We start from the raw sequence: 115,343 nt of genomic DNA, 5'->3' as shown, positions 1-115,343 counted from the left end.
GATGAAATTCAGCAGCTTGTGATTTTCCATGAACTGCAGCAGCGAACGGATCGGATAATCCATCATCATCTGCGCGGAACAGGACCAGATGGCAGCCCCCATCGGCAGCAGATGATCCTCGATAAAGGCCTTGCCATAGCCCTCACGATGCAGAAACCCGGCCAGTGTTTCATCCGCCGGGCCGGAAAAAGCGCGTGCATATCCGGTGCGGTAGAACTTTGTCAGGTCAGCCAGCATCGACCAGTAGCGGGGGCGCACCAGATTTGATGGTTGTGACATCAGGCCGGCAAGCGAGCCTTCATATTCACAACCGCCATCGCGGAGCGACACGGCAAAGCTCATGTCACTGTCAATCCACGGCACTGACAGCTGTTCAAACAGCGCAATCAGATTTGGATAGTTCAGTGGGTTGAAGACGATGAACCCGGTGTCGACCGGAACGCGCCTGTCTCCGAAAACCGCTTCCACGGTATGACTGTGCCCGCCAAGTCGATGGTCACATTCAAACAGATGGATATCGGCATTGTGGTTGAGTAAATAAGCGCTTCCAAGGCCGGATATACCCGACCCGATAACTGCAATTCGCATAGCCCTTCCCAGCAACTTGGCTGCTACCCACGGGCACCTGCGGGGTACAGTCAATTCAAAGTCTTGCCTCAGCTATATAGCGACTGCGGTCTGGTTTCAACACTATTGACCCGCATCGGCACCTGAAAACAGATTTCTGCGCAGATGTCGCCCGATGCACCTGATGGGGCATCCCCCCCGATTGCGTTGACGCCGAATGACGGTTATCACCACATCAGACATTATGCGTGTGCCTGCCATCAGGCATCGACACAGCCAAATAGAAAGAGAAACGTGACGTGATTTACAACAGGCTTGGACGAACCGATCTGAATGTCAGCGCACTGTGCCTTGGTTCAATGACATGGGGAACCCAGAACACCACCGCCGAGGGCCATGCCCAGATCGATATGGCGTTGGACCATGGGATCAATTTCATCGACACAGCCGAAATGTATCCGACCACGCCACTGTCCAAGGAAACCCAAGGTGATACCGAGCGAGTCATCGGCGAGTGGGTTGCCTCATCCGGGCGCCGGTCCGATGTGATCATCGCCACCAAGGTTGCTGGAGTGGGGTATATGAATGTCCGCGATGGCGCCCCCATCTCGCCAGCCACGATAACGGCGGCACTGGAATCCTCGCTGCGGTCGCTGAAGACCGATTATGTCGACCTGTACCAGCTTCACTGGCCAAACCGCGGGTCCTACATGTTCCGCCAGAATTGGCAATATGACCCGACAAAACAGGATCGGACCGTCATTCTTGACGAGATGAACGACATCCTGACCTGTCTTGAAGACTTCCGTCAGCAGGGCAAGATTCGTCATGTCGGCCTGTCAAATGAAAGCGCCTGGGGAACCGCGCAGTGGCTTCGCATCGCACAGGAAAATGACCTGCCGCGCATGGCCTCGATCCAGAACGAATACAGTCTTCTGTGCCGGTTGTTCGATACCGATATGGCAGAACTGGCCCATAATGAGGATGTCGGTCTTCTGTCCTTCTCGCCGCTTGCCTGTGGTCTGCTGACCGGCAAGTACAGTGCCGACGGCACGCCACCCAAAGGGTCGCGCAAGGATATCAACGACACGCTTGGCGGACGGATCACACCACGACTGTGGCCGGCCATCGACGCCTATCGGGGCATTGCCGATGATCATGGCCTCGATCTGGGACAGATGGCGCTTGCCTGGTGCCTGCGACGCCCCTTCATGGCATCGGTCATTTTTGGCGCGACAAGCCTTCCGCAGCTCGAAAATTCACTAAAAGCCATCACCCTGGACCTCTCAGACGAAATCATGGCACGCATTGATGAAGCGCATAAGGCGCATCCAATGCCATTCTAGGCCAGCCTCATACCCTTTTCTGAAAGGCATATCATGACAAAGAACAGATATAGCATCGCGGTCATTCCTGGTGACGGGATCGGCAAGGAAGTCGTGCCGGAGGGGTTGCGGGTTCTTGAAACCGTGGCCTCGAAATTCAACATCAACCTGCATTTCGATCATTTCGATTTTTCGAGCTACGACTATTACGCCAAACATGGCGATATGCTGCCCGCGGACTGGAAAACCCAGATCGGCGGTCATGATGCCATTTTCTTTGGCGCGGTCGGCCTGCCCGACAAGATTCCGGACCATATCTCGTTATGGGGGTCACTGCTGAAATTCCGACGTGAGTTCGATCAATATGTAAATCTGCGGCCGGTGCGCCTGCTGCCCGGCGTTCCATCTCCACTTGCCAACCGGGTTCCGGGTGACATCGATTTCTATATCGTTCGCGAAAACACCGAGGGCGAGTATTCCTCGATTGGCGGGCGCATGTTCCCCGATACCGAGCGCGAGGTTGTAATACAGGAAACCGTGATGAGCCGGGTCGGCGTTGACCGTGTTCTGAAATTCGCCTTTGAGCTGGCGCAGAGTCGGCCCAAAAAACATCTGACCTCCGCCACAAAATCGAATGGCATCTCGATCACCATGCCCTATTGGGATGAACGGGTTGAAGCGATGGCCACCAATTATCCGCAGGTAAAGGTCGACAAGTTCCATATCGACATTCTGACCGCACATTTTGTGCAGCATCCGGATTGGTTTGACGTCGTCGTGGCATCCAACCTGTTTGGCGATATCCTGTCCGACCTTGGCCCGGCCTGTACCGGAACCATCGGGGTTGCACCATCGGCCAACATCAACCCGACAGGAGACTTTCCATCCCTGTTCGAGCCTGTCCACGGATCGGCACCCGATATCGCCGGCCAAGGCATCGCCAACCCGGTTGGTCAGATCTGGACAGCGGCAATGATGCTTGAACATCTGGGCTTCACGGACGCGGCAACGGCGATCACCGATGCCATCGACACGGCGCTTTCGGACCCGGCGCTGAGAACACGCGATCTTGGAGGCACCGCCACGACGCAAAGCTGTGGCAAGGCGATTGCCGAGATCATCGACGGATGAACATGGGATTCACGCTGGACCAGAGACTTGCCGACAGCTCTGACCTTGTCTCGCGCGTCGGCGATATTCAGGTCAGGCTCGCCGATGATTCGCACTATCCATGGTTGATACTGGTGCCCGAACTGGACAATGTCGTCGAACTTCACGACCTCAGCGATGATCAGCGCAACCGGCTGTTCGACCTCGCTTCGCACCTTGGAAACTGGATGAAGACCACCTTTTCGGCCGACAAGATCAATGTCGCCACACTTGGCAATCTGGTGCCGCAGCTTCATCTCCATGTTGTGGCACGACAAAATGGCGATCCGGCATGGCCCGGTCCGATCTGGGGTCATGCCAGCCCGACCCCCAGAACAGAGCCGAACAGACAGGAACTGATCGCCGCCGTGGCGGGGTATCTTGAGACATGTGAGATCTGATGACGCTTGTATATAAAATCTGCGATTCCACCCTATGGAATGACGCGGTGGCAAAGGGCGTCTTTGTCGGCGCTGGAATAGACCTTGAAGACGGCTTCATTCACTTTTCGACAGCCGCACAGGTCGCCGAAACGGCAAGGCGGCACTTTCTTCACCGCACCGGCCTTGTTCTCGTGGCGATTGACACAGCGGGGCTGGATATCGTGTGGGAGCCATCGCGTGGCGGCGATCTTTTTCCGCATCTCTATACAGACATGCCTGTTGGCCATGCGGTATCTGTGATGCCGCTGACCTGTGATGACGATGGCGTGCCACAACCCGAAGGTGGGTTCTCCAGCCTCTGAGCAGCCTGTTGCGGCGCGGTCGCCCGGCAGCCTCAGCCGCTGTGTCCCAGAACATCCCGAAGCGCTGTCACAAGGCTGTCGAGACCCTTGGCACCAGTATCGGTATGCGCGCCAAAACAATAGAAATCAGGTCGCAGAACCACCGCTTCTACACCAAGCGAGTTCAGCATCGCGTCAACATCCGCATGGTCGTCGGCATCGACAGCAAGCGCCAGATGCGAACCCGGCAGATCGGCCGCCTGCAATGCCGCGCCGCGGCCAATAATGGCGAACCTGCCCTGCATGGCATCGCTCAGTCGTCGACCATCCTGCAGCGACGGTTGCGGCATCCGCATGCCGGCAAAGCTGTCACCGGCCGGGCCAATCGCGCGTTCAAGCCCCCGATTGATGGATTGCATCTGCGCCGACCCGTCGGGGCGGATGGCGTGGGTAAGCGCCTCTGCCGTCTCGGCGCTGTTCATCATCTCACCAACGCTGACCGCCGTTTCGATATAGATCCTGGCATGGTCCCGCCGTTCCATCTCGTAGCTGTCCAGAATGCCATCTGCAGCCCCCCATTTCAGGATCGCAACCAGCTTCCACGCAAGATTGGCGGCATCACGGATCCCCGTACACATGCCCTGACCAAGAAATGGCGGCATCAGATGCGCCGCGTCACCGGCAATCAGTCGGCGGCCTTCACGCCACTTGGTTGCCAGCTTTGACTCGAAACTATAGACCGCCTTGCGCTGGATGGTGCCCTCATCCGGGGTGATTGCCGGGCGAAGCTTTGGCCAGATGAACGAGTCTTCGGTCACCATTTCCACGGTTTCATCGGGTTTCAGGCTGATTTCCCAACGCCGCCAGTCACGCGGACAGCGCACATAGGTGGTCGGACGTGACCTGTCACAGGTCTGGATGGTGAAATCTCCAAGGTCGGGACGCGGTTTCGCAAGCTGGACGTCGATGACAAGCCAGCGTTCCTGAAAACCAAGATCCTCCCACCCGCTGTCCATTGACGCGCGAACGACCGAGCGCGCGCCATCCGTACCGACGACAAACCGCCCCGTCACCGTCTTGCCAACACCATCATTGTCATAGGCGACGGTCACGCGGTTCCCGTGATCGGTGACACTGGTGACGTTGGCCGATCTCTGGACCGCGACCGTATCGCGGGCAGCCAGCCCTTTATTCAGCTCGGCCTCGAGATCGGGCTGATGGAAGCGATAGCTTGGATACCATCCAAGCGGCCCGATTTCCTGTGGACGTGACCAGTCAAGCATCAGGTCCATGTTGGCATCGACAAATTTGGTGCCAACATTCACCCGCGCGTCACGCCCGATGGCCTCGGCAAGACCGACCGACTGGAAGACCCGCATGGCTTCGTCATCGAAATGTACAGCGCGCGGCAACGGATAGACCGATTCCTCTCGCTCAAGAACCAGAACATCAAGGCCATACTCGCCAAGAATATTGGCAAGCGTTGCCCCGGTAGGCCCAAGACCGACAACAATCACGTCATGATCTGCCTGCGCAGACACGGTTTCATTCATCATTGCGGGGTTCAATCACTCAGTTGATCATAAAGCCAGGGACAATCGACAAGTCTCGGCGTCCGCTTTCCTTCTGCCGCCGCCTTGAGCCGCATATCACGCATGACACCGCGTCGATCCTCGGGAAGATGCACCCTGTCATGCCCCCAGAAGCTGGGCCCGAGATGCGTTTCGTGGGGTTGCCATTCATCAAGGTCGATGACACGACCGCCCCACCCGCTTTCAATGAAGAAATTCGACGGCGTATGGGCATAGAAGGATGTCATATAGTCATTGGTATGCCGACCCAGGGTGTAGGCGACACGATCATCTTCCATCAGCGCGATGTCATACCCCTGACCAACATCGTCAAGATTGCGATATTCCACCATGAAATGATGCAGCCCGCGGCGGCCTGTGCCGATCATCGCAAAGCTGTGATGACGTCCATTCACATGAAAGAAATACATCGGGTAGGGCGAGAGGCCGTAATCACTCACCCGAAATTCCAGGATATCGCGGTAGAACGGCAAGAGCGGTGCCACATCCTCGACATGAAGCACAACATGCCCCATGCCATAGGGACCGGTCAAAAATCCATCAATGGGCCGCCCTGGTGCAAAAGGGTCTGTGGCAAGTTTAGGCGCTGCAAACAATTCAACACGATTGCCATCCGGGTCATCGCAGACAATCATTCGGCTTACAAAACGCTGATCGCACAAGGACCTGTCCGCCTCGCGCACACGGATGCCCGATGCCTCGATCCGGGCCGCCAGGCCATCCAGCTCCTCGGCCTTTTCAACCTGCCACCCCATGAAGGCGAATTCATCGCCCGGCTCATCAAGCAGGACCAACCGCTGCTGCCAGTCATCCATCCGGAACGACAATGTGCCACCGCCCCTGTCAACCTGCTGCATGCCAAGCTGGAGACGCGCGTAATCCGACCAGTCGCCAAGCGCCGACGATCGAATGCCCATATATCCAAGTGCGATGATCGCCATACCCGTCCTGCCTCCCTGCCGATCATGCTAAAGGTCCTGTCCAGACCGGGCAAGCCGTCAATGCCATTTCCGGGTTGGAACAGCGGCTGTATCGACGACCCGTGCCGCCGGAAACAGCGACAGATGGTCCCGTATGGCTTTTGCGATTGACCGGATGCGTCCTGCTGTGGCTTTTTCTGTAGCGAGGCATGTCCCAAAGGCACCAGGATCCGAACCTTGACCCGTCATCGTGAAACCATGACCATCTGGCCATATCGGTCGCTGTCGCCACGAGGCTTTGCCGTGGTCATGATGGCGCTTGGTCTGCTGGCCTTCACCATCGGCCTTGGTTTTTTCCTGATGGGTGCATGGCCGGTCATCGGCTTTCTGGGACTTGAATTGCTGGTTGTCTGGCTTGCCTTCAAGATGAATTACCGTGCCGCGAGGCGTCGCCAGCATCTGACAGCGACAAGCCGGCACCTGACAATCGAGAATGTGTCACCCGCCGGCGATACCCAGACCACCGAACTGCCGACAGCGTGGGCACAGGTCGAACTGACACCTCGCGACGAGCCGGAAATGCGTTCCCGCCAGCGCCAGAAAGTGATTGTCCGGTCGCATGGCCACGCGACCGAAATTGGCGGTTTTCTGCATCCGGTCGAAACACCAAAGCTGGCGCGGGAAGTCCGACGGATGATCAGCAAGGCCCGCGAGGCCGCGCTGACGGAAGACAACCCGGCGGCTGACGGTCAGCTCAATGCGCCGCGTTGACCCGGACCATCATGGCCTGTTCGGACCCACACCAGAAAACCGATAGGGTGCCTTGTCGCACCGGTGCATCACCAGAATGGACAATGTGAACCCCTTCCAGATCGCCCTCATGATGCTTGCCTCCGGCGATCAGGAGCTGATGGGGATTATCGGTCTGTCTCTGACGGTGAGCCTTACGGCTGTCCTGGCATCGCTTGTCATCGGCCTTCCCATTGGCGCGCTGCTTGCTGCCTACCGGTTTCCCGGGCGGATCGCCCTGATCGTTGTCAGCAATACCTTTCTAGGCATGCCACCGGTTGTCATCGGATTGTTGATCTATCTGCTGATTTCCCGTTCCGGGCCACTTGGCTTCATGGGAATCCTCTACACACCGGCGGCAATGATGCTGGCACAGACCGTCCTCGTGCTGCCGATATCCATCGCCCTGTCGCGGCAGGCCTTTGAATCGCTGAACGGTGAATATGCCCCTTTGTTCCAGTCGCTCGGTCTTGGCAGGTTTGACCGTGTGCGCGCCCTTGTCTTTGAGGCGCGCGTCGCGCTGCTGACAATCGGGCTTGCCTGTTTCGGGCGTGCGATCTCCGAGGTCGGTGCGGTAATGATTGTTGGCGGCAATATCCGGCATTCGACCCGTGTAATGACCACCTCGATTGCGCTGGCGACATCCATGGGTGAGCTTGCCTTTGCGATGGCGCTTGGCATCGTTCTGCTGCTGGTAGCGCTCACGATCAACATCGTCAGCCAGCTGTTGCGCCACAGCTTCCGGAATCTGGGCCATGACGTCTGAACACCGCGCTTCCGACAGCATCATGACAGTGCGCGACCTGACGCTGCGGCGCGACGGCATACCGCTGTTGAACGCTGTGTCGGCGGATATTCGGCGCGGCAGCATCACGCTGCTTCTGGGTCATAATGGCGCTGGAAAGACATTGTTGTTGAACTGTCTCCACGGGCTGATTGCCTGTGACAGGGGCACGATCAGCGGCCCGCCTCTCGCCAGCCAGAAGATGGTCTTCCAGAAACCGATCATCACCCGCCGCACGACCGCCGGGCATCTGCGCTTCCTCTGTCCGGACCTCGACCACGCAACGCTTCATGACTGGCTGCGACGTGCCGAGATGGACAAACGGGTCAATGCGCCGGCCCGAATGCTGTCAGGCGGAGAACAACAGAAACTGGCCTTGATCGGGGCACTGGCGGCGCGTCCGGATATCCTGTTCCTTGACGAGCCGACGGCGCATCTCGACTTTGCGGCGACGAAATTCGTCGAAACGATGGTCCAGCAGGCCAACCTGGAAGGTATGACAATTGTCATGACAAGCCATAACCGGGCGCAGGCGGAACGTCTTGGCGAGGATGTGCTGCTGCTGGACAATGGAACAATTGTCGAGACAGCGCCTGCCGAGCGGTTTTTCAACGCCCCCTCACACCCGCTGGCAAAGCAATATCTGGCGCATCTCTAGGCAGCGCTAACGCTTGGCAGCCAGCGGCAAATGGACTAGTTTCAGACTATGGGCGATGCGCAGAAAACAATCATGCTTACCGGCGCGAGCCGTGGCATCGGTCACGCCACGGTCAAGCGGTTCTCGGATGCTGGGTGGCGGGTCATCACCTGCTCGCGCGGTGCCGTACCGGGTCAATGCCCGTGGCACGCCGGTGACGGCGATCAGGACCATATCGAGGTCAATCTGGAATCACCCGAAGAAATCGAGCGCGGCGCGCTGGAATTGATGCGACGCCTTGATGGAAAACCGCTTCATGCCCTGGTCAACAATGCCGGCATTTCCCCAAAGGGAGAGCATGGCGAACGTCTGGATTCCGTCCTGACGCCACTGGATATCTGGCAGCTTGTTTTTCAGGTCAATGTCTTCGCCCCGGTGATGCTGGCGCGCGCCCTGATCGAACCTCTTGAGCGTGGCAACGGAACAGTGGTCAATGTGACCTCGATCGCCGGCAGTCGGGTCCATGAATTCGCCGGCACCGCCTATGCCGCTTCAAAAGCCGCGCTCAGCGCGTTGACCCGTGAAATGGCCTCCGATTTTGGCAAACGCGGCGTTCGGGTCAACGCCATCGCCCCCGGCGAGATCATGACCGAGATATTGTCCCCGGGAAGCGAAGAAGCCATGCTGCCAGCCATACCGCTCGGGCGCTTTGGCACGTCGGAGGAAGTTGCCGAAACGATCTTTTTTCTGTGCAATGACAGCGCCACCTATATCAATGGTGCCGAACTGCATGTGAATGGTGGACAGCATGTCTGAGGGCGGACACCACCGCCCCTGTTGCTAGGGTGGAGGACAGTTGAATGAGCCCAGATGAAACTTCAAAACAGGATAAATTTCCCGGCAATTCCCCGGAAAGTCGCGATATAGCCTTTCACCTTCACCCCTACACCAAGCCGGCGATGCTTGCCGATACCGGCCCGCACATCATGGCGAAGGGAAGCGGTGTTTTCGTGCATGACGAAAGCGGCACGCGTTTCTATGAGGGGATGAGCGGCCTATGGTGCACATCGCTCGGCTTTTCCGAACCGGAACTCGTGAAGGCTGCAATCGACCAGTTTGAAAAGCTTCCCTTCTATCACAGCTTTGCCGGCAAAACGGTGGGACCGGCCATTGATCTTGCCGAACATCTGATCAGCATTGCACCACCAGCCGCCGACGGGTCGAGTTTTTCCAAGGCATTTTTCTGTTCATCCGGGTCCGAGGCCAACGACACCGCAATCAAGATGGTCTGGTATTATCAGGCGGCGCGTGGCAAGCCGGAAAAACGCAAGATCATCAGCCGGCGCCGCGGATATCACGGGGTCACGATGGCGGCAGCCAGCATGACCGCACTTGCCTATGCACAGGACGGGTTCGGCCTGCCACTGGATTTCGTGAAGCACACGACATCGCCCTGCTTCTACAATGAAGGGCTGGAGGGTGAAACCGAGGCAGAATTCGCAAAGCGCTGTGCAGATGAACTTGATGAGCTGATCTGCGCCGAAGGACCGGAAACCGTGGCGGCTCTGTTTGCCGAGCCGGTCATGGGGGCCGGCGGTGTGATCATTCCGCCTGAAGGCTATTTTGCGGAAATCAGGCGGGTTCTTGAAAAGCATGATGTCCTGCTTGTCGCCGACGAGGTGATCTGCGGTTTTGGACGTACAGGCCATATGTGGGGCTCTCAGGCTATGGATGTGCGACCCGACATGCTGACCTGTGCCAAGGCGCTGTCATCGGCCTATCTGCCGATCTCGGCGGTGCTGATGTCGGATCGCGTCTACGAAACGCTTGCCAGCCAGGCGGACAGTCTTGGTATTTTTGGCCACGGCTACACCTATTCGGCGCATCCCGTATGTGCCGCGGTCGCGCTGCGCGCCCAGCAATTGATGCAGGAACGCGACATTCTGGGGCATGTGAAGGATCTGGCACCACGCTTTGCCGAGCGGGTAAAGCGCATGGACAGGTTCGATTTCATCGGTAACACCCGCGCCATCGGACTGATTGGCGCGATGGAGTTCAGTTCCGATGCGGCAACGCGCGGCAAATTCGATCCTGCAGTCAAGATTGCCGCACAGGCAGCCGCCGCGATTCAGGAAAACGGGGTGATTCTTCGTGCATTGCCCGGTGATATCGTTGGTTTCTGTCCACCGCTCGTGATCACCCGGGCCGAACTTGATGACATGTTCGATCGCATTGACGACGGCATGGACAGGTTTGCCACAACAGTCGATGCGCTTCGATAACGCCTGTTGATCTCAAGATGACCATCTCTGTCTGCATCATTGGCAGCGGATACAGCGCCGCCGCTCTGGCCCTGCATCTTGTCACAAACGGCATGCCAGCTGACCAGATTGCCATTGTCGGTCCATCCCCGCTTGGACAGGGACAGGCCTATGGCTGTATTTCGGATGATTTCCGGCTGAATGTCCGGGCCGATCTGATGCGACTCTGGCCGGATGATCCTGACCATTTTGCCACCTGGGCGGCCGAGAACATCACCGATGATCCGGATTCGCAGACGGCGGTCGGGCATTTCTACCGACGCCGGGATTTCGCCATCTATATGGCAGACCAGCTGGCATCATGCGCTGGCATTTCAGACATCCAGCGCCATGACACCCTGGCCGAAAGCATCACGCACGACCCGGACAAGGATTGTGACGACTGGTGGATCAGCCTGGCCGATGGAACCCGCTTTGCTGCCCGCAAGATCGTAATCGCCAGCGGCAACCCCGCCCCCGAATGGCCGATGATCCCACCGCCGGACGACGCGCCGGACCTTGTCCGCATACCGTGGCGTGGTGACTGGCCGGACCGGATTGCCACAGACGCGCGAGTTGTCATTATTGGCGGCGGGCTGACGGCACTTGATGCGCTTCACGGCCTGTATCGACGCCAGCATGACGCCGCCATTACCCTGATATGCCCGGAAGGCATGCTGCCGCCGGTACAGACAGGCTGGGACGAAGCAACACCGCTGATCTGGCCAACACCGCTGCGCGCGTCGGGTTTTCTTCGCTTCATGCGACAGACTGTCGGCGACGCGGACTGGACACAGACAGAATGGCAACGCCGTTTCGAGAGCCTTCGCGTGAATATCTCCGCGGCGTGGCAATCCTTGCCGGCCACCGATCAGGCGCGCCTGATGCGCCGGGTTGGCTGGCTGTGGTCATTGGCGCGTTTTCGCGCCGGACCGCAGGCATCCGGCTCGGCACAGACATTGATCGACAGCGGCCAGCTGAAGATCAGGCGTGACATCGTGACGGGGCTGGAGCCTGCCCCGGATGGTCACTATCTCGTCAGCCTTGGCGGCGGCGAACAGATCACCGCCGATGCCATTGTCAATTGTAGCGGTGCCGGCCGCGACACGCTGATGTCCCGGCTAATTGATGACGGGCTGATCGCCGGTCACAACACCGCCCCTCACCGCCCCCGGATAACGGCGGACCTGACCCTTGTCGGGCCGGATGGGACGCCGCATGACGGTCTCTACGCCGTTGGTCCGGTGACAGCGCATTTTGTTGGTGACATTCTGGGTGCGGCCAGCATTTCACGTCAGGCCAAAACACTTGCCGACCGCATCATGGCCGACAGACGGTGACATCAGGATCAAACACAGGGGACACAACAGCATGACCGCAGCACAGTCACTGATCATCGACACCGATCCCGGACAGGATGACGCTGTTGCCATTCTGCTGGCGCTGGCGAGCCCGGAGATCAACCTTCTTGGCATTACCACCGTGGCAGGCAATGTGCCGCTGGCATTGACCGAAATCAATGCCCGCAAGATATGCGATCTTGCCGGTCGTCAGGACATTCCCGTCTTCGCAGGGCTGTCGCGCCCCTTGGTCCGCGACCTGGTCACCGCCGAGCATGTGCATGGCCGCACCGGGCTTGACGGCCCCGATCTGCCACCCCCCGTCACGCCGCTGCAGGATCAGCATGCGGTGGATTTCATCATCGACACCATTCGCCACGAACCGCCGGGAAGCGTCACCATCGCGCCAATCGGTCCGCTGTCGAACATCGGCATGGCGTTGCAACGCGCGCCCGATATTGCCAGCCGGATCAAGCAGATCGTGCTGATGGGCGGCGGGTGTTTCGAAGGTGGCAACATCACGCCGGCAGCAGAGTTCAACATCTATGTTGACCCACACGCCGCAGCCATCGTCTTTGGCGCCGGCATCCCAATCACCATGATGCCGCTGGATGTAACCCATAAGGCATTGACAACGGCGCGTCGAAACGATGCCATTCGGGCACTTGGCAACAGAACCGGCATCGCCGTGGCTGAAATGCTGGGGTTCTTTGAACGGTTCGACGAGGCCAAATATGGCAGCGACGGCGGACCACTTCACGATCCCTGCACGATCGCCTGGATGCTGCAGCCGCAGATCTTCAGTGGCAGGCATTGCAATGTCGAGATCGAAATCACCAGCGAGCTGACGATGGGCATGACAGTGATCGACTGGTGGCAGGTAACGGGGCGTCCACAGAACGCATTCGTGGTTGGCGATATCGACGCTGACGCGTTCTTCGAATTGATCACAACCCGCCTGTCACGATTGCCATGACAGACCCGGTCCCGACAGATCCTATTTTCCAGGTGGATTGCTGACAGGGGTTGCGGTAATAGCTGATTGCCGAAGCGACGTTCCGGCGGCAGTGCCCTGAATGAGTGTCTGATATGAAATCGACCTGTGTGAATTTCACCGAATTGCGCTTCACCAATGAAGCCGCCTTGAACCGGTATCTCGATTCACTCGACACCATCTGGCATGAAGATGTCATGAAAAAGCTGTCGGAGCTTGGCCTTGAAAGAAAATCCATCCTCCGGATATGGAACCACAAGGACCAGCACAAGCTGGGAATCCTGTGGGAGTACAGCACTCCACAGGCATTCAAGCGATGTCAGAAGGTGATATCGGCGCATATCCTTCCCCACGCCCATAAATTCGAGATGGTGGCGCGATCGCTTCGGGGGGTGCCGGTTGTCGACTGGCGTCGTGATGATGTCGGCTTCACCCGCAACGACAGGGCCGCCAAACAGGCCGCGGCAACCATTGAACGTGACGAAGATGACAATGACGTTGATGAGGCGGGTGGCGTGAAGGGCTCGACCAGCTGACCTGCCGCGTCACGACGGCCTGTGGACAGGCTGTTTCCCCCTCACAAGATCAGATACGGGCGAACGTTCCTGTCAGGAAAACATCGCCGGAGCGCCACCGGTTACAGATCAAGCTCGAGGACGCCATCCTCCTTTGCCGCGCGCGACTGGCACAGAATGATGCTGTCGGCGCGCTGGCGGTCCGACAGCACGAAATCACGATGCTCCACCTCACCTGAGATCACGCCACACTTGCAGACCCCACACAGGCCATCCGCGCATTTCACGTCAATCGCATAGCCGTTTGCCACCAGCGCATCCGAAGCTGTTTCGTCGGCTGCGACCCTGATCCGGCGGCCTGACCGCCGCATCACGAGTTCAAAGGCGTAATTTTCATAATCCGGCTGTTCCGGCACCGAGAAATATTCACGATGCAGATTGTCGTCGGGGATCCCGGCCACCGCGGCCGCTGCCAGAACCGCGTCCATATAGCCATCCGGCCCGCAGACATAGACATGGTCGGCTGCCGTTGCGCCGGCAAAAATCGCTGCCAGGTCGGCGCGCCCGCCTTGGGATGAGACATGCTCAAAGACATGATCAGCCCAGTCAAAGGACCGAAGATCGCCAGCGAATGCAAGATCGTCAGGGTTTGATACAGAATAATGAAGCGCGAAGTCACGGCCCTGTGCATGCAATGTGTGCCCGAACGCCACCATCGGGGTCACGCCGATACCGCCGCCCATCAGAAAACTGCGCCCGGCATTGTCCTGCAATTCGAAATGGTTGATCGGACGGGAAATGAAGACCCGTCGGCCTTCGGCAAAAATCCGGTGCATCAGCAGCGATCCGCCGCGCCCCTGTTCCTCGCGCAGCACCGCCACCTCATAGACATCACGGTTCGCCGGGTCGCCGGACATTGAATATTGCCGCATCATGCCCGGTGCCACCAGCACATCGATATGCGCCCCAGCCGCCCAGACCGGTAGCGGCGCGCCATCAAGAGCGGCAAAAACATATTTCGAAATGCCGCTCGACATGACCTCTACCTTTTGGACCACAGCCTGGATCACCGGTGAGTCATCGCCGTGACTATCTCCATTCACATAGCGGTGGATGTGATCCGTATCACCAGCCGCGATCCGCCGCCTGTATTCACCGGCACTGACCAGCGCCTCGAACGCCCTGATCCCAGCCTCGCGGTCCATCGGGAACGGATAGGGATAGGGGTGCGGTGCCAGTGGAGCGGGATAGACGGCCATCGTCTGATCCTCTGCCCGCAATTTCAAATCACGACTGAGACCACGCCTGTTGACCGGGTGACTTGTCGGACGGTAAGCGCCATCCTCGCAAAGTTCGAGATCCCACCACCATTTCTTGACATCATTCAGCCCGCCCCGGCCCGCCATATCATCCAGAGTCGCCAGTGCCTTTGCGGCCATTGGCAGGTTCGAGGCGGCCCATCGGAAGGGCGACTCGGCAAACAGCCCCTCAAGATTCCACGGGCATGTCTTCATGCAGCGGCCACACATGGCACCACCCTTTGTCGTAATCCGATAGGTGGTGCATTTCTGGCTGTCTGACTTCCAGGTTTCATAGCCGTTGAACATTACTTTCGGACCAGCGGTGATCGCGCCAGACGGACATTCCCGGGCACATTTCTGGCAGGATTCGCAGAAATTCTGCAGGCCAAAATCAATTGGCCGGTCGTGATCCAGCGGCAATGTCGTCGTGACCACACCCGATTTCAGACGCGGCCCCAGAAAGGGATGAAGGATCACCTCGCCAATGCGGCTGACCTCGCCAAGACCACCCAGCAGAAGCAATGGCGGTTGCAGAACATCACCATCAAGAACGGTATGCGCCTTGGCCGTGAATCCCAGATTGCGGATCTGTTTGGCAATGACCCCACCCAACATCGAAAACCGCAGATAGGCGCGCATGGATTGGGCGACGGAAATCCAGTCATCACCGGAGGCCCCTTCCATAGTCTCGAACCCCTGATCAATGACCATGCTGATGGCCTGGTCATGAGGCGGGGTGATGGCATCGCCGCGCGCGTCATGTGAATACCAGCTCCAGTCGGGACACCGCGACAGGCCAACCGCATCGACCCCCAGAAAATAGCTTGTTGCCTTGATCTGATCGCTATACCAGGCGGCATCCCTGACCGGCGGTGCGGCGTCGTTTTCTGGTCCGTCCTGAAGCAATACGAACGCGCCGAGCGCCCGCCGCTGTGCATATGAGGGTGCTGCCTTGCGCGCGTAATAACCGCCAGTGGCAGCGTCCTGATTGGCTTTGCCCATATCACCAAACTGCGAGCGCGCGAACATATCGGTTCGCTTTGGAACACGCGGAATATTGGACTCGTCAATATAGGTTGTCGGTGTCTCGACGCGTTTCAGCCGTTCCAGCTTCATGGCGCTGGCACGATAGTCACGCGTCGCAAAAGGGTCGCGGTTAAAGGCCGATTTGTTGCTGTGCCGACCAAGCTTCCAGTTCAGTCCGGTCAGGTCGCTGCGCGGTTGGGCGCTGCGCGGTGCCAATGGCAGGTCATGCGCCAGATCCATGTCGGTTGTCACCACAGCCACACCATAGCGCGTGCCAAGATAGGGAACGACAACCTGCCCCTGTTCATTCCAGCCAAGCCCGGCGGCAACCACGGCAGACTGGAGACAGATGTCGGATGAGGTCAGCGTATGCGCCTTGGCGTCAAAACCAAGAAGCCGCATATAGTTGGCAATGACAATCGCCGTCTCCGATGTCAGCAGACAGCCGCGATGATCCTGCGCATCCTGAATCCAGGCGGCACCGGTCTCGTCCGGGCGGGGATCACGCCGATATTCGCACAGAAACACGATGGCCGAATGATGATGGCCGATCTGGCGAGGTGGCGCGCTGACCGAATCCTTGAGGTCGGCCATGATCTGGTCGATGCCGGCGGCAAGGGTCTTGGTCTGCCGGGTCTGGATCATCGCTGCCAGGTCATCGATGGCAGGGTTGTGAACAGGTTCATCCAGCCACATGCTGTCAGTGACAGGACCAATGCCAACCATCGAGGAATCATTAAAATAGCCAAATGATTTAAGATGATTGCTTCGCTCCTTGGGGTCGGCCGGAATGTCTGCCCTCGCCCCATTCAGCAGACCATCCCGTATCGTGTCGAGCATCGCCTGATGTTCAGCCATCGCATTGACGATATTTTCCGGATCATCAGGACGACTGAATGACAGAAAGTCGGTGTGACAGCCTGTCAGATCCGCCTGCCCCGCCTGGCGCCGCAGCCGATGAAGCGGATATTCGCCATAATGAATGGGTCTATCCTTGCTTGAGAAAAGCCTGTGCGCGCGCATATGGGCAAGATCCTGATTGAAGACTGCAACCGCCTCGGTGCAATGGTGCAAATTTTTCTGAACAAAGACAACCGCAAAGCCAATACGGTGCCTGTTCCATACTGCTTCCATTCGGCAAAACAGATTCCATCCGGATGACGCCGACACACCCGGTCTGATAGACTCGCATCAGGGAGACCAAAGATGGCAGATCATGGAACGATGGCGGCATATGCTGCCAATATCGACAAATACAGGCAGATGGTCGGCGATATGGGAGGCAACGCCATGTTGCCCGGATTTCTTGCCCGCCTGCCAGACAATGCCAGCGTGCTTGATTTCGGCTGTGGAATCGGCGACAGCGCCGCACGCATCAAGGCGGCAGGCCATGATGTCACCTGTATTGACGCCTCACCGGAAATGGCGCTTGCGGCGAGGGAACTCTTCGGGCTGGAGGTCAGACAGCAAAGCTTTGATCAGCTTGATGAAAATGCCGCCTTTGACGCCATCTGGGCCAGTTTCAGCCTGCTGCATGCGCCAAAGGCGACCATGCCCGATATCCTGGCGCGTATCGAGCGGGCCATGCGGCCCGGCGGCCTTGTCTATATCGGCCTGAAACAGGGCGTCGGTGAACATCGTGACGATTTCGGTCGTTTCTATGCCTATTACGAAGCTGATGAATTGACGGATCTTGTCACGGCGGCGGGTCTGGCACCTGTCGCCCTCGACCGGGACAGAACAGCCGGCATGTCAGGCAAAATGGAAATCTGCCTGCATATCACGTCGCGCAAGGAAGCTGCCTGACCCCTTACGCCTCAACCCGGAAATGCAGCTCGGTCGGCGCACAGTCACGCCCATTGACGGGCGTCACATCCTGCGGACAGGCCGACATCACCGCAATAATGTCCATTTCGGCGCGCATCACCACGCTGTTTCCAGCCATCGACACTGGTGGCAGCCAGGAAATGGTGCCGTCGCCAGAAATCGGGATATTCATCCACAGGTTGAACGGGTCGGGTATGTGTGGCGGCGTCTGCCCAATGGCGGCCAGCGCCATTCGCAGATTATCAGCGCAATTGTCGTGATATTCAACACAGCCAAGGCGCTGGTAGCGTGGCCAGTCACAACAGGCAATGACCGTGTCGTGCAGGCCGGGCGAGTCATCATGGACCAGGGTCACCACGGGCCTTCGCCGATTGCTGACAAGCGTGTCACCAACCGCTGGCATCACGCTTTCAAGCTCCGTATGACAATGCGCCATCGACAGACATTCATGAAGATTTGCAGAACTGAAGGCCCAGAAATCGCATACCTGCGTGCCATGCGTGTTGATGACATGCAATGACTGACCCGCCGCCACACGCACCGCCATGCCGCATCGTGGCGGCACCCTGTATACTGTGCCGGGCACCGGCACACCATCCGGTGACAGGGCACTGTCCAGCGTCGCATTGCTGCCATCAGCCTGATCCGGGGTGTAATGCATGGTCTGCGGCTCCCATCTGGCCGTTAGATGATGGATTTCAGCGACCGCGCGAGTTCAGCCAGCCTTCGGCACCTGTCTTGACAAAGGTTCCGGCATTCAGTTCGCGGAACGCTTCCTGCAGTTCGGCGCGGCTGTTCATTACGATCGGCCCGTGCCAGGCGACAGGTTCGCGAAGCGGCGCGCCGGACACCAGCAGAAAACGCACGCCATGCTCGCCGGACGTCACCTCGACCTCGTCACCGGAACCAAATACAACCAATGTGCGATTGCCGGACCGGTCACGGATTTTCAGCTCCTCGCCGGCAAATTCCTTTTCCACATTGACACCGAAGGGCGCCGACGCGTTGCCAAAGCTGGCGTCTCCTTCAAAGATATAGGCAAATCCCTGACGTCTTGTATCAAAGGGAAAGCGCTTTGTGGTGTTTGCCGGCATGGCGATGTCCAGATAGGACGGATCCGTGTCGATGCCGTCAACAGGACCGCGATAGCCGCGATAATCGCCGGCAATAATCCGGATATGTGTTCCGTCATCGTCAGTCAGGGAATTGACGTCGAGCGATTTGATGTCCTGATAGCGCGGCGTACACATTTTCTGGTCACGAGGCAGGTTGGCCCACAGCTGGAAGCCGTGCATCTGGCCCTGTGCATTTCCCGTCGGCATTTCCTGGTGAATGATGCCCGACCCAGCGGTCATCCACTGCACGTCACCGTCGCTCAACACCCCGCGATTGCCAAGCGAGTCCCCGTGTTCGACATTGCCCTTCAGTACATAGGTGATGGTTTCGATTCCCCGATGCGGGTGCCAGGGAAACCCCTTGAGATATTCCGCGGGATCGTCATTGCGAAAATCATCCATCATCAGGAACGGATCAAACGGATCGGTGTCCCCAAAGCCGAAAACACGGTGAAGGTGAACCCCGGCGCCTTCCATTGTCGGTGTGGCCTGGCTCTGCATCTTGATGGGACGGATCGACATGATGGGGTTCCTGTTATTTGTTACGAGTAAGGAATGTAAGGCGGAAAAATGGCAAATCAACCGTCCGGCTGCACCGAATGGTCGTATTGCGTTGAGATCAGACGCGACGGGCCGGCCGGGATATCGCACCCACAATCGCCGGACCAAACTGGAAACTGGCGACAGAACCGTCATGGCGCTAGGCTTGCAGACCGATCCCATGACAGATGACTAGCCTGATATCATGACCAGACTGCCACCAATACGAATTCTGTCGCCAACCGCCATTCTTGGATATGGATTTCCCGAGGCATCATTCGCGGCCGGGCTGGCGAAGAACCCGAATGTCATTGCCGTTGATGCCGGATCGACCGATCCGGGCCCCTATTATCTGGGTGCCGGCATATCCTTTACCACACGACCTGCGGTCAAACGCGACCTGGCGCTGATACTGACCGCCGGGCGTGAGAAGGGCATTCCCGTCCTGATCGGCAGTGCCGGCGGCGCTGGCGCGCGACCACATCTGGACTGGTGCGTTGACATCATCAACGAGATCGCTACCGAGGATGGATTGACAGGCACCCTGGCCGTTATTCCCACCGATATGGACAGCAGCAATCTTCACTCCGCACTTGCCAACGGGCTGATAGAGCCCATGCCATCAGGCACCGAGCTGACAGACGAGGCCATTGCCGCATCCACGCAGATTGTCGCGCAGATTGGCGAGGCGCCGCTGATCCGGGCACTTGCCGACGGGGCCGATGTGGTGGTTGCGGGGCGATGCTATGATCCGGCCGTATTCGCGGCGGTGCCGATCATGCGCGGATATCCGGTCGGGCTCAGCCTGCATATGGGCAAGATCCTCGAATGCGCCGCCATTGCGGCGGTTCCGGGCAGCGGGTCCGACTGCATGTTCGCCACACTTGATGAAACCGGTTTCACGGTGGAAACCCTGTCAGATGAACGTATCTGCACCGTGACCTCGGTGGCGGCCCATACACTTTACGAAAAATCCGACCCCTACCGGCTGGCTGGCCCAGGGGGCATAATTGATCTCACGCAGACCTCCTTTGACCAGCTTGACGATCGGCGCGTCAGGGTCAGCGGAACGGTTTTCGAACCCTCGGCGGCACATATGGTCAAGCTTGAAGGGGCCCGCCTCACCGGCTATCGGACCGTGTCCATTGCCGGCGTGCGCGCGCCCGACTTCATAGAAGGGATCGATGAAATTCTGGACGGCGTGCAAACCAGTGTTGCAACACAATTCCCACAGATTGCCGGCGATGAAGCCACCTTGCTGTTCCGCACCTATGGCCGGGACGGGGTGATGGGGTCGCTGGAGCCAGAACGCGATCGACAGCCGCATGAGATCGGGCTGGTAATCGAGGCCGTGGCGTCAACACAGACACAGGCCGATGCCATCTGCGCCTTTGCCCGATCCACATTGCTGCATTTTGGATATGCCGGTCGCAAATCCACTGCCGGCAATCTGGCATTTCCCTATTCACCATCCGATTTCAAGGCCGGCGAGGTCTATGAATTCAGCATCTACCACCTGATGCAGATCGCCGATCCTCAGGCCGCCTTTCCAGCAGAGATGATGCCGCTTGGAGGGTGCAGATGACCCGTCTTGCCGATGTGACCAGTGTGATCAGATCGAAGAATGCCGGACCTTATGAGCTGACGCTGGACGTCATCTTCACCGAGACATTCTGGTTCGATGAAGCTGTGAGATGCGATCTCATCAATGCACCCACACTTGCCCGCCTTTACGGTGTGGATGAAGGCGATGTTCTGTCCATCATCGCCTTTGCACCCGCCAATGCAATCAAGGCCACCCTTCGGCGTCCTTTGGCATCGGGCGCTGTCGGCGAAACCGATGTCTATGGCGCGCAGCAGCACGCGCCGCTTCTGACGCTGACATTCGGCAATGAATGACGCTGTGATGATTGTCAGAATTTCTCGCGGCGGCGCAGTTTCAAGACACCGGGGAGACGTTTGACGACCGTTCCGCTGATGATGATGAGCGCCATCCCAAGCCAGGCAAGCATGTCGGGAAGCGTCCCGAAAATCAGCAACCCAAAAACAACCGCCGCAATGATTTCGAAATAGGTGAAGGGCGCGACCTTTTCGGCTGACGCCATCGACATGACGGTGATCATCAATGTCTGGCTGAGGGCCGTCAGGACAGCCAGAGAGCCAATCAGTACCATCTGGTCGGCGTTGGGCACCTGCCAGACAAGGGGCACCGAGATGGTCAATGCCGTTGCCGCAGCAAGTGCGCCCCATAGCGACACCACCACCGGATCAGACAGCACACCAAGCTTGCGATTGAACAGCATCTGCAGCGCCACCATCAAACCTGTAAACAGAATGAACATCGCAGCGGGATCAATGCCAGCCAGATCGGGGCGTACCACCAGCAAGACACCCAGAAATCCACCGGCAACACCAAACCAGGCAGATTTCGACACATGTTCATCAAGAACCCATACCGACAACGCCACCATGATGAAGGGATAGATGTAGAGAATGGAGATGGCGTTTGCGTAATCAACATGACGCACACCATACATGAAGGCCACATTGCCAGCCGCCAGCATCAGCCCGCGCGCCACCTGAACAAGGGGTCTGGCAGGCCTAAAACAGGCTGGTCCAACCCGCCAGAGCGCGATCGGCATCAGCAACAGCGCATATCCGACAAAACGAAACCAGCTGACGAGAGGCGGCGACATCGTTTCGGTCAGGATCTTCATCAGTGCGCCGCTCAATGCCGCAAGACCGAGCGCAACCACCATGATGATGATGGCCACCATGTCGGTCGGGATCCGACCAAGAATATTTCTGATGCGTGGCACGGGGGTGTTGCCAATCGGAACAGGTTTCAACATCGCGATGATGACACATGACTCAGTCTGGCAAAACTGGAAAAGGTGTCTTGTTCTTTGCCGCGCGCTGACCGAAGCTGGAACAGGACCAGCACATGATGAGAGGGAACCGTCACAATGCGTTTTGGTATTCTGGGTGATGCGAAGATTGCCCGCGAAAAGCTGTTGCCGGCCATTCGCGCCGCCGGCCATGAGGTTACACATATAGGCCGTCGCGATGCCAGTGGTGGTGCCGATCCTGTGTGGGGTGACGTTACGGTGTGCAGCTATGACGACCTGCTGGCAAACCCAGATGTCGACGCCATTTACAACCCCTTGCCGAACCATCTTCATGTGCCGATGGCGGTGCGCGCCCTTGAGGCTGGAAAGCCTGTGCTGAGTGAAAAACCACTGGCCCTGTCACTGGCCGAACTCGACACAGTCGAGGCAGCGTCGGAGCGGAGTGGTCTCTATCTCTATGACGGCTATATGGTGCGCTATCATCCACAATGGGACTGGATCCGCGGCATTGATGTCGGCCAGCGCAAACAGATCAGCGCGCATTTTTCCTACCCACCGCAACCAACCGGCAATATTCGCAATTTTGCCGAATGGGGCGGCGGACCGATCTGGGATATCGGATGCTATTGCCTGATGGCCGGAATGATGCTGTTCGATGGCACACCGGAACTTGTGGCTGTCACCAAAGAAGCCGAAGAGGCCCTTGATGTCGAAATGACAGCCACCGCCATCGTCGATTTCGGCAAGGGACAGGTACTCCACTTTACCTGTTCCAGCGGCCTGAGCCTGTGCCAGAGCGTGCAACTTGTGGGCACGGACGGCTGGGCGCGCCTGGATGTGCCCTTCAATCCACCGCCTGTCACCACGGGACGCTGGGCGCATCGCGACAAGACGCCCGGCGGCATGCTGGGACTGGGTGTCGAGATTGCCTTTGCCGAATGCGACCAGTATCAGCTGATGGTCGAGGATTTCGTCACAGCCGTGACCGAGGGCCGACAGAGTGATCTTGCCCAGTCACGCCATCTGACCCGCATCCTGGGCGCGATGGTCGCCGCCTGACAGGCCCTGCGCCACGGTCACCCGGTGGCAAACAGCTCTTTCCACCGGTGACAGGCCACCTCATGCGCGCCGTCGGCCGCTTCCAGCGTTGGCTCTTCGGTGCGACAGCGGTCGATGACATGCGGACAACGGGTGTGGAATTTGCACCCTGACGGCTGATTGGTCGGCGAAGGGATCTCGCCCTCAAGACGCTGCGCCTGTCCCCGCTCATCGGGGTTCAGCGACGGGATCGCCGAAAACAGCGCCTTGGTGTAGGGATGTTTCGGTGCCGCAAACAGCTGACGTGTCGGTGCCGTTTCGACAAGACGGCCAAGATACATCACCGCCACGTAATCACAGGTATGGGCCACAACGCTCAGATCATGGCTGATGAACATGAAGGTCAAATCCATTTCCGACTGGATCTGCTTCAAGAGGTTCAGAACATCCGCCTGGATCGATACATCAAGCGCCGCGACAGCTTCGTCCGCCACGATGAACTGAGGACGCGACACAAGCGCCCTGGCGATGGAAATACGCTGGCGCTGACCCCCGGAAAAGGCATGCGGGAAGCGGCGAAGATGTTCGAGATTCAGGCGACAGCGGGCGGCTATTTCGCGGACACGCTCATCCGTTTCCTCACGCGAGGAGGTGATTTTCATCACTTCCAGAGGTTCGGCGATAATGTCGCGAACCGTCATTCGCGGCGACAAAGCGGCATAGGGATCCTGGAAAATCAGCTGCGCCCGGCGGCGATAGTCGGCAAGGTCCTCTTTTGACATCTCTGTCAGATCATATGTGACATCGCCATCATCATAGGTTGCGCTGCCACCGGTGATCGGCACGGCATTCAGCAAAGCCCGCCCAAGCGTGGTCTTGCCCGACCCGGATTCCCCGACAAGCCCGAAGAACGATCCCCGGTTGATATGGATCGACACATTGTCCACGGCCTTCAGGATCGAATACTGGAACATCCCCTTGCCAATCTTGTAACCAACCGACAGGCCAGAGGTGGAAATCAAGACATCGTCGCTCATGATGATGCCTCCTTACCATCATGGATATGGCCGTCATGGATATGGCCGTCATGGATATGGCCGTCATAGATATGGCAGGCAACACGATGTGCCGGATCAACCCACTCTTCGAGTGGAACCGTTGCCGAACAGGCCGGCCCTACAACCTCGCTGCAACGTGTGTTGAACACGCATCCGCTAGGCCGTTCCAGTGGCGAGGGAATGTCACCCGGCACCGGGGTAAGTGGGGAGTCCAGATCGTCCAGACGTGGCAGTGCCGCCAGCAACCCCTTCGTGTAGGGGTGGCGCGGGTCCTGGATCACCTCGCGAACAGGCCCCTCTTCAATCAGCCTACCAAGATACATCACACTGACCTTGTCGGCAGTCTGGGCAACCACACCAAGATCGTGGGTGATGAAGACGATGCCCATGTTGAATTCATCGACAAGTTCCTTCATCAGATCGATCACCTGAGCCTGGATCGTCACATCGAGCGCCGTGGTCGGTTCATCGGCGATCAACAATCGCGGCTTGGTCGACAAGGCCATTGCAATCATCGCCCGCTGGCGCATGCCACCGGACAATTCAAACGCATATTGATCGACGCGGCTCGACGGGTCGGAAATGCCGACACGGTCCAGCATCTCGATGGAAATTTCGCGTGCCTGCGCCTTGCTCATCTCGGCATGAAGCTGCAATTGTTCGATCATCTGCTTGCCGATGGTGATCGACGGGGCAAAGCTGGCCATCGGTTCCTGGAAAATCATCGATATGGCACCGCCACGCACCACTTTCAGGTCGGTGGTCCGACGCAGCGACAGAACATCAATGCTGTCAGTGTCGGTATGAAGCGTGATCTTGCTTTCCGGCGAATAGATGGCATTCGACGCATTGAGATGCATCAGCGCCTTGGCGGTCACGGACTTGCCCGACCCGCTTTCGCCGACAAGGCCCATGACCTCGCCCCGCTTCAGCGAGAAGCTGACATTATCCACCGCGGTGATCAGCCCCTCGTCGGTTCGGAACTGAAGGGTCAGATTTTCAACGTCAATCAACCTGTCCATTGCCATCCCCTATTTACCGGCATCCGAATAGGGATCGGCGGCGTCACGCAACCCATCGCCGACAAAGACAAACGCCATGACGAGGGTGATGAAGAAAATCACCGGGATGAAATACCATTGGTAATTCAAAAGAACATCGGCACTTGTGACGTTCTGCAGCATAACACCGAGCGAATTCACCGGATCCTTCAGGCCCAGTCCGATAAAGCTGAGAGCTGTTTCGGACAGCACCATGTAGGGAAATGAAATCACCAGATCGACGATGATGTAGCTGGTGAAGCTTGGCAGAAGATGGCGCCTGATAATATGTCCCGACGACGCGCCGCAAAGCTGTGCCGCCAGAACATATTCCTGGTTCCGTTCCGTCAGCAGATGCGTTCGCACCCGCCGTGCCAGCGTCGGCCAGCCAATCAGGCCAAGGATCAGCGAGATGAAGAAGAATCGCATCTCGGCGGTCCATTCCTGCGGGATGAAGGCCGCGATCGCCATGAACAGCGGGATCGCCGGCACCGTTCGTACGGCATCGGTAACCATCTGCAGGACTGAATCAATCCACCCCCCGTAATATCCCGATATCCCGCCAATGATCAGTGCCAGCACAAAGGCGATGAACACGCCGATACTGCCAACCTGAAGCGAGGTCCAGATGGCGTGCAATGTCCGCGAGAAGATGTCCTTGCCACTGGCATCCGTGCCAAACAGGTGGATCCGTCCCTCGGAAATACCGAACAGATGTGTCTTGGCCGGAATGAAGCCGAGAAGCTTGTATTCCGATCCCGCAACCAGGAACTGGACATAGCGGCGCTTGTCCTCGTTGATCGTCTCGACCCAGCGGAAATTTGTCTTGATCGACCGTTCACGTTCAATCGTGTGAAGGAAGGGTCGGATTGAACAGCCATTCTTGTCACAGAACATCGGCACATTCGGCGCACCATTCAGATAGTCCTTGTTCCGCCCCGCCATCGTCGGGTCATAGGGCGACAGGAACGGCGCGAAAATACCCGACACGATCAGCACCATAAGCACCATCGCCGCTGTCATCGCGGCACGCTGCTTCTTGAAGCGGGCCCAGACCAGCTGGCGTTGCGAGGCGGTGAAATAGGCCTCGCGCGCCTTTTGATCGCGAACAGTCTGCTGATGAACGGTATCAGTTGCCATGGTCTACCTGATGATGCTCTTGCGGATACGCGGGTCGAGAATGGCCAGCAGGACGTCAGTAAAGAAATTCAACGCCACAATCGAAGCCGTCAGAAGGAAAATGATGGCACCGGCAAGCTGTTGGTCGTTCGAGCGTGCCAGTGATTCGATCAACAGCGCTCCGGCATCGGTCAGGGTCAGGATCAGCGCCACAATAGGCAGTTCGTTAAACACCCGGTTGAGATCGAAACCAAGGCTGTTGACGATCGGGCCGAGCGCGTGACGGGCCGGATAACGCCACAGAAGCTTGCGTCCGGAAACCCCGCGGGCAGCTGCCGCCGTGACATACAGCTTGCCAATTTCATCCGACATCAAGGCGCGCACCGTTTGCAGGGCAAACGCGGTTGCCGACCAGCCAAGAATGAAAATGGGAAGCCAGGCATGTTTCAGCAGATCGACGAATTTGTCGAAACTCCAGTCAGCGTCCCGATATTCCTTGGAAAACAGGCCGGTGAGCGTTTCTCCAAAATAGATCGTCGAGAACAGCATGATCATCAGCGCCAACAGGAAGTTCGGCATGGCCAGACCAAGATAGCTGACAAATTTCAGCGTGTTGTTCATCGTTGCGCTGCGGCTGGCGGCAGAAATGATGCCAACCGGAATCGCTATGGCATAGGCCAGTGTCAGCGATGCAAGACAGACGCCGAGCGACAGCCAGTATTTGGAGCCAAGAAGCTGGGCAATATCGACGCGAAGGATACAGCTGTCACCGAATTCGCCACGAAAGGCATTGCCGATCCACACCGCCCAGCGCTGAAAGAATGGTTTGTCGAGACCAAGGCGGCGGCGTTCATTCTCGATATCGTCAACCGAGATGCCGGACCCTTGGGTGTTCTTGAAGGCCAGATAACGCTCGGCACAGTCGCCGGGGACCAGCTCCATGAGCGTGAACACGACAAGCGAGACGATAACAAGCGTCATCACCGCCATGAAGGCCCGCGTCAGAACAAAATTACCAAATTGAAGCATGCAGATGCCTCATACAGAAGAAAGGTGCCGCGCGCCGGCACTGGTCGGAAGGCCATGGGCGGCAGGAACGCCGCCCATGGTAAACATTATGCAAGACATCTCAGTCTATTCGCTCAGCCACCACTGTGTCGCACGATACGGATAGGTCCGATAATACTCGTACGAGTGTGTCTGGAAGCTGGTGAAGTTCTTCAGGTTGTTGTGATGGATCATCGGTGCCGGTGCATTGACCGTGCCGATGAACAGCAGATTTTCAACCATGGCCTTCACCATGCGCTCACCAAGCTCGCGGAACTTGGCGCTGGACTGGTCAGCCGACTGGAAGGCGTTGACGTCAGCGATCAGATCCTTGACATAGGCTGGCGGCTCGACGCCCTTGGCGCCGTTGCTGTCAACCCACTCTGCCCACAGCATGCCGTTGCGAACACCGAAGTAGTTCTCAAACGGCGGGACCCACAGCTCGTTGTTGCCAAGCACAATGGCCAGTGGCTGGCTCTTCCGCCACATCACGACATCCAGCTTGTTAGACGACTGTGCCGAGCGGTATTCGTCAGGGGTCACTTCCTTGACCACCGACTGTACGCCCACATCGGCCCAGTATTGCGACACCAGTTCAACGGTCTGGCCAGCAATACCCTGAGTCGAGAAGTTCAGGTTCAGCACCAGCTTGTCGCCATTCGGCAGCTCGCGGAAGCCGTCACCATCGGTGTCCTTCAGCCCGACCTGATCAAGCAGAGCATTCGCTGCCGACTTGTCGAATTCGGTCTTGTAGGTCTGCCACTTGTCGGAGACAAACTCCGGCTTTGGCGAGAAACCGATATACTGCTGAGGTTTGCCCTGGCCGAAGAAGCCAACTTCATTCAGCTCGTCGCGGTTGATGGCAACAGACATTGCCTCACGGAAACGAACGTCACCGAAGACGGCGCGCTTGGCCTCATCCTCGTGGGTCACGTTGAAGCCAAAGACGCCAAGCGTGATTTCCGGACGAAGATCGACGGTGTAGTTGCCACCCTGCTGGCCGTCCAGCAGCGCTGGTGCCGAAGCAAGCTGAAGCGACTGGGCCTTGTAGTCCACCTCGCCATTGATGATCGACAGCAGGCGAACCTCGTTGTCGTTCTTGTACACCTCGTCCTGCTCGCTGATGTATGGCAGCTGCTGGCCGGTCGGGTCGACCTGGTGGAAGTAAGGGTTGGCCACAAGATGACGACCCTCGGTGGTGTCGACCGTGTAGATGTGGCTTTCCAGTGTCGGCAGAACCGGCTGTGGCAGGTTACCCGCGATTTCCGGACGGCTCAGGAGTGGCGACGGTGTGTCGGTCCAGTCCGAGTTGCCGTAATAGGCGCGGATGGCATCATAGCCATTCTCAAAACCGAGCGACTGCGCATATTTGTCAGCGTCGGCATTGATGTCGGGATGGAACTTGCCGAGGAAATGCTTTGGCTGGAAGCCCTGCGCATAGGATGTCGCGAAGTGTGCCAGCAGGCCAGGCTTCGGCGACGGCAGGTTGAAGACAACCGTTGTCTCGTCAGGCGTATCGACGGTCATCGTCTCACCACCGACGGTGATGTAGTCCTTCGGCTTTTCGAAGATGTTCGTGTCGAGCATCAGATTGTCATGATAAAACTTCACGTCGGCACTGGTGAATGGCGCGCCATCCGACCATTTGTGGCCCTTGCGAAGATGGAAGGTCAGCTTGGTGAAATCGTCGTTCCACTCCCAACCCTTGGCAATGTTCGGCACGATGGTCTGAAGATCATCCGAAAAACGTACAAAGTTCACATGGCGAACGGACAGGAAGTCCGATGTGCCAGCTTCGGTCGCGTTCGACAGCACGTCGAGGGTGCCGCCATACTTGCCAACGCTGTCATACGGTACGACAACAAGCGGCTCGGCCGGAATACGATCGGCAAGCGCCGGCAGGGCCGGGTTACCCTTGATCTTGGCATTCAATGCTGCACTGTCCGGGTTTCCCGAGAACGACATGGAACAACCCGCAGCGGCTTCAAATTCAGCCTTTTCGAATTGCTGGGGATAGGCACCACTGGCCACACCCTTCATGTCTGCAACGGTCACAGCCGGGCAGTTGGCATATGCGCTGACCGGCAGGGCCAACAACGCCAAAGTTGAAAGGAAATATTTTTTCATCGCCTTCTCCTGATTACTCTGAGCCTCGAAAGTGGGCTCTTCACAACAGCACCCGCAGGACCACGGTCATTTTTATGATTTGAGATTGCATAGGAACATCTAAGCCAGACTGGCAGCCCTATTCCGTATATATCGCAACCTCCCCTCCAGATGCGGCATTACAGTGCAAGCTGACCACGCTTGATGGGTGACACCTGTTCGAAGAAACCGGTGCGTCCCCGTCGCCCGAAGCCGCCAACATAAAAAATAGACTGCATTGGTTACAGAGATGTGACAAGGGGGCTATGCGTCAAATGTGTTACATTTTTGATTTAATGATCACCTCTGACAGCACCTTCAGGGGTGATCATCGTGCGGGAAAACCGGCCTTCGGCATGGCGCATGCGATGCGTCAGCAACCGTTCCAGCAGACGCAACCTGATGGCGTCAGCCCCGCTGTCCCCGGCGATATTGCGTGCCTCGCCGTCGCCTTCATGATCAAACAGAATTGGCGGAAGCCCCCCATTGAAATGGATCAGGCTATGCGATTCCGTGCGCAGGATCGCAACCCCGCACTCCTGCGATGACAGGCCAAGCTCCGTCTGGGCTGCGGTTGGCGTCACCGGATCGCCGAAATCAAGTTCGGAGACGCTGCAATCACGCCACCCCTGCGGCAGCTCACCTCTTGCCAGCGGCAACAACGAATGCCCATCCACACTGTCCGGGCTATCCTGTCCAAGCCAGTCAAGGATCGTTGGCATGACGTCAACCGATTCGGTCGGGTGGGTCACGCGGGCTGGGTCTGCACCAGGCACGCGAATCATCAAGGGAACGCGAAATGCGGCATCAAGATAGTTCATTTTCCCCCAGCATCCATGATCGCCCAGCATCTCGCCATGGTCGGACGTGACCACAATCAGCGTGTTCTCGTACTGACCCCGTGATTTCAGATGAGTAATGATCCGCCCGAAATGATGATCAAGCTCGGCCACCAACCCCATATAGACAGCCCGCAACATGGCTGTTGTCTGCGGCGATGGCGCCAGATCGGGAAAGCCGCACACCATGTCGCGCGCCTGGCGATAGGCCATCGCCTGCGCGTTGAAGGGATGTGCCGCTGCAAATGCCGCGCCGTCGCCGCCGGCAGGTGCAGGCATTGCCGCTGGATCTGCAAGGCTGTTGAAAGGTGCCGGTGCCACAAAGGGCGGATGCGGTCTGATGAAAGTGACATGCGCACACCATCCATCACCGCGTGTCGGCAGGTCTTCCAGCATCCGATCGGTCAGGAAGGCCGTATCACTGTGTTCGGCTTGATAAAGCGCAGGTGCATTGGGACTGTCACCAACCGGGATGTAGAGATCATTGCCGGCCGGAACATCATATCCGTGCGTCTCGAGATGCCCGCGCCAGGTTCGGCTGTCGTCAAACCGCAACTCAAGCGCCTCGAGAAAGCCATTCATTACCTGTTCATAGGACGTCAAAACCGGATCATCGGCGGCATAATGCCGGGGATCGGCAGCCGTATCGGTATAGCCATAGAGAACCGGCGTGATACCACCACGTCGCAACTCGGTAGCCAGGTTAGGCTTGTCCATAGCCAATGGCGTGCCATTGCGCACCGATCTGTGGTTCATTGCATATTGTCCGGTCAGCAGCGAGGCACGCGCCGGACCACACGGGCTGGTCACCGATACATGGTTGGTAAAGGCAACACTGTCATCCATGAAAGCCCGCAGATTGGGCAGCGCAACAGTGTCTCCAAGCGCGCCGGACAGACAGTCCGCCCGCATCTGGTCAAACACCACAAACAGAACATTGGGACGCGCCATAATTCAGGTCTCACGGTCATATAAAACGGCACAGATCACGTCATCGAGCATGATCAACTGCGCGACTGTATGTCCTTGGCGTCAGGTTTGGCAAGCGTGCGCATGAAGCTGCGAATAACCGGCACTTCGGCCCGCGCCGACAGATGGGCAAGCGTTTCCGGCATTGACGGGCTGACGCCCTGCAGCCTGATCCGCCGAAGTCTGATGTCATTGCCAATCTCGGCTTCGGAGACAAAGCCGATGCCAAATCCCTCGGCGACCAGGTCGCGAACGGCCTCGCGCCCCTCGGCGATGATCACGGCATCAAGCTTCACACCTGCCTGTTTTGCAGCCCGCATGACACGCGCCTGCGTTTCCGACCCCTGCTCGCGAAAAATCAACGGGAATTCGGCCAGCCTCGAAATTGGAATGCTGTCCGGGGGCGTGCTGTCTGGTGCCGCGCTGAAGGCATCCGGCCCGGCAATCGCGATAATGGGTGACAGCCCCAGCTCAACCATCGTCAGATCGCTGGCATCGGGTTGGCTGCCAAAGATGCCGACCTCGACATCATAGGCGCGCAGCGCGGCCAGAACCTCACGCGAATTGCCGTGGCTGATATCAAGCCGCACATCCGGATGCCGCTCGCGAAAGCGCCGCAACGGTCCGGTGGCATGGGCGGTGGAGTCCACCATGATCCGCAACGGCCCGCGCACGTCTCCACGGGCACCGTCCAGAAAGCTGGAAATTGCCACTTCACCTTCAAAGAAGGCACTTGTCAATTTGAACAATTCCTGTCCCCGCTCGGTCAGTTCCACGCGTCTGTTCTGGCGACGGAACAGCAGCAGGTCATAGGTCGCTTCAAGCTGGCGAACCTGCTCTGACAGCGCCGGCTGGGACAGGCCGAGCGCATCGGCAGCGCGGGAAAACCCACCGCAAAGCGCGACATGATGAAAGGCTCTGATCTGGGCGTATCGCATTGAAGAATTCCATAGGCTGAAATTATATATATATTCACAATAAAGATTATACATATATCTGGTTTCCGGCCAGTATCATCATGCTTGTTCACGGAGACACCGAAATGAAAGACGGCAATCCACGCTTTCCGGCACCCGAGCTGGGTGAACCCTATCTTCTGACACCGGGACCGCTGACGACATCCATCGAGGTGAAGCGCGCGATGCTGCGTGACTGGGGCAGCTGGGATGATGATTTTCGAGCGTTGACAGCCGATCTGCGACGCCGGTTGCTGGCCCTTCTCGGCAACGGGGCGGATGCCTATGAATGCATTCCGATGCAGGGGTCCGGAACCTTTGGCGTCGAAGCGATGCTTGGCACCTTCCTGCCGCGCGACGGCAAGGTGCTGGTGTTGTCAAACGGCGCCTATGGTGCCCGGGCCGCTGAAACGGTGCGCTATCTCGGGCGACAGGTAACCGTGATCGACAAGGGCGATTACCTGCCGCCGCGCGGTGACGAAGTGGCCGCCGCGATCGCGGCGGATCCGGCAATCACGCATGTCATGGCGATACATTGCGAGACAAGTTCGGGTATTCTGAACCCGCTTGCCGAAATTGCCGACGCAACCGCAGCCGCAGGCCGAAGGCTGTTGATCGACAGCATGTCGGCCTTTGGTGCAATTGACCTTCAGCCTGACAGGATTGCCTTTGAGGCGGTGGTGTCATCGGCGAACAAATGTATCGAAGGCGTACCGGGATTCAGCTTTGTTCTGGCGCGGCGTGACGCTCTCGAAGCCAGCAAAGGCAACGCCCATTCACTGAGCCTTGATCTCTATGCCCAGTGGGCCGCCATGGAAAAGACCGGACAGTGGCGCTATACCCCGCCAACGCATGTCGTCGCGGCCTTTATCGAGGCATTGAAGGCGCACGAGGCTGAAGGCGGCGTGGCGGCACGGGGGGAACGTTATGCGCAGAACCGCGATGTGCTTGTCGCCGGCATGCGGAAAATCGGGTTTGAAACCCTGTTAGATGCGCGCTGGCTATCACCGATCATTGTGACCTTCTTCAGCCCGGCGGACCCGGCTTTCGACTTCGCGCAATTCTATGAATTGATGAAGCGTCAAGGCTATATTATCTATCCAGGCAAACTGACACTCGTCGACAGTTTCCGCATTGGATGTATTGGCCGCATGGACGCGGCGGTGATGGAGAATGTCGCCACCGCCGCTGCCAATGCGCTGACCGAAATGGGTGTTGCCAACGCGGCACCGCCAGAAGACGCCCTGGCAGAACGCCAGAAACTGTCCGCGTGACGAGCGCGGTCGAATGAATTGTAACAAGATCAGGGGCAACCAGATCAGGGGCAACCAGATCAATTACTGTAATCACCTAATGAGCCGGTTATCGGACAGAAACACGGGAAACTAAACATGGCATTTACCACTTCAGTTGAAACCAATGGCCGACGCTACGAAGCCCCAAAGACCTGCGCTATCGTGATCTGCCTTGACGGCTGCGAGCCAGCCTATCTTGATGTTGCCACTGAACGTGGACTGATGCCGAATCTGGAACGCATCCGCTATAAGGGAACAAGCCGGATTGCCCATTCGGTCATTCCGTCCTTCACCAATCCCAACAATATGTCGATCGCCACCGGCCGACCACCAGCCGTTCATGGCATTTGCGGGAACTATCTCTTTGAGCCGGAAACCGGTGAAGAAGTGATGATGAATGACGTGCGCTTCCTGCGCGCGCCAACGATTTTTTCAGGCTATTACGCCGCTGGCGCCAGAGTGGCGCTGGTCACGGCCAAAGACAAGCTTCGCGCGCTTCTCGGAGCCGGACTGTCCTTCGATGATGATCGTGCGATCTGCTTTTCCTCCGAGCGGGCCGACCAGGCAACAAAGGCGGCCAACGGCATCGATGATGCCAGTGCCTGGCTTGGTCGGCCTGTGCCGGAGGTCTATTCCGGCGAATTGTCGGAATTTGTCTTTGCCGCCGGCGTCAAGCTGCTGACCGAATGGCAGCCTGATGTGATGTATCTGTCGACCACCGATTACATCCAGCACAAATTCGCGCCCGACGAACAGGGAGCACTGGATTTCCACGCCATGGTCGACGGCTATCTGGGGCAACTTGATGACCTTGGCGCAACCATTATCCTGACGGCAGACCACGGCATGAAGCCAAAGCATGACAAGGCCGGCGATCCTGCCGTTGTCTATGTTCAGGATTGTCTGGATGAATGGCTCGGCACAGCTGCCGCGCGGGTGATTCTGCCGATCACCGATCCGTATGTGGTTCATCACGGCGCGCTGGGATCCTTTGCCACCGCCTATCTTCCGGATGACGCGGATGCGAGAGAGATCAGCAACAGGCTTGCCGCCCTCGATGGCATCATGCTTGTGATCGACCGTGACGAGGCGGTGCGGCGCTTTGAGCTGCCTGCCGACCGGATTGGCGACATCGTGATCGTGTCGGAAGAAAACATGACCATCGGCACCTCCGAGGACCGGCACGATCTTGCCGCGCTGAAGGAACCGTTGCGCAGTCATGGCGGACTGACCGAGCAGGAAGTGCCGTTCATCGTCAATCGGAAGATCGAACTTCCATCGGCCCCGACATTGCGCAATTTCGACGCGTTCCATTATGCGGCTATTGCCGCGTCCCAATAGGGAACCCACATCAGAACAGATCTTCATCGGCACAAAACCGGCCCACAGCCAGCCAGAATCATATCGGCCGGCGATCAACAGAACGGAAACTTCACTATGTCAGAACATTCCATCCGCCGCGAAGGCATGCGCATTGGCGGCGAGACCGTCCACACCGACAAGGTTGTCGAGGTTCGCTATCCCTACACGGACGAGGTGATCGGCACGGTGCCGGCCGGCACCGCCGAACATGCCCGCAAGGCATTTTCCATCGCTGCCAACTACAAGCCGACCCTGACCCGCTATGAACGTCAGCAGATCCTGTTCCGCGCGGCGGAACTGATCCGCGAGCGGCGCGAGGAAATCGCCCATTGGCTGACGCTTGAGCTTGGCATCTGTAAACAGCATTCACTGTATGAAACGGGCCGGTCCTATGATGTGTTCACGCTGGCGGGTCAGCTGGCGATCCAGGATGATGGACAGATTTTTTCCTGTGACCTGACCCCGCATGGCAAGAGTCGGAAGATTTTCACCAAGCGTGAACCGGTACGCACCATTTCGGCAATCACCCCTTTCAACCACCCGCTGAACATGGTCGCACACAAGATCGCGCCGTCAATCGCCACCAACAACTGCATGGTCTGCAAGCCGACCGAACAGACACCGCTGACCGCGATCACCCTTGCCGACATCCTGTATGAGGCCGGGCTGCCACCAGAGATGTTCCAGATCGTGACCGGCATGCCGGCGGATATTGGCGATGAGATGATCACCAACCCGAACATCGACATCATCACCTTCACCGGCGGCGTTCCGGTCGGCAAGATGATTGCCGAAAAGGCCGGCTATCGCCGCACCGCGCTGGAACTTGGCGGCAACGACCCGCTGATCATCCTGAATGACCTGACGGGGGCTGATATCGAGAAGGCGGCCACCATTGCCGTCGCCGGGGCCACCGGCAATTCCGGCCAGCGCTGTACTGCGGTCAAACGTATTCTGGTACAGGAAAGCATTGCAGACGAACTGGTCCCGCTGATTCTTGAAAAGGCCAAGGCCATCCGTTTTGGCGACCCGATGGACCCCGATACACAGCTTGGCTGTGTGATCAACGCCGATGCGGCCGCCCTGTTCGAAGAGCGGGTCTTCGCGGCTGAAAAGCAGGGAGCGAAAATTCTCTATCACCCGGGGCGTGACGGCGCGTTGCTTCCACCGATCGTGATTGATCATGTGCCGCATGACAGTGACCTGGTGATGGAAGAGACCTTTGGACCGATTGTTCCGATCGTTCGGGTTCCGGATGACGACGCGGCGGTCATGGCCATTTCCAACAGCACTGCCTTTGGCCTGTCATCCGGTGTCTGTACGAATGACCTGATTCGGGCGACAAACTATATTGAGGGCCTGGATGTCGGCACGGTGAATATCTGGGAACAGCCTGGCTACCGGATCGAGATGTCCCCGTTCGGCGGTATCAAGGATTCCGGCAACGGGGTAAAGGAAGGCGTGCTGGAGGCGATGAAGTTCTTCACCAATGTGAAGACCTATTCCCTGCCCTGGCCAAACTAGGACAGCCGGACCGGCAGGGCCGACCTGAAACGGGTGGATGGTAGGTTTTTCCGCCACCACCGCCCGGCATGATGGCGCAGCAAGCAACCGTCGCCGCCCTTCATGGGGTGGTGGCCTATTCTATAAACACGCCCTCGACCAGCGTTGCGGTAGCTGGAATGATGGTCGCATCGCCGGGATTGATCATCGACATGGTGCGCTGATCATCGACAACCCTGACGCCAATCAGGATCCTGCCATTCGCGTGCGCTATCTGCCGAAGAGAACCAAAACTGGTACCCAACGCCAGGTCACCTGCAAGCTGGCGAATGATGATCCGATGCCTTCCGGAACAGACCAGAGAATCGATCACCTGAATCAGATGTGGGTTTTCGACATATTGCGCAAAAATCTTGCTCCCGATCTTGTCACTGACGACGAAATCCAGATCAAACAGTTCTGCCATCATGTCGCGGGAATCAGAGGCGTTCAGTTCAGCAATGATATGGGGGCCGTCAGATGACGCCAATTGCTGGCTCATCATCAGGATCGAGCGCATGATTTCAAGATCGGAATTACCGGGCTGATCCGCATTGAAATTGGATATGATCACTGTGTCAGCTTTGGCCACGCTTGCCGATTTCAACATCGGGTCTTCGGTCATGCCAGATTCCAGCACCGTTGCATTGCCGGCCTCGAGCTGTGACCGTGTCGCGGCATCAATTCTTTCAGCATCATCAATGACGAGGGTCAGGTTGCACCGACCGGTCTGCACAAGCTTGTCGACAATTTCCGGCGTCGAATGCGAATAACCGATTAATGAGACATTCAGCGCCTGCGTGTCGCTTTCCGCATTGAAAATGGACAGTTGAACATCCTTGCCTGCCGAAACCAGGGGATCGCTGTTCGGGACGACTTTGATCAAGGAATCATCCTCGGCGATGATGATCAGCGCATCGGCAGCATCCAGAACCCTGCTTTCATCAGGGTTTATCAGGACCTGCTCATCCCCGGTAACGACACCGACCGGAATGCAGCTTGAAAACTGGGCTGACGCTGTCCGGAAATTCATTTCCGCCAATCCAAGACTGCCCACGGTTTCAGATACATAGATTTCATTGCCCTCAAAGCTGAGCAACTCTTCATAGACACTCGGAAGATTGGGCTGAAATGTGGTTTCGACGATCAGCCGCGCTGGCAGGTCGGACACAATGACGGGGATCGCCCTGCCCTTTGACCCGGCCATCAGGCTGGAGGCTTCGCTTTCGTCGCTTGCCTCAACCAGTATTCCCGGGGCCGGCAGTCCCGCCTGATCGAAGTAATTATACAATGAAATAGTGGCTTTCAGCCGTGCCAGATGCAGCGTCTCGTCCGATTCATCCGCCAGCACGACAATCCGTTTTGCACCTTTGATGTTGAGGTTGTCGAACGTCTTGAAGGAATCAAGCTTGCGGCTCCGCCAGAACAATCGGGTATTTTTGGTCGCGCCTATGTAGCGCTTTACTGATGTTTCGAGTTCCTCATGTTCAAGATTGGAAACGATGACCAATCGGGAGTTTTCCTCACTTTCATTGGCCAGAACCAGCTCTTCAACAATCGCCGGAACGCGCGACGACCAGCCAAGAATGACCGTATGACCACCAAATGGAAACGGCTGCAGGCCTTGGGCGACTTCGCGCACTCTGGCATCGATGATCGTCGACAGAAAGCTGATCAGGATCGACAATACAAAGATGCCAAAAAGGGTCAGCAGCAGAAGTGTCAGCAGATATCCGACCGAACCGGCACCGGCATCGATGGATTCCGGCATCAGGGCGCGCATGGTGAAGTCCCATAGCAGGTCGCCAAAATTCTCGTAGTCACCCATGCCAACAAGCCAGGTCAAGACGCTGATGACAAAAACAAAGGCAAATGACACAACGGCAAGCCAGGTCAGGAGCCCATTGGAACCAGACCCCAGCATGGTGTCGATATAGAACTTGATACGCTTCATCCCTGTCATCCTTCTCACCAGTCACATCACTCTGCAAGCCCGACCACCAAACACCCATCACGGTCAGGCACGGCCAACGCAAGCTTGAAACAAGTATTATTGGAAAGAAAGGGTATACTAAAGTAGATTTGCACTGATCGTTCTTCTTATCGCTGAACTCCCAGTAGGCAACCGCGCTGAAGCCTTTGTAAAGACGACACAAAGGCTGACTGAGCGCAGGAAATGCCAGGCCACGCTGCGGTCACAGATGACGGAGTGACGATAGAAAGCCACCCGAAGGCCAGCCCTGTTCAACAGACTATAAGAGAAAATGGCGGAGGGACGGGGATTCGAACCCCGGAAAGGGGTTTCCCCCTTTAACGATTTAGCAAACCGCCGCCTTCAGCCACTCGGCCACCCCTCCGCCGGGGCCGGACCCGACACGCATCAGATGCGTGCAACGGACCGGAGAAGATACACGGCGTATGCAGGGTGTTTCCTAGCTTTGAAAAAGCCTGCTGTCAAATCGGAAATCGTCAGCCTGAACGGGGTCGCCTGACCGGGGTCAGCCATCCAGCTTTGCGCGCAGCAGCTGGTTGACCATGCCGGGGTTGGCCTGACCCTGTGAAGCCTTCATCACCTGGCCGACAAAAAAGCCGAACAGCTTGTCCTTGCCACCCCGGTATTCATCAACCTTGTCCGGATTGGCGGCCAGCACAGCATCGATCATCGATTCAATGGCACCGCTGTCCGATACCTGTTTCAGCCCCTGTTCCTCGACAATTGCTGCGGCATCCTTGCCGGTCTCGAACATTGTCGCAAAGACATCCTTGGCAATCTTGCCGGAAATGGTGCCATCCTCGATCAGCGCGACAAGCCCGCCAAGTGCCTGCGGCGTCACCTTGCAGTCGGCAAGCGACTGCCCGGACTTGTTCAGGGCGCCGAACAACTCTACCGTCATCCAGTTGGCAACAAGCTTGCGGTCGCGGCCGGCACTGGCGGCCTCGTAATAGGCGGCTGTCTCGCGTTCCTCGATGATCACCGAGGCGTCATAGGCCGACAGCCCGTAATCGCCGATCAGCCGTTCACGTATCTGGTCGGGAAGCTCGGGCAGAGCCGCATTCAGCTCCTCGACCTCCTCCTGCGGAATCACCAGCGGCAGCAGGTCGGGATCCGGGAAATACCGGTAATCATGCGCATCCTCTTTCGAACGCATCGCCCGGGTCGTGCCGGTCGAGGTGTCGAACAGACGGGTTTCCTGGTCGATCTCACCACCATCCTCGATAATCTCGATCTGGCGGGCCACCTCATAATCAATGGCCTGCTGGATAAACCGCAGTGAATTCAGGTTCTTGGTCTCTGTGCGGGTGCCAAACGGCTCACCCGGGCGGCGCACCGACACATTCACATCGGCGCGAAGCGACCCTTCCTCCATATTGCCGTCACAGGTTCCGAGATAGCGCAGGATAGACCGAAGCTTCCTGACATAGGCGGCCGCCTCGGCGGCGGAACGCATATCGGGACCCGAGACGATCTCCATCAACGCCACACCGGTCCGGTTCAGGTCGATATAGCTCTTTGACGGATGCTGGTCATGCATCGACTTGCCGGCATCCTGTTCAAGATGCAGACGTTCAATCCCGATCTCGCGGGTGGTGCCGTCCGGCATGTCCAGACGCAGCATGCCTTCGCCGACAATCGGCTGTTTGTACTGGCTGATCTGATAGCCCTGCGGCAGATCGGCATAGAAATAATTCTTCCGGTCAAACACGCTGACCAGATTGATCTCGGCCTTCAGGCCAAGCCCGGTGCGGATCGCCTGGCGGACACATTCCTGGTTGATCACAGGCAGCATGCCGGGCATCGCTGCATCGACAAGCGACACATTTGCATTCGGCTCGGCACCAAATGCCGTCGGCGCGCCGGAGAAAAGTTTGGCATTCGAGGCAACCTGGGCGTGAACCTCAAGCCCGATGACAACTTCCCATTCGCCAGTGCGGCCTTCGACAAGATTGCTCATGACGCTCCTCCTGCCCGGCGTTGCGGCACCGCGCTGAACGCGGCAGCATCCTCGATCACGCGGCCGATGCTGTACAGGCGTGCTTCATCAAACGGGCGACCGAGGATCTGCAGCCCCAGAGGCAGACCATCCCCATTCAGCCCGGCCGGCAGCGCCATACCCGGCAGACCGGCAAGATTCGCAGGCACCGTGAACACATCATTCAGAAAGTTTGTGACCGGGTCATCGACCTTGCGCCCGACCGGAAAGGCGGCAGTCGGTGTCGCCGGCGTCAGGATGGCATCGACGGTTTCAAACGCATCGTCGAAATCCTGCTTGATCAGACGACGGACCTTCTGCGCCTTCAGGTAGTAGGCATCATAATAGCCGGCCGACAGCACATAGGTGCCGATCAGGATACGGCGCTGCACTTCCTCGCCAAATCCGGCGGCGCGCGTTTCGGCATACATCTCGTCCAGCGATCCCGCTTCGACGCGCAACCCGTACCTGACACCGTCATACCGGGCAAGATTCGACGACGCCTCGGCAGGTGCGATGATGTAATAGGCAGGAAGCGCATATTTTGTGTGCGGCAGTGAAATCTCGACTAGCTCGGCCCCGGCATCGCGAAGCCAGGCCTGCCCCTGCTCCCAAAGTGCCACAACCTCGCTGTCCATGCCGTCCATCACATATTCGGACGGCACCCCGATCTTCATTCCCTTCACGCCCTTGTCGAGCGCCGCCATCAGGTCGGGAAGCGGCGCGGCAGCGGAGGTGGAATCCTTCGGATCATGGCCGGCCATGGCCTGCAGCATCAAGGCATTGTCAGCAACGGTGCGGCTGAACGGGCCTGCCTGGTCAAGCGAACTCGCAAACGCCACAATGCCCCACCGCGAACAACGGCCATATGTCGGCTTCATACCAACGATACCGCAGAATGCGGCAGGCTGGCGGATCGACCCGCCGGTATCGGTTCCCGTGGCCAGCAATGCCGACCGCGCGGCCACTGCCGACGCCGAACCGCCGGATGATCCACCCGGCACCAGATCGACACCGTCTGAGGCCTGCCAGGGATTGATCGCCGGACCAAAGGCACTGGTCTCGTTGCCGGACCCCATCGCGAATTCATCACAATTCAGCTTGCCAAGCATTACCCCGCCCTCGCGCCACAGATTGGCGGTGACAGTGCTTTCATAGGTTGGTGTAAAGCCCTCGAGAATGCGTGAACAGGCGGTGCTGGTAACACCGGCGGTGCAGAACATGTCCTTCACCCCGACCGGGATCCCCTCGATCAGCCCTGCTTCGCCGGACGCAATCCTGGCCTGTGATGCTGAAGCCATCTCCAGCGCGTGATCGGCGGCAACGGCGACGTAATTGTTCAGCGGCGCCGTCGTCTCGATGGCTTCCAGATAGGCGGTGGTCAGCTCTGGCGCGGAAATCTCGCCCGAATCAAGCGCGGCGCGCGCCGCAACGGCGCTCAATGACAACAGATCGGACATTATTCAACCACCTTTGGAACAACAAAAAAGCCACTGGCGGTTTCAGGCACATTGGCCAGCACCTCGTCCACCCGGTTGCCATCACTGACAACATCTTCGCGGCGCGGCAGTGAATGACCGGTTACACTGGCGATCGGCTCCACCCGGTCGGTGTCGACCTCGTTCAATTCCTCGATCCAGTCGAGAATGCCATTCAGTTCCGCGGCCAGCGTTTCCTGCCGGTCCTCGGGGACATGAATGCGTGCCAGCCTTGCGATACGTGCAACAGTGCTATTGTCAACCGACATGGTGCTGTGCTTTGTCCTGTTGTAATAGAAAACAGGATGCATCTATCACCGCACATGGCGATCTGCAAGCTCAACGATATGCCCGCGACGCTTTCGCCGGGCCAACGGCTCCTTGGACTCGATGTCGGCAAGAAGACAATCGGGCTGGCCATTTCGGATTCCTCGCTCAGCGTCGCAAGCCCGCTGAAAATCCTGTGGCGGAAGAAATTCACCCCGGATGCCGAGACCATGTTCACCCTTGCGGATGATGAGGGTGTTGGCGGGCTGATCATCGGCTGGCCGGTGAACATGGATGGCAGCGAAGGACCACGTTGCGATGCCACGCGCGATTTTGCCCATGCCCTTCTTCGCATCCGTGATCTGCCCATCAGCTTTCAGGATGAGAGGCTGTCGACCCAGGCGGTCGAATCCGCGATGCTGGAGGCCGACATGACGCGGGCGCGCCGCGCGGTCCGACGTGATGCGCTGGCGGCGGGCTGGATTCTTCAGGCCGCGCTCGACCGGATTCAGGGCACGGTCACCCATTCAGCCTGATTTCCGCTGGACGTCTACGGCCAATCGTGACTATAAGCTGGCTTTCATGACACCTACGCGCGCACCCGGACCCGCCGCCCCCGGCGACATGGCATCCACCACGGCTCCGCCAGCCGGGTTGTCATCCCGTCATTTGCTGGGGATCGAAGGTCTGAACCCCCTCGAAATCAACAGTCTGATCGATCGCGGCAATGTCTTTGCCGATATCATCCAGAGTGACAACAGGTTTGCACCACCGCTCTCTGAAGTGCTGCGCGGGCGTACCGTGCTGAATCTTTTCTTTGAAAATTCGACAAGAACGCGCGTGTCATTTGAACTGGCGGCCAAGAATCTGGGCGGATCGGTGCTGAACATCAATGTCGCCGGATCATCGGTCAAAAAAGGGGAAACGCTGCTCGACACCGCAACGACACTGAATGCGATGCACCCTCATATTCTGGTCGTCCGGCATAATTGCTCCGGCGCGGCCCAATTGCTGAGCCAGCATGTTGACGCGGCTGTGATCAATGCCGGCGACGGGCGGCATGAGCATCCCACACAAGCACTCCTCGACGCGCTGACCATCAAGCGCCGGATTGGCCGAATCGAAGGGCTGAAGATCGCCATTTGCGGGGACATCGCCAACAGCCGCGTTGCCAGATCAAACATCCATCTGCTGTCGACACTCGGCGCTGAAATCAGGCTGGTCTGCCCGACAACACTTCTGCCTGCGGCCATAGATGCGATGGGAGTGGATGTCTTTACCGATCTCGAAGCCGGGATCGAGGGGGTTGATATCGTGATGATGCTGCGCCTTCAGACCGAACGCATGGAAGGCACCGAAACACCGTCACAGCGTGAATATTTCAATCTGTTTGGGCTAGACCGCAACAAGCTGATGCGGGCCGCCCCACAGGCGCTGATCATGCATCCCGGACCGATGAATCGCGGCGTCGAGATTGATTCCGCCACGGCTGACGATGTTGAAAGAAGCCTGATCCGCACCCAGGTGGAAATCGGCGTCGCGGCACGGATGGCGTGCCTTGAGGCGCTTGTCGGCACTGGTGGCGCGTCATGACCGATCTGCTGCTCCACAACGCGCGGGTGCTTGACCCTGCGGCGGCACGAGACGAACCCGGCTATGTCGCGGTGACCGATGGCACCATTTCTGCGGTCGGCGCCGGCGCCGCTCCGGAGGCGCTGGTGAACGGCGCGACGCAGGCGCATGACTGCGCCGGTGCCTGTCTGGCACCAGGCCTGATCGACATGCGGGTACAATCGGCCGACCCGGGTGCAGAACATCTGGAGGATCTGTCGACATTGCTGCGGGCGGCTGCATCCGGGGGAATTACAAGTATTGTCGCCCTGCCCGATGTCAGCCCGGTGGTCGATGATGCCAGCATGATCGACTCCCTCAGCCTTCGCGCCAACCGGATCGAGGGCGCACGCCTGTTTCTGTATGGCGCTGCCACCCGCCAGTTGCAGGGTCATGCCATGGCCGAGCTTGGATTGATGGCGGATGCCGGCGCGGTTGGCTTTGCGAACGGCAGCCGGACCATCATGGACAGTCTTGTGATGCGGCGTGTGCTGTCCTATTGCAGCATGCTTGACCGCCCTTTCATCCAGCATTGTGAGGACCACAACCTGACCGCTGGCAGCGAGATGAACGAAGGCGAGACATCGACACGACTTGGCCTGATTGGCGCGCCAGCGGAAGCCGAGGCGATGATCATCGACCGCGACATGCATCTGGTCAGGCTGAGCGGCGCCCGCTATCACGCTGCGCATGTATCGACCCGCGCCGCGGTCGACGCACTCCGCCGCGCCAAGAATGACGGATTGCCGGTCACGGCCGATACCGCCCCGCCCTATTTCATGCTGAACGAGCTGTCGGTCAGCACCTATGACACGGCCTTCAAGCTGGCCCCGCCATTGCGGTCCGAGGATGATCGCCAGGCTGTCATAGACGCCCTTGCCGACGGCACGATCGATGCCATCGCATCAGACCATATCCCTGTCGATGGTGATGCCAAGGCGCAGCCATTCGGCCCGGCCCAGCCCGGAGCTTCGGGTCTCGACACGCTTCTTGCGATGACGCTTTCACTTGTCCATCGCGAGCATCTGCCTCTGTTACGCGCAATGGAACTTCTCAGCCTCGCTCCAGCGACAATCCTTGACCTTGAGGGCGGGATGCTGCGCGAAGGCGCGACCGCCGACATCGTGCTGTTCGATCCGCAGGCAAGCTGGGTGGTTCGCGCCGCCGACTTTGCGTCCACCTCGCGCGTGACCCCGTTTGAAGGCCTGCCCGTTCAGGGCCGTGTGACAGCAAGCTGGGTTGGTGGCACCCAGGTATTTCTCCGGACATGATCGATGATGTTCGGCTTTGAACTCGCTGTTATAGCGTCAATTGCCTATCTGGCCGGGTCGGTGCCGTTTGGCCTGATTTTCACGCGACTTGCCGGCAAAGGTGACATTCGTGCTGTCGGCAGCGGCAATATCGGCGCCACAAATGTGCTTCGCACCGGCAGCAAGGGGCTGGCGTTGCTGACGCTGATCTTTGACGGTGGCAAGGGCGCGGTGGTCGTGCTGGGAACCGCCTATGCGACATCGGACCCGCTGCTGACCGGTCTTGGCGGCATGATGGCGGTGGTCGGGCACTGTTTTCCGGTCTGGTTGAAATTCCGCGGCGGCAAGGGGGTGGCCACCTGCGTCGCCACCTTTGCAGCCTTCGACCTGCAGCTTGGCCTTGTCTTTATAGGTTTCTGGATCGGCACCGCCGCGCTGACCCGATATTCATCACTGGCAGCGCTTGTCGCAACCCTTGCCTGCAGCGTTGCCGCGGTGGCGCTGAAGCTGCCACCACCGATCTTTGGTGCCGTCATTGCCATGAGCGCCCTCAGCTGGATCCGTCACCATGCCAATATAGGCCGCCTTCTGGCCGGAACGGAAAGTCGCATCGGCGCCAAATAGACATTTCCGATAATCCGAAAGCGTTAATCATTCCTTCAGGTTTATGCCTTATACCGGCAGGATGGACCATGAGGAACAAATCGCCCATCTGCGGTTGATCCGCACGCCGAATATCGGCCCGATGACATTCAGCCTGCTGCTGCAACGCTATGGCAGTGCGGTCGAGGCGCTGCGTGCCGTGCCTGAGCTGGCAAAACGGGGTGGGCGCACATTGAAACCGGCCCCCAGATCGGTTGCCGAGGCCGAGCTTGACGCCAATGCGGCCATCGGCGCGACATTGCTGTTCAAGGGTGCCGACAATTATCCTGATCGTCTGGCGCAGTTCGACGATGCGCCGGCGGTTCTGTCGACGCAGGGTGCGGTCCATCTTCTGACCCGGCCTTGCGTCGGCATCGTCGGTGCCCGCAATGCCTCGATCAACGCACAGCGGCTTGCCCAGAGCCTGGCCGATGAACTGGCAGCCGAGGGATATGTGGTGATTTCGGGTCTTGCGCGGGGCATTGATGCTGCCGCGCATAATGGAGCGCTGGCGAAAGGAACAATTGCTGTCATCGCTGGTGGCATCGACATCCTCTATCCGCCGGAGAATGCCGATCTGCAACAGGCCATTGGCGAAACCGGCCTGATTGTCGCCGAAATGCCGCCCGGTACCCAGCCAACACCTCGCCACTTTCCGGTCCGCAATCGGATCATCGGCAGTCTGGCGCTTGGCACCATTGTCGTCGAGGCGGCAGAACGGTCCGGTTCATTGATTACGGCACGCGAAACAGGCGAACGTGGTGGCGAGGTCATGGCTGTGCCGGGATCGCCCCTGGATCCCCGCTCGGCAGGCTGTAACCATCTGATCCGCGAGGGGGCGACACTGGTGCGTGGCGTTGCCGATATTCTGGAATGTCTGTCACGCCCCGGCCGTGCCAGCGCCCCGGACCCCCAGGACTGGCGTGATGCCCGCCTGTCCCCCGGCACACCGGAAAGCATTGACCGGTGCCGAGAGACCATTCTGGATGCCCTTGGACCGGAAAGTACCGATATCGACGAGGTCATCAGATGGTGCGATGCCCCTACCGCAACGGTGCTGGCGGCCATTCTGGAACTGGAGCTTGCCGGCCGCATCAGCCGCCATCACGGCAGCCGTGTCTGTCTGGTGCTTGGCACCTGAAACACGATCCATATCTACGGAGGGGCTTTGACAAAATGTGTGTTAGGTACTATTTGCGGGTTTCAGACAACAGGGCCGCTCATGAAACTCGTTATCGTCGAATCACCTGCCAAAGCCAAAACCATCAACCGTTATCTTGGGGATGACTACAAGGTTCTGGCGTCCTATGGGCATGTCTGCGACCTGCCAAGCAAGGACGGCTCGGTGCTGCCTGATGAGGATTTTGCCATGAAATGGCAGGTCTCCAGCGGCTCGGAACGCCATATCAGCGACATTACCAAAGCGCTGCGCGATGCCGACAGGCTGATCCTGGCGACCGACCCCGACCGCGAAGGCGAGGCCATCAGCTGGCACGTTCTGGAATTGCTGCAGGATCGCAAGCTGATCAAGGACAAGCCGGTTGAACGCGTGGTCTTCAACGAGGTCACGAAAAGCGCGATCCTCGCCGCCATGGCACAGCCGCGCGCCCTCGACACAGAACTGATCGACGCCTATCGCGCCAGACGCGCCCTCGATTATCTTGTCGGATTCTCGATTTCACCGGTGTTGTGGCGCAAACTGCCGGGCGCGCGCTCGGCCGGCCGCGTGCAGTCGGTGGCGCTGCGCCTGATCTGCGAACGCGAAGCCGCCATCGAAGCCTTTATCGCGCAGGAATACTGGACAGTCGAAGCCGAACTCGGAAAGGCTGATGGCCGCAATTTCAAGGCCCGCCTGACACATCTGAACGGCAAGAAACTCGGCAAGCTTGATATCGGCACCGAGACTGAGGCAATCGCCGCGGCAGCTGCCATCGACGCCGAGGCGCTTCAGGTCGCCGATATCCAGACCCGCCGCATCCGCGAAAACCCGAAGCCGCCTTTCACAACATCCACATTGCAGCAGGAAGCCTCGCGCAAACTCGGCTTTTCGGCCAGCCGGACCATGCAGATCGCGCAGCGTCTGTATGAAGGGATAAATATCGGCAGCGAAACCACCGGCCTGATCACCTATATGCGGACAGATGGCGTTCAGCTTGGCAGCGAGGCCATCGGTGCCGTCCGCGCTGAAATCGGCCAGCGGTTCGGCAACCGGTATCTTCCCGACACGCCCCGCGTCTATCGCACCGCCGCCGCGAATGCCCAGGAAGCCCACGAAGCCATCCGGCCGACAGACGCGGCACGGACACCTGATTCCATTCGCGACTACCTCGATTACGATCAGGCGCGGCTGTATGACCTGATCTGGAAGCGCACCATTGCCAGCCAGATGCAATCCGCCGAACTCGACCAGACGGCGATCGACATAACCAATCGTTCCCAAAGCGTAACCTTGCGGGCCAGTGGCCGAGTCGTTGTCTTTGACGGATACAGGTCCGTCTATCAGGAAGGACAGGATTCAGCCTCCGATCAGGTCGAAACCGACAAGACCGATGACAACGCCATCCTGCCGGGCGTCGACAAGGGGGAATCCCTGGCCACCCGAAAGGTGGTTCCAGAACAGCATTTCACACAGCCGCCACCACGCTTCACCGATGCAAGCCTTGTCAAGGCGATGGAAGAACTCGGCATTGGCCGGCCTTCAACCTATGCTTCTATCATTCAGGTGCTTCAGGATCGCGATTACGTGATCAAGGATCGCGGCAAATTCATTCCCGAGGATCGTGGTCGCCTTGTTGTGACCTTCCTGAACAGTTTCTTCAGCCGCTATGTCGAATATGATTTCACAGCCAAGCTTGAAGGTCAGCTGGACGCCGTATCCGACGGCAAGCTCGACTGGAAACAGCTGCTGGCGCAGTTCTGGCGCGACTTCAAGGCAGCCATCGACAGTACCAGCGAGCTGACGATCACCAATGTGATCGATGTTCTGGACGAGGATCTGGGTCCGCATTTCTTCAAGAAGGATGACTCGGGAGAGCTGATGCGAAGCTGCCCGAATTGCGCGGGTGGCAGACTTGGATTGCGGCTTGGCAAATTTGGTGCCTTCATCGGCTGCTCGAACTATCCGGAATGTAAATTCACGCGCCAGCTTGTTACCAACGGCACGGACGAGGATGCCGATGCCGGTGTCGTCGGTGACCGCCATCTTGGCGATGATCCGGACAGCGGCCTGCCCGTCTATGTCCGCAATGGCCCCTATGGCCCCTATGTGCAGTTGGGCGAACCTGACACCAAGAAACCGAAACGGTCGTCCTTCCCAAAAGGCATGTCTGCAGGCAGCGTTGACCTTGAAAACGCACTGAAGCTGCTGTCACTGCCACGAGATGTCGGACCCCATCCCGAAAGCGGTGACATGATCCAGGCGGGGCTTGGCCGGTATGGGCCCTATCTGAAATATCAGGGAAGTTTCACCAGCCTGAGGGATGGTGACGATCTTTTGGAAATCGGACTGAACCGGGCTGTCGACCTGCTGGCGGAATCAGCCAAGAAACGTGGCCGCCTGCTTGGCGAACACCCGACTGGCGGCGAGGTACATCTGAAAGCCGGGCGTTTCGGACCCTATGTCGAGCATAACAAGCTGCGGGCCACGCTGCCGCGCGGTACCGAGATGAGCGAGGTCGATCTGGCGCAGGCGATCACCCTGCTGGCGGAAAAGGCCGCCAGACCGACGACCAAGAAGAAGGCTGCACGCGGCGGCGGTGCCCGCAAGAAGAGCCCGGCCAAGAAGGCATCCGCCAAGAAAGCCTCCACCAAGAAAGCGGCTTCGTGACCGACAGACCGCCGGTCGAGGGGCTGCCGTCTGACAGCGCCATTCTCGATTTCATTGACAGCTGCGATGCACCACCTTCGGTAAAGGAGGTGGCGCGTGCCTTCAACCTGCCACAGGAAGCCCGCGCACCACTGCGCCGACGCTTGCGCGAACTGGCTGAACAGGGACGTATCGCCAGACAGCCGGGCCGCCGTATCGCCGCACCCGACCAGCTTCCCGAAACCACGGTGCTGATTGTCCGCAAGATCGACCGTGATGGCACCATGCTGGCTGTTCCCGCGATCGAGACATCGGGCCCTGCCCCGTCTGTCAGGCTGGTGGCTGAAAAGCGCGGCGGCCGCACCGCACGGGTCGGACAACAGGTGCTGGCGCGCCTGAAGCGAATCAGCGGTGCGCGCTATGAAGGGCGGATCATCAGGGTTCTGGATTCAGCACCACGCCGGTTGTTCGGCACCGTTGCCACCGGGCGGGGTGGCCTGATCCTGCAACAGGCGGACCGTGGTGGACGCGATACCATCATGCTTGAGCGCAATGGTGATGTGCCGGCCAGGGAAGGCGAGCTTGTCGAGGCGGAACTGCTGCCACGGCGCGGCTATATCGGCAAGACTGCCAGGGTCATCGACAATCTTGGTCCGGCAGACGCACCCGGCGCCTTCAGCGCGCTCGCCCTTGCCGAGTTCGACATTCCGCACGTCTTCCCGGATGCCGCGACAGCCGAAACGGATGGCATGACGGTTCCCAATCTTCGCGGACGGACCGATCTTCGCGACCGTCCCTTTGTTACCATTGACGGTGCTGATGCCCGTGACTTTGATGACGCGGTCCATGCCGAACCGGATACCGATGGCGGATGGCTTGTCAGCGTGGCGATTGCCGATGTTGCGCATTATGTACGCCCGAAATCGGCTCTGGACACCGAAGCGCGGCGACGGGGCAACTCGGTCTATCTTCCTGATCGCGTCGTGCCGATGCTGCCGGAGGCGCTGTCGAACGATCTATGCTCGCTTCGCCCGCATGAACCCCGCGCCGCGATGGTTGTGGAAATGCGCTTTACCGCCGCCGGGGTGATGAAAACCTATCGTTTCACGCGGGCCTTGATCCGGTCTGCGGCGCGTTTGACCTATGATCAGGTACAGGCCTGGCATGAAGGCGACATGACCGCCGAGGACGCCGGCGCCGACGATACATGGCTGACCAATCTTTTCGGCGCCTGGAAGGCGCTCGACACGGCACGCCAGGACCGCCAGCCTCTGGCCCTGAACCTGAAAGAGCGGCGTGTGCGTCTTGATGATGACGGCTTGCCGGTGGAGATTGTGCAGCGGGCACAAAGCGATTCGCAACGGCTGATCGAAGATTACATGATCGCGGCCAATGTCGCGGCGGCACAGGCATTGATCAGCGCCAAACGTCCTTGTGTGTTTCGGGTTCATGACAGGCCCGATCCCGACCGGGCGGACGGGCTGCATGATCTGGCCGCGGCTGTAGGGGCGCGGCTGGCACGAGGACAGGTTCTCCGGCCACATCATTTCAATGCGGTTCTGGCACATGTCGCCGGCACACCTGATGAAAAAATGATCAACGAGGCCGTGCTGAGGAGCCAGGCAAAGGCTGTCTACAGCACTGACAATATTGGTCATTTTGGGCTGGCCCTTCGTGACTACGCGCACTTCACCTCGCCCATCAGACGTTATTCTGACCTGCTGGTGCATCGGGCACTCGTCGACATGCTGGCCTCCGATGGCATGCCGCGGGACGGGCTTGGCGGGGTTGCCGCACATGATCTGGTGGATGTCTGTGAACATATCTCGGAAACAGAATCACGCGCCGCCGCCGCCGAGCGCCGAACCATCGATCGCTTTGCCGCGGCGTTGTTTGCCAGCCAGACCGGAAATGTTGTCGAAGGGATCGTTGCCGGTGTTACCGGGTCCGGCGCCTTTATCACTCTGAATGATGGCGCGGCGGACGGATTTCTGCCCATGCGCTCATTGCCGGATGACTATTATGTCATCGATGATGGCGGCATGCGGATGCGGGGGCGGCATCATGGGCTGGGCGTTGCGGTAGGCGACAGGATGGATGTTCTTGTTGTCGAGGTGACGCCTGTCAGTGGCGGCATTCTGCTGGCCTATGTCGGTGGAGGATCGGATGGCAGCACCGGCAGAAAAGGCCGAAAATCCCCCCGAAACAAAGGACAGACGCGCGGCCACACGCACAAGTCTGGAAAAAACCGCAACCCAAAGGGCAAACGTAAAACTCGCACAGGTTGATCAGGCTTGACAAAATGCGGCGTCTCCCCCACTTTGCGCGCAGTTTTTAGACATCTCGACAGCTTTCTGTCGCCAGATAAGGAGCCAGAGCTATGGCCAAGCCAGCAACCCTGCAGATCAAACTGGTCAGCACCGCCGACACCGGCTATTTCTACGTCACCAAGAAAAACCCGCGCACCAAGCCGGAAAAGCTCGAAGTGCGGAAATATGATCCGAAGGCACGCAAGCACGTGCTGTTCCGCGAAGCCAAGATCAAATAGCCTTTGTTGTCACATCGGCCATGATCGGCCTTGCGATAGACAACCAGACTTTCAGCGCCGCCATCCTTGCCGATGGCGGCGATTTCATTTCGCGCGCCGAATGTCCGGCCCCGCAGACCGACTACCGTGAATGGCTGGTCGCCATAGGTGACCTTGTCGCAACACTTGACGGCGCGCTGCCCCGGATGCCGGTCGCCGTCGCGGTGCCAGCCATCATCCAGGACAACAATGTGCGTATCACGCCGCTGGCACATCTTGCCGGAACAGACCTTCGTCGTGATCTGCAGTCGGTGCTGTCGCGCGAGGTATCACTGGCCGGCTTTGGCGACGCTCTGGCGGCCTTTCACGCCAATGCCGCACAGGACACCTCCGACCCGATAATCACACTCTGGATCGACAGCAGCTGTCATGGCGGGCTGGCGGCCAATGGCGGGGTGATCTCGGGTGCGCATGGTGCGGCTGCCAACTGGGCGCATATGCAGCTTCCCGCCCCGGTTCCGCACGAGCTTGATGGCAGGCCCTGCTGGTGCGGTCGCAATGGCTGTCTCGAGACGTTCCTGTCGACATCCGGACTTGAGAAAGATTACGAACGGGTCACCGGCACAAGGCGCACCGCCACCCAGATTGCCGAGGCCGCATCAGCCACTGACATTGTTGCGGAAAGCGCCATTCAGGTGTTTGAGGACAGGCTTGGCCGTGCCACAGCCGCGATGATCAACCTGATCGACCCCGGCATGATCATTCTTGCCGGGCGGACGCCGCTGGCAGCCCGGATGTGCGAACGCGTGCCGCGAAAATGGCCCGGATATGTTCAGGTTGATCGGTCACGAACCCGTCTGACCTGGTGTGAGCGTGGACATGGTGCGTTGCTTGCGGGTGCCGGCTTGCTGGCACAGGCGCACAGCCGTCCCTAGCCGCAGATCTGCGTTTCCACAGGCTCGGCAGATGTCAGGCTGGCCTCGATGCTGAAATCGCCATAGTCGATCTCGTAGCCGCGCACCAGACCATTACGCTGCATCTCGAATTTGATCACATATTCCGGCTCGGACGTTGTGGCCGATGGCTTGAAATACGCGACATTGATCTGCCAGTAGCCGTCTTCGCCAAGCTGGCCAAGCCCGTCACCGGGTGCGTCGCGCCAGCCGCCAACAACCGTCGAGGTCCGCATCAGCGCACTGTCCGGTTCGGCACCGGTGAATACAGTTGCGGCAATCATCTTCTCGCCAGCCTCGGCCTGAGCCAGAATCCGCTGGACGTGCCGAACCGGGAATACGGTGTTTGTCGGCAGGTCGATCACGGTATCGGGAGTGGTTGTGAACACCGCCTCACCCGCGCTGTCCGTATCAAGCTGGACGAACCCTCCGAAATCCTTGCGGCCTTCAAAGGAGGATTCTTCCATGATGTCGAAACTGTATTTGTCGCCGCTGTCGGCCTCCCAGCTTTCGAAATGCGACAAAACGCGGTCCGCACCGCCATTCTCGATAACGAACTGGATCATGTAATCCTCGACAGATCGCCACCCGGTGCAATCGCGTTCCATAGCGAAAACGGATCGTCCCATAACGCTGACGATGTTCGAATTCTGCACCCTCTCGCCCATCTCCATTTCATAGAACGCCTTGTGGGCAACAAGGGGGCCGGGGGCACCCGCCGCCAGTGACGATGCGTTGGCAAGCAAGCCACCGACAAGCGCGGAAAGGACCAGAGCGGAGGAAGCGACAGGTTTCATGATCTTTTTCATACTGCAGACATGGGACGGTTTTTTCGGCAATTCAATAGCTTTGGGTTTGCGGTGCGACGAAAATGCACTATATCACCAATACTTCAAACAGACCTGTGTTGATTTCATGGCCAAAAGCCGACGCCGCGATGCGCCGACAGACAGCGAGCAAAGCACTGACGTTATCACGACCACCGCCGACCTCGAGACATTTGTAAAACGCCTGTCAGGCGCCGAATTTCTGGCTGTCGATACAGAATTCATGCGCGAACAGACCTATTATTCGCAGCTTTGTCTTGTCCAGATCAGTGACGGCACGCACGCCGCGGCCATTGACCCGCTGGCACCGGACATCGACCTTGGCGCCCTGTGGACCCTGCTCGCCGATCCGCAGACCACAAAAGTGTTCCATGCTGCGCATCAGGATCTGGAAATTTTCCTGAAGGAAATGGGTACGCTGCCGCTGCCACTGTTCGATTCGCAGATTGCCGCCATGGTGCTTGGCCACGGGGATCAGGTTGGATATGACCGCCTGGTTCGCGCCGTTCTGAACCACGATATCGACAAAAGTTCCCGTTTCACCGACTGGTCACGCCGGCCGCTCAGCCCGCGACAGGTGAAATACGCTCTCGACGATGTCATCTATCTGGCGCAGATGTATCCGATCCTGTGTGCCGAGCTTGACTCCAAGGGGCGCGCGGGATGGCTGGCCGATGAGAACGCCAAGCTGGTCGATCCGGCGACCTATCATACCGTGCCCGAGGATGCCTGGCGGCGGATCAAGGTCAGGAACATGAAGGCACCGGCGCTGCGCCGGATGATGCATCTTGCCAGCTGGCGTGAAAGCGAGGCACAGAAACGAAACCTGCCCCGCAACCGGATCCTGCGCGACGAAACAATCCTCGACCTGGCCGGAAGCAACCCGCTGAACACGGCTGAATTCGGCAAGATCCGCAACTTTCCGGGCGGTGCCAATGGCAAGCTTGTGACACCTGTTCTGGCGGTGCTTCGCGAGGTCGAGGCGATGCCTGACAGCACGCTTCCGACTCCGAAGGCGGAAGGCCGGACACCAAAGCCGCCGGCAGCCGTCATGGAGCTGTTGCGGGTGCTGTTGAAACATATCACCGACAAGGAAGGCATCGCGCCGCGCCTTGTTGCCTCGGCGGATGAGCTGGAGGCGCTTGCCATTGATGATGAAGCGCCCGTTCGCGCCCAGACAGGGTGGCGGCACGATGTGTTTGGCGCCGCCGCGCTGCGTCTGAAACATGGCAAGATCGCCCTGGCCGCCGACGGGCGACGGATCAGGGTGATCGAACTCTAGACGCTACAGGGTGCTGTTGAAGCTGCCGCCATCGATCAGGATATTCTGGCCGGTCAGATAGCCGGAATGGGCGCTGCACATCCACGCGCAGGCAAATCCGAATTCCTCGATCTCTCCCAGCCTTTTCGTCGGATTGCGGCCTTCGAAAGTGGCGCGCACATCGGCTGGCGACCGACCTTCGGCCTTGGCCGTATTGTTGATCAGCGATTCGATCCTGTCGGTGTTGAACTGGCCTGGCAACAGGCCATTGATGGTCACATTATGCTGTGCCACCTGACGCGACAGCCCGGCACAAAAGCCGGTCAACGCCGCCCGCGCTCCATTCGACAGGCCAAGCATGGGTATCGGCGATTTGACCGAACCCGAGGTGATGTTGACGATCCTGCCGAACCGCCGTTCGATCATCGGATCCACCACAGCCTTGATCAGATCAAAAGCAGCCAGCATGTTGGCATCAAACGCTTCGATCCAGGTCTCGCGAGTCCAGTCACGGAAGTCACCAGGGGGCGGTCCACCTGCATTATTGACCAGGATATCGACCTGCCCGGCAGCATCAAGAACCGCCGCCCGGCCATCGGGTGTGGTGATGTCGCTGGCCACCTCGGTTACTGAAACACCGTGCTTGGTGCGGATCCTGTCCGCCGCCGCGGCAAGGGTCTCGGCGGTGCGTGCATTCATCACCAGATTGACGCCAACCGCCGCCAGCGCGTCCGCACACCCAAAGCCAAGCCCCTTGCTCGACGCGCACACAATGGCGGTCTTTCCCGAAATTCCAAAATCCAACATCTAGTTCTCCTGTTCATCCATTCTGGTGGGAAGCGCCGATTGCCGTGAATGAACACCATCGGCAAATTCGGCCATGATCTCGCGGGCCAGCGGCAAGGTCAGATTGCGACGCTCGGCCAGCGAACGCTTGTCCATTGCCGCAGCAATTGTCTGTACTGCCAGAAAACTTCGTTCCATCCGGCCAACCATGTAATCGACGACCTCGCGGCTGACGGCAAGCTGCCTGTCGGCAAAATACTTTTCCAGAAGCCGGCACAGCAGCGCGTCATCCGGCCGCTCGAGACGCACCATGTTGAGCGCCCGCAACCGCGACAGCAGATCGGGAAGATGCCAGGCAAGGCCGGCCACCGGTTCAGGGCTGAGAATCAGCAGCGACGAGCCGTCATCGACCGTCCTGTTGAGCAAATGAAACAGGGCTTCGTCCGGCCAGCCATCACCCGGCTGCGGCGAAACCAGAACATAATGTCCGGCTGCATTTTCAGGAGACCAGTCGGCAAGTCCCGTCAGCGTCCCAGCCCCGGACTGATGCCGCCATATCGTGGCAAGATGGCTCTTGCCACTGGCAGCAGGGCCGACAAGATTTACCGCCCGGAACTGGCCCGGCCAGTCCGGCCATCGATCAATCATCGCCGCCGCCAGGCGGTTGCTGTCACCGATGATGAAATCCTCGCGTCCCTGCATGGAAAGGAACTGGAGGTCTAGGGGGAGCTGTCGCATCACTATCCGGGTCTAGAAGGGTTCAATGACGCTGTTTCCGTTATCGCGTCTTGTCAGCCGCAGGTTCCGGGTCGCCAGCGCGTTTGCTATGGCTGCATCACTGCCTACAATCTTCAGCGTTACAAGACCACTGCGCATATCTATCTTCCTGACAACATAGCTGTCGATCACCGCAAGTGACTCAAAGGCATCAATCCGGGCCGCCCAGTCGCGCAGACTGGCCACCGGTACCTCGACCGTGATTTCGCGGGATGTGCCGCCCTCGATGATATTGGCACGGTGCCAGCCTGCCTCCAGCTCGCCGAGGATATACATGCGCGCATAATCAAGCTGCAGGTCGAGATTGTCATAAACGGGGCGGTCAACCATGTTGGCCAGCACCGTGAGTTCCTCGGCCGCGGCCGTAAACAGCGTCCCATCCACCGTAAGCACCTGTTTTGACCCAACATAGTCAAGCTGGGCAATCACCAGCATGATCTGTTCAGCACCGGCCACTGTCGCGGCGCGGCGCAGCGTTGCGCCGTCGGCAGCCACAATATCCTCGGCACGCAGGCTCCGCTCATTCACAATGGTTGGCGCCAGCAGGGTGAAATCGACAAGGCCATCGGCCTTGGCGACAGCTTCGCGCCAGCCGGCAAGCCAGGCATTGTCAGCCTGCCAGGCACGCGCACCATCCGGTGCCAGCCAGACAGGCAGCACAAGTATCTTCGGGCTGACCAGCTCGGCCCATTGCAGGCCAGCCTCGCGCATGGCCGCCCGCAACCGTTGAGCCTGAAAACAATAATCCAGCTCGGCGATATAGCGACCATCAAGGCTGTTTTCATCAGCAATACGATAGAAATCGACAAACTGGTCGGGTTCATGATCCTCGATGAATGCCGCCGCCGCCACGTTGTCGCGAAGCAAACGCATGAGTACGCGCTGGAACCCAACCCGTGCCGCCTGTTGAATGCCGAGGGTCTGCGCCTCTTCGGCTGTCTGTTCGGACCGGTCGATGGCAATGCCGGTGACCCCGAATTGCGGTGCCGGACATTGTTCAAACGCATGCGCCGCGGGAATCATCGCCGCAGAAAACGCGGCAATCACCAGCCCGACTCCCAGATAGCGGGACAGGAATGACAATGAACAGAAGAATGTGACTATACGCATGATGTCGAAACGGTATGATGGCGGCTCCTGCCATTACTACACCATTAAACCTTAGGCTTGCCAGCATGTCGGACAAATCGTCGGTACAGAATTCTCTCAGCTATCGGGATGCCGGGGTCGATATTGACGCCGGTGACGCGCTTGTCCGGGATATCGCGCCAGACGCGAAACGAACCCGCAGACCGGGTGCGGATGTTGCGCTTGGCGGCTTTGGCGGCCTGTTTGATCTGCGCGCCGCCGGCTTTGAGGACCCGATCCTTGTTGCCGCCACCGATGGTGTGGGCACGAAACTGGAGCTTGCCCGGGCGATTGGACAATATCGCGGCCTTGGCATCGATCTGGTGGCGATGTGTGTCAATGACCTCATCGCGCAGGGCGCGGTGCCACTGTTCTTTCTGGATTACTTCGCCACCGGCAAGCTTGATCGGGCCATTGCCGCGGAAGTGATCGCCGGCATTGCCGACGGGTGCGTTGCCTGCGAGGCGGCCTTGATTGGCGGTGAAACGGCAGAAATGCCGGGAGTCTATCCAAGCGGCGGCTTCGACCTTGCCGGTTTTGCGGTGGGCGCGGCGGAACGCGGCACCCTGCTGTCGCGCGAAATGCCTGCAAAAGGCGATATTGCCATCGCCCTGCCCTCGTCCGGCGTCCATTCCAACGGATTTTCGCTGGTCCGCAAAGTCATCGATCTTGCCGGAGCCGACCTGGACAGCCAGATCGAAGGCATTGACGGCAGCCTGGGTGAAGCCCTGCTGACCCCGACACGAATCTATCACCATGCAGCCCGCACCGCACATTCTCAATGCCAGGTGAACGGCATCTGCCATGTCACCGGTGGTGGCCTTGTCGAGAACCCGCCAAGAATCTATGGCGATGATCTGGCGCTGAGGCTTGACTGCGCCAGATGGAGCCTGCCCCCTATCTTTGACTGGCTTGGGCGTGCCGGCGGTGTGCGGTCGGGTGAACTTGCGCGCACCTTCAATTGTGGAATCGGCATGTTGATCTTTGTATCCGCAGCGGATGCGGATGGATGCCTTGCGGCGCTGCAGGACAATGGCGAGCCGAATGCATGGATTGCCGGCGAGCTGGTGGCACGTCGCGACGACCAGCCGGTCGAATTCGTCTCGATGGATAGCTGGCCGACGATGTCATGATCCGGATCGCCATTCTGATTTCAGGCAGGGGAAGCAATATGCTTCGCCTTGCCGAGGTCGCGGCAGCAATGCAGAACGACATACAGATCGTTCTGGTGGCGGCAAACACCCCCTGCGCGGGACTGGACAGCGCCGCATCACAAAATCTGCCAATACGGCTTGTCGACCGCCGGGACTATGCCGACAAATCCGCGCATGAAGCGGCATTGGCAGACTGCATAGAGGCAGCGAACGCCGACTGGGTTGTGCTTGCCGGCTATATGGCGATTCTATCGGCCGGGTTTGTCAGCAGGTTCCCCAACAGGATTATCAATATCCATCCCTCGCTGCTTCCCGAACTGAAGGGGCTGGACACACATGCCCGCGCCCTTGCCAGCGGACAGTCCCGCCACGGGGCCAGCGTACATATCGTCACACCGCTACTGGATGACGGCCCCTTACTTCTGCAGGCCGCGCTGGCGGTTGACTATGAAGAGAGCGAGTCGCAGCTGGCGGCACGTGTGCTGACATTGGAACACGCCCTTTATCCGTTCGTGATGATGTCACTTGCCAGTGGCGTGCTGCAGATTGCCGATGGCATGCCGCAGTGGCACCAAGGCACACAGGCGCTGGCACAGACCGATGCCGGCATCGCCAGCATATTGATGCCAGCCGTCATCTGGCCCTGAGGCCGGCGGCCCCGCCCCCGGTACGAATCCACATGCCAAATCCGCATTCCAAAATCGATCTAAATATTGATTTCATCACGACGCTACGCCATAACACGTAACAGATCCGAGACATGGCGGGGGAGTGCTATCACATGAACACCGAAAATTTCGACAAGCAGGCACAGTCACATCTGAGCTTTTACAACAGCTTCATGAACGGCTCAAAAATCGTCATCGTTCTGGTTATTCTGACGCTTGTCATCATGGCCGCCACCCTTCTCTAGACTGGCGCCAATTCCATATGCAAACGGCGGCACCAAGGTGCCGCCGTTGTCGTTTCAGGCTGATCGCAAATGTCAGCCGGTGATTTCGCTGCCCGAAAAGAAAAAGGCAATCTCGGCGGCCGCGGTTTCAGGCGCGTCCGAGCCATGCACGGAGTTGGCCTCGATGGATTCCGCGAAATCCTTGCGGATCGTACCCTCGGCAGCGTCGGCAGGGTTGGTGGCGCCCATGACTTCGCGGTTCTTGGCGATGGCATTCTCGCCTTCCAGAACCTGCAGCACGACCGGACCCGATGTCATGAAGGCAACAAGGTCGTTATAGAAGGGGCGTTCCTTGTGGACGGCATAGAATGCCTGCGCTTCACCCTCGCTCAGCAGCTTGCGCTTCTGTGCGACGATGCGAAGGCCGGCGGCCTCAAAACGGGCGTTGATCTGGCCGGTAACGTTGCGACGTGTGGCATCCGGCTTGATGATTGAGAAAGTTCTTTCGAGGGCCATGGTTTTCCCTTTGACTGAATTGGTCGAAATTAAACTGGTTGAGGCAGGGATATCATGTCCCTGCACGGACGCCGCCTTAATAGGGCGAGACGGGCGCGGTTACAAGGACAAAAGCCCATTCCGAGCATTGAACAGACACTGACCCCGCGATCAGGCGCGCTGCTGCCATTTCCCGTCATCATCCTGGGCGAAATACCGCATTTCCAGCCCGGCCATGTCGCGCCATGTCTGCCATTGCGTGCGGGCCTGTTCAACCTGCGCCTCGGACCTGCCGTCGAATAGATTGAACACCCGCTCGAAGCCGTCCATGTCCTCGCGCTCGGCACCGTGCAGAAGAAACAGGAATTCGGCCCCGATCGGATTTGTCGTTCCCTCGGAGACAATCCATGCCACGGCATGCGAGGCGCCCTCGCCCGCATCAAGGCCATGCGGCAGCCAGGAATCAGGGTCTCTGGCCCACAGATCATCGTCAATCGCCTCGGCAGCGGGACGCGGGCACTGGACAAGTGCCTTGCGTCCGGCCAGACGCGATTTTTCGATCAGCATGATCAGCGCATCCGGCAAATCAGATCGGGTCAGGTGATAGAAATCAACCTGCGGCATATCGGTCGCCCCACCCCGTCACATCACGAGTCATCCGACGATATTTCGACAGACTGCCAGTCATCAACCAGCCGGCTGAGCAACCTGACACCATAGCCCGTGCCCCCCTTTGGCACGGTCTTTGTCGCTTTGTCAGACCACGCCTTGCCGGCAATATCGAGATGCGCCCAGGGGGTGTCGGTCACGAACCGTTCCAGGAAACAGGCAGCGGTGATCGACCCACCTGCAGGCCCACCGATATTTTTCATGTCGGCAATGTGGGATTTCAGCTGCTGGTGATAGGCCTTGCCAAGTGGCATCCGCCAGACAGGCTCAAGCGTTGCCTCGCCAGCGCGAGAAAGCTGGTTGGAAAGATCATCACTATTGCTGAACACACCGGCATATTCCTTGCCAAGCGCGACAATCATCGCCCCGGTCAAGGTCGCCAGATCCACCATCGCCTGTGGTTTGAACTGGGTCTGCGTGTAATGCAGTGCATCGGCCAGCACCAGCCTACCTTCGGCGTCGGTATTGATAACCTCGATTGTCTTGCCGGCCATCGAGGTTACGACATCACCCGGTCGCTGCGCATTGCCATCCGGCATGTTTTCAACAAGGCCGATCACACCTACGACATTTCGCGCGACCTTGCGCGACGCAACCGCCATCATGGTGCCGGTGACAGCGGCCGCGCCGCCCATGTCGAACTTCATATCCTCCATGCCCTTGGCTGGCTTCAGCGAGATACCGCCAGTGTCAAAAGTGACACCCTTGCCGACAAGCGCGATCGGCGCCTCGTCAGCGCCGCCACGCCAGTTCATTACAACCAGCCGGGATTCGCGCCGACTGCCCTGACCGACGCCAAGCAGGGCGCCCATGCCAAGATCTTCCATGGCCGCTTCATCAAGAACCGTCACATCAACACCGAGCTTTTCAAGCTCAAGGCATCGTGTGGCGAACTCCACCGGGAACAGCCTGTTGGGTGGCTCGAACACAAGGTTCCGGGCCATTTCAACGCCCTTCATAAGTCCCATTCTGTCACTGACAGCGGGATGCGCCTCGGCAAGCGTGTCAGACACAACGGTGATCTGGACCGACTTTTCACGCCGCGGTGATTCCGTGAAATAATCCTCAAAGTTATAGGCAGCTGACATCATGCCCATAAGCAGGTCTGCCATGACATCATCACCAAGCCCCTGATCCGGGAGATGGGCCCGCTTTGTCTCCAGCCCTTCAACGGCGGCAAAGGTCCGTCCACCGACCTCTTCTGCGGCGCTTCCCGACGCCACATCGGAACCGGTTCCAATCAACACGAATATGCCAGCCTCAAGAAACAGCGTCAGCGACTTGTTGGCCTCGCCGGTGAACTGGGCTGCGGACATGCCGGCAATCACCGCAGCCGCCACGGATTTTTCTAGTGCAGGCAACAAGGTGCCACCCTCGGCCACGAGACATATGGTCGCCTGACTGCCCTCAGGGACATTCGAAGAAAAGGAAAGATCGAGTTTGGATGCCATGATGCCTATCCTGTCTGAAATGAACCTGCGCACCGGAACCACGACCCGGCGCAGGGCGTTTGATAAAACAGCTTTGCCACACGCCTGTCAAACTGTCGTCATGACGGGCCAATGATGTCCATCCTGACAGCTGTCACAGGCGTCATAGCTTTTGCCTTTTCCTGTTTCCATATGGTAATCATGCCCGCAGACTCTCAAGGGGCCGACATGCAATTCGACCGCTACCTTTTTGCACAGATGATCCGGACAACCATTGCCGTGTCGACAACGCTTGTCGGCATCATGTGGCTGTTCCAGACAATCCGCATCCTCGAGATGGTGATCAATCGTGGTGCGCCGGTTTCAGAATTTCTGTTGATGTCGGTCACGGTCATACCGCTCTGGCTGACAATCGCGGTACCAATCGGCGGTTTCGTTGCCGTAACCTGGGTATTCCATCGCGCTGTTGCAGACCGGGAATTACTGGTGATGCAGGCCAGTGGCAGAAGCGCGCTGCAACTTGCCAGGGCCCCGATCATGCTTGGCCTTCTTCTGACATTCGTTCTGGCGATGAATTCGACAATTCTGCTGCCGACAAGTTTCGGTATCTACAAGCAGGTTCAGTTCAAGGTCCGCAGCAGCATTCCAACGGTCATGCTGCAGGACGATGTGTTCATCGATGTTGTCGATGGCATGACAATGCTGATTGGCGAAAGGTTCGATGACGGGTTGGCCCGCGACATCTTTATTCATGATGAACGCACCGAAGGAAAAGTCATCACCATGACGTCGAGCGTCGGTCGTTTCATCGAGCGTGACGGGCTTCCCGCTGTGCTGCTTCAGGATGGCGAGCGGATGGAACTTGGCAGCAATGAACAGGCCGGGGCGAAACTTCTTTTCGACACCCACACAGTGACGATTGCACCGCAAGACCGAAAGGAGGCGACCCGGATGCCAATCGACATGAACGAGGATACGATCGCCAACCTTCTGGACCCCGCCAAATCACCAAGCCCCGACTATGTCAGTCAACGCCGCGCTGAAGGGCATTACAGGATTGTATCACCGGCGTTGGCGCTGGTTCTGGTCTTGACCGCCAGTTGCGGGGTGCTTTTCGGGCAGGTCCGACGCAGCACCTGGTCGCGTCGAACTCTGATGACGTTCTGCACAGGAATGCTGTGCATCGCCGCGATTATATCTTCACGATCTCTTGTCACCGCGATCCCGGCCACCGTCCCTGTTCTCTACGCCAGCGTGATCATCCCCGGATTTGTGATGCTGACACTGCTGGGTTTGCCCTCCTTTAGCGGACCGTCACCCCAACGCAGACCAGCCACCGGGGTGATGTCATGATCAGACCAGTGGTTTCAGGCACATTATTTCGATATTTTGGCGGCAGATATCTAGCCTGGGTGGCTGCCAGCGGCATAGGCCTGACAATCATTGTATCACTGATCCAGGCAGTGGAACTCGCACGCAGAAGCAGTACCCGCCAGACAGCAGACGATATCAGCATTCTGAATCTGGTGCTGCTGAACATTCCCACCGTGATAGAAATGACGCTGCCAATCATGCTGATTATCGGTTCGATGGCCTGTTTTGAATCATGGAATCGTACCAATGAATTCGTCGTCAGCCGTGGCTTTGGAAGATCGATCTGGTCGGTACTCAGCCCGGTGGTGGTCGTCGCGTTCCTGATTGGCGTGGCGTATGTCGCAATCATCAACCCGATCGGTTCGGTGACGTCACGCCAATATGAAAGCTTGATGAATTCGATTTTCGGTAACAACGAACAGCGACTATCCGTTTCGGCCGACGGGATATGGCTTCGTGACGAGTATCCCAATGGTCGTTTTATCATTCATGGCGACATGCTGGAGGTCGATATGTCCAGCATCGTGAAACCCATGATCTATCAGTTTGACAGGGACAACAACCTGACCCTGCGGATCAGGGCAGAGACCATGCAGCTGACCGACAGCGGTTGGGTTATCGAGGAAGCACGGGCCTGGGACCGTGACGGCATTCTGTCGGATCAGGGCAGCATGTTGCTGCCAAGCAGCCTTGGCATCCTCGATCTTGGCCTGTCGAGCGAGCCACCAAACACGATCGCCGTCTACTCGCTACCCGCTTTCATCGGGTTGCTGGAACGGGCCGGACTGCCAGCTGTCGAACACCGCATTCACCTGCATAGATTGCTGGCGATGCCGCTGCTATTGCTTGGATTGGCGATGATCAGTGCCCGCGCCACCCTGACCAATCTGGTCAGAGGGCGACGTGTCAGACTGTTCACACGCGGTATGATCATTGCCGTTTCGGTGACGCTGTTCAGCCATTTCATGCAGGTGCTGGGTGAGTCGCTGCGACTTCCCGTCATTCTGGCCGCCTGGGCACCAGCGCTTGTGGTGGCTGTCATTGGCACCATCATGCTTGCCAGGATGGATGAGGCCTAACAAGGATCATGAGACAAATGCAAAGCCCTATGAGATACCTCTTTGTAAAAATCGTCGCCGCCATCCTGTTGTGGTCGGGCGTTGCCGCTGCGCAAATAGGCATTGTGGCAACAGTGAATGAACATCCCATCACCAACTATGATGTCGAGCAGCGTGCCCGGTTTCTGGAATTCGCCACCAACATCAAGATCACTGATGACAATCGTGACAGGCTGTATGAAGACGCCCTGCAACTGATCATCGATGACAAGCTGCGTATGGCCGAAGCGAAATCCATGATCCCGGATGTGGAATCCGCCGTCCTGCCGGAAGCGCGCAAATTCATGAATCAGAATTTCGGGGATACCAGCAGATCAGGTGCAATCGTCCTGCGTGAAGCAGGGATCGACCCGATGACAGTGCAGCAGAAATATACCGCCGATCTGGCGTGGTCGAACTACATCACCGGGCGGTTTCAGGGGAAATTCTCAAACATCGAAACGATGATTGATGACGAGCTTGAACGCTTGAAACTCAACGCGGCAAAACCACAAATCCAGCTTGGCGAAATCGTGCTGGCCCCGGGACCAGCGCGGAACCTGGCACAAACCGAAGCACTGGCACTGGAAATTGTAGCTGCGGTGCGAAAGGGGGCCAGTTTCGCCGAGATTGCACGCCAATATTCGGCCTCGGGAAGTGCATCGCGCGGCGGCAATATTGGCTGGGTGATTGTAGAAAAACTGCCGAAAACATTCCGTGAAAACTTGCGCGATGTCCAGACCGGCACTGTTACCGACCCGCTTCTGCTTGATGGGGCGGTCTATATCTTCAGACATATGGGCGAGCGCAAGAATGGACTGATTGACAGCTCGCAATCGCTTGTGTGGCTGGCCCGTGCGATTCTGCCGGTGGCGAGCAATGCAGCCGAGGCTGATCGTCTGGAAGCCGCGGCCAAGGTTTCACGCGATACCGCAACCATCACCGACTGCGATGCCATGGAGGCTCTCAACACCGAATATGGAAGTGGTGCCTTTGCCCGCCTCGATGAAATGCTGGTCGCCGACATGGCACCACAAATGCAACAGCTGATCGGCTCGCTTGAACAGGGCAAACCGTCAGAGCCGCTCGCCTTTGCCGAGGGTGTTGCCTCGCTGATGATCTGTCAGTTGAAAACCCCGAAACTGCAACTGCCGGGACGGGATGAAATCAGACAGACCTTTGTTGACCGGATCTTTGGCAGCCTCAGTGAACGCCAGGCGTTGAAATTGCGTCGCACGGCGGTGATAGAGCGTCGCGGCGAGTGATGGCAAACGCCACCACATCAGCATTGACAACGTCCGGCCCGCACGCGCCGGTTATCGTGACCCCTGGCGATCCTGCCGGGATTGGTGCCGAAATCGCATTGAAGGCACATGCAGCCGGCGAGCGTGGCTTTGCCATCATGGAAGACCCGCAGCGCCTCGACGATCTTGCCGCCGGATTGGGACTGTCCGTCCGAACCCGTGTCATCGACGATATGACCAATGTTGCGCCAGATGATGATCATCTTCCTGTTCTGCCGCTGACATGGATACACCCACCGCGCCCCGGTGTGGCAGATCCGCGAAACGCGCCGGTGATCATTGACAGCATTCGCAAAGCAGCCGCCCTGGCCCGCAATGGCAACGCTGCAGCGATGGTCACCAACCCGATCAACAAGGCCGTTCTTCAACAGGCCGGATTCGCACATCCGGGTCATACCGAATTTCTGGCGACATTGTCGGCACCGCGCGACGGCGCGCCTGTGATGATGCTGGCCTGCGCAGAACTGCGCGTCGTGCCGGTAACAATCCACATCGCGGTGCGCGAGGTTCCCGACACCCTGACAACCGACGATATCTTTGCCAAAGGGATGTTGCTTGCCGAATCCCTGCGGCTGGATTTTGCCTGTCCGGACCCCCGTATCGCCGTGTGCGGGCTCAACCCCCACGCTGGCGAGCAGGGGCAGTTCGGCCATGAGGATGAGGAGGTGATCGCACCAGCTGTCACGCGGCTTCAGGCAGCCGGGATCAGGGCATTCGGGCCTGTGTCGGCTGATACATTGTTCCACCCGCGGGCCCGTGCGAGCTATGACGGTGTTCTTGGCATGTATCATGACCAGGTTCTGATCCCGATCAAGACGATTGATTTTGACGGCGGTGTGAATGTTACGCTTGGACTTGATTTCATCCGCACCTCGCCGGATCACGGCACCGCCTTTGACATTGCCGGCACCGGCACCGCGCATGCTGACAGCCTGATCGCCGCCATTCGCATGGCAAGATCGATGGCCGGAAATCGTCATGTCGCCAGCTGAAACAGGTTTCGACAACACCCCTATCGAGGCCTTGCCATCGCTGAAACAGCTTGTTGGCGAGCTGGATATGCGGGCGCGAAAATCGCTTGGTCAGAATTTCCTGTTCGACCTGAACCTGACCCGGCGCATTGCACGCAGTGCCGGTGGACTGAACGGCACCACCATCGAGGTTGGACCGGGACCGGGCGGACTGACACGCGCATTGCTACTTGAAGGCGCGCAGAAGGTCGTCGCCATTGAGAAGGATTTTCGCGCCAGCACCGTGCTTGCCTCGCTTCTGTCTGCGGCCGGCGATCGTCTTGATCTCGTCGAAGCTGACGCGCTGAAGACGCCGCTGTGGGAAATCGGGGATGCACCGCGCCGGATCGTTGCCAACCTGCCCTACAACATTGCAACAACATTGCTGATTCAGTGGCTTGGCCACGCGATAGCCTTTGAGTCCCTGACCCTGATGTTTCAGAAGGAGGTTGCCGAGAGAATCACCGCGCAACCAGGCGACAGCGCGTTCGGGCGCCTCAGCATTCTGACTGGCTGGATAGCTGACGCCACCATTCTGTTCGACATTCCGCCAGATGCCTTTGTGCCGGCACCAAAGGTAACATCATCTGTGGTGCATATCAGACCACTGGCGGCACCACGTCATGAATGCGACAGGGCGGCGCTGGAACATGTAACGCGGCTTGCCTTTGGCCAGCGCCGCAAAATGCTGCGTGCATCCTTGAAACCGATTGGCGGCGAGGCGCTGCTGAACCGTGCTGGCATCGATCCGCAGGGGCGGCCACAGGATCTCGACATTGCCGCCTTCTGCCGTCTGGCGCGAGAGGTTGAGCTACCAGCGCAGGGTCAGTCACCTTCAGCCTGAAGTGTGCGTACGAACGCCGTCATGCCGGTCTGCCGGTCACGCCGCAGCCGTTCTGCCGCCAGAATGGCGCGTACGGACCTGACCGACTCCTCCAGATCGTCATTCACGACGATATAGTCATATTCGCGGTAATGGCTGATTTCATCGGACGCCTTGGCCATGCGGGACGCGACGACTTCCACGCTGTCCGCAGCCCGCGCCTCGAGCCGGGCCTGCAATGCCGCCCGGGATGGCGGCAGAATGAAAACCGACACCAGATCGTCAGCCGCCGCATTGGCAACCTGCTGGGTGCCCTGCCAGTCAATGTCGAACAGAACGTCTCCCCCGACATCCAGAACCGCCATCACATCCGCCTTCGGGGTGCCATAGGAGTTACCGAACACCGTCGCATATTCCAGAAAGGAATCCGACGCGATCATCTCGTCAAACCGCGCCTGATCAACAAAATGATAGTCTCGACCATCGACCTCGTTTGGGCGCGCAGGCCTTGTTGTCGCCGAAACAGAGAGTGTCAGATTCGCATCTTCAGCCAATAGCTGGCGCGCAATTGAGGTCTTTCCCGCCCCGGAGGGGGAGGACAGTACCAGCATAAGTCCCCGGCGGCCGGCCGCAGCGCCTGTCTGCGTAGTTCCCGTCATGACAAATCCCTTTTTCCTGACCGCTCGTTCAATCGTCTCGAAGACCAGCTTTTCGTTGTGCTTCGCGGAATAATCTTACATTCCGGTTATGTTCGTCCAGCGTCCTTGCAAATCTCAACCCACCCTTGCCGTCAGACACGAAATAGAGATTCCTGGTTTGCGCCGGCGCCAGCGCGGCATTGATCGATTCAAGGCTTGGATTGCAGATCGGCGTCTTTGGCAACCCCTTGATGACATAGGTATTCCATTCTGTCCTGCGTTTCAGATCAGACTTGCGGATAGGACGATTGGCCCCGGTTTCGACGCCATAGAGAACCGTCGGATCGGATTGTAGCCGCATGCCGCGTTTCAGCCTGTTGACAAAGACACCGGCCACTTCCAGCCTTTCAGCGCTGTCAGCGGTTTCAAGCTCGATGATGGAGGCAAGGATCAGCGCATCACGAGGCGACTCGTATGGCAGATCCGGCGACCGGTCAATCCAGGCTTCGGCAAGCGCCAGTTCCCGCTTTTCCTGCATCCGTGCCAGCATTGCATCGCGGCTTGTGCCACGGGTGTAGAAATAGGTTTCGGGCAGCAAACTACCCTCTTCCATCGGCACTGTGATCTCACCGGAAAAATTCTCGTTTTCACGAAGCACAGAGGCAATATCGGCCGATGTCATGCCTTCGATAACGGTAAAGCGCCGCTGATAGCTGCGGCCGGCATGGATAATGTCCATGATAACGGCCAGACTGGCCCGTGGCGGAATTTCGAACTCGCCCTCTTTCGGCACAAAGGACGTTCCCGCCATGATACGGGCGGCGTCATAATGATAGAGGTCACGAATCACGCCGCCACGCTTCAGCGCCCACCGGATGGTGGCATGACCGTCACCGGGCGATATCTGGATCAGTACACTGTCCTGATGCGGGCCGTCAGCCTGGACAATCATCCTGTCGACCACAAACCAGCCACCTGCCACAAGGGCGGTCAGGAGGCCGAGCAGCCCCACCGTCCGGATCATCAGCCGGGCGGCGGATCGAAGCATCAGGTGACCTGGCCGATAATCAGCGATGCGTTGGTGCCACCAAACCCAAAGGAGTTTGACATGGCGTTGCGAACATCGCGCTTGCGCGACTTCAGCGGCACAAGGTCGAAATCCGCCACCGCATCCTCGGGATCCTCGAGGTTCAGGGTCGGCGGCACTTCACCAGTCTGCACGGCCTTGACCGAATAGATGGCCTCAATCGCGCCCGCCGCGCCAAGTAGATGGCCTGTTGCGCTCTTTGTCGAGGACATCGAGACGGATCCGACGGCATCGCCAAGAAGACGGCGAACAGCGCCAGCCTCGATCAGGTCGCCGAGCGGCGTCGATGTACCATGTGCGTTGACATAGTCGATATCGGTCGGCGCAAGGCCGGCCCGCTTCAATGCCGCCTGCATGGCGCGGAACCCCCCGTCACCATCCTCTGCCGGCGCGGTGATATGATAGGCATCACCCGACATGCCATAGCCCTTGACCTCGGCATAGATTGTCGCGCCACGCGCCTTTGCATGCTCAAGCTCTTCAAGGACGACAATGCCGGCCCCCTCGCCCATGACAAAGCCGTCGCGGCCCTTGTCCCAGGGCCGAGACCCTTTTTCAGGCTGGTCATTATAGCTGGTGGACAACGCCCTGGCGGCGGCAAACCCGGCCATGCCGATCCGGCACACTGCTGCCTCGGCCCCGCCGGCGACCATCACATCGGCATCATCAAGCGCGACCATGCGCGCCGCATCGCCAATGGCGTGCGCACCGGTCGAACAGGCCGTAACCACAGCATGGTTCGGGCCGCGAAACCCATATTTGATCGACACATGACCTGACACCAGATTGATCAGCGCCGAAGGAATGAAAAACGGACTGATCTTGCGGGTGCCGCGCTCGCTCATCAGCTGGTCGGTCTTCACAATTGTCTCAAGACCACCAATACCGGATCCGATCATGACGCCGGTACGATTCTGTGATTCGCGGTCCTCTGGCTTCCAGCCGGAATCTTCTACGGCAAGCTGCGCTGCGACCACACCAAGCTGGATGAACCTGTCCTGGCGGCGCTGTTCGCGGGGATCGATGAAATCGTCAAGGTTCAGGCCGCCATCTTCGTCCGCACCAGGCACCTGGCCGGCAATCTGACAGGAAATATCGTCAACATCGAACCGGGTGATACGGGATATACCGCTTTTCCCGGCCAGAATCTGCGACCAATTACGATCAACCCCGACACCTAGCGGGGTGACCATTCCAAGACCGGTGACAACTACGCGTCGCACGTTTCTCTCCTGATCTGGAAAAACATAGCTCTAAAATACGCCAGCCCCCGGGCGACGTCTACCTGCAAGGCAGAAAACCGGGGGCTGAAAACGTGTCATTTGCCTGTTTAGGCGGCGCTCTCTTCCAGGAAGGACACGGCGTCCTTCACGGTCAGAATGCGCTCGGCAGCGTCGTCCGGGATTTCAACACCGAACTCCTCTTCGAATGCCATGACCAGCTCGACAGTGTCGAGGCTGTCAGCACCAAGATCATCGATGAAGCTTGCGCCATCGACAACCTTGTCGGCGTCAACGCCAAGATGTTCTACCACGATGTTCCGCACACGATCTGAAATATCGCTCATTAATGCCCCCTTAAAGAGAAGGTTGAAGCAGCCCCGAGCAAACCCTCAGAGCGTCAAAGTTGGCGGCAGATAACACAGTTTTTTCGGCTACGCCACCCTAAAGAGTCACACCCCGACAGTCCCGCCGGATTATAGCATGGCCATCCCGCCATTCACATGAATGGTCGATCCGGTGATGTAGGCGGACTCGTTACTGGCAAGGTAGTGTACAGCCGAGGCCACCTCTTCGGCCGTACCCAGTCGCCCGACCGGCACCCGTCCAAGCAGTGCCTCGCGCTGGGATTCGCCAAGAGCATCGGTCATCGGTGTCTCGATAAAGCCTGGCGCGACGACATTGACCGTGATGCCGCGACTTGCCACTTCGGCGGCAAGCGCCTTGCTGAAGCCGATCATCCCGGCCTTTGAAGCGGCATAATTGGCCTGACCGGGATTGCCGGTCACACCGACAATCGAAGAAATGGAAATGATCCGCCCATGGCGGGCCTTCATCATGCCGCGCAGCGACGCACGCGTAATCGCCATCGCTGCGGTCATGTTGACGTCGAGAACTTCGTCCCATTCCTCGTCCTTCATCCGCATCGCCAGATTGTCGCGGGTGATCCCGGCATTGTTGACCAGAATGGAAACAGGTGCGCCGGCCGCCTCGACGGCGGCATCAATCAGGCCGGCCGCCTCGCCGCGGTCAGCCAGATTGGCGGTGACAACATGCGCATTCTGCCCAAGCTCCTGCGCCAGCGCGGCCAGACGTTCGGCTCGGGTTCCATGCAGAACAACCGAAGCGCCGCCAGCGTGAAGGGTTCTGGCAATCGCTGTGCCAATTCCACCGCTTGCGCCGGTAATCAGCGCGGTATTGCCTGACAGATCAAACATGAAGGCTCCTGTTCTTTCATTTGCTTTGGCCGTTCCAGCCCTGTGGCCGTTAAAGCTGGTTGGCCGTCCCAGCCGATTGTGCCGCGACCCTACAGTTCGGCCAGCACCAAGTCCAGATCGTCCGCACCATCAAGATTGACCATCGTGACATCATCCAGCGTACGCTTCACCAGTCCCGACAGAACCTTGCCGGTACCAATCTCGACAAACCGGGACACCCCCGCCGTGCTGGCGGCAAGAAGCGTCTCGCGCCAGCGAACGCGACCGGTGACCTGTGTCACCAGATTCTGTCGCAGGATATCCGCATTGGTTTCAGTCGCCGCTGTGACGTTGCAGAAGACCGGGACCGCTGCATCATTCATGCTGGCAGTTGCCAGGGCTTCGGCCATCGCATCGGCGGCCGGTTGCATCATGCTGCAGTGGAATGGGGCACTCACAGGAAGCTTTATGGCGCGCCGGATACCGCGTTCCTTGGCGGATTCGATGGCATGGTCCACTGCGGCGGCAGCGCCACTGACGACAATCTGTCCCGGGGCATTGTCATTCGCAAACTGGATCACGCCACTTGCAGCCGCGTCCGCAACAATCTCGTTCACCACCTCTTCCTCGGCGTTCAGAATGGCGGCCATAGCCCCTTCACCCGCCGGTACGGCACCCTGCATGCTGTCACCGCGCAGCCGCAAAAGCCGCGCCGCATCGGATATTGACAGGGTTCCTGCCGCCGCCAGCGCGGAATATTCACCAAGGGAATGACCGGCCACAAAATCCGCCAGTTCCGTAATGTCGCGCCCGGCCGCCTTTTGCAGCACTGCCAGCCCCGCCATAGAGGCGGCAAACAGGGCCGGCTGTGCATTGCGCGTCAGACGAAGATCATCCTCCGGACCGTCCTGCATAAGCGCAAACAAATCCTCGCCAAGCGCGTCATTCACCTCGTCAAAGACCGCACGAGCCTCGGGAAATGCAGCGGCAAGCGACCCGCCCATGCCAACGGCCTGAGACCCCTGACCGGGAAACTGAAAAAGGATTTTGTCCGCCATCATTCACTCCACCTGATCACTGCGGCATCAAGGCCGGCAGCTCGTCATTCCAGAATTGCGACGTCATTGCCGATGGAATTTGGCGAAATTATGCCAGATCCGGCACCGCAATCCACCTCTAGAGGACACCACTATTCGCTTGCACGCAATAAATGTTCGTGTATGGTGCACCCTGCATCGCACCCGACACCTGTCGGCGATGCCTACATCACTGAAACATTCCTTGCCGGGAAACCGGTTGGTTCGCCACAGAGATGGCGGACGATAAGCCAGAAGGAGTTACGCATGCGCTTGTATGAAAGCGTCTTCATTGCGCGCCAGGATATTTCGTCCACACAGGTCGAAACAATGGCCGATGAATTTGCCGGCATCATCACCGAGGCCGGTGGCAAAATCCACAAACGTGAATATTGGGGTCTGCGGTCGCTTGCCTATCGGATCAAGAAGAACCGCAAGGGCCACTACATCATGTTCAACCTCGAGACAGATGCTGCCACTCTGAAGGAGTATGAGCGGATCATGGGGCTGAACGAGGATGTTCTTCGGTTCCTGAACATTCGCATTGAAGAGGTCGAGGAAGGCCCGTCCATCATCATGCAGAACAAGGGTGATCGGGGCGAGCGCGGTGACCGTGGCGAGCGCGGTGACCGTGGCGACCGGGGATCCCGTCCACCACGCGCGGAGTCGGCAAAGGCTGAAGAGTCTGCTGACGCGCCTGCCGAAGACACCGAGACCGAGGAGTAGGACATGACCCAGCTCGAAATCAAACGCGAAGCCGTTCGTCGTCCCTTTGGGCGTCGTCGCAAATCCTGCCCGTTCTCGGGACCGAACGCGCAGACAATCGACTACAAGGACACCAAGCTGTTGGCCCGCTACACATCGGAGCGTGGCAAGATCGTGCCATCACGCATTTCAGCCGTTTCGGCGAAAAAGCAGCGTGAACTGGCCGTTGCCATCAAGCGTTCGCGGTTCCTGGCACTGATGCCATACGTGACCTCGTAACGCTGGTCGACAGGAAGGAGACACAAGATCATGGAAATCATCCTGCTCGAACGAGTCGAAAAGCTTGGCCAGATGGGCGATGTCGTATCGGTAAAGCCCGGCTATGCGCGCAACTACCTGCTGCCACAGGGCAAGGCGCTTCGCGCCAACAGGGTAAATCGCGAAAAGTTTGAAACCGAAAAGGCACAGCGCGAAGCTGACAATCTTGCCCGTCGGTCGGACGCTGAAACCGAATCCGCCAAGATGGACGGCCTTGCCGTAAGCATGGTCCGGGCCGCGTCCGAAATGGGCCAGCTGTTCGGTTCGGTCACCTCGCGTGACATTTCGGATGCCGTAACCGAGGCCGGGTTCACCATTGCCCGCACCCAGGTTGTCATGGACAAGTCGATCAAGACACTTGGCCTGCACGACATTCGTATCCGTCTGCACCCCGAAGTCACTGTGACAGTCACCGTCAATGTCGCACGTTCGCTTGACGAAGCCGAAACCCAGCTTCGCACCGGCGTTGCCGTGACCGGCCTTGCCGACGATGACGACGATGACTACGGCAACGAGGTGGCCAGTGAAGAGGCAACCCGTGAAGAGGCTCCGGCCATCGAGGCAAGCGCCCCAGAAGCCGACGCCGAGGCCGAGACTGCCGAAACAGAAACCGCATCCGACGATGCGGCCGGTGATGACTCGGAGGCCTGATTCCAGGGCACAGAATGATGAAAAAGCCGGGGTTTGCCCCGGCTTTTTTAGTGCCCGAAACCCGTCATCGGGGCGCAATGCCGTCCTGCCGGCACAGACGCTGCCGATTTTTTTTCACTTATCCCCATTACCCACAAAACTAACAGGACGCATTGCCGGCTTGCTTTTGCTAGGGTGACGCATGTCTGAAGAAACAAGCAACATCGAAGCCTTTCCCGGAGGCATGGCAACCGTCGGCGGCATTCCAACGGCCCGCCAACTGCCAAACAACCTCCCGGCTGAACAGAATCTTCTTGGCGCCCTGCTGCTCGACAATGATGTCATGGAACGCATTGACGACAGGTTGCGGGCCGAACATTTCTATGACCCGCTTCATGGCCGGATCTTTGCCACCATGATGCGGCTGATTGATCGCGGACAGCTGGCAAATCCAGTCACCCTAAAAACCTTCTTCAGCGCCACCGAGGCAGGTCAGACAACCGAGATCGAGGATTATCTGGGCGAGCTTGCGGATGGCGTGATCAGTCTGGCGCAGGCGCCCGACTATTCGGCCACCATCTATGAAACGCATCTTCGCCGCGAATTGATCCGCATTGGCGATGACGTCATCACCGACGCCAACCACCCCGATGTCGATGTTTCCGCGATGACACAGATTGAGACCGCCGAGGCAAAGCTGTTCCAGCTTGCCGAAGCCGGCGAAGCAAGTGTCGGGCTGAAATCCTTTGAAAAAGTCGCGGCGGCGGCAATCAACCAGGCGGCGATTGCCCGCAAGAGCGATGGCGGCCTGTCCGGCTACAGCACGGGTCTTACCGGCCTGAACACCAAGATGGGTGGCCTTCACAAATCCGACCTGATCATCCTTGCCGGCCGCCCGGCAATGGGTAAATCGGCGCTGGCGACCAATATCGCCTTTCATGTGGCGACCACGACCAGGACCGGCGAGACGGCAGCCCCGGTGGCGTTCTTCTCGCTGGAGATGTCGGCCGAACAGCTTGGCATCAGGATTCTCAGTGAACGCGCGCAGATTGATTCGAACAGCATCCGACAGGGCCAACTGTCGAGCGAGGAGTTTGACCGCCTGATTGAGGCCAGTGACGCGCTGTCGACAGCCCCTTTCTTTATCGATGATACGCCGGCGCTGTCGGTATCGCAGGTGGCAAGCCGGGCCCGCCGGATGAAACGCACCGGCGGACTGGGCCTGATTGTGATCGATTATCTCCAAATGCTGGCACCGCAGCTTGGCGTACGTCCGGAAAACCGCGTTCAGGAAATCTCGAATATCAGCCGCGCGCTCAAGGCCATGGCCAAGGAACTGGATGTTCCGGTGCTGGCGCTCTCGCAGCTGTCGCGTGCTGTCGAACAGCGCGAAGACAAGCGCCCGAACCTGTCGGACCTCCGCGAATCAGGATCCATCGAGCAGGATGCCGATGTCGTGCTGTTCGTCTATCGCGATGAATATTACCTCGCCAAGAAAGAACCGGAGCGTGAATCCCACGAAAGTGAAGAGAAATTCAATCTTCGTTATGATCTGTATCGTGAACGGCTGGAAAAGGCGCATAACAAGGCCGAGGTGATTATCGGCAAACAGCGCCACGGTCCGACCGGGCTGATTGAACTGCATTTTGAGAAATCACTGACCAAATTCAGCGATCTCACCGACGCAGCGCAGATTCCCGAAGGTTTTTAGACGGACGGCCACGCGATGCCCGGCACCATGATCTCCGATGCGCCAGATTTCGGCCATGCCGACAGCGTGATCACCATTGATATTGGTGCCGTTGTTGCGAACTGGCGTTATCTCGACAGTCTTTCAGGGAACCGGACGGAAACGGCAGCCGTGGTCAAGGCCGACGCCTATGGACTTGGTGCCGCCACGCTGGCACCGGCGCTGGCGACAGCCGGATGCCGGACCTTTTTCGTCATGTCGCTTGCGGAAGCCCGCGCACTTCGCGCGGCACTCAACTTGGCGCTGCCCGACGTGGGACAGGGTGAATGCCGTATATTTGTCCTTGGTGGCTGTCACCCCGGACAGGAAGCAGATTTCATCAGCGCCGAAATCATGCCGGTGATCAACAGCCTTGATCAGCTGATGCGCTGGCGTGAGGCAAGCCTGTCATCCGCTGAAGGGTCGCCGCCCGGTGCCGCGCTGCATGTCGATACCGGGATGACGCGGCTTGGCCTCGATCCGGACGAGACAGCATGGCTTTTGGACCGCATCGATGGTGGCGAAAATCCGCTTGCCGATATGGGTGTGCAGCTTCTGATGAGCCATCTGAGTGCTGGTGAAGACCTTGCCGATGACGCCAATGACAGCCAGCTTGCCAGCTTCGGTCGCCTGTGCGCCGCGCTTCCGGATCTGCCGGCCAGCCTTGCCAACAGTGGCGGCACACTTCGGGGCGGCGCCTTCCACATGGCGTTGAACCGGCCTGGCATCGCCCTTTATGGTCTTCACCCGGCAGGTCTCGATGGTACAGCCGAACAGACAGCACAGGCCGGCGATCTTCGCCCCGCAGTTGTCTGGCAGGCGCGCATCCTGCAACGTCGCAACGCCCGTGCCGGTGACCGGATCGGGTATAACGGCACCCATCAGCTGACCCGCGATTCCCGTATTTTCACGCTTGGTGTCGGCTATGCGGACGGCTATCCCCGCAGCCTTGGCAACCGGGCAATGGTCACGATCGCCGGCATGCCGGCACCGGTGATCGGGCGGGTTTCGATGGACAGCATCACCGTCGATGTCACCGACCTTGATGATCGACGTCTGGCCACCGCCAGTCACGCCGAAATCCTCGGTGACGGCTATCCCCTGGCCCGAATGGCGCATGACGCCGGCACCATCGGCTATGAAATCCTGACCCAACTTGGCCGCCGGCCCTTACGCCGCTTTATCACGTCATGAAACTGTTGCCCCGGCATGACGGCAACGGCATTGGGGATGGTCAAACAGCGAAATCCAAGGCATAAAGTGGACCGTGCGCCAATTCATGACCGCAACCGACCGGAAAGAGAATGATCGGGTTTCTGCAGAATATCGGCCGAACAACCCTGGCCTTTCTGGCCGCCATTGGCCGTTTGACGCTGTTCACACTGGCGGCGATCCGCTGGACGTTTCTGCCCCCCTACTATCTTCGTCAACTTGGCCGGCAAATCATTGATATCGGATACTTTTCGCTTCCAGTCGTGGGGCTGACCACGCTGTTCTCCGGGATGGTGCTGGCGCTGCAATCCTATACCGGTTTTGCCCGCTTTTCGGCTGAAGACACGGTGGCCACCGTTGTTGTGCTTTCGGTCACCCGCGAGCTGGGCCCGGTTCTTGCCGGATTGATGGTGGCCGGACGGATCGGCGCTTCAATGGCGGCGGAAATCGGCACCATGCGGGTTACCGACCAGATCGACGCGCTGGACACGCTGTCGACCCGCCCGATGCAGTATCTTGTCGCCCCGCGCATTGTTGCCGGAACGGTATGTCTTCCGTTTCTGGTGCTGATCGGCGATATGATCGGGGTGTTTGGCGGCTATCTGGTCGGCGTCTACAGGCTTGGTTTCAACCCGTCGATCTATCTCAGCCGGACCCTGGAATATCTCGAAATTTCGGATGTGACGCTGGGTCTGGTGAAAGCCGCCGTGTTCGGCTTCCTGATTGCGCTTATGGGATGCTATCATGGCTATCATTCCGGGCGCGGTGCCGAAGGCGTTGGCCGGGCGACCACCAACGCTGTCGTGTCGGCATCAATTCTGATCCTGATCGCCAACTATATCGTCACAGCGCTGTTTTTCGGATGATGAACAGATGACAGCCACGAACACAGACACCCAACCAAAGATCGTCATGCAGGGCGTGACCAAATCCTTTGGCGACAAGAAAGTGCTTCGCGGTATCGATCTTGAGGTGGCAGCCAAGGAATCACTGGCCATTATCGGCACCTCGGGATGCGGCAAGTCGGTGACACTGAAATGCCTGCTGGGGCTGATACAGGCAGATGGCGGATCGATCCGGGTCGATGGCGAGGAAATGATCAATGCCAGTCGCCAGCAGCTGGAAACCATACGCCAGCGCTTTGGCATGACATTCCAGTTCGGGGCGCTGTTTGACTCGCTGCCCATCTGGGAGAATGTGACCTTCCGGTTACGCCAGCGCCAGCATATGACCCGCCAGCAGGCACGTGATTCAGCGGCGGATACCATTACCCAACTTGGGCTGGCGACGCATGTCATCGACCAGTTTCCGGCCGAGCTTTCGGGCGGCATGCAGAAACGCGTTGCCCTGGCCCGCGCCATCGCCGACAAGCCTGAATTCCTGCTGTTCGACGAACCGACATCCGGGCTTGACCCGATCACCGGCGGCGTCATCGACAGGCTGATCATCGATTCCGTTAACAGGCTTGGCGCGACAGCGATGACCATCAGCCATGACATGGCCTCGGTAAGGCGGATCGCCGACAAGGTGGCGATGGTGCATAATGGGGTGATCATCTGGTGTGGACCGGCAAGCGAGATGGACAATAGTGGCGTCGAGGAGGTGCATCAATTTGTGCATGGTCTTGCCGACGGACCACTGACCCTTGCCGCGCAGGCCGAGGCACGACGCGGCTGATGGCAAAGGGGGCAGTCAGCTATGTATGCCAGCAATGTGGCGGGGCTCATCGCAAATGGTCCGGCCGCTGCGACCATTGTGGCGCCTGGAACACGCTTGTAGAGGAACGCGTTGAGGCACCTTCCGGCCCAGGCAAGAAAGCCACCGGACGCCGGGTGGACATGCAGCCCCTTGCCGTATCGGCTGACGTCAAACCACCCCCGCGCATGCAAACCGGCATGGCCGAATTTGATCGTGTTGCCGGTGGCGGGCTGGTCAAAGGGTCGGCAACACTGATTGGCGGCGACCCGGGGATCGGCAAGTCGACGCTGTTGCTGCAGCTGGTCTGTCGCCTCGCCGGGGCCGGGTTCAAGACAGCCTATGTGTCAGGCGAGGAATCAGCCGAACAGGTGCGAATGCGGGCCCGCCGCCTTGGGCTGGGCAATGCCGATGTAGATCTTGCGACAACGACAAATGCCGCCGACATCGCCGCCTCCATCGGTGGCAGGGACGGGCCGGATATCATCGTCATTGATTCAATCCAGACAATGTACCTGCCGACGCTGGATTCAGCGCCCGGCACGGTCAGCCAGGTCCGGGCCACCGCGCAGGAATTGATCCGCGCCGCGAAAATCCATGACGTGGCGCTTCTGGTGGTTGGCCATGTCACCAAGGATGGCGCAATCGCCGGCCCACGGGTTCTGGAACATATGGTCGACACGGTTCTTCATTTCGAAGGCGACAGGTCGCATCATTTCCGTATTCTCCGCGGTGTGAAGAACAGGTTCGGCGCCACTGACGAGATCGGTGTCTTCGAGATGGTCGAGGCCGGTCTTGCCGAAGTGCAGAACCCGTCGGAACTGTTCCTTGCCGATCGCCGGGACGAGGTTACGGGTGCGGTCGTCTTTGCCGGCATCGAGGGAAGTCGTCCTGTGCTGGTCGAGATCGAGGCGCTTGTCGCGCCATCCACCCTTGCATCGCCGCGCCGCAATGTTGTCGGCTGGGACAGCAGCCGCCTTGCCATGCTGACGGCCGTACTCGAGGCACGTTGCGGGGTCCCCTTGTCAGGACGTGATATTTTCCTGAACGTGGCAGGCGGGTTCAAAGTGTCCGAAACCGCAGCTGATCTGGCCGTGGCGGCAGCCCTGTTGTCGTCTGTCAGCGGCAGGCCGGCACCGCCCAGAAGCGTATTTTTCGGTGAAGTGGCCCTGTCAGCCGAACTGCGTCAGGTGGCGCAGGCCGACGCCCGCCTCAAGGAAGCCGCCAAGCTTGGCTTTGACATGGCGGTGATGCCGCGTCCGCGCAAGAAACTTGCCACGCCGCAGGGATTGTCGCTGGCGCAGCCGGCCACACTTGCAGAGTTGATTGAAATCATGGGCGGTGTAGCATGACAGTGACCAGCCATTCTGGAGCGCGAATCTGATGAGTTTCGATCTGTCCGCCCTCACCCTTATTGATTACGGCGCGTTGCTGCTGTTGCTGGTATCAGGCGGGCTGGCAACGCTTCGCGGTATGACACGCGAGCTTTTTGGCCTTGCCGGATGGCCGATCTCCTTTATCGCCGCCAAACTCAGCGCCCCCTATCTGGAACCGGCCCTGACCAAGCTCATCAGGATCGAGGGAATCAGTCAGGCACTTGCCTGGGGTGTGCCGTTTGTGGTTGCCGTCGTGCTGTGGTTTGCGTTTGCCTCGCTGGTGTCACCCGGGCTCAGCAAGGCCGGGCTTGGCGGGCTCGATCGCTGGCTGGGGTTTCTGTTCGGTTTGATCCGCGGGTTTCTGATCGCCGTGATCATCTATACGGGTGCGGTTGTCGTGGCCGAAGGCGAGGACAAGCTTCCCGATATGGTGAAAGAGGCCACAGCAACCCCCATGCTTCGTGACAGCGCGCACCTGATGTCCGGGCTGCTGCCGTCCGAAATGCGCGATCGCATTGTCGACAATCTTCCTGAAGCCAGTGACACCGCCAAGGACCTTAAGGATACCAGCGACAGCGTGGGCGAGGCCGGCGAATCCGGCCTCAAGCTGCTGGAAGACGAGACGGCCAACTGACCTGACTGTCTGATTGGCAGCTTGATTTGTGGGGTGATTTCCCCAATAACCTATGGCGCAGAGCCGGAGCGATTTGTGATCCTTTACAGCAAAAACCATTCTTGGACAGACCAATGAGTTCGGCCAGCATTTCATCTGTGGACATCCCCACACATCTTGACGGGTTTCATGAAGAATGCGGGGTTTTCGGGGTCTATGGAACGGACGAGGCAAGCGTTCTGACCGCGCTTGGTCTTCACGCGCTGCAGCATCGCGGCCAGGAAGCGGCCGGTATCGTGACCTTCGATGGCCGTGATTTTCATGCCCACCGCGCCCTTGGCCATGTTGGCGAGAATTTCGGTGCCGATTCACCGCAGATGAAGGAACTTCGCGGCCATGTCGCGATCGGACATAACCGCTATTCGACAAGCGGCAATGTCAATCCTCTGATGGAAATCCAGCCATTCTCATCGCAACTTGCCTTCGGCGGTTTTGCGCTGGCACATAATGGCAACCTGACCAATGCCATGCGGCTTCGCGCCTCGCTGATCGAGACCGGCAGCCTGTTTCAATCCTCGTCGGATACCGAGGTGATCGTCCACCTTGTCGCACGCTCGCATCAGGCGGATGTCACCGGACGGTTGACCGACGCGCTGAAACAGATTGATGGTGCCTACTCGCTTGTCTGCGTTGCCGATGACATGCTGATCGGAGTTCGGGATCCTTACGGTGTTCGCCCGCTGGTGCTTGGCCAGCTGGGAGACAGCTGGATCATGACCTCTGAATCCTGCGCTCTCGACATTGTCGGCGCACAGCCTGTCCGCGATCTCGAACCCGGCGAAATGGTGGTGATCGACAAGAACGGCGTTCACAGCCACAGACCGTTTCAAAAGGTGTCGCCGCGGTTCTGCGTGTTTGAATATGTCTATTTTTCCCGCCCGGATTCGGTCGTTGAAGGGCGCGGCGTCTATCATGCCCGCAAGGCCATTGGCGCTGAACTGGCGCGTGAGTCGAATATCGACGCGGATCTGATCATCCCGGTTCCCGATTCCGGTGTGCCGGCAGCACTTGGCTATGCCGAAGCGTCCGGAATCGCCTTTGATCTTGGCATCATCCGCAATCACTATGTCGGGCGAACATTTATCCAGCCGACACAAAAGGATCGCACCGATTCGGTAAAGCTCAAGCACAACGCCAATCCCGCTGCCGTGCGCGGCAAGCGGATCGTGCTTGTTGATGATTCGATTGTACGCGGCACGACATCACGCAAGATTGTCACCATGATGCGCAATGCCGGTGCCGCCGAGGTGCATATGCGCATCGCCAGCCCGCCAACAACCCATCCCTGTTTCTACGGCGTCGATACACCAAGCCAGGATCAGCTGATCGCGGCGCAGATGTCCGTTGATGAAATCACGCGTGAAATCAACGCTGACAGTCTGGCCTTCATCACCGTCGATGGCATGTATCAGGCGATTGCCAATATGGCGCGCGATCCCGAAACCCCCCAATTCTGCGATGCCTGCTTCACTGGCGAATATCCGATCCAGTTGGCCTCCGGGCTCAGCGCCAAGCGGGTTTCGCACGGGAATGGAACATAATGGCAAACATCGCTGCTGATCTGTCCGGAAAGCTGATCCTGGTGACCGGCGCAACGCGCGGGATTGGCCGCGCTGTCGCCGTGGCGGCGGCGGGTGCCGGTGCCGAACTCATCATCACCGGGCGCACAATCGGTGCCCTTGAAGAGGTCGATGACGAGATCAAATCGACCGGCGGCCATGCCACCATCGTCGAGCTGGACATGAAGGACACCCCTGCCATCCCGCGGCTTGCCGGTGCCATCGCAGAACGATGGGGCCGTCTGGACGGGTTTGTCGCCAACGCCGCCATCCTGACCGCGCTGACACCTGTTGGGCATATAACGCCGCAAGACTGGGACAGCAACATCGCGGTCAATCTGACCGGACAATGGCATATGATCCGGGCTTTTGATCCGCTTTTGCGCGCCGCACCGGCTGGCCGCGCCATTCTTGTCACATCGGGTGCTGCCGTTGGCAGCCGTCCATTCTGGGGCCCCTATGCGGCCACCAAGGCGGGTCTCGAGGCGCTTGGCCGGTCCTGGGCCGGTGAAAGCGAGCAAACCAATCTCAAGATCAACATGATGAATCCCGGCGGCACGGCAACCGGCATGCGCGCCGCCGCCTTTCCGGGGGAAGATCCGGCAACCCTGCCTCGACCAGAAGATATCGCGCCGGCCTTTCTGTCCCTGCTGGCGGATGACTGCCCCTATCATGGCGAGGTCGTCGAGGCGCGAAAGCTGGCCGGTATCTAGTCTGCTGCCGCGATATAGCGCATCGCCTGTATGCCATGCCATTGCGAAACCGGAAGCGGCACCGGTCGCCCGAGGATATCGGCAGCCAGCAGATCGCCCAGAAGGGGAGCCAGCGTAAAGCCCCGCGCGCCAAGCCCGCCAAGGACAAACAGCCTTTCACCGATATCCGCACCAAGACAGCCGAGGACAGGTCGTCTGTCCGGTAGGCTTGCCCGGCGACTGACCCGCGCGCCGAATGACGTGGAATCCATACCGAACGGCTTGCCAAGGGCGCTGCCGGCAAGAAGCGTCAGATTGTGGTGATGACCATCCGTGACGGTCTGTGCATCGACCTCCATCGCCGGATCACGCCAGAATGTGGCACCAAGATCATGCCGCCCCGCCATTGCCGGTGTCAGATAGCCGCCAAAACTGATCCCCCTGTCGAGGCTGGACATCGCCGCATTTGTCGGCACCTGACTGACAAGACCATGCGTTGTCTCGAGTGGCATTTGCCGGCCACAGACTGCCAGCATCGATGACATGTCGGCACCAGTGGCGATCACCACCTTGTCGGCCTCGACGCGCCGCCCGTCCCTTGACGTCAGAAGAACCCCGCCGGCATCAGCGATGATGCCATCCACCGGAAAATCATAGACCGGGTCTGTCCCGGCCAGCAGCCAGGTCAGCAGACTGTCCGGCCTGATGGCGCGCGCGCCATGATAGAAGATGGCATCATCACCACGGCCGTCCGGCGTGGTGGCAGAGCTATAATCACCGGTTCCCGCCACCAGAAGATCGGATGGCCATTGCTGGGTTCTGAACACCTCATGCCGCTTTGCGATGCGTTCCGGCGCATCAAAGGCGACAACCCCCCTGCCGACGGTTGCGCCGGCCAGGTCTGACAACCGCGCCGCCAGGGACAGGCAGGAAAGCGACAGCTGGCTCATTGGACTATGGTCGACGGTCAGTTTGGGGCTCTGTAGCGCCATTCTGTTGCCGGATGCCCCACTGCCCGCAGCGCTTCCGGAATCAAGAATCACCGGCACACAGCCACGCCGCCTCAGCCCTGCAGCGACCGAGGCACCGGCGATACCGCTGCCGATCACCGCCACTTTGCGAGGCTGACCTGATCCCGCCTCCTCAACGCCGGTGCGACGACCGGTGATCATCTCCCGTTTGCGACCAAAGCCGGGACGGCGCGTAATGGCGAAACCGGCTGCCTCGAGGTTGCGCCTGACATGGCCGGCAGCTGTGAAGCTGGCAAGCGTGCCCTGCGGGCGCGTAAGCCTTGCCACATGCCCCAATATCTCTGGCGACCACATATCCGGGTTGCGCGACGGTGCGAACCCGTCAAGAAACCAGGCATCGGCCAGGAAATCGAGATCCGGAAGCACCTCACCGATCTCGGCATAGTGCAGATGCAACGTCATCCTGCCGTCGCAGAGCGGTACAACATGATATCCGGGCCAGCGTGGTGGCAGGGCGCGCCTCAGGGCCGCTGCCTGTCGATCCAGTTCCGGACATGCCCTGTGGGCGGACTGCATCTGATCCACGGTCAGGGGAAAGCGCTCAATCGAAATATAGTCGAGCTGCATGTCCGGATGATTTTCAAGAAGCGCCATTACGGCAAGGCAGTTCAGGCCTGTGCCGAAACCTGTTTCAGCAATTGTCAGATGACCACTGTCGCCGAACCGCGTCGCCAGATCATTGCCATCAAGGAAAACATGCCGGGCCTCGGCGACCCCGTCCTCGCCACCGTAATAGCCATCCTCAAAATCCCCTGCATAGGGAACGCCATCACGAAAGCTGACATTGGGTTCTGGCAGGTCATAGATCGCACCGCGATGCGGCGAGGCTGTCGACATGTTCGGCTCTGGTAAATATTTCGTTAATAAACAATATCTTGCGAAAGATCACAACTTCGATACCATCTGGTCCTCCGAAAGTTGCGAGGGATGTATATCAGAGTTCGGGCACGTTTTATCTGCAAATCAGCCGAGGTATGAACGACCATGCTTGAAAGATTTGTCCTGGCCATCCTGGGGCAGTTCATCCGGTTCGGACAATTGACCGTCATCACGCCCGGCGGCAGGCGGGTCTGTCTTGGTGTCGCTGACAACGGCCCAAGGGCAGAAATTACCGTCCATGACCGCAAGACCCTGCGGCGGCTTGTGACGCGCCCTGATCTGGAATTTGGCGAAGCCTACATGGATGGCCGCCTGACACCAGGCGAGGAGGGGCTTGAACCCCTGATGGATCTGATTTTGAAGAATTCGCCTGTATGGGCGGGGCATTGGGCCGGCCGCCTGACATTGATGTTCGGAAACATGCTGTCGGTCTTCAGGCATCTGAACCTGCCGGACCGGTCGCGTCGCAATGTGGCGCATCATTACGATCTGACAGATGAATTGTTCGAGACCTTTCTTGATCCGTGGCGCCAATATTCCTGTGCCTATTTCCATCATGCCGATGACACGCTGGAGGTGGCGCAGATCAACAAGCTTGCACGTATTGCCGCCAAGCTGAACCTGCAGGAAGGTCATCATGTTCTCGATATCGGCTGCGGCTGGGGTGGTCTTGCGCGGGCGCTGGCGCTGTGTCGCAAAAATGTCATCGTAAACGGGATCACACTTTCGGAACGCCAGCTTGTCCATGCCAGACTGGCGGCAAAAAATGCCGGCATGACGGAATCGCTCGATTTTCAGCTTCTGGATTACCGCCATCAGACGGGACGTTTCGACAGAATCGTGTCGGTTGGCATGCTGGAACATGTCGGGCCGCGCAACTATGCCACCTATTTCGACAAGATTGCCAATCTTCTGGCACCAGGTGGTGTCGCCCTTGTCCATAGCATCGCGGTGCATCGCCGCGCCGGGCCGGTGAACCGGTGGCTGACACGCTATATTTTTCCCGGCGGATATCTGCCGTCGCTGGAACAGCTTGTCCAGGCCACCTCCGGCAGGGGATGGAAATTACTGGACCTTGAGGTTATGCGCGGCCATTACGCCGACACGCTGCGGCATTGGCGGCACCGGTTTCTGGCAAATCATGACCGGATGGAAAAACTGTATGACAGCCGGTTCGTACGCATGTGGGAATTCTATCTTCTTGGCTGTGAATATTTTTTCCGCAGCCAGAATGGTATGATCGTGCAACTGCTTCTGTCTGATGATCATCTTGCCGTACCTGACAGCCGTGCCTATCTTCACGATCTGGAAACCGCATTCAGGAACATATTGTGTCAGAACTCCCCTTCTGGAAACAAAAGGCACTCGGCGAGCTGAGCCCCGAAGAATGGGAATCACTGTGCGACAGGTGCGGAAAATGCTGTGTCCTGAAGATCGAGGACATTGGCACGAACGAGGTCCATTACACCGATGTGGCCTGCAGACTGCTGGATTGCGGCAACGCCACCTGCATGGATTACCCGAACCGCAAGACACATGTCCCCGACTGCATCACGCTCAGCCCACAGAATCTGGAGACCCTCACCTGGATGCCGGACAGCTGTGCCTACCGTATCATCGCCGAGGGCGGTGACCTGCCATCATGGCACCCGCTTGTCTGTGGCGATGCCGAGGCACCAAAGCGGGCCGGCGCCACGGTGGCTGGCCGGGTCTTTCCCGAGGATTCGGTTGATGAGGCTGACATGATCGACCACATCACGACATGGTAGGACGGGGCCAGACGCGATGAGTCGGAATGGATGGATCCTGATTGCCCTGCTGACGGTGCTGGCACTTGCCACGATCTGGAACGCCGAGTCGGGCGGCCCCAAAAAACGCTGGCATCTGTGCAAGGAATCACTGGTGACGCAGGTTTTCACCGGCAGGTGCACGCTGCGTTTCAAGGGTGAAACGCAGCCATCCTGAGGCATATAGAAAACCTGCGGTCAGGTTTCAGCCGCCGCCTGGCAATCAGGCACCGAACAGCTTGTTCCATTCTTCGGGCGACAGATCGCGCAGATCGCTGCGCCATTCGGCGCCAATCTTCATGCCGCGCTGCACAGCGGGGCGCTGGAACATGGTCCGCCGCCACCGCGCCACATTCGGATAGGATTCGATATCGACATTCTGGCGATCATGGGTACGGGTCCACGGGAAAATGGCGATATCCGCAATCGAATATTCGTCGGCCACATATTCACGCCCCTCTAGGCGACGGTCGAGAACACCATACAGACGATTGGCCTCGTTGCTGTAGCGGGTCATCGCATATTCAATCTTGTCCTTGGCGTAGAAATTGAAGTGATGCGCCTGGCCAAGCATCGGACCAAACCCGCCCATCTGCCACATCAGCCATTCAAGAACGGTCTTTCGGCCCGCCCCCTCTGCAGGAAGCAACATGCCCGTTTTTTCCGCCAGATAGATCAGAATGGCACCGGATTCAAAAATCCCGGTGGAATCACCGTCCGGCCCATCACGATCGATGATCGCGGGGATCCGGTTATTCGGGCTGAATGCCAGAAATTCCGGTTTGAACTGGTCTCCATTGCCGATATCGACCCTGTGTACCTCGTAGGGAAGCGACATTTCCTCGAGCGCAATGGAGATCTTGTGTCCGTTTGGAGTCGGAGCGTAGTGTAGTTCAATCATTCTGCGGAATTCCGTTTTCTGGGATGCTGCGCGACACCGCGCGGCGTGACTGCCGGGTTCGCTCGATATATAGTAAACCGATTATGATCTTCCAACCGTCTTCCGCCAATCGACCGACTTTCAGGCGCGACACCCAGCCAGGACCAATACCATGTTTTTCGCACCGATGCGGCACAAGGATGCCGGACTGTCCCACAATCCACTCAAAGCCATCGTCTCGCCGCGGCCGATCGGCTGGATTGCCTCAAAAGGCGCTGATGGCAGCTTCAACCTCGCACCCTACAGCTTTTTCAACGCCATTTCCGAAGATCCTGCGATGGTCATGTTCTCGGTACAGTCGGATAATGAATCCCACATCAAGGACAGCCTTCGCAACATCGAGGAAACGGGCGAATTCGTGGTGAATATCGTCAGCCAGGACCAGTTCGACGCGATGAATATCTCATCCGGTTCCTATCCTTATGGCGAAAATGAATTCACCCTTGCCGGGCTCGACATGGTCCCGTCACAGACCGTGGCAGTGCCAAGGGCCAGCGGTGTCCCGGCGGCGCTGGAATGCACGCATTTCCAGACACTCAACCTGCCCCGCAATGACACCGGCGGGGGATACATCATGGTGACCGGCACGGTTACGGGTATCTATATTGATGACGGGATTGTCGAGGGCGGGCTGGTCAGATACGAGAAATTCATCCCGATCAGTCGCCTCGGCTATCGCGACTATGGGCGCAGCACCGATATTTTTCAGGCTACACGACCCGGGCAGGGCTGAGCGCCGTGGCTTGTCAACGCTGCGTGCAGCTGGAGATGTCGACGGTAACGTAGCCATGCAGGCTTGAATCCGCAAAATCCAGCAGCAGCACCCATTCTTCGGCCGGAATCATGACCTGGAATGGCAGTGTGCCCTGTGTGACCTTCTGCCCGTTCAGAAACGCCATCCGCACCGTTAGCGGCATCTTGCGGTCAAAGCTTGGCACCTCGCGCGATGACTTGCGGTCGGCATTGCCCTCGACATGCAGGTTGAGTCCGCCGTCAAACAGCGTTGCCTTGGATTCAGGCCCGCCATAGAGCGGGGTGGCAACAGCGATATTCCGACTGTCGAGTTGGCGGCAGTTCGTAGGGCGGCCAAGCTTCTGGATGGCATGAAGGATCTGCGCCGGCGCGACACCACGCGCGATCTTTTTGGTAACCAGCGCCTTCAGTTCGGCATCATTGTCCTGCGCCAGCTCATCAACCTTGTTCTTGGCCCGCGCTTCGGCAAGCCCCATCTGAAGGCGCTGCACCTCGGTGCTGAGTTCGGCAATCTGCTGATTGTTCTCATACAGCGTGCGTTCCGCCTCGGCGCGCAGGCTGCCGGTCTCGGCATGGCCCCACAACCAGCCAAGCCACAAGACACCCCCGACAATGAGAACCCTGAGTAGCAACGTCACATAGCTGCGCATTTCCCGGCGGCGATATCGCTCTCGTGTTTCAAAAAAGTCCATTAACTGCCTGTTCTGTATCCCTGTTCATGGACATATCGTGCCCGATCAATACATCACCACGAATAAAAGGCAAGTTCATGTCACGTCCCGCTCTTGAAGCTGTGCGTCTGTATAGGGCAGGATGCTGGCATGCCGGTATCAAGGACACCTATGAAATCGCCGGGCACATCACACCACCGTGCCCCCCGTAAATCACCGCAAAATGGTCGCGCCTGGCAGCGTATGCTGAGCGGTCGACGTCTGGATCTGCTCGACCCTTCGCCAATCGACATCGAGATCATCGACATCGCGCACGGTCTGGCGCGTGTCAGCAGATGGAACGGCCAGACCAGGGGGGCCTACCCGCTGTCGGTCGCCCAGCATTCGATTATTGTTGAAAGGCTGGTTTCGCGCAACGCGCCAAAGCTTGATCGTCGCTGGCGTCTTGCGGCACTTCTTCACGACGCGCCTGAATATGTTATTGGCGACATGATCACCCCGTTCAAATACGCGCTGAGCGGAATCTATCAGGATATCGAGGCACGCCTTGAAGCCGCCATTCATATCCGGTTTGGTCTGCCGGCGGCACTCCCCGATACCATCACCCGCGCAATCAAGCGTGCCGACAGGATGGCAGCCTGGATGGAAGCAACCCAGCTTGCAGGTTTCAGCGAGACCGAAGCTGCCAAAATCCTGCGTCGGCCACGCGGCACCCCCACAAACATGAAGCTGCGTCCGGTGCCGCCCGATCAGGCGGCGGAGATGTTCTTGAAAAAATTTCGCCTTCTCGGCGGGGACAGCTAGTCAGGCCTGACGGTCATCCCAATGCCGTCAATTCACATTGCTGACCGAACGTGAAATCGCCCCCTTGCCTCGGGCAGCGTCGGATTTCCTGTCGCCACGGCCACCGACAAACCCACGCGGGCCGGCATCATCCGCCGTCGTCGGGTCGGGTTCAACATGGACCGAATTCAGCAACGCACCGGCACGCTGGATCAGACTCAGCGCATCATCAAGGACAGCCACAGCACGCATTGTGTTGACGTCATTCACCGATTCGTTCCGCTCGGACATGTCCCAGGCGATTGCATTCAGCTGATCATTCACGCGAACCAGCTTTGCTTTGCTGCGTTTCCGGAGGTCACGAATCTTCACATTGCGGCTTTGCGCCATCAGGCCTCTCCATTAAACATGAATTGGACCTAATATACTGAAATTTAACTCTTGGCCAAAGACTGAAAGCCGGTGTCTAGCGGTTGATCCTGACAGCTGACTCGCGCCGCTGTCTGCGGCGTTCCTTGCGGGCCCGGATCATGGCTTTGGCCTTGCCCATGGTCAGGCAATCAGGACAAACGCATTTTCCCGCCAAATCAAAGTTTTCACGAAGATTGGGCAGCGCCATGCACCAGCAGTGATCCTTGCCCGGCGGAGCGCCACAATTGAACTGGGCACCGCATTCGTCGCATGTCAGTTTCTGCATTCCCCCCTCCGGCTGCGCTCTGGCCACTCTCCGGGTTTCCTCTGCCCGAATCCTCAGCCAATTCACCGTCCGATGCAAGGGCTGCATAGACAGAAGAATCAGTCACGCGCCAGCGCCACCAGCGGTGCTGGGCAGTAGGCAGACCTGCCGGTCTGTGATACACCCGGCCTGAATGTGCGGGCGTGGCGGAATTGGTAGACGCACTGGACTTAAAATCCAGAGACCCTGGGTCGTGGGGGTTCGAGTCCCCCCGCCCGCACCATCGTCAGACCGGCACAAGCGAGATCGATGGCAGGCGTGATCGGGGTGCATCACGGCTGGTGAGACAGCACAATTCCCAGCTGGTCAATGGCAAGATCGGGAAGCATCGCAAAGCCGATGGCACTCGACAACGGCACGGGTGTGTCCGGTGTGGCGGTGACCGTCAGCCTGCCCCCCTGCTTCAGCATCGCCTCTATCGGTGGCAACAGCCGGGACACATGTTCTGGAAAGGTGGAGCCGACGCCGGCAGCCGCCGACATCCTCGTCATGCTGCGAAACTCGGCTTCGCTGACCCCTTCCTCCTCGGCCGCTACGGCAAAGATAATATCGCCAAGCCCGGAATCCTCGATCACCAGACGCCCACTTTCCAGAGCGATGGCGCCGGACAGGCCGATCAGCGCGGCCGGATTGTCATCAGGTGACGCAAGAAGCGGCACCAGACGTTCAAAAACATCATCATCAATGGCGAATCGCACAGCAAACTCGATGGTCGCCAGATCCTGGATATCCGAGAGGAATTCATACCCGACCAACATGCCGGTTGCCGACATATCGATGCTGGCCATGACAACAAAATCCAGGCTCATCGAATTCATGCCCCGATCTGCAAGCTTGTCGACCAGCGGATTCTCACCGCGAACCTGGTCAAGCGGCATCACGGTCATGCCCTTCACAGCCAGCCCGCCCTCGGTGACGAACACCCTGCCCTGCGCTGTTTCGGCAAGACGGACCGGCAGGCTGCTGATCTCGTCCACCGAAATAAGCGCATTCTCGGCCTGCAGGCTGAGATTGGTCATTCTGATGAGGCTTTGTTCGGTTACCGGAGGGTCGGTCAGAAAAGGCTGCGAGCCTTGCAGGGAGTCATGGTCGATCGCACCGGCAGATATATCGCGCATCTCGACCCGGTTGATGAACAGCCCAGATTCGGGCACCAGAGCATTCGTCATCAGCAATTCGTTGATGAACCAGTCATCCCCACCGGCGACACCGTCAGCATCGATATTCAGATAGTCAGCTGTCAGCATCACGACACCGTTCTCGCTGACTTCGATATCATGAAGTTCACCGGACCCGCTGCGGACATCGATATCACCGTCTGCAAATGACAGCGTCATGCCATCGCCGATTTGCAGCATTGTGCGCGCGACACCGACCTGCGGCAGCATCACACACATCATGAAGGCGACGAAAACTGTACAGACAGCCAGATAGCTGAATCTGTGGCGGGGGCCGGACGGCGATCTGTGTAACGGGTTCATGGTCATAGCATTCACTGCAAAAGTGGCAGATTGGTGGCCAATGGCCTATCTTGACCCTAGCCTGACAAACCGCCAGCGGTCGAGTCATGCAGCGCCCCATCGGACCGGGACCAGAGACAGGCAGAAAGGCCGGACATGTTCTTCTTTCCGTTGTTTGACGACAATCCGTCACAGCGCACGCCCTGGGTGGCGTGGATCATCATCGCGGCCTGCGTTCTGGTCTTCATGTGGCAGCAATCATTGCCGCCACAGGCCGAACGGCTGGCCTTTTTCCAGTATGGCTTCATCCCGGCCAATGCCAGTGGGGCCGCGACATTGCCTCCCGAAATTGCCGTCCTGCCGGCCTGGGCAACCATGATCTCGGCGATGTTCCTTCATGGCGGATGGATGCATATTGGCGGTAACATGCTGTATCTGTGGATTTTCGGTGACAATGTCGAGGATTCCATGGGGCCCTGGCGCTTTATCCTCTTCTATCTCCTGTGCGGCGTGGCGGCGGCACTGGCCCAGTTCATGATCGGTCCCTCATCGCGCATTCCGATGGTTGGCGCTTCGGGTGGCATTGCCGGCATTCTCGGCGCCTATCTTATCCTGCATCCACGCGCAGCCATTCGTACCTTCCTGCTGATTCTCATTTTTGTCAGGTTCATCAATCTGCCAGCCTGGGTTGTTCTTGGCGTCTGGATCGGCGGGCAGTTCGTCGCCGCACCCAACGCCTTGTCGGGAGATGATGGCGGGGTCGCCTATTTTGCGCATATCGGTGGATTTCTGGCTGGCATGGCGCTGATCCCGTTCTTCAAACGGTCCGATGTGCCGCTGTTTGGCGCCAATGACACACCACCTGATCACTGGTCAGCACGCCCGATCCCCTTTGCCGAAATCAAACAGGAAGCAAAATACCGCTATGGTCGCCGCGCCAACGATCCGCTGCGGTCGCGCGTTGTTGTTCGCCATGAAAATCAGCCGGCAGCCAAACGGCAGGACGATAACACCGCGTCACCTTGGCAGGACAGCCGCGATGCGTCCCACAAGCCGCATCAGCGCACAGGTGGCAGGGGGCGTGGATCGGTGCCGGGGTTCAGGCGCCAGGACTAGGTAGCACGACTAGTCCCTGCCATCCTCGCCGAGCGGCATGATATCGGCAGTGGCACCCAGACCGCGCACCCCGACGGCAAGCGCTTCGGCAGCCGCCATGGTGACCTGCGGGTCAAGACCGCTCACAACCACGGCAGTGCCGAACTGGCCCGGCTTGAACCACGGATAGCTGCCGATGCTGACACCTTCATGCGCTGCCTGAACGGTTTCCATGATGGTGGCGATGGTGCCCTCGCCGATCGCGCATTGCACGGTCAGACGGGTCATCGCGACACCGCCGGGAAGCCGGTCACGCAACCCTTCAAACATCGCCTGCAGGATTGACGGCACGCCGGCAAAGACATGCACATTGCCGAGAATGAACCCTGGCGCGGCGCTGAGCGGATTGTCGATCAGATCGGCCCCCTCGGGGATATCGGCCATCTTCTGGCGCGCCGCGTTGAACTCGATGTCCGTGCCTTCATAATGCGCAATCAGCCGCGCTTCTGCCTCTTTGTGGCGAATCACCCTGCGATCAAAGGCGGCAGCAATACATTCGGTGGTGATGTCATCATGCGTCGGCCCGATGCCGCCACTCGTGAACACCAGGTCATAAGCCGCCGACAGCGTCTTTACGGTTTCGATGATGGTCTCGCGCACATCGGGGATTACCCGCGCCTCGCGAAGCATGATGCCCTGCGAACCAAGCTGTTCGGCAAGCCACCCGATATTCTTGTCCTTGGTACGACCGGAGAGGATTTCATCGCCGATCACGATAATTGCGGCTGTTGGGTTGGCCATGCCTTGGTCCTTATGAACATCACTGGAAATTACCTGACAAGGGAAATAGACTCTTTCTGACGTCGGTCAAGTCCGCAGCACAAATCACAGCTGCCGACACAGGCAGGAATGGCCTAAGTGGCTTGGCAAACTGCCGATTTGCGATTAGTGGTATCGGCGCAACCTCCACCCAGACCAAGGGCAGCCATGCGTACCGATCCTGTAATTCTCCATGACGAAACCGGCTTTGCCGGCATGCGCGCGGCGGGCAGGTTGGCGGCGTCGGTCCTCGACATGATCACGCAGCATGTGCAGCAAGGCATCACGACCGAGGAGCTGGACCGCATCTGCCACGATTACATCAATGCGCATGGCGCGGTTCCGGCACCCCTGAATTACAAGGGCTTTCCGAAAGCGACATGCATTTCACTGAACCATGTTGTGTGCCACGGCATCCCGGGACCAAAGACGATTCGCGACGGTGATATCCTGAATATCGACGTCACGGTGATTCTTGACGGCTGGTATGGCGACACATCGCGGATGTATTTCGTTGGCGAGCCATCAGTCAAAGCCCGCCTTCTGACGTCGGTGACGCATGACTGCCTGATGCGCGGCATCGAGGTGGCCAGACCCGGCAATACACTTGGTGACATCGGTCACGCCATTCAGTCACACGCCGAGGCGCAGCGCTTTTCCGTGGTGCGCGATTTTACCGGTCACGGTCTTGGGCAGACCTTTCACTGCGCCCCCACTGTCCTGCATTTCGGCAACCCCGGTGCCGGCATGAGGCTTGAACCCGGCATGATTTTCACCATCGAGCCGATGATCAATGCAGGTCGCGCCGAGACAAAGATTCTGGGGGATGGCTGGACGGCGGTGACGCGCGACAGATCCCTGTCCGCGCAGTTCGAACATTCCATCGGGATCACCGACGGTGAACCGGAAATCTTTACCCTGTCCCCGGCAGGATATTCCGCACCGCCCTATATCTAGACCGGCAGGGTTTACGGCCAGCGTCGGACCAGACTTCAAGTGACAGCAAACCGAATCAAAATGGCAGCGTGTTAACGCTTTCTTCAGCCATTTTGCATTATCCCTATGGGCATGGTCAGGCAGCCCGACATATCACCCCGCACAGCAAAGCCCCGCTCAGACGATGATGATCACCAGACGGCGACCAAGGCTGATAGCAGATCGGGCTATCAGTCCGGCCACAGGGCCCGTATGCGGGCCAAGCTTCTGGACAAGGGGGCTGTCGCCCTCAGCGATCTGGAGCTGCTTGAAATGCTGCTCTATGCCGGCAATACCCGGACAGACTCCAAGCCGCTGGCCAAGGAATTGATGGCCAGCTTCGGGTCGCTTTCAGCGGTGCTGCGGGCACCGGCAGATACACTTCGCAAACATCGCGGCATGGGTGATGCGTCGGTGACGGCGCTGAAAATCGTCGAGGCTGCCGGGCTGCATCTCAGCCATTCCGACATTCACAATCGCCATGTGCTGGCAAGCTGGAGTGAAGTTCAGCATTATTGTGTGACACGATTGTCTCATGAGAATGTCGAACATTTCATGATGCTGTGTCTGGACAATCGTAACCGGCTGATCGCCGAGGAACGTCTGTCGACCGGCACCATCGACCAGACGCCTGTCTATGTTCGCGAAGTTGTTGCGGCAGCACTGCGGCATTACGCAAAGGCGGTGATTCTGGTCCATAATCATCCAAGTGGCGAGACCGAGCCATCGCGGGCCGACATCGATATGACGGTGGAGCTGCGCGCGGCGCTGGCACTGGTCACGGTTACGCTTCACGACCATCTTGTTGTCGCCGGCCACGAGGTTGTCAGCTTCAAGAGCCTTGGCCTTCTCTGACCCGACGACCACCATCGATATCGGGCCACCATCGATATCGGGCCACCGGCGATATCGAGACAGCAGCGTTATTTCGGGTCGGTGATGTCGGCGATCTTGTCGCGTGCCTTGCGCGTCAACTGGCCCGCCCGCAGGCTGGCCTTCATCAGATTCGGACGCGCCTGCTGAAGCGCCTTGCCGGCCGCTTCACCGGCTTTTTTCTGCACCGCCGGGTTGCGGGCGGCCATCAACAGGGCATTCACGACAAGCCTTCGGATGAACATTGCTTCGCGGTTCCTTGCGGATCGAATTTTCAGAACAGCCGCACCCCGTTTTGGCGGGTTACGCACTGGTATTTTCAACAGCCCGATGGTACAACCACCGCGCTGACAGTGGCAAAGGAAAACAGCCCGATGATTCCCCGATATTCGCGACCGGAAATGACCTCCATCTGGTCCGAACAGAGTAAATTTCAAATTTGGTACGAAATTGAGGCACATGCCTGTGACGCGATGGCGGAACTTGGCATGATTCCCAGCGAGGCTGCCAAGGCCGTCTGGGACCGAGGCGGGTTTGATATCGATCGAATCAACGAGATCGAGCGTGAAACCAAGCATGACGTCATCGCCTTCCTGACCAGCCTTGCCGAACATGTCGGCGACGAAGCCCGCTTCGTGCATCAGGGCATGACCTCGTCCGACGTCCTGGACACCACGCTTGCCGTCCAAATGACCCGCGCCAGCGACCTGCTGCTTTCCGGAATGGACCGTCTTCTGGCGGCGCTTCGAACGCGCGCCGAGGAACATCGCTATACACCGACAATCGGACGCAGCCACGGCATCCATGCAGAACCGACAACCTTCGGCCTCAAGCTTGCCACCTTCTATGCCGAATTCGCCCGCTGCCGTACCAGGCTGACAGCGGCGCGTGCCGAAATTGCCACCTGTGCGATTTCCGGGGCGGTCGGCACGTTTGCGCATATTGACCCGGCTGTCGAGGAACATGTCGCCAGGAAGCTGGGCCTGACATCCGAACCGGTATCAACTCAGGTCATCCCGCGCGACCGCCATGCAATGTTCTTTGCCACGCTTGGCGTCATCGCAAGTTCGGTCGAACGGCTTGCCACCGAAATCCGGCATCTTCAGCGGACCGAGCTTCGCGAAGCGGAGGAGTTTTTCTCTGCCGGGCAAAAGGGCTCGTCAGCCATGCCGCACAAGCGCAACCCGGTGCTGACCGAAAACCTGACCGGACTGGCGCGTATTGTCCGCGCCGCCGTCACACCGGCATTGGAAAATGTCGTGTTGTGGCACGAGCGTGACATCTCGCATTCATCGGTTGAGCGGGTGTTTGGCCCCGACGCCACCATCGCACTGGATTTCGCGCTGCAGCGACTTGCCAGCGTTGTCGAGAAGCTGGTTGTCTATACCGATTCCATGCAGGCGAATCTCGACCAGCTTGGTGGTCTTGTCCATTCACAGCAGGTGATGCTGGCTTTGACCCAGAAGGGTGTCAGCCGCGAGAACGCCTATGTCATGGTTCAGCGCAACGCTATGGCCACCTGGAAAGATGGCGGCAGCTATCGCGACAGACTGAAAGCCGACGCCGATGTGAAGGCGGCACTGAGCGCCGAGGATATCGATTCCCTGTTCGACCTCGACCAGCATTTCCGTCATGTCGATACGATCTTTGCCCGTGTTTTTGAAGGTGATGCATGATGGCCGACCGGCACCCACTCTATGAAGGCAAGGCCAAGATCATCTATCCGGGGCCGGAAGACGGCACACTGGTCCAGTATTTCAAGGATGACGCCACCGCCTTCAACGCCCAGAAGAAAGACGTCATCACCGGCAAGGGTGTGCTGAACAATTTTATCAGCGAACACATCATGAATCTGCTTGCCGACGCCGGTGTGACCACACATTTCATCACCAGACTGAATGACCGTGAACAGCTGATCCGCGCACTGGAAATCATTCCGGTCGAGATCGTTGTCCGCAATGTGGCTGCCGGGTCCATCTGCCCCCGTCTTGGCCTGACCGAAGGTGACGATCTTCCCGCGACTCTGGTCGAGTTCTGCTTGAAGGATGATGCGCTTGGCGATCCCATCATCGCGCGCGAACATATTCTGACCTTTGGCTGGGCCACCCCCGCAGAATTCGACGCCATAGTCGCCGAAACACATCGTATCAACACGCTGCTGACTGAAATCTTCGCCGGGATTGATGTCAGGCTGATCGACTTCAAGCTGGAATTCGGGCGGCCCGCCGATGGCAGTGGCGGCATAATGCTGGCCGATGAAATCAGCCCCGACAATTGCCGTCTCTGGCAGGTTGGCACGGATGAAAAGATGGACAAGGACAGGTTCCGCCGTGACCTTGGCGGCCTGACCGAGGCCTATCAGGAAATCGCACGTCGTCTTGGCGTGACAATTCCGCAGGCGAGCTGATCGTCTGCCCCACCGCATCGATGCAAAGGACAGATCCATGCAGGTAATCGTTAACATCTCGTTGAAAGAGGGCGTTCTCGACCCGCAGGGACGCGCCATCGGACGCTCGCTCACCGATCTTGGTTTCCAGGAAGTTGGCGAGGTTCGCGTTGGCAAGCGCATTTCCCTAAATATCGACGAGGACGACCCGGCCCGGGCAGAGCAGAGAGTGGCCCGCATGTGCGAAACCCTGCTCGCCAACACGGTAATCGAGGATTACGAGATCGAAATTGCCGGGGAGAATGAAGGATGAGCCTGAGCGCGCTTCGCGTTGCCGTCATCGTCTTTCCCGGATCAAATTGCGATCGTGACATGATGGTGGCCATCGAAAAGCTGGCCGGGCGTCGGCCGGCATTGGTCTGGCACAAGGAAACAAGCCTCGATCCGGTTGATCTGGCGATCATTCCGGGCGGGTTTTCCTATGGCGATTATCTGCGCTGCGGGGCGCTGGCAGCGCGTTCGCCGATCATGGAGGCTGTTCTCGACCATGCAGCGCGCGGCGGTGCCGTGATGGGAGTCTGCAATGGCTTTCAGGTGCTGCTTGAGGCAGGCCTCCTTCCCGGTGTACTGGTTGAAAATGCCGGCCTCAAATATGTCTGCCGCAATACCTGTATCGAGGTTGTTGGCGGCGCTGATTCACCCTTTACCGCGGGGCTGGTACCGGGTCAGAAACTGATCATTCCGGTGGCCCATAATGAAGGCAACTACTTTGCTGCCGATGATGATTTGCAGCGACTTGAAGATAATGGTCAGATCGCGTTCCGGTATGTCGACAGCGATATTCACGGCCCGTTCAACCCGAATGGCGCTGCCCGCGATATCGCCGGCATCATTTCGACGAATGGCCGCGTCATGGGCATGATGCCACATCCAGAACGCGCCATCTCAAGCGAACTTGGCAGCGCCGACGGTGCCACCATGCTGACCGCCTGCCTGGAGGCCCTTGTATCATGAGTGCGCCACATCAAGCTTCTGCCATGACATTCGAGAACGCCGCATCGATGGGCCTGTCACAGCAGGAATGGGACCTTATCCTGAAACGGCTGGGCCGCACGCCGAACCTGTGTGAGCTGGGCATTTTCTCGGCCATGTGGTCCGAACATTGTTCCTACAAATCCTCGAAGAAATGGCTGAAGACACTGCCAATCGACGGCCCTCAGGTCATCGAGGGGCCGGGCGAGAATGCCGGAGCCGTCGATATTGGCGACGGTCTTGCCGCCATCTTCAAGATCGAAAGCCACAACCACCCCTCCTTCATCGAACCCTATCAGGGCGCGGCAACGGGGGTTGGCGGCATCCTGCGCGATGTTTTCACCATGGGGGCCAGGCCGGTGGCGCTTTTGAACGCGCTGCGATTTGGGGCCGCTGATCATGAAAAGACGCGTCACCTTCTGTCCGGCGTGGTGTCGGGTATCGGTGGCTATGGCAATTGCATCGGCATCCCGACCATCGGCGGCGAGGTGAATTTCGATCCGTCCTATAATGGCAATATTCTGGTGAACGCGATGGCGATCGGCCTTGCCAACAGTGACCGGATCTTCCGGTCTGCGGCGACTGGCCCCGGCAATCCGGTGATCTATGTTGGCGCAAAGACCGGTCGTGACGGCATTCATGGTGCCACAATGGCATCGGCCGAATTTTCCGACGAGACGGAATCGAAGCGCCCGACGGTACAGGTTGGCGACCCCTTCACCGGCAAATTGCTGATGGAGGCCTGCCTCGAGCTGATGGCATCGGACGCTGTACTCTCCATTCAGGATATGGGGGCGGCAGGGCTGACATCTTCCTCTGTCGAGATGGCCTCGAAGGGCGGCCTTGGCATGGAGATGGACCTCGATCTCGTCCCGGCCCGCGAAGACGGCATGAGCGCCTATGAATTGATGCTGTCGGAAAGTCAGGAACGGATGCTGATGGTGCTGAAGCCTGACGCCACCGACACTGCCCGCCAGATCTTTGAAAAATGGGATCTGGATTTCATGCCGATCGGCAAGGTAACCGAAACCGGGCGACTGGTCCTGCTGAAGGATGGCGAGGTTGCCTGTGATATCCCGCTGGCACCGCTTGTCGACGACGCGCCGGAATATGACCGCCCACAGGCCGAGGTCGCTCCGCGCCCGGTTCTGGCAAGCGCCGGCATCACTGACAACAGGCCTGTCGGCGACATTCTGACAATCCTTCTTGGCAGCGTCGATCTTGCCAGCCGCCGATGGATCTATGAACAATATGACAGCCAGGTCATGGCCGACACCATCGCACCGCCGGGCGGCGATGCAGGCCTGATCAGGGTGCATGGATCACGGCGCGGTCTTGCCGCCAGCACCGATTGCACGCCGCGCTATGTCGAGGCGGACCCGCGCACAGGCGGCGCACAGGCTGTTGCCGAGGCATGGCGAAACCTGTCCGCGATTGGCGCGCGTGGCCTTGCCATTACCAACAATCTGAACTTCGGCAACCCGGAACGGCCCGAAATCATGGCCCAGATGGCACAGTCGGTTCTCGGCATGGGGGATGCCGCGCGCGCGCTCGACACCCCTGTCGTTTCGGGCAACGTGTCGCTCTATAACGAGACAGACGGCAGTGCCATTCTGCCCTGTCCCGTGATCGGCATGGTCGGCACGATTGACGATATCGGCACCGCTGTCGGCATGGCGCCTGCCGGCGCTGGTCTGGCGTTGATCGTTATTGGCCAGACAGCAGAAACCGATGATGGCTGGCTTGGCGTATCGCTGTATGCCCGTCATCTGGCAGGCGCGCCCCAGGCGGCACCACCGCCGGTTGATCTGGAGGCAGAACGCCGCAATGGGCTGTTCGTCCAGCAACAGATTGCCGCCGGCACGATTGCGGCCGCGCATGATATCAGCGATGGCGGCCTTGCCGTGACCGTTGCCGAAATGTGTCTTGCCGGTCGATGCGGCGCGCAGATCGACCTTCCCGCTGGCGGCAACCACCATGGCTGGGCGTTTGGCGAGGATCAGGCACGCTATGTGATCGCCACCACCGATGCACAGACCCTTCTGGCCGCAGCGCGGGACGCCGGCGTTCCCGCTGCGGCGATAGGCAGCACCCGTGACGGCGGCGAATTGCAATTCGGCGATGAGAGTGCCATATCTGTAGAAGAATTGAGACAACTGGTCGAGGCGACCATCCCTGACCTCATGCAGGGCGGATGACGCCAGACAACCGGAAGGACAATGCCTCATGCCAATGCCGGCATCCGAAATAGAGAAGCTGATCAAGGACGCCTTTCCCGACGCCGAAGTGGTGATCGAGGATCTGCGCGGTGACGGGGATCATTATGCCTGCCGTGTCATCGCACAGGCCTTTGTCGGCAAGAGCCGGGTCCAGCAGCATCAGATGGTCTACAAGGCTCTCGGCGGACGCATGGGCGGCGAACTGCACGCGCTGGCATTGCAGACGTCAGCCCCGACAAACAACTGATACCGGACTGTGGCGATCCGCCGGTCCCCAAGCTGGAGAAATGATCATGATCGATGACGCTACCCGCGACCGTATTCAGGCCGATATCGGCGGTGACGACGTTGTTCTTTACATGAAGGGCACGCCGGTCTTCCCGCAATGTGGCTTTTCAGCCGCCGTTGTCGGCGTGCTGACACATCTTGGTGTCCCGTTCCGTGGGATCAATGTTCTCGAGGATGACAGCATCCGTGAAGGCATCAAGGCGTTCTCGGACTGGCCAACGATACCGCAGCTCTATGTAAAGGGCGAATTCGTCGGCGGCTGTGACATCGTCCGCGAAATGTACGAAACGGGTGAACTGACCGAAATGTTCCAGACCCGCGGTGTCGACGCAAAGCCGTCTGCCTGACCCCACGCCCGATTCCGCATGACGCTAGTCGCCGGCCACCATATCGCCGGCGTCGTAGCTTCTGTGGGTCACCACTTCAGCCACACGAATGTGATACCAGCTGTAGAATTCCTGGCGGCCCATCTGCTGCGCGGCAAGATGCTCGACATTGATGCGCCAGTTGCGGATCGATGCCCGGTCGCGCCAGTATGACACCGTAATCCCGATCCCATCCTCACCACGCACAGATTCGACACCAAGGAACCCGGGCTGCTGCTGTGCCAGTTCGACCATGCGATCGGATGTCAGGCTGTACATATTGTCGTCGGACAGGGTCCGCTGATTGGTGAAAATCACCGCAAAATACCGTTCAGGCCAGCCATCCGAGGATGGGGCCGTTACACTGTCAATATGATCATCACTGTCTATCATGCGAATGTCCTGTCGAGGCGGGTGTCCGGCATGGCGCACCCCGGGCCGCTGGTCACCGACCATTCGGCTAGGGAATAACGCAGATTTACCTCATCACGCCATGCAAAAATCCCGATCAAGTCGTGGAGACAAAGCGGCCTGAAAAAACAAGGGCGGCCCAAAGGACCGCCCCGGCTGTTCGATATGTATCGGTGCGGGCGCGCCGCAAACCCTAGCGCGAATAATATTCGACGACCAGGTTGGGTTCCATCTGCACCGGATAAGGCACCTCGTCAAATCCCGGTATGCGAACGAACTTCGCGGTGAATTTGTTGTGGTCTGCCTCGACATATTCGGGAACATCACGTTCAACCGACGCAATGGCTTCCAGAACAGCAGGAATGTTCTTGGCTTTTTCCTTCAGCGCGATTTCATCGCCGGGACGAAGCAGAACAGACGCAATGTTGCAGCGCTTGCCGTTGAGAAGCACGTGACCGTGGTTGATGATCTGACGGGCCGCAAAGACGGTTGGCACCATCTTGGAACGGTACAGCACAGCATCAAGGCGGGTCTCGAGAATACCGATCAGGTTCTGACCTGTATCGCCTTTGCCGCTGGCGGCCTTCTTGTAATATTTCTTGAACTGCTTTTCGCCGATATTGCCGTAATAGCCCTTCAGCTTTTGCTTCGCCATCAGCTGCACACCGAAATCGGTGGGCTTCTTGCGGCGCTGACCATGCTGGCCCGGCCCATATTCACGGCTGTTTACAGGAGATTTCGGGCGGCCCCAGAGATTGACACCGAGACGGCGATCAATCTTGTGCTTGGCGGAATGCCGCTTGTGATCAGACTTGGCCATAGATGGCTCCTCATATGTCTGTGGAGGCGCGTGTGGCGCATCCTGTTGTGGCCCGGTAGGGTCGCGGCGTTACCGCCGAACCGGCATCACACCCCGCTGGTGCAATCCACGTTCCCGGGAATGGCGGGAAACTAGGCATCACGGGCCCATATGTCAACCTGATTTCGACCTGTCGCGCATCTTGGTCAGCGCCTGGATGACACCATGCAGGGTGCTGATTTCCTGGCTGGTCGGTGCGGCACGGCCAAACAGAGCCCGCAGATTGCGTTTCACGGCAGGCGCCATTTCCGGCGAAATGAAAAATCCGCCACGATCCAGTTCGGCCTCAAGCCGTTCATGAAACTTGTCACGCTCCAGAATGGTCGCCACGTCAACGGGTGTCTGGCGCTGCTGGTCCGAAAGCGTGGCGGCGGCGGCATTTGCGGCGGCACGCCATTCCCACGCCATCAACAGCACCGCCTGGGCAAGATTCAGCGACGGGTAGTCAGGGTTCAGATCGGCTGTAACCAGACAATCTGCCCGCACGACATCCTCATTATCCAGCCCCGAGGCCTCGGGCCCGAACATCAATCCCGCCTTCGCGCCATGATGCAGCAGCGTGCCGGTAACGGCACGCGGATCACTGACCCGTACCGGCATGTCGCGGCGGCGCGCCGACAGCGCGGCCAGAAATGTCAAATCATGCGCCGCCTCGGCAACGCTGTCATGAACCGTGGCATTTTCGATGATCGACGCCCCGCCGGCAGCCATCGGCAACGCCGCCGGGTTTGGCCATCCGTCGCGAGGCGCGACAAGCCGCATTTCGATCAGGCCACAATTCATCATCGCCCGGGCCGCAGCGCCAATATTCTCGCCAAGCTGGGGGCGCACAAGAATGACAACGGGAGGCGCGTGAGGATTCATTCGTCAGGCAGCATTTGCCGGGCCGGCGATGCCATCGCGCTGCAGCTTCCACATCATGCCGTCACCAAGAGCGACAACCGACGCATCGATAATGTTTGTCGACACGCCGACAGTCCGCCAGATAACGCCATCGGGGGTGCGGAACTCGATCATCACACGGGTCACGGCACCGGTCCCGGACTGTCCTTCACGCGCATCGAGGATACGCACCTTGTAATCGACAAGCTCGACATCCTCCAGCGACGGATAGGCTGTCGCCAGCGCCTTGCGAAGCGCCGTGTCGACGGCGTTTACAGGACCATTGCCAAGCGCCACCTCGTGATAGATGACATTGCCAACGGTGATGGTGGCTGTGGCCTCGGATTCAACCACAAGCTGGCCACGGGCATTGAATCGGCGCTCATCCATCACGCGAAATCTGCCGATATTGAAATAATCCGGCACCTCGCCAAGGGTGCGCCGCGCCAGAAGTTCAAAACTGGCCTCGGCGGAGTCAAACGCCCAGCCTTCGAACTCGCGTTCCTTGACCACGCGGATCAGCGTCTCCAACCGTGGGTCGGACGAGTCGATCTCGATCCCGAATTCGGCGAAGCGTGCCATCATGTTGGATTTTCCGGCCTGGTCGGAGACAAGATACTGCCTTGTATTGCCGACTTTTTCCGGTGGCACATGTTCATAGGTCCGGGGATCCTTCTGCGCTGCCGAGGCATGAAGCCCGCCCTTGTGGGCAAAGGCCGCCTCGCCAACATAGGGGGCATGTGCGTTCGGTGCCCGGTTCAGCCTTTCATCAAGCATCCGCGACAGGCCCATCAGCCGCGGCAGATTTTCTTCGGCAATGCCTGTGTCATAGCCAAGCTTCAGGACAAGTGTCGGGATCAGCGTAATCAGATCGGCATTGCCGCAGCGTTCGCCAAGGCCGTTGATGGTTCCCTGCACCTGCCGCGCACCGGCCCTGATCGCTGCCAGTGAATTGGCTGCCGCGACACCGGAATCATTGTGGCAGTGAATACCAAGGCGGACCTCGGGCAGGGTTTCATGAACCGCGCTGACAATGTCGAACACCTCGTGCGGCAACGCACCACCATTGGTGTCGCACAATATGACCCACGAGGCACCGCCCTCATGCGCCGCACGGACACATTGCAGCGCATAATCGGGATTATGCTTGTAACCGTCGAAGAAATGTTCGCAATCGAACATGGATTCGTGCCCCCGCGCCGCCGAGGCGGCAACCGAATCCCGGATCATCTCCAGATTTTCCTCAAGCGAGGTGTTGATTGCCGTTTCAACGTGGAAGTCCCATGTCTTGCCGACAAGACAGGTTGCAGGAACATCGGCACCGATCACCGCGTTGAGCCCCGGATCATTGGCCGTGCTGCGCCCGCCGCGGCGTGTCATGCCAAAGGCAACCATCCGCGCGGTGCGGGTCTTTGGCGGGTTGGCAAAGAACGCATCATCGGTCGGATTGGCACCGGGCCAGCCACCCTCGATATAGTCGATACCGATCTCGTCCAGCGCCGCAGAAATGGCAATCTTGTCGGCCTTCGAAAAATCGACGCCACGGGTCTGGCCACCGTCTCGAAGGGTCGTATCAAACAACCAGATCCTGTTTTCGCTCATATACCTTTCCCCTGGAGCCGACATGGATGCGGCCCCTGATTGCGCCTAGGACTTATCAAAAATGATGCCAAAAGGCTAGCTTCGCCGCCATACCGTGCCATCCGGGCCATCTTCCAGCAGGATCCCCTGCGCCGCCAGCTCATCGCGAATGGCGTCGGCGGCTGCGAAATCACGCCCCGCGCGGGCCGCGTTCCGGGCGGCAATTCTGCCGTCAATGCCGGCGTCGTCCATATCCGCTTCGCCGCCGCCGCCACGCGCCCATTCATCGCCGGTCTGCCCGAGAAGCCCCATGACAGCGGCCGATGATTTCAAGGCTGCCGCCGCCTCGCCATTGCCCTTGTTGGCCTCACCGGCAAGTTCGTGAAGGCGCGCCATCGCCGCCGGCGTGTTCAAATCGTCATTCAGCGCGTCGAGAAAAACGGTATCAACAGCCTCATCGCTTGCCTCGGCATCGCCGACCGCCCGGTACAGCCGATCAAGAACATTGCGCGACTCGGTAAGCGCCGCCCCGGTCAACGCAACCGGTGCGCGGTAATGCGCCGCCAACAATCCTGCGCGTACCGTCTCACCGCGATGTTCGGCAATGGCCTCATGCGCCAGCACCATATTGCCAAGCGATTTCGACATTTTCTCGTCGCCCATGGTGACATAACCGTTATGAAGCCAGTATTTCGCCATGATGTCGGTGCCATGCGCACAACAACTCTGCGCAATCTCATTCTCATGATGCGGAAAGACGAGATCCAGCCCACCGGCATGGATATCGAATGTCTCGCCAAGAAACCGCTTGGCCATCGCGGAACATTCGATATGCCAGCCCGGACGACCCTTTTTGGCCGAAAACGGGTTGTCCCATCCAGGTTGATCATCATTGCTTGGCTTCCAGAGGACGAAATCCGCAGCATCCCGCTTGTAGGGTGCCACCTCGACGCGGGCGCCGGCGATCATATCCTCCATATTGCGTCCGGACAGCGCGCCATAGGTCGGCATTGTCGCCACACTGAACAGCACATGGTCCTCGGCAATATAGGCAAAGCCGCCCTCGACCAGGGTCTGGATCATGGCGATCATCTCGCCAATGAATTCGGTGGCGCGGGGTTCATGGTCCGGCGGCAGCGCGCCCAGGGCCGCGATATCCTCATGGAAACAGCGGATGGTGTCGTCACACAGCCTGTCTATATTGATGTCGCGCTCGGCCGCGCGCGCGATGATCTTGTCATCCACATCGGTGATGTTGCGGACATAGGTGACACGCGGGAACCGGCGACGCAGCAGCCGCACCAGCGTGTCGAACACCACGATCGGGCGCGCGTTTCCTATATGGATGCGATCATAGACTGTCGGCCCACAGGCATAGACGCGCACATGTGCGGGATCCAATGGCGTGAAAACGTCCTTGCTGCGGGTCAGTGTGTTGTACAGACGCAGTTCGGTCATGCCGTATCCCCACGGAGCCTCGCCAGAATACGGTCACGCCCCATGAAGGGCAGCAACGGCCCGATTTCCGGGCCGTGTGCCTGTCCGGTCAGGGCCAGACGCAGCGGCATGAAAAGACCCCGACCACGCGCGCCGGTGGCGCTGCCGACAGATTTCGTCCAGTCACCCCAGATACCGTCAAGCTTGCCTTCAGGCAGCAGATTGGCGGCGGCGTCCGTGACCTCTGCCGCCTCGATCACCGGCGTCAGCGACCCGGCACAGACCTGCCACCATTGCGCCGCCTCTTCAACCGCTTCAAGGTTGTCACGAACGGCAAGCCAGAAAGCCTCACCTCCCCCGATATCGAGCGCAGCCAGACGGTCGGCAACAGCATCAAAGCCAAGCTGCTGGATAACACGCACATTGACCTGGGCCAGTTCCGACGGGTCGAATTTGGCTGTGGCACGACCAAAGCGTGACAGGTCGAACCCCTCGACGACAGACGCCATGTCGGCACATGGCACCACCGGATCGGAAGTGCCAATCCGCGCCAGCAGGCTGGCAAGTGCCGTCGCCTCGGTTCCCTCGTCACGAAGCTGGCCAATGGACAGGCTGCCAAGACGCTTTGACAGCCCTTCGCCGTCAGCACCCGCCAGCAGCGCGACATGCCCCATGACCGGCGGGCGCGCACCAAGCGCCTCGAACAGCTGGATCTGCGCGGCAGAGTTGGTGACATGGTCCTCGCCGCGGATGATATGCGTAATGGCATGATCAATATCATCCACAACCGATGCCATGGTGTAGATCACGCGCCCATCCTCGCGGAACAGCACCGGATCGGACAGGCTCGACATGTGATAGCTGACATCACCGCGGACCATGTCGGTCCAGGCGACCTCGCTGTGATCCAGCAGGAACCGCCAGTGCGGACGGCGTCCCTCGGCCTCGTAGGCGGCTTTCTGCTCGTCGGTCAGCTTCAGCGCCGCCCGGTCATAGACAGGCGGACGGCCAGCCGACAGCTGCGACTTGCGTTTGAGCGCCAGCTCCTCCGGCGTTTCATAGCAGGCATAGGCGCGGCCATCCGCCACCAGCCTCTGCAGGGCGGCGTCATACTGGTCGAGGCGTGCCGACTGACGGTCCTCTGAATCCCAGATCATGCCCATCCAGGTCAGGTCCGCGCGGATTGACTCCTCAAAGGCCGCCGTCGACCGGTCGGTATCCGTATCGTCGATCCGCAGCATGAAATGCCCGCCCTGACGGCGCGCAAACAGGAAATTCACCAGCGCCGTGCGCAGATTGCCAACATGCAGATTGCCAGTCGGGCTTGGCGCGAAGCGGACCTTCACGTTACTCATTCATTCATCCTTCCCGGATACCTGCAGCGGGTTGAACCCGGATGTCAGTGGCAGTCGCCGCTCGCGACCAAAGGAAAGCGCCGACATCTTTGGTCCTGGCGCCGCCTGAAAACGCTTATACTCAGCCCGGAACAGCAGCTGGCTGGCCCGCGCCACCTCTTCGCGGTCGTGACCACGGGCGACGATTGTTTCGATATCCACCATCTCCTCGCACAATGCGCGCATGATGTCATCAAGTCTGTCATAGGGCGGCAGCGAGTCGGTGTCCTTCTGGTCTGGACGCAGTTCCGCCGATGGCGGCTTGTCGATGATGCGCAGCGGGATCACCTCGCCATCCGGGCCGGCCCCTCCGCGCGGCATATTGGCATTGCGCCAACGGCACAGATCGAACACCTGCACCTTCCAGACATCCTTGATTGGTGCGAACCCGCCGCACATGTCGCCATAGAGGGTCGAATACCCAGCGGCATATTCGGACTTGTTGCCGGTCGCCAGCACCATCGGTCCATGTTTGTTGGAAATGCCCATCAGGATCAAGCCACGCAGCCGTGACTGGATATTTTCCTCAGCAATGCCGGCCTCCGCGCCATCGAACTGCGCGGCAAGCATGCTGTCCATAGCCTGCATCGCCGGCCCGATCGATATCTCGTCAAGGCGGATCCCGAGGCGATGTGCCAGATCGGCAGCATCGTCAAGGCTTTCCTGGCTTGTATAGGGTGACGGCATCATCACGGCATGAACCCGGTCGGGACCAAGCGCATCGACCGCCAGCACGGCAACCAGTGCCGAATCAATCCCCCCGGACAATCCAAGCACAACCCCCGGAAAGCCATTCTTGTCGACATAGTCTCGAAGACCAAGTGTCAGCCCGCGATAGAGGGCCGCCATCCCTTCATCGGGTGGGGTGATCTGGCCGCTGAGGCCGGGCGCACCAAAATCATCTCCAATCTGGACAGTGACCGTAGCCTCGGAAAAGCTTGGCAGATGCGCCGCCAGCTTGCCGTCAGCGCCAAGGGCAAACGACCCGCCATCAAAGACAAGCTCATCCTGGCCACCGACCATGTTGACATAGAAGAACGGGCATTCCGCCTCCAGCGCCCGGCTGACGGCATGCGCCATCCGGTTGTCCGGCTTCAGAAGATCAAATGGCGAAGCGTTCAGCGAAATGATGATCTCAGCCCCGGATTCGGCAAGACATTCAACCACATCCGGGGTCCAGATATCTTCGCAGATTGGCAAACCAAGCCGCCGCCCGCGCACCAGAACCGGCCCCGGCATCGCCCCGGCCGAGAAATTGCGCTTGTCGTCAAAGACCCCGTAATTCGGCAGATTCACCTTGTCGCGGCGCGCCTGAACCTTGCCGTCATCAAGCACAAAGACCGAATTGGTGATGACACCATTCTCAAGATGCGGCGCGCCAAGAATGATCGCCGGCCCGCCATCGCCGGTCGCGGCGGCCAACTGCTGCAATCCTGCTGCCACCTCGGCCATGAAATCACTGCGCAGAACAAGGTCGTCGCATGGATAACCAGACAGATACATCTCCGGCGTCACGATGATATCAGCGCCGACAGCTGCCGCCTGGCGGCGCGCATCGAGAAGACGCATCACATTGGCCCCGATATTGCCAAGGTGGGAATTCAGCTGCGCAAGCGCGATCGAACTGGCACTGGACATGGATACGGCCTCGGTCATTTGCGAAGCAGGAATTCGCGCCCTGATTTGACGCATGGTTTCCCGTCATAGGAGATGATGTCGGCGGTGGCATAGGTTTCCGACCAGATCTGCGGCAGATAGGACCCGGTGCCAATCACATCGACAGGTGCCTTGGCAAAGGAAAACATGCGGCATTTGTCAGGCCCGAACCCGCTTGATGCCACAATCCGCGCCTTGGTGAAGCCCTGCGCGTCCAGCGTTTCACGAAGATACCAGACAGCCGCCACGCTGACACCGGTGCCCATCAGATGCTTCAATTCGGCATCCGTGCGATAGCCGCGGGTGGCATAGGGGACATGCCGGTCGAGAACGGCGTAGGACTCCGGTGTGTCCAGTCCCTCGACGAACCGGCCGCCATGCGTATCAAGACGAAACGCCAGCTGACCGCTGGCGGCAAGGTCGGGAAATCTGTTGGCGACTTCCAGCGCATCGCTGATTTCCCGTCCAAAATAATCCACCAGCACGGTCAGCGGCGCGTCCGGCGCCATCTCGTGAAACATCTCGGCGGCCCGCAGCGTGGATCCGGCATAACCGACAAGCGCATGCGGCATCGTGCCCATGCCACGTTCCTGACCAAAAAACATTGCAGTGGCGTCCGTCGACGATCCGATAAAACCACGCGCGCCAGTCTTGGCATTGGCTTTTTTCGAGCCGACTGACGCGCCATAGGCCATGAGTTCGGCCATGTCAGACCCGGCACAGTGGCGCGCGTCCATGGCAAGAAAGGCAACATCGGGAAGTTCGACGCACATGTTGTAGGCGTTGTAGGCGGCAACACAGCACCCGCCAAGGCGCTGCAGAAAGATGGTCTCCAGATCAACCAGCGCGGCAAACGGGCCGCGAAGGTAACACAGCACCTCGCCGGCACCGACCCAGGCACCCTCGACATGTGGCTGGTCGACCTCGATGGTGACATTGCGGTGCCGTGCCATGGCCTGAAGCCATCCGATCGCAAGCTGGCCGGCATATGTCACCGGTCGCCGCATGAATACGGCATACTCGACCTCGCAGTCGCCATTTGCCTCGACGATGCGACGGGTATTGCGAAAATAGGTATCGGTCAGCCCCGGCTGTTCTTCCGGTGACGGACCGCTGCTGTCAAAATCGGCCATTTCTGATCTGCCCTGTCGGCGGTCCCGCAGACCACCGGTTTGAGGGAACTACCACATGTTACTTTCAAACCGCCTCGGACAGGCCCATGCCACCGTCACGCCGCTGCTTCAACAGATCGGCAATCAGGAACGCCAGCTCCAATGCCTGCACGCCATTCAGACGCGGATCGCAATGGGTATGATACCGGTCACCAAGACGTGCCTCGGTCACTTCGACAACACCGCCGACACACTCGGTCACATTCTGGCCGGTCATCTCGAAATGGACACCACCGGGATAGGTGCCGACCTCGTCATGAGCGTTGAAAAAGCCCCTGACTTCGGACATGACATCGCTCACATGGCGGGTCTTGTAACCGCTGCTCGCCTTGACGGTATTGCCATGCATCGGATCACAGCACCAGACCACCTTGGCACCTGATGCCTTGACCGCCTTCAGAAGCGGCGGCAGACCGGACCGCACCTTGTCGGCACCCATACGGGCAATCAATGTCAGCCGTCCCGGCACATTATCCGGATTGAGGATTTCAATGAGACGGACCAGTTCGTCCGGATCAAGGCTTGGCCCGCATTTCAGACCGATGGGATTGCCAATGCCACGCATATATTCGACATGCGCGCCATCAGGCTGGCGCGTACGGTCGCCAATCCAGATCATATGCGCCGAGGTGGAATACCAGTCCTTTTCATCGGTGATGGTATCACGGCGCGTCAACGCCTGTTCATAGTTCAGAAGCAACGCCTCGTGACTGGTGTACAGATCGGTCTCGGCAAGCGGCCGGGCGGTTTCCGGCGTAATGCCGCAGGCCCGCATGAAATCAAGGCTTTCCTGAATACGACCGGCCAGTTCCTGGAACCGTTCCGCCTCCGGCGTACCCTGCAGGAATTCCGTGACCCAGCTGTGAACCTTGGTCAGATCGGCAAGACCACCCTGTGCAAAGGCCCGCAACAGGTTCAGCGTCGCCGCGGATTGTTCATAGACGCGCAGCAGCCGCTTTGGATCCGGGATACGCTCGCCGGCGGAAAAGCCCATCGCGTTGATCATGTCGCCACGATAGCTCGGCAACTCGACACCGCCGATTGATTCAACAGGCGATGACCTTGGCTTGGCAAACTGACCGGCAACGCGGCCAACCTTGACGATCGGCATCGACGCGCCAAAGGTCAAAACCACGGCCATCTGCAGGATGATTTTGAAGGAATCACGAATGTTGTCGGCAGAGAATTCGGCAAAGCTTTCCGCGCAGTCACCCCCCTGAAGCAGGAAGGCACGACCTTCGGCAACCTCGCCAAGCTTGCGCTTCAGGCTTTGCGCCTCACCGGCAAAAACAAGTGGCGGCATCGCAGCCAGTTTGTCTTCAACAGTGGTCAGTTTTGCCGAGTCCGGATATTCCGGAACCTGCTGGATCGGGTGGTCACGCCAACTGTCGGGCTGCCAGGTCATGGGACATCATTCCTTGTTCAACTTGGGCACAGGGCGGCACCTGATCCTTTGTCAACATGGATCATGCCCTGAACAGCCCCACATAATGGCCAAATATCAATGTTTTTCAAGATTTTTTGCGGCTATGCGCGTGGCGTGCGCATGGTAACGAATTCCTCTGCTGCGGTCGGATGGATACCGATCGTGGCATCGAAATCCGCCTTGGTCGCGCCGGCAATTATCGCCACACCGATACCCTGCATGATTTCACCGGCATCCGGCCCCAGCATATGTGCGCCGACAACCCGGTCTGACGCTGTCTCGACGACAAGCTTCATCAACGTCTTTTCAGACCGGCCAGAGATGGTGTTTTTCATTGCATTGAAGCGGCTGACGAAGATCGTAACCTCACCAAATTGTGACCGTGCCTCCTGCTCGGTCAGACCGACCGAGGCAATTGGCGGCTGGGTAAACACGGCGGACGGGATGTTGGCATGCGTCACCTGACGCGGACGCCCGCCATAGAGGCTGTCGGCAAGGGCATGGCCTTCCGCAATCGCCACCGGCGTCAGCGCCACCCTGTCGGTGACATCGCCAACAGCATAGATCGAATCGACCTCGGTCTGCGATGTGGCATCGACCGGCACTTCACCATGCGGCCCCAGCGCAACGCCCGCCTCTGCCAGCCCGAGGCCGGAACTGTTGGGGCGGCGACCGGTGGCGGCCATGACCTGATCAACGACAATGTCGGCACCGTCACTCAGGGTGACCGTTTTCGGGCCGTCCGGCTGCGCCGTCACACCGGTCACTGTGCAACCGGGATGAAGAATGATCCCCCGCCCTGACAGGGCCGTCGCTATTTCCTGCCGGATATCGTCATCAAAGCCGCGAAGCGGCAGGTCCGCCCGGTAAACAAGATGCGTCTCGATACCAAACCCATTGAAGATGCTGGCAAATTCAACCGCAATATACCCGGCACCATAGACCAGCACCCGATCCGGCCTGACAGCAAGATCAAGCGCCTCATTCGAGGTTATTGCGTGTTCAGCCAATCCCGGCACGTCGGGAATGTGCGGCCAGCCACCGGTCGCGACAAGGATCCGCTCGGCGGTCAGAAGGCGGTCACCAACCATGACCTCATGCGGCCCGGCAATGGTGCCGCGGCCTTCGATCAGCTCGACACCTGCATTGGTCAGCAGCGACCGGTAGATGGCCTCAAGCCGGTCGAGTTCACGGTCCTTGGCTTCGATCAATGCCGGCCAGTCATGACCGTCAACCGCAACCTGCCAGCCAAACCCCACCGCATCGGCAGCCTCTGCTGAAAATGCCGAGCCGTACATCAGCAGCTTTTTTGGCACACAGCCGCGGATCACGCAGGTGCCGCCGGGACGACTTTCCTCGATCACGGCGACACGCGCGCCATGCCCGGCCGAA

General features: G+C 58.9%; 112 protein-coding genes and 2 tRNA genes (2 of these 114 running past the window's edge). 64 read left to right on the top strand and 50 right to left on the bottom strand.

All coding sequences use genetic code 11. From position 1 onward, the window contains the following. Positions 1-588: the 5' portion of an NAD(P)/FAD-dependent oxidoreductase gene (locus AB3X55_01635; protein MEX0502280.1), read on the bottom strand. 729 nt of this gene lie to the left of the window's left edge; 588 of the gene's 1,317 nt are visible here — the first part of the coding sequence; it begins with the start codon at positions 586-588; its stop codon lies beyond the left edge, outside the window. Positions 589-866: 278 nt separating this feature from the next. Here AB3X55_01635 and AB3X55_01630 point away from each other — a divergent pair, with 278 nt between their 5' ends. From AB3X55_01630 to AB3X55_01615, 4 genes are read left to right on the top strand one after another with little or no spacing between them, the layout of a single operon-like run. Next, positions 867-1,913 (top strand): aldo/keto reductase, encoded by a 1,047-nt coding sequence (locus AB3X55_01630; GenBank protein MEX0502279.1) that lies wholly within the window; start codon positions 867-869, stop codon positions 1,911-1,913. A gap of 33 nt (positions 1,914-1,946) precedes the next feature. Further along, complete coding sequence (locus tag AB3X55_01625) at positions 1,947-3,023, top strand: tartrate dehydrogenase (GenBank protein MEX0502278.1); 1,077 nt, start codon at positions 1,947-1,949, stop codon at positions 3,021-3,023. Further along, on the top strand, positions 3,020-3,442 hold the full coding sequence (locus AB3X55_01620; GenBank protein ID MEX0502277.1) for an HIT family protein: 423 nt from the start codon (positions 3,020-3,022) through the stop codon (positions 3,440-3,442). The genes AB3X55_01625 and AB3X55_01620 overlap by 4 nt, the downstream gene beginning before the upstream one ends. Beyond that, positions 3,442-3,786, top strand: coding sequence for a DUF952 domain-containing protein (locus AB3X55_01615; GenBank protein MEX0502276.1), 345 nt, complete (start codon positions 3,442-3,444; stop codon positions 3,784-3,786). Before AB3X55_01620 ends, AB3X55_01615 begins: the two co-directional genes overlap by 1 nt. A gap of 32 nt (positions 3,787-3,818) precedes the next feature. On the opposite strand, the gene AB3X55_01610 is transcribed toward AB3X55_01615, so the two are convergent. Further along, positions 3,819-5,321 carry a bifunctional 3-(3-hydroxy-phenyl)propionate/3-hydroxycinnamic acid hydroxylase gene (locus tag AB3X55_01610; protein ID MEX0502275.1) on the bottom strand — a complete coding sequence of 501 codons (1,503 nt, stop codon included), beginning with the start codon at positions 5,319-5,321 and terminating at the stop codon, positions 3,819-3,821. An 8-nt stretch (positions 5,322-5,329) separates the two neighbouring features. Beyond that, positions 5,330-6,298 carry a VOC family protein gene (locus tag AB3X55_01605; protein ID MEX0502274.1) on the bottom strand — a complete coding sequence of 323 codons (969 nt, stop codon included), beginning with the start codon at positions 6,296-6,298 and terminating at the stop codon, positions 5,330-5,332. 216 nt (positions 6,299-6,514) lie between these two features. Between AB3X55_01605 and AB3X55_01600 the strand changes: the two genes are divergently transcribed. The 8 genes from AB3X55_01600 to AB3X55_01565 all read left to right on the top strand — a co-directional run bounded on the left by AB3X55_01600 (position 6,515) and on the right by AB3X55_01565 (position 13,657). Further along, complete coding sequence (locus tag AB3X55_01600; protein ID MEX0502273.1) at positions 6,515-7,048, top strand: DUF2244 domain-containing protein; 534 nt, start codon at positions 6,515-6,517, stop codon at positions 7,046-7,048. Between the two features lie 76 nt (positions 7,049-7,124). Next, positions 7,125-7,832: an ABC transporter permease gene (locus AB3X55_01595; protein ID MEX0502272.1), complete on the top strand. Its 708-nt coding sequence runs from the start codon at positions 7,125-7,127 to the stop codon at positions 7,830-7,832. Further along, a complete protein-coding gene (locus tag AB3X55_01590; GenBank protein MEX0502271.1) occupies positions 7,822-8,508 on the top strand; it encodes an ATP-binding cassette domain-containing protein in 687 nt (228 codons plus the stop codon). Before AB3X55_01595 ends, AB3X55_01590 begins: the two co-directional genes overlap by 11 nt. A gap of 48 nt (positions 8,509-8,556) precedes the next feature. Next, entirely contained in the window at positions 8,557-9,303 is a 747-nt protein-coding gene (locus tag AB3X55_01585) for an SDR family NAD(P)-dependent oxidoreductase (GenBank protein ID MEX0502270.1), read from the top strand. A 44-nt stretch (positions 9,304-9,347) separates the two neighbouring features. Then, on the top strand, positions 9,348-10,769 hold the full coding sequence (locus AB3X55_01580; GenBank protein ID MEX0502269.1) for an aminotransferase: 1,422 nt from the start codon (positions 9,348-9,350) through the stop codon (positions 10,767-10,769). Positions 10,770-10,786: 17 nt separating this feature from the next. After that, positions 10,787-12,127, top strand: coding sequence for an FAD/NAD(P)-binding protein (locus AB3X55_01575; GenBank protein MEX0502268.1), 1,341 nt, complete (start codon positions 10,787-10,789; stop codon positions 12,125-12,127). A 31-nt stretch (positions 12,128-12,158) separates the two neighbouring features. Further along, on the top strand, positions 12,159-13,103 hold the full coding sequence (locus AB3X55_01570) for a nucleoside hydrolase (GenBank protein ID MEX0502267.1): 945 nt from the start codon (positions 12,159-12,161) through the stop codon (positions 13,101-13,103). 113 nt (positions 13,104-13,216) lie between these two features. Further along, positions 13,217-13,657, top strand: coding sequence for a hypothetical protein (locus AB3X55_01565; protein MEX0502266.1), 441 nt, complete (start codon positions 13,217-13,219; stop codon positions 13,655-13,657). 101 nt (positions 13,658-13,758) lie between these two features. Here AB3X55_01565 and AB3X55_01560 read toward each other — a convergent pair whose 3' ends face one another. After that, complete coding sequence (locus AB3X55_01560) at positions 13,759-16,986, bottom strand: 2Fe-2S iron-sulfur cluster-binding protein (protein ID MEX0502265.1); 3,228 nt, start codon at positions 16,984-16,986, stop codon at positions 13,759-13,761. 183 nt (positions 16,987-17,169) lie between these two features. Here AB3X55_01560 and AB3X55_01555 point away from each other — a divergent pair, with 183 nt between their 5' ends. Further along, a complete protein-coding gene (locus AB3X55_01555; protein MEX0502264.1) occupies positions 17,170-17,769 on the top strand; it encodes a class I SAM-dependent methyltransferase in 600 nt (199 codons plus the stop codon). Positions 17,770-17,773: 4 nt separating this feature from the next. Here AB3X55_01555 and AB3X55_01550 read toward each other — a convergent pair whose 3' ends face one another. Both AB3X55_01550 and AB3X55_01545 read right to left on the bottom strand, forming a co-directional pair. Beyond that, positions 17,774-18,451 carry a DUF1989 domain-containing protein gene (locus AB3X55_01550; GenBank protein ID MEX0502263.1) on the bottom strand — a complete coding sequence of 226 codons (678 nt, stop codon included), beginning with the start codon at positions 18,449-18,451 and terminating at the stop codon, positions 17,774-17,776. Between the two features lie 37 nt (positions 18,452-18,488). Then, a complete protein-coding gene (locus tag AB3X55_01545; protein MEX0502262.1) occupies positions 18,489-19,427 on the bottom strand; it encodes a pirin family protein in 939 nt (312 codons plus the stop codon). A gap of 223 nt (positions 19,428-19,650) precedes the next feature. Here AB3X55_01545 and AB3X55_01540 point away from each other — a divergent pair, with 223 nt between their 5' ends. Beyond that, positions 19,651-21,030: an acyclic terpene utilization AtuA family protein gene (locus AB3X55_01540; protein MEX0502261.1), complete on the top strand. Its 1,380-nt coding sequence runs from the start codon at positions 19,651-19,653 to the stop codon at positions 21,028-21,030. Next, the gene (locus AB3X55_01535; GenBank protein MEX0502260.1) at positions 21,027-21,344 is read left to right on the top strand and encodes a DUF4387 domain-containing protein; all 318 of its coding nucleotides are present in this window, start codon (positions 21,027-21,029) and stop codon (positions 21,342-21,344) included. Before AB3X55_01540 ends, AB3X55_01535 begins: the two co-directional genes overlap by 4 nt. Positions 21,345-21,358: 14 nt before the next feature. On the opposite strand, the gene AB3X55_01530 is transcribed toward AB3X55_01535, so the two are convergent. Then, positions 21,359-22,264 (bottom strand): DMT family transporter, encoded by a 906-nt coding sequence (locus tag AB3X55_01530; GenBank protein ID MEX0502259.1) that lies wholly within the window; start codon positions 22,262-22,264, stop codon positions 21,359-21,361. Between the two features lie 147 nt (positions 22,265-22,411). On the opposite strand from AB3X55_01530, the gene AB3X55_01525 reads away from it, so the two are divergent. After that, the gene (locus AB3X55_01525) at positions 22,412-23,353 is read left to right on the top strand and encodes a Gfo/Idh/MocA family protein (GenBank protein ID MEX0502258.1); all 942 of its coding nucleotides are present in this window, start codon (positions 22,412-22,414) and stop codon (positions 23,351-23,353) included. A 17-nt stretch (positions 23,354-23,370) separates the two neighbouring features. On the opposite strand, the gene AB3X55_01520 is transcribed toward AB3X55_01525, so the two are convergent. The 7 genes from AB3X55_01520 to AB3X55_01490 all read right to left on the bottom strand — a co-directional run bounded on the left by AB3X55_01520 (position 23,371) and on the right by AB3X55_01490 (position 32,487). Beyond that, on the bottom strand, positions 23,371-24,369 hold the full coding sequence (locus AB3X55_01520; protein MEX0502257.1) for an ABC transporter ATP-binding protein: 999 nt from the start codon (positions 24,367-24,369) through the stop codon (positions 23,371-23,373). Continuing rightward, positions 24,366-25,412 carry an ABC transporter ATP-binding protein gene (locus AB3X55_01515; protein ID MEX0502256.1) on the bottom strand — a complete coding sequence of 349 codons (1,047 nt, stop codon included), beginning with the start codon at positions 25,410-25,412 and terminating at the stop codon, positions 24,366-24,368. The genes AB3X55_01520 and AB3X55_01515 overlap by 4 nt, the downstream gene beginning before the upstream one ends. A gap of 9 nt (positions 25,413-25,421) precedes the next feature. After that, entirely contained in the window at positions 25,422-26,570 is a 1,149-nt protein-coding gene (locus tag AB3X55_01510) for an ABC transporter permease (GenBank protein MEX0502255.1), read from the bottom strand. Between the two features lie 3 nt (positions 26,571-26,573). Continuing rightward, positions 26,574-27,578 carry an ABC transporter permease gene (locus AB3X55_01505; GenBank protein ID MEX0502254.1) on the bottom strand — a complete coding sequence of 335 codons (1,005 nt, stop codon included), beginning with the start codon at positions 27,576-27,578 and terminating at the stop codon, positions 26,574-26,576. A 105-nt stretch (positions 27,579-27,683) separates the two neighbouring features. After that, positions 27,684-29,723, bottom strand: coding sequence for an ABC transporter substrate-binding protein (locus tag AB3X55_01500; GenBank protein MEX0502253.1), 2,040 nt, complete (start codon positions 29,721-29,723; stop codon positions 27,684-27,686). A 311-nt stretch (positions 29,724-30,034) separates the two neighbouring features. Then, positions 30,035-31,531, bottom strand: a complete 1,497-nt coding sequence (locus tag AB3X55_01495) for a sulfatase-like hydrolase/transferase (GenBank protein MEX0502252.1) — start codon at positions 31,529-31,531, stop codon at positions 30,035-30,037. Positions 31,532-31,584: 53 nt separating this feature from the next. Beyond that, on the bottom strand, positions 31,585-32,487 hold the full coding sequence (locus AB3X55_01490; GenBank protein MEX0502251.1) for a LysR substrate-binding domain-containing protein: 903 nt from the start codon (positions 32,485-32,487) through the stop codon (positions 31,585-31,587). Between the two features lie 104 nt (positions 32,488-32,591). Here AB3X55_01490 and AB3X55_01485 point away from each other — a divergent pair, with 104 nt between their 5' ends. The 3 genes from AB3X55_01485 (at position 32,592) to phnY (ending at position 36,686) form a co-directional block, all read left to right on the top strand. After that, positions 32,592-33,779, top strand: coding sequence for a 2-aminoethylphosphonate--pyruvate transaminase (locus AB3X55_01485; protein ID MEX0502250.1), 1,188 nt, complete (start codon positions 32,592-32,594; stop codon positions 33,777-33,779). A 117-nt stretch (positions 33,780-33,896) separates the two neighbouring features. Further along, entirely contained in the window at positions 33,897-35,141 is a 1,245-nt protein-coding gene (gene phnA, locus AB3X55_01480) for a phosphonoacetate hydrolase (protein ID MEX0502249.1), read from the top strand. A 96-nt stretch (positions 35,142-35,237) separates the two neighbouring features. After that, entirely contained in the window at positions 35,238-36,686 is a 1,449-nt protein-coding gene (gene phnY / locus AB3X55_01475; protein ID MEX0502248.1) for a phosphonoacetaldehyde dehydrogenase, read from the top strand. Positions 36,687-36,801: 115 nt separating this feature from the next. Here phnY and AB3X55_01470 read toward each other — a convergent pair whose 3' ends face one another. The 5 genes from AB3X55_01470 to gatC all read right to left on the bottom strand — a co-directional run bounded on the left by AB3X55_01470 (position 36,802) and on the right by gatC (position 42,422). Next, positions 36,802-38,658, bottom strand: coding sequence for a hypothetical protein (locus AB3X55_01470; GenBank protein MEX0502247.1), 1,857 nt, complete (start codon positions 38,656-38,658; stop codon positions 36,802-36,804). 311 nt (positions 38,659-38,969) lie between these two features. Further along, a tRNA-Ser gene (locus AB3X55_01465) sits at positions 38,970-39,061 on the bottom strand. Positions 39,062-39,202: 141 nt separating this feature from the next. Further along, positions 39,203-40,657: an Asp-tRNA(Asn)/Glu-tRNA(Gln) amidotransferase subunit GatB gene (gene gatB, locus AB3X55_01460; GenBank protein ID MEX0502246.1), complete on the bottom strand. Its 1,455-nt coding sequence runs from the start codon at positions 40,655-40,657 to the stop codon at positions 39,203-39,205. Continuing rightward, positions 40,654-42,135, bottom strand: a complete 1,482-nt coding sequence (gene gatA / locus AB3X55_01455; protein ID MEX0502245.1) for an Asp-tRNA(Asn)/Glu-tRNA(Gln) amidotransferase subunit GatA — start codon at positions 42,133-42,135, stop codon at positions 40,654-40,656. Before gatA ends, gatB begins: the two co-directional genes overlap by 4 nt. Next, positions 42,135-42,422, bottom strand: coding sequence for an Asp-tRNA(Asn)/Glu-tRNA(Gln) amidotransferase subunit GatC (gene gatC, locus AB3X55_01450; GenBank protein MEX0502244.1), 288 nt, complete (start codon positions 42,420-42,422; stop codon positions 42,135-42,137). The genes gatA and gatC overlap by 1 nt, the downstream gene beginning before the upstream one ends. Before the next feature lie 36 nt (positions 42,423-42,458). Here gatC and ruvX point away from each other — a divergent pair, with 36 nt between their 5' ends. The 9 genes from ruvX to AB3X55_01405 all read left to right on the top strand — a co-directional run bounded on the left by ruvX (position 42,459) and on the right by AB3X55_01405 (position 53,190). Further along, positions 42,459-42,956: a Holliday junction resolvase RuvX gene (ruvX, locus tag AB3X55_01445; GenBank protein MEX0502243.1), complete on the top strand. Its 498-nt coding sequence runs from the start codon at positions 42,459-42,461 to the stop codon at positions 42,954-42,956. An 88-nt stretch (positions 42,957-43,044) separates the two neighbouring features. Beyond that, positions 43,045-44,013: an aspartate carbamoyltransferase catalytic subunit gene (locus AB3X55_01440; GenBank protein ID MEX0502242.1), complete on the top strand. Its 969-nt coding sequence runs from the start codon at positions 43,045-43,047 to the stop codon at positions 44,011-44,013. Then, positions 44,010-45,302, top strand: coding sequence for a dihydroorotase family protein (locus AB3X55_01435; protein ID MEX0502241.1), 1,293 nt, complete (start codon positions 44,010-44,012; stop codon positions 45,300-45,302). The genes AB3X55_01440 and AB3X55_01435 overlap by 4 nt, the downstream gene beginning before the upstream one ends. Before the next feature lie 3 nt (positions 45,303-45,305). Further along, the gene (gene plsY, locus AB3X55_01430) at positions 45,306-45,905 is read left to right on the top strand and encodes a glycerol-3-phosphate 1-O-acyltransferase PlsY (GenBank protein ID MEX0502240.1); all 600 of its coding nucleotides are present in this window, start codon (positions 45,306-45,308) and stop codon (positions 45,903-45,905) included. 43 nt (positions 45,906-45,948) lie between these two features. Next, a complete protein-coding gene (gene dprA, locus AB3X55_01425; GenBank protein ID MEX0502239.1) occupies positions 45,949-47,064 on the top strand; it encodes a DNA-processing protein DprA in 1,116 nt (371 codons plus the stop codon). A gap of 81 nt (positions 47,065-47,145) precedes the next feature. Beyond that, the gene (topA, locus tag AB3X55_01420) at positions 47,146-49,749 is read left to right on the top strand and encodes a type I DNA topoisomerase (protein MEX0502238.1); all 2,604 of its coding nucleotides are present in this window, start codon (positions 47,146-47,148) and stop codon (positions 49,747-49,749) included. After that, positions 49,746-52,016: a ribonuclease R gene (gene rnr / locus AB3X55_01415; protein ID MEX0502237.1), complete on the top strand. Its 2,271-nt coding sequence runs from the start codon at positions 49,746-49,748 to the stop codon at positions 52,014-52,016. The genes topA and rnr overlap by 4 nt, the downstream gene beginning before the upstream one ends. 92 nt (positions 52,017-52,108) lie before the next feature. Further along, positions 52,109-52,276 carry a 50S ribosomal protein L33 gene (gene rpmG / locus AB3X55_01410; GenBank protein MEX0502236.1) on the top strand — a complete coding sequence of 56 codons (168 nt, stop codon included), beginning with the start codon at positions 52,109-52,111 and terminating at the stop codon, positions 52,274-52,276. 20 nt (positions 52,277-52,296) lie between these two features. Then, a complete protein-coding gene (locus AB3X55_01405) occupies positions 52,297-53,190 on the top strand; it encodes an ROK family protein (GenBank protein MEX0502235.1) in 894 nt (297 codons plus the stop codon). On the opposite strand, the gene AB3X55_01400 is transcribed toward AB3X55_01405, so the two are convergent. Next, positions 53,187-54,005 carry a DUF1849 family protein gene (locus AB3X55_01400; protein MEX0502234.1) on the bottom strand — a complete coding sequence of 273 codons (819 nt, stop codon included), beginning with the start codon at positions 54,003-54,005 and terminating at the stop codon, positions 53,187-53,189. The genes AB3X55_01405 and AB3X55_01400 overlap by 4 nt on opposite strands. A gap of 118 nt (positions 54,006-54,123) precedes the next feature. On the opposite strand from AB3X55_01400, the gene rnd reads away from it, so the two are divergent. Further along, positions 54,124-55,317: a ribonuclease D gene (rnd, locus tag AB3X55_01395; protein ID MEX0502233.1), complete on the top strand. Its 1,194-nt coding sequence runs from the start codon at positions 54,124-54,126 to the stop codon at positions 55,315-55,317. Between the two features lie 3 nt (positions 55,318-55,320). On the opposite strand, the gene AB3X55_01390 is transcribed toward rnd, so the two are convergent. The 3 genes from AB3X55_01390 to AB3X55_01380 are packed head-to-tail and all read right to left on the bottom strand — an operon-like array spanning position 55,321 to position 57,969. After that, the gene (locus tag AB3X55_01390; GenBank protein MEX0502232.1) at positions 55,321-56,100 is read right to left on the bottom strand and encodes an SDR family oxidoreductase; all 780 of its coding nucleotides are present in this window, start codon (positions 56,098-56,100) and stop codon (positions 55,321-55,323) included. A gap of 3 nt (positions 56,101-56,103) precedes the next feature. Continuing rightward, positions 56,104-56,820 (bottom strand): hypothetical protein, encoded by a 717-nt coding sequence (locus AB3X55_01385; GenBank protein MEX0502231.1) that lies wholly within the window; start codon positions 56,818-56,820, stop codon positions 56,104-56,106. A gap of 12 nt (positions 56,821-56,832) precedes the next feature. Continuing rightward, positions 56,833-57,969, bottom strand: a complete 1,137-nt coding sequence (locus AB3X55_01380) for a hypothetical protein (protein MEX0502230.1) — start codon at positions 57,967-57,969, stop codon at positions 56,833-56,835. Positions 57,970-58,034: 65 nt separating this feature from the next. On the opposite strand from AB3X55_01380, the gene purM reads away from it, so the two are divergent. From purM to AB3X55_01365, 3 genes are all read left to right on the top strand, one after another. After that, positions 58,035-59,120: a phosphoribosylformylglycinamidine cyclo-ligase gene (gene purM / locus AB3X55_01375; GenBank protein MEX0502229.1), complete on the top strand. Its 1,086-nt coding sequence runs from the start codon at positions 58,035-58,037 to the stop codon at positions 59,118-59,120. Then, complete coding sequence (gene purN / locus AB3X55_01370; GenBank protein MEX0502228.1) at positions 59,117-59,788, top strand: phosphoribosylglycinamide formyltransferase; 672 nt, start codon at positions 59,117-59,119, stop codon at positions 59,786-59,788. The genes purM and purN overlap by 4 nt, the downstream gene beginning before the upstream one ends. Positions 59,789-59,922: 134 nt before the next feature. After that, positions 59,923-60,054 carry a hypothetical protein gene (locus AB3X55_01365; protein MEX0502227.1) on the top strand — a complete coding sequence of 44 codons (132 nt, stop codon included), beginning with the start codon at positions 59,923-59,925 and terminating at the stop codon, positions 60,052-60,054. A 72-nt stretch (positions 60,055-60,126) separates the two neighbouring features. On the opposite strand, the gene ndk is transcribed toward AB3X55_01365, so the two are convergent. From ndk to AB3X55_01350, 3 genes are all read right to left on the bottom strand, one after another. Next, positions 60,127-60,549, bottom strand: a complete 423-nt coding sequence (gene ndk, locus AB3X55_01360; GenBank protein MEX0502226.1) for a nucleoside-diphosphate kinase — start codon at positions 60,547-60,549, stop codon at positions 60,127-60,129. Between the two features lie 150 nt (positions 60,550-60,699). Continuing rightward, a complete protein-coding gene (locus tag AB3X55_01355) occupies positions 60,700-61,152 on the bottom strand; it encodes a DNA polymerase III subunit chi (GenBank protein MEX0502225.1) in 453 nt (150 codons plus the stop codon). Positions 61,153-61,175: 23 nt separating this feature from the next. Beyond that, on the bottom strand, positions 61,176-62,648 hold the full coding sequence (locus tag AB3X55_01350; GenBank protein ID MEX0502224.1) for a leucyl aminopeptidase: 1,473 nt from the start codon (positions 62,646-62,648) through the stop codon (positions 61,176-61,178). Between the two features lie 111 nt (positions 62,649-62,759). Here AB3X55_01350 and AB3X55_01345 point away from each other — a divergent pair, with 111 nt between their 5' ends. From AB3X55_01345 to rsmA, 5 genes are read left to right on the top strand one after another with little or no spacing between them, the layout of a single operon-like run. Continuing rightward, positions 62,760-63,980, top strand: coding sequence for an LptF/LptG family permease (locus tag AB3X55_01345; GenBank protein MEX0502223.1), 1,221 nt, complete (start codon positions 62,760-62,762; stop codon positions 63,978-63,980). Then, positions 63,977-65,080 (top strand): LptF/LptG family permease, encoded by a 1,104-nt coding sequence (locus tag AB3X55_01340; protein ID MEX0502222.1) that lies wholly within the window; start codon positions 63,977-63,979, stop codon positions 65,078-65,080. Before AB3X55_01345 ends, AB3X55_01340 begins: the two co-directional genes overlap by 4 nt. 29 nt (positions 65,081-65,109) lie before the next feature. Next, on the top strand, positions 65,110-66,363 hold the full coding sequence (locus tag AB3X55_01335) for a peptidylprolyl isomerase (GenBank protein MEX0502221.1): 1,254 nt from the start codon (positions 65,110-65,112) through the stop codon (positions 66,361-66,363). After that, positions 66,363-67,394, top strand: coding sequence for a 4-hydroxythreonine-4-phosphate dehydrogenase PdxA (pdxA, locus tag AB3X55_01330; GenBank protein MEX0502220.1), 1,032 nt, complete (start codon positions 66,363-66,365; stop codon positions 67,392-67,394). Before AB3X55_01335 ends, pdxA begins: the two co-directional genes overlap by 1 nt. After that, positions 67,381-68,256 (top strand): 16S rRNA (adenine(1518)-N(6)/adenine(1519)-N(6))-dimethyltransferase RsmA, encoded by an 876-nt coding sequence (rsmA, locus tag AB3X55_01325; GenBank protein ID MEX0502219.1) that lies wholly within the window; start codon positions 67,381-67,383, stop codon positions 68,254-68,256. The genes pdxA and rsmA overlap by 14 nt, the downstream gene beginning before the upstream one ends. On the opposite strand, the gene gmk is transcribed toward rsmA, so the two are convergent. From gmk to fabD, 6 genes are all read right to left on the bottom strand, one after another. Next, entirely contained in the window at positions 68,238-68,894 is a 657-nt protein-coding gene (gene gmk, locus AB3X55_01320) for a guanylate kinase (protein MEX0502218.1), read from the bottom strand. The two genes, rsmA and gmk, sit on opposite strands and share 19 nt — an antisense overlap. A 28-nt stretch (positions 68,895-68,922) precedes the next feature. After that, positions 68,923-69,921 carry an endolytic transglycosylase MltG gene (mltG, locus tag AB3X55_01315; GenBank protein ID MEX0502217.1) on the bottom strand — a complete coding sequence of 333 codons (999 nt, stop codon included), beginning with the start codon at positions 69,919-69,921 and terminating at the stop codon, positions 68,923-68,925. Beyond that, a complete protein-coding gene (fabF, locus tag AB3X55_01310) occupies positions 69,921-71,183 on the bottom strand; it encodes a beta-ketoacyl-ACP synthase II (protein MEX0502216.1) in 1,263 nt (420 codons plus the stop codon). Before fabF ends, mltG begins: the two co-directional genes overlap by 1 nt. A gap of 107 nt (positions 71,184-71,290) precedes the next feature. Next, the gene (locus tag AB3X55_01305; GenBank protein ID MEX0502215.1) at positions 71,291-71,527 is read right to left on the bottom strand and encodes an acyl carrier protein; all 237 of its coding nucleotides are present in this window, start codon (positions 71,525-71,527) and stop codon (positions 71,291-71,293) included. 129 nt (positions 71,528-71,656) lie between these two features. After that, positions 71,657-72,397, bottom strand: coding sequence for a 3-oxoacyl-[acyl-carrier-protein] reductase (fabG, locus tag AB3X55_01300; protein ID MEX0502214.1), 741 nt, complete (start codon positions 72,395-72,397; stop codon positions 71,657-71,659). A gap of 89 nt (positions 72,398-72,486) precedes the next feature. After that, positions 72,487-73,437, bottom strand: coding sequence for an ACP S-malonyltransferase (gene fabD, locus AB3X55_01295; protein ID MEX0502213.1), 951 nt, complete (start codon positions 73,435-73,437; stop codon positions 72,487-72,489). A gap of 282 nt (positions 73,438-73,719) precedes the next feature. On the opposite strand from fabD, the gene rpsF reads away from it, so the two are divergent. The 11 genes from rpsF to AB3X55_01240 all read left to right on the top strand — a co-directional run bounded on the left by rpsF (position 73,720) and on the right by AB3X55_01240 (position 84,062). After that, positions 73,720-74,178: a 30S ribosomal protein S6 gene (gene rpsF / locus AB3X55_01290; GenBank protein ID MEX0502212.1), complete on the top strand. Its 459-nt coding sequence runs from the start codon at positions 73,720-73,722 to the stop codon at positions 74,176-74,178. Positions 74,179-74,181: 3 nt separating this feature from the next. After that, positions 74,182-74,436, top strand: coding sequence for a 30S ribosomal protein S18 (gene rpsR / locus AB3X55_01285; protein MEX0502211.1), 255 nt, complete (start codon positions 74,182-74,184; stop codon positions 74,434-74,436). 30 nt (positions 74,437-74,466) lie between these two features. After that, positions 74,467-75,126: a 50S ribosomal protein L9 gene (gene rplI, locus AB3X55_01280; protein MEX0502210.1), complete on the top strand. Its 660-nt coding sequence runs from the start codon at positions 74,467-74,469 to the stop codon at positions 75,124-75,126. Between the two features lie 181 nt (positions 75,127-75,307). Then, positions 75,308-76,816: a replicative DNA helicase gene (locus tag AB3X55_01275; protein MEX0502209.1), complete on the top strand. Its 1,509-nt coding sequence runs from the start codon at positions 75,308-75,310 to the stop codon at positions 76,814-76,816. A 15-nt stretch (positions 76,817-76,831) separates the two neighbouring features. Beyond that, complete coding sequence (gene alr / locus AB3X55_01270; GenBank protein MEX0502208.1) at positions 76,832-78,028, top strand: alanine racemase; 1,197 nt, start codon at positions 76,832-76,834, stop codon at positions 78,026-78,028. A gap of 110 nt (positions 78,029-78,138) precedes the next feature. Beyond that, positions 78,139-78,912, top strand: a complete 774-nt coding sequence (locus tag AB3X55_01265; protein ID MEX0502207.1) for an MlaE family ABC transporter permease — start codon at positions 78,139-78,141, stop codon at positions 78,910-78,912. Positions 78,913-78,919: 7 nt separating this feature from the next. Then, a complete protein-coding gene (locus tag AB3X55_01260; protein MEX0502206.1) occupies positions 78,920-79,723 on the top strand; it encodes an ABC transporter ATP-binding protein in 804 nt (267 codons plus the stop codon). Beyond that, positions 79,723-81,093, top strand: coding sequence for a DNA repair protein RadA (radA, locus tag AB3X55_01255; protein ID MEX0502205.1), 1,371 nt, complete (start codon positions 79,723-79,725; stop codon positions 81,091-81,093). The genes AB3X55_01260 and radA overlap by 1 nt, the downstream gene beginning before the upstream one ends. A 31-nt stretch (positions 81,094-81,124) precedes the next feature. After that, positions 81,125-81,751, top strand: coding sequence for a CvpA family protein (locus AB3X55_01250; protein MEX0502204.1), 627 nt, complete (start codon positions 81,125-81,127; stop codon positions 81,749-81,751). A gap of 113 nt (positions 81,752-81,864) precedes the next feature. Next, on the top strand, positions 81,865-83,331 hold the full coding sequence (gene purF, locus AB3X55_01245; protein ID MEX0502203.1) for an amidophosphoribosyltransferase: 1,467 nt from the start codon (positions 81,865-81,867) through the stop codon (positions 83,329-83,331). Next, on the top strand, positions 83,331-84,062 hold the full coding sequence (locus AB3X55_01240) for an SDR family NAD(P)-dependent oxidoreductase (protein MEX0502202.1): 732 nt from the start codon (positions 83,331-83,333) through the stop codon (positions 84,060-84,062). Before purF ends, AB3X55_01240 begins: the two co-directional genes overlap by 1 nt. On the opposite strand, the gene mnmD is transcribed toward AB3X55_01240, so the two are convergent. Continuing rightward, a complete protein-coding gene (gene mnmD / locus AB3X55_01235) occupies positions 84,059-85,909 on the bottom strand; it encodes a tRNA (5-methylaminomethyl-2-thiouridine)(34)-methyltransferase MnmD (GenBank protein ID MEX0502201.1) in 1,851 nt (616 codons plus the stop codon). The genes AB3X55_01240 and mnmD overlap by 4 nt on opposite strands. A 147-nt stretch (positions 85,910-86,056) precedes the next feature. Between mnmD and AB3X55_01230 the strand changes: the two genes are divergently transcribed. The 3 genes from AB3X55_01230 to AB3X55_01220 are packed head-to-tail and all read left to right on the top strand — an operon-like array spanning position 86,057 to position 87,916. Continuing rightward, entirely contained in the window at positions 86,057-87,328 is a 1,272-nt protein-coding gene (locus AB3X55_01230; GenBank protein MEX0502200.1) for a class I SAM-dependent methyltransferase, read from the top strand. Beyond that, positions 87,283-87,720 (top strand): YcgN family cysteine cluster protein, encoded by a 438-nt coding sequence (locus AB3X55_01225; protein ID MEX0502199.1) that lies wholly within the window; start codon positions 87,283-87,285, stop codon positions 87,718-87,720. Before AB3X55_01230 ends, AB3X55_01225 begins: the two co-directional genes overlap by 46 nt. A gap of 16 nt (positions 87,721-87,736) precedes the next feature. After that, positions 87,737-87,916 (top strand): hypothetical protein, encoded by a 180-nt coding sequence (locus AB3X55_01220; GenBank protein MEX0502198.1) that lies wholly within the window; start codon positions 87,737-87,739, stop codon positions 87,914-87,916. Positions 87,917-87,961: 45 nt separating this feature from the next. On the opposite strand, the gene AB3X55_01215 is transcribed toward AB3X55_01220, so the two are convergent. Further along, positions 87,962-88,639, bottom strand: a complete 678-nt coding sequence (locus AB3X55_01215) for a glutathione binding-like protein (GenBank protein ID MEX0502197.1) — start codon at positions 88,637-88,639, stop codon at positions 87,962-87,964. A 151-nt stretch (positions 88,640-88,790) separates the two neighbouring features. On the opposite strand from AB3X55_01215, the gene AB3X55_01210 reads away from it, so the two are divergent. Next, positions 88,791-89,411 (top strand): flavin reductase family protein, encoded by a 621-nt coding sequence (locus tag AB3X55_01210; GenBank protein ID MEX0502196.1) that lies wholly within the window; start codon positions 88,791-88,793, stop codon positions 89,409-89,411. Between the two features lie 13 nt (positions 89,412-89,424). Here AB3X55_01210 and AB3X55_01205 read toward each other — a convergent pair whose 3' ends face one another. Next, positions 89,425-90,123 (bottom strand): hypothetical protein, encoded by a 699-nt coding sequence (locus AB3X55_01205; protein MEX0502195.1) that lies wholly within the window; start codon positions 90,121-90,123, stop codon positions 89,425-89,427. A gap of 150 nt (positions 90,124-90,273) precedes the next feature. On the opposite strand from AB3X55_01205, the gene AB3X55_01200 reads away from it, so the two are divergent. Then, complete coding sequence (locus tag AB3X55_01200) at positions 90,274-90,906, top strand: YfbR-like 5'-deoxynucleotidase (GenBank protein MEX0502194.1); 633 nt, start codon at positions 90,274-90,276, stop codon at positions 90,904-90,906. A gap of 27 nt (positions 90,907-90,933) precedes the next feature. Here AB3X55_01200 and AB3X55_01195 read toward each other — a convergent pair whose 3' ends face one another. Together AB3X55_01195 and AB3X55_01190 are read right to left on the bottom strand one after the other, a co-directional pair. Beyond that, positions 90,934-91,275 carry a hypothetical protein gene (locus tag AB3X55_01195; GenBank protein MEX0502193.1) on the bottom strand — a complete coding sequence of 114 codons (342 nt, stop codon included), beginning with the start codon at positions 91,273-91,275 and terminating at the stop codon, positions 90,934-90,936. A gap of 76 nt (positions 91,276-91,351) precedes the next feature. After that, positions 91,352-91,582, bottom strand: a complete 231-nt coding sequence (locus tag AB3X55_01190) for a cysteine-rich CWC family protein (protein MEX0502192.1) — start codon at positions 91,580-91,582, stop codon at positions 91,352-91,354. 176 nt (positions 91,583-91,758) lie between these two features. Between AB3X55_01190 and AB3X55_01185 the strand changes: the two genes are divergently transcribed. Beyond that, positions 91,759-91,844: transfer RNA gene (locus tag AB3X55_01185), tRNA-Leu, on the top strand. A 49-nt stretch (positions 91,845-91,893) separates the two neighbouring features. Here AB3X55_01185 and AB3X55_01180 read toward each other — a convergent pair. Continuing rightward, positions 91,894-93,102 carry a hypothetical protein gene (locus AB3X55_01180; GenBank protein MEX0502191.1) on the bottom strand — a complete coding sequence of 403 codons (1,209 nt, stop codon included), beginning with the start codon at positions 93,100-93,102 and terminating at the stop codon, positions 91,894-91,896. A 135-nt stretch (positions 93,103-93,237) separates the two neighbouring features. Here AB3X55_01180 and AB3X55_01175 point away from each other — a divergent pair, with 135 nt between their 5' ends. Beyond that, positions 93,238-94,197, top strand: a complete 960-nt coding sequence (locus tag AB3X55_01175) for a rhomboid family intramembrane serine protease (GenBank protein MEX0502190.1) — start codon at positions 93,238-93,240, stop codon at positions 94,195-94,197. 9 nt (positions 94,198-94,206) lie between these two features. Here the strand turns inward: AB3X55_01175 and AB3X55_01170 are convergent, their stop codons facing one another. After that, positions 94,207-94,977 carry a competence/damage-inducible protein A gene (locus tag AB3X55_01170; GenBank protein MEX0502189.1) on the bottom strand — a complete coding sequence of 257 codons (771 nt, stop codon included), beginning with the start codon at positions 94,975-94,977 and terminating at the stop codon, positions 94,207-94,209. A 186-nt stretch (positions 94,978-95,163) separates the two neighbouring features. On the opposite strand from AB3X55_01170, the gene map reads away from it, so the two are divergent. Together map and radC are read left to right on the top strand one after the other, a co-directional pair. Next, entirely contained in the window at positions 95,164-95,952 is a 789-nt protein-coding gene (gene map / locus AB3X55_01165; GenBank protein MEX0502188.1) for a type I methionyl aminopeptidase, read from the top strand. Between the two features lie 231 nt (positions 95,953-96,183). After that, a complete protein-coding gene (gene radC, locus AB3X55_01160; GenBank protein MEX0502187.1) occupies positions 96,184-96,825 on the top strand; it encodes a DNA repair protein RadC in 642 nt (213 codons plus the stop codon). A gap of 68 nt (positions 96,826-96,893) precedes the next feature. Here the strand turns inward: radC and AB3X55_01155 are convergent, their stop codons facing one another. Then, positions 96,894-97,088, bottom strand: coding sequence for a hypothetical protein (locus AB3X55_01155; GenBank protein ID MEX0502186.1), 195 nt, complete (start codon positions 97,086-97,088; stop codon positions 96,894-96,896). Between the two features lie 129 nt (positions 97,089-97,217). Between AB3X55_01155 and purB the strand changes: the two genes are divergently transcribed. Genes purB through grxD form a run of 7 tightly spaced genes read left to right on the top strand, consistent with a single transcriptional unit; the run spans position 97,218 to position 103,115 of the window. Then, positions 97,218-98,519: an adenylosuccinate lyase gene (gene purB / locus AB3X55_01150; GenBank protein MEX0502185.1), complete on the top strand. Its 1,302-nt coding sequence runs from the start codon at positions 97,218-97,220 to the stop codon at positions 98,517-98,519. Next, positions 98,519-99,250 carry a phosphoribosylaminoimidazolesuccinocarboxamide synthase gene (gene purC / locus AB3X55_01145; GenBank protein MEX0502184.1) on the top strand — a complete coding sequence of 244 codons (732 nt, stop codon included), beginning with the start codon at positions 98,519-98,521 and terminating at the stop codon, positions 99,248-99,250. Before purB ends, purC begins: the two co-directional genes overlap by 1 nt. Before the next feature lie 37 nt (positions 99,251-99,287). Then, positions 99,288-99,542 (top strand): phosphoribosylformylglycinamidine synthase subunit PurS, encoded by a 255-nt coding sequence (gene purS / locus AB3X55_01140; protein ID MEX0502183.1) that lies wholly within the window; start codon positions 99,288-99,290, stop codon positions 99,540-99,542. Further along, a complete protein-coding gene (gene purQ / locus AB3X55_01135) occupies positions 99,539-100,243 on the top strand; it encodes a phosphoribosylformylglycinamidine synthase subunit PurQ (GenBank protein ID MEX0502182.1) in 705 nt (234 codons plus the stop codon). Before purS ends, purQ begins: the two co-directional genes overlap by 4 nt. Beyond that, positions 100,240-102,459 (top strand): phosphoribosylformylglycinamidine synthase subunit PurL, encoded by a 2,220-nt coding sequence (gene purL / locus AB3X55_01130; GenBank protein MEX0502181.1) that lies wholly within the window; start codon positions 100,240-100,242, stop codon positions 102,457-102,459. Before purQ ends, purL begins: the two co-directional genes overlap by 4 nt. Positions 102,460-102,487: 28 nt before the next feature. Continuing rightward, a complete protein-coding gene (locus tag AB3X55_01125; protein ID MEX0502180.1) occupies positions 102,488-102,727 on the top strand; it encodes a BolA family protein in 240 nt (79 codons plus the stop codon). Positions 102,728-102,773: 46 nt separating this feature from the next. Continuing rightward, entirely contained in the window at positions 102,774-103,115 is a 342-nt protein-coding gene (gene grxD / locus AB3X55_01120; protein ID MEX0502179.1) for a Grx4 family monothiol glutaredoxin, read from the top strand. Between the two features lie 24 nt (positions 103,116-103,139). Here the strand turns inward: grxD and AB3X55_01115 are convergent, their stop codons facing one another. The 10 genes from AB3X55_01115 to gor all read right to left on the bottom strand — a co-directional run. Continuing rightward, complete coding sequence (locus AB3X55_01115; protein MEX0502178.1) at positions 103,140-103,526, bottom strand: antibiotic biosynthesis monooxygenase; 387 nt, start codon at positions 103,524-103,526, stop codon at positions 103,140-103,142. A 211-nt stretch (positions 103,527-103,737) separates the two neighbouring features. Beyond that, on the bottom strand, positions 103,738-104,364 hold the full coding sequence (rpsD, locus tag AB3X55_01110; GenBank protein MEX0502177.1) for a 30S ribosomal protein S4: 627 nt from the start codon (positions 104,362-104,364) through the stop codon (positions 103,738-103,740). 153 nt (positions 104,365-104,517) lie between these two features. Beyond that, positions 104,518-105,267, bottom strand: coding sequence for an RNA methyltransferase (locus AB3X55_01105; protein ID MEX0502176.1), 750 nt, complete (start codon positions 105,265-105,267; stop codon positions 104,518-104,520). 3 nt (positions 105,268-105,270) lie between these two features. Further along, positions 105,271-106,887, bottom strand: coding sequence for a citramalate synthase (gene cimA / locus AB3X55_01100; protein ID MEX0502175.1), 1,617 nt, complete (start codon positions 106,885-106,887; stop codon positions 105,271-105,273). Between the two features lie 75 nt (positions 106,888-106,962). Next, a complete protein-coding gene (gene cysS / locus AB3X55_01095) occupies positions 106,963-108,324 on the bottom strand; it encodes a cysteine--tRNA ligase (GenBank protein MEX0502174.1) in 1,362 nt (453 codons plus the stop codon). Next, positions 108,321-109,658, bottom strand: a complete 1,338-nt coding sequence (gene gltX, locus AB3X55_01090) for a glutamate--tRNA ligase (GenBank protein ID MEX0502173.1) — start codon at positions 109,656-109,658, stop codon at positions 108,321-108,323. The genes cysS and gltX overlap by 4 nt, the downstream gene beginning before the upstream one ends. After that, a complete protein-coding gene (locus AB3X55_01085; protein ID MEX0502172.1) occupies positions 109,659-111,335 on the bottom strand; it encodes an NAD+ synthase in 1,677 nt (558 codons plus the stop codon). It abuts the gene before it with no gap. A 14-nt stretch (positions 111,336-111,349) separates the two neighbouring features. Then, positions 111,350-112,486 carry a nicotinate phosphoribosyltransferase gene (locus tag AB3X55_01080; protein ID MEX0502171.1) on the bottom strand — a complete coding sequence of 379 codons (1,137 nt, stop codon included), beginning with the start codon at positions 112,484-112,486 and terminating at the stop codon, positions 111,350-111,352. Positions 112,487-112,550: 64 nt separating this feature from the next. Continuing rightward, the gene (locus AB3X55_01075) at positions 112,551-113,930 is read right to left on the bottom strand and encodes a class II 3-deoxy-7-phosphoheptulonate synthase (protein MEX0502170.1); all 1,380 of its coding nucleotides are present in this window, start codon (positions 113,928-113,930) and stop codon (positions 112,551-112,553) included. A gap of 122 nt (positions 113,931-114,052) precedes the next feature. Then, on the bottom strand, positions 114,053-115,343 hold the 3' portion of the coding sequence (gene gor / locus AB3X55_01070; GenBank protein MEX0502169.1) for a glutathione-disulfide reductase. It continues 65 nt past the right edge of the window; only the last 1,291 of its 1,356 coding nucleotides appear in the window; its start codon lies beyond the right edge, outside the window — the gene reads right to left on this strand; the stop codon is at positions 114,053-114,055.

The sequence above is a fragment of the Alphaproteobacteria bacterium LSUCC0719 genome, assembly GCA_040839025.1.
In the GTDB taxonomy this organism is placed as follows: Bacteria; Pseudomonadota; Alphaproteobacteria; order Puniceispirillales; family Puniceispirillaceae; genus UBA8309.
Note: the sequence above shows the minus strand (reverse complement) of the source record. Positions and strands in the feature narration are given on the sequence as shown.

Bases quoted from the DNA above. Each gene is read 5' to 3' on its own strand.
- AB3X55_01625 (MEX0502278.1), top strand. From the start codon at position 1,947: ATGACAAAGAACAGATATAGCATCGCGGTCATTCCTGGTGACGGGATC.
- AB3X55_01620 (MEX0502277.1), top strand. From the start codon at position 3,020: ATGAACATGGGATTCACGCTGGACCAGAGACTTGCCGACAGCTCTGAC.
- AB3X55_01615 (MEX0502276.1), top strand. From the start codon at position 3,442: ATGACGCTTGTATATAAAATCTGCGATTCCACCCTATGGAATGACGCG.
- AB3X55_01610 (MEX0502275.1), bottom strand. From the start codon at position 5,321: ATGATGAATGAAACCGTGTCTGCGCAGGCAGATCATGACGTGATTGTT.
- AB3X55_01605 (MEX0502274.1), bottom strand. From the start codon at position 6,298: ATGGCGATCATCGCACTTGGATATATGGGCATTCGATCGTCGGCGCTT.
- AB3X55_01595 (MEX0502272.1), top strand. From the start codon at position 7,125: ATGGACAATGTGAACCCCTTCCAGATCGCCCTCATGATGCTTGCCTCC.
- AB3X55_01590 (MEX0502271.1), top strand. From the start codon at position 7,822: ATGACGTCTGAACACCGCGCTTCCGACAGCATCATGACAGTGCGCGAC.
- AB3X55_01585 (MEX0502270.1), top strand. From the start codon at position 8,557: ATGGGCGATGCGCAGAAAACAATCATGCTTACCGGCGCGAGCCGTGGC.
- AB3X55_01580 (MEX0502269.1), top strand. From the start codon at position 9,348: ATGAGCCCAGATGAAACTTCAAAACAGGATAAATTTCCCGGCAATTCC.
- AB3X55_01575 (MEX0502268.1), top strand. From the start codon at position 10,787: ATGACCATCTCTGTCTGCATCATTGGCAGCGGATACAGCGCCGCCGCT.
- AB3X55_01570 (MEX0502267.1), top strand. From the start codon at position 12,159: ATGACCGCAGCACAGTCACTGATCATCGACACCGATCCCGGACAGGAT.
- AB3X55_01565 (MEX0502266.1), top strand. From the start codon at position 13,217: ATGAAATCGACCTGTGTGAATTTCACCGAATTGCGCTTCACCAATGAA.
- AB3X55_01560 (MEX0502265.1), bottom strand. From the start codon at position 16,986: ATGCGCGCGCACAGGCTTTTCTCAAGCAAGGATAGACCCATTCATTAT.
- AB3X55_01555 (MEX0502264.1), top strand. From the start codon at position 17,170: ATGGCAGATCATGGAACGATGGCGGCATATGCTGCCAATATCGACAAA.
- AB3X55_01550 (MEX0502263.1), bottom strand. From the start codon at position 18,451: ATGCATTACACCCCGGATCAGGCTGATGGCAGCAATGCGACGCTGGAC.
- AB3X55_01545 (MEX0502262.1), bottom strand. From the start codon at position 19,427: ATGTCGATCCGTCCCATCAAGATGCAGAGCCAGGCCACACCGACAATG.
- AB3X55_01540 (MEX0502261.1), top strand. From the start codon at position 19,651: ATGACCAGACTGCCACCAATACGAATTCTGTCGCCAACCGCCATTCTT.
- AB3X55_01535 (MEX0502260.1), top strand. From the start codon at position 21,027: ATGACCCGTCTTGCCGATGTGACCAGTGTGATCAGATCGAAGAATGCC.
- AB3X55_01525 (MEX0502258.1), top strand. From the start codon at position 22,412: ATGCGTTTTGGTATTCTGGGTGATGCGAAGATTGCCCGCGAAAAGCTG.
- AB3X55_01520 (MEX0502257.1), bottom strand. From the start codon at position 24,369: ATGAGCGACGATGTCTTGATTTCCACCTCTGGCCTGTCGGTTGGTTAC.
- AB3X55_01515 (MEX0502256.1), bottom strand. From the start codon at position 25,412: ATGGACAGGTTGATTGACGTTGAAAATCTGACCCTTCAGTTCCGAACC.
- AB3X55_01510 (MEX0502255.1), bottom strand. From the start codon at position 26,570: ATGGCAACTGATACCGTTCATCAGCAGACTGTTCGCGATCAAAAGGCG.
- AB3X55_01505 (MEX0502254.1), bottom strand. From the start codon at position 27,578: ATGCTTCAATTTGGTAATTTTGTTCTGACGCGGGCCTTCATGGCGGTG.
- AB3X55_01500 (MEX0502253.1), bottom strand. From the start codon at position 29,723: ATGAAAAAATATTTCCTTTCAACTTTGGCGTTGTTGGCCCTGCCGGTC.
- AB3X55_01495 (MEX0502252.1), bottom strand. From the start codon at position 31,531: ATGGCGCGTCCCAATGTTCTGTTTGTGGTGTTTGACCAGATGCGGGCG.
- AB3X55_01490 (MEX0502251.1), bottom strand. From the start codon at position 32,487: ATGCGATACGCCCAGATCAGAGCCTTTCATCATGTCGCGCTTTGCGGT.
- AB3X55_01485 (MEX0502250.1), top strand. From the start codon at position 32,592: ATGAAAGACGGCAATCCACGCTTTCCGGCACCCGAGCTGGGTGAACCC.
- phnA (MEX0502249.1), top strand. From the start codon at position 33,897: ATGGCATTTACCACTTCAGTTGAAACCAATGGCCGACGCTACGAAGCC.
- phnY (MEX0502248.1), top strand. From the start codon at position 35,238: ATGTCAGAACATTCCATCCGCCGCGAAGGCATGCGCATTGGCGGCGAG.
- AB3X55_01470 (MEX0502247.1), bottom strand. From the start codon at position 38,658: ATGAAGCGTATCAAGTTCTATATCGACACCATGCTGGGGTCTGGTTCC.
- gatB (MEX0502246.1), bottom strand. From the start codon at position 40,657: ATGAGCAATCTTGTCGAAGGCCGCACTGGCGAATGGGAAGTTGTCATC.
- gatA (MEX0502245.1), bottom strand. From the start codon at position 42,135: ATGTCCGATCTGTTGTCATTGAGCGCCGTTGCGGCGCGCGCCGCGCTT.
- gatC (MEX0502244.1), bottom strand. From the start codon at position 42,422: ATGTCGGTTGACAATAGCACTGTTGCACGTATCGCAAGGCTGGCACGC.
- ruvX (MEX0502243.1), top strand. From the start codon at position 42,459: ATGCATCTATCACCGCACATGGCGATCTGCAAGCTCAACGATATGCCC.
- AB3X55_01440 (MEX0502242.1), top strand. From the start codon at position 43,045: ATGGCATCCACCACGGCTCCGCCAGCCGGGTTGTCATCCCGTCATTTG.
- AB3X55_01435 (MEX0502241.1), top strand. From the start codon at position 44,010: ATGACCGATCTGCTGCTCCACAACGCGCGGGTGCTTGACCCTGCGGCG.
- plsY (MEX0502240.1), top strand. From the start codon at position 45,306: ATGATGTTCGGCTTTGAACTCGCTGTTATAGCGTCAATTGCCTATCTG.
- dprA (MEX0502239.1), top strand. From the start codon at position 45,949: ATGCCTTATACCGGCAGGATGGACCATGAGGAACAAATCGCCCATCTG.
- topA (MEX0502238.1), top strand. From the start codon at position 47,146: ATGAAACTCGTTATCGTCGAATCACCTGCCAAAGCCAAAACCATCAAC.
- rpmG (MEX0502236.1), top strand. From the start codon at position 52,109: ATGGCCAAGCCAGCAACCCTGCAGATCAAACTGGTCAGCACCGCCGAC.
- AB3X55_01405 (MEX0502235.1), top strand. From the start codon at position 52,297: ATGATCGGCCTTGCGATAGACAACCAGACTTTCAGCGCCGCCATCCTT.
- AB3X55_01400 (MEX0502234.1), bottom strand. From the start codon at position 54,005: ATGAAACCTGTCGCTTCCTCCGCTCTGGTCCTTTCCGCGCTTGTCGGT.
- rnd (MEX0502233.1), top strand. From the start codon at position 54,124: ATGGCCAAAAGCCGACGCCGCGATGCGCCGACAGACAGCGAGCAAAGC.
- AB3X55_01385 (MEX0502231.1), bottom strand. From the start codon at position 56,820: ATGCGACAGCTCCCCCTAGACCTCCAGTTCCTTTCCATGCAGGGACGC.
- AB3X55_01380 (MEX0502230.1), bottom strand. From the start codon at position 57,969: ATGCGTATAGTCACATTCTTCTGTTCATTGTCATTCCTGTCCCGCTAT.
- purM (MEX0502229.1), top strand. From the start codon at position 58,035: ATGTCGGACAAATCGTCGGTACAGAATTCTCTCAGCTATCGGGATGCC.
- purN (MEX0502228.1), top strand. From the start codon at position 59,117: ATGATCCGGATCGCCATTCTGATTTCAGGCAGGGGAAGCAATATGCTT.
- AB3X55_01365 (MEX0502227.1), top strand. From the start codon at position 59,923: ATGAACACCGAAAATTTCGACAAGCAGGCACAGTCACATCTGAGCTTT.
- ndk (MEX0502226.1), bottom strand. From the start codon at position 60,549: ATGGCCCTCGAAAGAACTTTCTCAATCATCAAGCCGGATGCCACACGT.
- AB3X55_01355 (MEX0502225.1), bottom strand. From the start codon at position 61,152: ATGCCGCAGGTTGATTTCTATCACCTGACCCGATCTGATTTGCCGGAT.
- AB3X55_01350 (MEX0502224.1), bottom strand. From the start codon at position 62,648: ATGGCATCCAAACTCGATCTTTCCTTTTCTTCGAATGTCCCTGAGGGC.
- AB3X55_01345 (MEX0502223.1), top strand. From the start codon at position 62,760: ATGATGTCCATCCTGACAGCTGTCACAGGCGTCATAGCTTTTGCCTTT.
- AB3X55_01340 (MEX0502222.1), top strand. From the start codon at position 63,977: ATGATCAGACCAGTGGTTTCAGGCACATTATTTCGATATTTTGGCGGC.
- AB3X55_01335 (MEX0502221.1), top strand. From the start codon at position 65,110: ATGAGATACCTCTTTGTAAAAATCGTCGCCGCCATCCTGTTGTGGTCG.
- pdxA (MEX0502220.1), top strand. From the start codon at position 66,363: ATGGCAAACGCCACCACATCAGCATTGACAACGTCCGGCCCGCACGCG.
- rsmA (MEX0502219.1), top strand. From the start codon at position 67,381: ATGTCGCCAGCTGAAACAGGTTTCGACAACACCCCTATCGAGGCCTTG.
- gmk (MEX0502218.1), bottom strand. From the start codon at position 68,894: ATGACGGGAACTACGCAGACAGGCGCTGCGGCCGGCCGCCGGGGACTT.
- mltG (MEX0502217.1), bottom strand. From the start codon at position 69,921: ATGCTTCGATCCGCCGCCCGGCTGATGATCCGGACGGTGGGGCTGCTC.
- AB3X55_01305 (MEX0502215.1), bottom strand. From the start codon at position 71,527: ATGAGCGATATTTCAGATCGTGTGCGGAACATCGTGGTAGAACATCTT.
- fabG (MEX0502214.1), bottom strand. From the start codon at position 72,397: ATGTTTGATCTGTCAGGCAATACCGCGCTGATTACCGGCGCAAGCGGT.
- fabD (MEX0502213.1), bottom strand. From the start codon at position 73,437: ATGATGGCGGACAAAATCCTTTTTCAGTTTCCCGGTCAGGGGTCTCAG.
- rpsF (MEX0502212.1), top strand. From the start codon at position 73,720: ATGCGCTTGTATGAAAGCGTCTTCATTGCGCGCCAGGATATTTCGTCC.
- rpsR (MEX0502211.1), top strand. From the start codon at position 74,182: ATGACCCAGCTCGAAATCAAACGCGAAGCCGTTCGTCGTCCCTTTGGG.
- rplI (MEX0502210.1), top strand. From the start codon at position 74,467: ATGGAAATCATCCTGCTCGAACGAGTCGAAAAGCTTGGCCAGATGGGC.
- AB3X55_01275 (MEX0502209.1), top strand. From the start codon at position 75,308: ATGTCTGAAGAAACAAGCAACATCGAAGCCTTTCCCGGAGGCATGGCA.
- alr (MEX0502208.1), top strand. From the start codon at position 76,832: ATGCCCGGCACCATGATCTCCGATGCGCCAGATTTCGGCCATGCCGAC.
- AB3X55_01265 (MEX0502207.1), top strand. From the start codon at position 78,139: ATGATCGGGTTTCTGCAGAATATCGGCCGAACAACCCTGGCCTTTCTG.
- AB3X55_01260 (MEX0502206.1), top strand. From the start codon at position 78,920: ATGACAGCCACGAACACAGACACCCAACCAAAGATCGTCATGCAGGGC.
- radA (MEX0502205.1), top strand. From the start codon at position 79,723: ATGGCAAAGGGGGCAGTCAGCTATGTATGCCAGCAATGTGGCGGGGCT.
- AB3X55_01250 (MEX0502204.1), top strand. From the start codon at position 81,125: ATGAGTTTCGATCTGTCCGCCCTCACCCTTATTGATTACGGCGCGTTG.
- purF (MEX0502203.1), top strand. From the start codon at position 81,865: ATGAGTTCGGCCAGCATTTCATCTGTGGACATCCCCACACATCTTGAC.
- AB3X55_01240 (MEX0502202.1), top strand. From the start codon at position 83,331: ATGGCAAACATCGCTGCTGATCTGTCCGGAAAGCTGATCCTGGTGACC.
- mnmD (MEX0502201.1), bottom strand. From the start codon at position 85,909: ATGTCGACAGCCTCGCCGCATCGCGGTGCGATCTATGACCTGCCAGAA.
- AB3X55_01230 (MEX0502200.1), top strand. From the start codon at position 86,057: ATGCTTGAAAGATTTGTCCTGGCCATCCTGGGGCAGTTCATCCGGTTC.
- AB3X55_01220 (MEX0502198.1), top strand. From the start codon at position 87,737: ATGAGTCGGAATGGATGGATCCTGATTGCCCTGCTGACGGTGCTGGCA.
- AB3X55_01215 (MEX0502197.1), bottom strand. From the start codon at position 88,639: ATGATTGAACTACACTACGCTCCGACTCCAAACGGACACAAGATCTCC.
- AB3X55_01210 (MEX0502196.1), top strand. From the start codon at position 88,791: ATGTTTTTCGCACCGATGCGGCACAAGGATGCCGGACTGTCCCACAAT.
- AB3X55_01205 (MEX0502195.1), bottom strand. From the start codon at position 90,123: ATGGACTTTTTTGAAACACGAGAGCGATATCGCCGCCGGGAAATGCGC.
- AB3X55_01200 (MEX0502194.1), top strand. From the start codon at position 90,274: ATGAAATCGCCGGGCACATCACACCACCGTGCCCCCCGTAAATCACCG.
- AB3X55_01195 (MEX0502193.1), bottom strand. From the start codon at position 91,275: ATGGCGCAAAGCCGCAATGTGAAGATTCGTGACCTCCGGAAACGCAGC.
- AB3X55_01190 (MEX0502192.1), bottom strand. From the start codon at position 91,582: ATGCAGAAACTGACATGCGACGAATGCGGTGCCCAGTTCAATTGTGGC.
- AB3X55_01180 (MEX0502191.1), bottom strand. From the start codon at position 93,102: ATGAACCCGTTACACAGATCGCCGTCCGGCCCCCGCCACAGATTCAGC.
- AB3X55_01175 (MEX0502190.1), top strand. From the start codon at position 93,238: ATGTTCTTCTTTCCGTTGTTTGACGACAATCCGTCACAGCGCACGCCC.
- AB3X55_01170 (MEX0502189.1), bottom strand. From the start codon at position 94,977: ATGGCCAACCCAACAGCCGCAATTATCGTGATCGGCGATGAAATCCTC.
- map (MEX0502188.1), top strand. From the start codon at position 95,164: ATGCGTACCGATCCTGTAATTCTCCATGACGAAACCGGCTTTGCCGGC.
- radC (MEX0502187.1), top strand. From the start codon at position 96,184: ATGCGGGCCAAGCTTCTGGACAAGGGGGCTGTCGCCCTCAGCGATCTG.
- AB3X55_01155 (MEX0502186.1), bottom strand. From the start codon at position 97,088: ATGTTCATCCGAAGGCTTGTCGTGAATGCCCTGTTGATGGCCGCCCGC.
- purB (MEX0502185.1), top strand. From the start codon at position 97,218: ATGATTCCCCGATATTCGCGACCGGAAATGACCTCCATCTGGTCCGAA.
- purC (MEX0502184.1), top strand. From the start codon at position 98,519: ATGGCCGACCGGCACCCACTCTATGAAGGCAAGGCCAAGATCATCTAT.
- purS (MEX0502183.1), top strand. From the start codon at position 99,288: ATGCAGGTAATCGTTAACATCTCGTTGAAAGAGGGCGTTCTCGACCCG.
- purQ (MEX0502182.1), top strand. From the start codon at position 99,539: ATGAGCCTGAGCGCGCTTCGCGTTGCCGTCATCGTCTTTCCCGGATCA.
- purL (MEX0502181.1), top strand. From the start codon at position 100,240: ATGAGTGCGCCACATCAAGCTTCTGCCATGACATTCGAGAACGCCGCA.
- AB3X55_01125 (MEX0502180.1), top strand. From the start codon at position 102,488: ATGCCAATGCCGGCATCCGAAATAGAGAAGCTGATCAAGGACGCCTTT.
- grxD (MEX0502179.1), top strand. From the start codon at position 102,774: ATGATCGATGACGCTACCCGCGACCGTATTCAGGCCGATATCGGCGGT.
- AB3X55_01115 (MEX0502178.1), bottom strand. From the start codon at position 103,526: ATGATAGACAGTGATGATCATATTGACAGTGTAACGGCCCCATCCTCG.
- rpsD (MEX0502177.1), bottom strand. From the start codon at position 104,364: ATGGCCAAGTCTGATCACAAGCGGCATTCCGCCAAGCACAAGATTGAT.
- AB3X55_01105 (MEX0502176.1), bottom strand. From the start codon at position 105,267: ATGAATCCTCACGCGCCTCCCGTTGTCATTCTTGTGCGCCCCCAGCTT.
- cimA (MEX0502175.1), bottom strand. From the start codon at position 106,887: ATGAGCGAAAACAGGATCTGGTTGTTTGATACGACCCTTCGAGACGGT.
- cysS (MEX0502174.1), bottom strand. From the start codon at position 108,324: ATGACCGAACTGCGTCTGTACAACACACTGACCCGCAGCAAGGACGTT.
- gltX (MEX0502173.1), bottom strand. From the start codon at position 109,658: ATGAGTAACGTGAAGGTCCGCTTCGCGCCAAGCCCGACTGGCAATCTG.
- AB3X55_01085 (MEX0502172.1), bottom strand. From the start codon at position 111,335: ATGTCCAGTGCCAGTTCGATCGCGCTTGCGCAGCTGAATTCCCACCTT.
- AB3X55_01080 (MEX0502171.1), bottom strand. From the start codon at position 112,486: ATGGCCGATTTTGACAGCAGCGGTCCGTCACCGGAAGAACAGCCGGGG.
- AB3X55_01075 (MEX0502170.1), bottom strand. From the start codon at position 113,930: ATGACCTGGCAGCCCGACAGTTGGCGTGACCACCCGATCCAGCAGGTT.